The organism is Sphingomonas canadensis (assembly GCF_026013525.1).
Lineage (GTDB): Bacteria > Pseudomonadota > Alphaproteobacteria > Sphingomonadales > Sphingomonadaceae > Sphingomonas > Sphingomonas canadensis.
Genome location: NZ_JAPDRA010000004.1, coordinates 262,401 through 352,810, shown reverse-complemented (window position 1 = coordinate 352,810; position 90,410 = coordinate 262,401). Strand labels below are relative to the sequence as shown.

The following is a 90,410-nucleotide window of genomic DNA, read 5'->3' as shown; positions in this document are numbered from 1 at the left end:
GCGCACTTGCATGCCTCGCCAACGCGCATTCGATCCGATCAAATACAAGCTGCGAAACCAAATCGAGCGGACCATCGGCAAGCTCAAACAACTCCGGCGCATCGCAACCCGATACGACCGCATCCCGCAAAACTACCTCGCCAGCCTATGCTTGGCCGCCCTCAGCTTCTGGTGCTGAATGTCGATTCAACCTAGAGCGAGCGAGTGCAGCCATGTTCGGCATAATAACGACTAGCCTCCTCTTGATAATCGATGAGCGCGTCCACCGCCCCGGTGGCTTCGGTTTCCCCGTCGTGGAGCAGCGTCATCGGCGACCGTGCTTCGTAGTTGTTCAGATTTGGCGGTAGCTGACGATAGCCGATCAATTCGGCAAGCTCACGCGGAAACGTACGTGCGATCTCCGGCGGATAGGCGAGATACTGATTCTCATATTGCTTCAGCCACGAGAGCGAATAGGCGACGGCGATGCCGCGGCGCACCTCGTCGCTGTCGTTCGCGCCCTGGCCGTGCAGCGTGGAGCCCAGCCACACGATCGCGTCGCCCGGCCCCGCATCGGCGGTGACGATGCGATCGTCGCCCAGGAAGGTGCCGCGATCCTCCAGGTGACTGCCCCGCCACAGCCGCGTCGCGCCCGTTTCGCGGGTGAAGCGGGTGAAGGGCCAGATCACGTTGACCATATATTCCATCTGCCCCTTCGGCCCGGGCCACATGTCCTCGTCGCGGTGTGGCAACTGGGCCGGTGCGCCGGGGTGGACGGCGATCGCCTGGGTCAGGTTGAGCTGCACGCCGTCGCACCAGCGGCCCAGCATCTGCTCGGCGATGCCCAGGATCACCGGATGCTGCACGAGCGTGGCGGCATGGGGGGAGCGGAGCAGCGCCCGACCGAAGCGGATCGTGCGGTTGCCGAAGAACGCGCCCTGGCTGAACGGCGTCTGGGCGAAGGGCTCGGCCAGATCGGCGTCGAGCGCGGCGATCACCGCCGGATCGATCACCCCGCGCACCAGCGCGAAGCCGTCGCGGGCGATCGCCTCGCACCAGCCCGCCACCACGGGATCGGGGGCCGGTGCCTCGGGTTTGCCCAATGCGTACATGCTGTTCCTCCTTCCGGCGGCGCTCAGGCCGCCATGCGTGTGGCGAACTGCAGCCGGGCGTGCTCGTAACGGCCCGAACGCTGCAGAAGATGGGGGGTGTTGGCGTCGATCTCGATGATCAGCGCCGCGGAGGGGTGCTGCGCCTCCAGGTCGGGCAGGCCCAGCGGCCGGATGCGCCAGCCGGTGGCGAACAGGTTGCTCATCCGGCTGACGTGCGCCACCGCGGTATAGGCGCTGAGCCCGAACAGCAGCGCATATTCGGTCAGCGCCGTGGCCAGCAGCCGCCGCGCCTGCAGCCGCACCGGGCCGCGATGGCGCGGCGAGATGCAGAAGCGGGAAATCTCGCGGATGTCCGGCCCGCCGGGCACGTCGCCATGCACCAGATCGGGGAAGACCGATCCCAGCAGGTGCGGGCCATCGGTCCGCAGCAGGCGCAGCGAGGCGATATGGTCGTCGCCCTGGGCGAAGATCAGATATTCGGCGTCCGCCCCGTCGAACTGGTCGCGTTCGGACACCGCGTCATGCGGCACGTCCCAGCCCAGCAGGTCCACGAACACGCGCTTGCGATCGGCGAACATCGAGGCGATCAGGCCCGCCTGTTCGGGATGATCGAAACCCTGGACGGCGTGAAGCATCTCTTCCTCCCGTCGAATGCGACGGGCGCAAGATGCGATTCCGGGACGCGCGCCGCACCCCGCCAAAACGGGGGGGATTTTCGCGATTTCGGGCAAAGACGCTGCTGGATGCCGGCTCGGAAGGGGCGAAATGGTTGCGGTGCCGGTCGGCTCCCCCGCCCGGGTGTCCTATCGGCGGCCGGATGGGGGCGCGCGCCGGCACCGCTCCGGCGAAGACGTGCCTATTGCAGCGCCTCGCTGAGGCAGATGTGGCCTTCGTACAGCGCGCGCGTGACCAGTTGCGAGCGGCGGGTGACGCCCAGTGCCGCCTTGGCGTCGTCGATATAGCCGTTGACGGTGCTTTCCTTCAGGCCGAGCACCTGGGCGATCTCCCAATCGGTCTTGCCCTGGGCGACGAGCACCAGGCAGTCGTGCTGGCGCGGGGTGAGCCGCGCAGGCCCGGCGCGGCGGACGATGCCCACCTGGCGCGTCCATAGCTGGCGCGCGGCCTCATAGCCGAATCCGCCGATCAGATGCGCCATGCTGAGGTTGCGTTCGGGCAGCGCGACGTTGCCGGGCACCACGAAGCTGCACGATCCGGTCGCCTCGCCCGGGATGTTGGCGGGGACGGTGAAGCCGTTGGCCATGCCCGAACGGCGCCCGGCCTCCAGCACGCGGAGTTGCTTGGGGCTGAGCGGCAGCATCCGTGGAATCTCGTCCCAGCGAAAGCCCAGCGCGGTGCGCTGCGCCGCGCGAAGTACCGGATCGAACCGGTTGAACTGCTTTGAAAAGAAATACTCGATCCAGCCGGTCGGATAGTTGGAGATCGCCAGCGCGCTTTGGCTGTTCCAGTCCCAGCTATGAACATGCTGGAACAGCGAATAGTTGGCGAAACCCATTTCCCTGGTGATCGATTCCATCAACAGGCGAAGATCGTCGGCCGTGCTGATCGCACGCACCTTTCCGATGAAGCTGTTCACATCTTCGAGTTGGGACAATTTTCCGCCCCCTTTTGCGAACCCGGGCATAGACTAGGGCAGGTTGCGGGCCGCGATCAAGTGGCGATGTGCGCCGATTTGGTGCGGTTGCCGCTGGATCGCTTCGGCGGTGATGGCTTAGCGATGATTTGCGATAGTCGGCGATTTCAGACTTTCGCCGAAATGGATCAATAGCTATAACCGCGACAACCGAGCGAGAGTAATCCGTCGGGTCGCAAGCCAGGTTACTTCGGTAACCTGGCTTTTTTTACGCGGAATCCGCCATTTTGGCGAGACGGATCGTGCCGTGTGCAGTGCGATGGCCGGCGGCCAGCCGCATGATACCCGGCGTATCTGGAAAGTCAGGGCGTCCCGCCCCGGGAAAACGGCGGACCGTCCGGCGGCCACGGGCTGCGCGATGGCACGCCCATGGCCGCCGGAGCCGGCCGTCAGGCCCCTCCGCCCGCGAGCGCGGCGAGCAGCAGCAGCGCCACGATGTTGGTGATCTTGATCATCGGGTTCACCGCGGGACCCGCGGTGTCCTTGTAGGGATCGCCAACCGTGTCGCCGGTAACCGCGGCCTTATGGGCGTCGGAGCCCTTGCCGCCGTGGTTGCCGTCTTCGATGTACTTCTTCGCATTGTCCCATGCGCCGCCGCCCGAGGTCATCGAGATGGCGACGAACAGGCCCGACACGATCACGCCCAGCAGCAGCGCGCCCACCGCGGCGAAGCCCTGGGCGCGGCCATAGGCATCGGCGTCGGCGAAATCGATCAGGTCCGCCGGGGCGCCGAACGCGGCCACCCAGGAGATCACGAAGAACACCACCACCGGCGCCAGCACCGGCAGCAGCGAGGGGATGATCATCTCCTTGATCGCCGCCTTGGTCACGATGTCCACGGTGCGGGCATAGTCGGGCTTGCTGGTGCCCTCCATGATGCCCTTGTTCTTGGCGAACTGGTCGCGGACGTCCTCGACCACCGATCCCGCCGCGCGGCCCACCGCGGTCATGCCCATCGCACCGAACAGGTACGGCAGCAGCGCGCCGAGCAGCAGCCCGACGATGACATAGGGGTTGGACAGCGAGAAATCGACCGGCACGTCCGGGAAGAACTCCTTGAGGTCGGTCGTATAGGCGCCGAACAGCACCAGCGCCGCCAGCGCGGCCGAACCGATCGCATAGCCCTTGGTCACCGCCTTGGTGGTGTTGCCCACCGCGTCGAGCGCGTCGGTCTTGACGCGGACCTCGTCCTCCAGCCCCGCCATCTCGGCGATGCCGCCGGCGTTGTCGGTCACCGGGCCATAGGCGTCGAGCGCGACCACCATGCCCGCGAGCGCGAGCAGCGACGTGGCGGCGAAGGCCACACCGATGATGCCCGCGATCTGATAGGTCGCGATCACCGCGGCCACGATCACCAGCGTCGGCAGCGCGGTCGATTCCAGGCTGATCGCCAGGCCCTGGATCACGTTGGTGCCGTGGCCGGTCACCGATGCCTTGGCGATCGACTTGACCGGGCGATAGTTGGTGCCGGTGTAATATTCGGTGATCCACACCAGCAGCGCGGTGACGGCCAGGCCGATCATCATGCACCAGAACAGGTCCATGCCGGTGAAGCTGGGCGCTGCGCCGGCCAGATCGCCCAGCGGGCCTGCACCGTTGATCACGGCGTTCAGGTCGCCCAGCGTGTACTGGGTGGCGAAATAGATCAGCGGGATCGAGAGTACCGCGGTGGTCCAGAAGCCCTTGTAGAGCGCGCCCATGATCGACTGGCTGGCGCCCAGGCGGACGGCATAGGTGCCGGCGATCGAGGTGATGATGCACACGCCGCCGATGATCAGCGGCAGCGACATCAGCGCGAGCAGCGGCCCCGCTTCCAGCCCCGGCATCAGCAGCGCGACCGACACCATGGTGAGGCCGAGCGTGACGACATAGGTTTCGAACAGGTCGGCAGCCATGCCGGCGCAGTCGCCGACATTGTCGCCCACATTGTCGGCGATCACGGCCGGGTTGCGGGGGTCATCCTCCGGAATGCCCGCCTCGACCTTGCCGACCAGGTCGGCGCCGACGTCGGCGGCCTTGGTGAAGATGCCGCCGCCCAGGCGCGCGAAGATCGAGATCAGCGACGCGCCGAACGCCAGCGCGGTCAGCGCCTCGATCACCTTGCGCGAATTGGGGGCAAGCCCGCCCGGGCCGGTCAGCGCCCAGAACAGCACCGCGATCGACAGCAGGCCCAGGCCCGCCACCAGCATGCCGGTGATCGCGCCCGAACGGAACGCGAGCGTCAGCCCGCCCTGCAGCGATCCGCGCGCGGCCTCCGCGGTGCGGACGTTGGCGCGAACCGAGATGTGCATGCCCACGAAGCCCGCGGCGCCCGACAGCACGGCGCCGATCAGGAAGCCGACGGTCGAGAGCGTGCCGAGCGAGAAATAGAGAACGACGGCGACGATCACGCCGACGATTGCGATGGTACGATATTGGCGTCCGAGATACGCCTTTGCGCCTTCCTGAATCGCGGCGGCGATGCTCTGCATCTTCTCGTTGCCCGCCGGCGCCTTCAACACCTGCATACTGGTCAGAATGCCATAGAGAACGGCGATAACGCCGCACACGATGGCGATTTGCACAATCGTCATAGGTGAGCCTTCCCCTGTCTACCCGGGCCGCCCCCGGTTCTTGACGCCGGATCACGGATTTCGGTGCGTGACCTATAGAGAGCGCGTCACAGAGAGCGCAAGCGCCGTGAGGGGCGGACGGCTCAGCCGCCGTGCGTGTAGCCCAGGCTGGCGGGAAGCGGGCGGGGTGCCCCATGCAGGCTGAGCGTCAGGCCCCGGCCCGCCGCGAAGCCGCCGATGCGCGTGGCGGGAACGGCGGGCTCCACGCCCGGGGGCAGCGCGAACAGCAGCTCGTAATCGTCGCCCGCGGTAGCGGCCTGCTCCGCCGTGCCGGAATAGCCGGGGGGCAGCGGCACCGCGTCGAGCGCGATCGTGGCCGCCAGCCCGCTCGCCTCCGCCATCCGCGCGGCATCGAGCAGCAGGCCGTCGGAAACATCCATCATCGCATGGACTTGGCGGGCGAGCGCGACGCCCTCGGCCAGCCGGGGAAGGGGCCGGAGATAGCGTTCCAGAAAGGCCGGGGCGCCCGCCAGCCCGGCACCCGCGCCGCCGATCGCGCCGGTCACCCACAGCACGTCGCCGGCCCGCGCGCCGCCGCGTTCGGGCACGCGCGGCCCGGCGCGGCCGATCGCGGTGAGCGTCATCACGCGCGGCGCCCCGGCGGGCAGCGACACGGTATCGCCGCCCAGCAGCGGCATGCCATAGCGCTCCAGCGCCTCGCCCAGGCCGGTCAGAAAGGCGCGATCCCAGCCGCCGTCGCCGGTCAGCGCGTGGTTGAGCAGGCACCCGGCGGGCGCCGCGCCCTTGGCGGCGAGATCGGACAGGTTCACCGCGGCCAGCTTCCACCCCACCGATTCGGGGGGATCGGCGGGGCGATAATGGACGCCCTCGACGATGGTATCGCTGGTCAGCACCAGCCCGTCGAGCTGCGCCGCATCGTCGGCCAGCCCGCGCGCGCCGGGATGGAGCGGCATGCCGCGGAGCAGGGCGAGGAGCGCGGCCTCGTTCACCGCCGCCGCCGCTGCCGCGCCGCGATCATCCCCGCACCGATTTCGCCACCGCGTCGAGCACGCCGTTTACGAAGCCCTTCTCGCGCCGGCCGTAGAAGGCGTCGGTAACGTCCAGATATTCGCTGATCACCGCGCCCACCGGCACGTCCGCGCGCGCCAGCAGCTCATAGGTGCCCGCGCGCAGAATCTGGCGCATCGGCCGGTCGATCCGGTCCAGGCTCCATTCGGCGGTCAGCCGGGCGGCGACCAGCTCGTCGATCTCGGCGCGGCGGGCATCGACGCCGCGGACGATATCGTCGAAGAAATCGGCGTCGGCTTGGCTGTATTCCACGCCCTCGATCGTCGCGCCCAGCCGGTGCTGGTGGAATTCGTGGAGCAGCACGGGGATGGCGGTGTTCTCCATCTCGCGCTGGTAGAGCGCCTGCACGGCGGCGAGCCGCGCGGCGGCGCGGGCTTTGGAGCGGGACTTGGCGGTCGGGCTGGGCATCAGGATTCCAATATCAGATCAACGTTCGAGCCGGATCGCCACCGATCTGGCATGCGCGGGCAGCCCCTCCGCCTCCGCCAGCCGGACCGCGGCCGGGCCGACCGTGGCGAGCCCAGCGGCATCGAGCGCGAGGAAGCTGGTGCGCTTCATGAAATCGAGCACCGACAGGCCGGACGCGAAGCGCGCGCGGCGGCCGGTGGGCAGCACATGGTTCGGCCCCGCGACATAATCGCCCACCGCCTCCGGCGTATGGCGGCCCAGGAACACCGAACCGGCATGGCGCACCTGGCGGAACAGCGCCTCCGCATCGTCGCAGGCCAGCTCCAGATGCTCGGGCGCGAGGCGATCGACCAGCGGCAGCGCGTCGGCCAGCTTGCGCACGCGGATGATCGCGCCGTTGGCGTCCCAGCTCGCGCGCGCGGTCTCCGCGGTGGAGAGTGTCGCGATCTGGCGATCCACCGCGCCGGCGACGGCATCGGCGAAACCGGCGTCGTCGGTGAACAGGATCGACTGGCTGGTGGGATCATGCTCGGCCTGGCTCAGCAGGTCGGCGGCGATCCATTCGGGATCGTTCCTGCCGTCCGCCACCACCACGATCTCGCTCGGCCCCGCCACCATGTCGATGCCGACGACGCCGTAAAGCTGGCGCTTCGCCTCGGCCACCCAGGCGTTGCCGGGGCCGGTGATCACGTCCACCGGCGGGATGCTGGCGGTGCCATAGGCGAGCGCGGCGATCGCCTGCGCCCCGCCGACGCGCCAGATCTCGTCCACTCCGGCGATATGGGCGGCGGCCAGCACCAGCGGGTTGGTCTCGCCATCCGGGGTGGGCGTCACCATCACCAGCCGGCCCACGCCCGCCGCCTTGGCGGGGATGGCGTTCATCAACACCGAACTGGGATAGGCCGCGCGCCCGCCGGGGACATAGACGCCAGCCGCATCCACCGCGCGCCAGCGGCTGCCCAGCCGGATGCCGGCCGCGTCGATCGTCTCGCTGTCCTGCGGCTTCTGCTTCACATGGAAGGCGGCGATGCGTTCGGCCGCCAGCTCCAGCGCGGTGCGCAGGTCCGGGTCCAGCGCCTCCCAGGCGGCGGCGCAATCGGCGCGGTCGATCCGCCAGCCGGTGGCGTCCAGATCGTGGCGGTCGAAGCGGCGGGTGTAGTCGCGCACCGCGCTGTCGCCCTCCACGCGGACGCGGGCGACGATCGCCGCCACGTCGCGCGCGACATCCTCGTCCGCCTCGCGCCGGGCGTTGACGAGCCGGGTGAAGGCATAGCCGAACTCGCGCGTGGTGGCGTCCAGCCGGATCATGCCGCGTCCGCCCCGATCACCGCGCGGCGGAAGGCGTCTACCAGCGGCACCACCTCCGGCCGCGTCTTGAACGCGGCGCGATTGGCGATCAGCCGGCTGGTGACCTGCGCGATCACCTCCACCTCGACCAGCCCGTTCTCCTTCAGCGTGCGGCCGGACGAGACCAGGTCCACGATGCGCGGGGCCAGGCCCAGCACCGGGGCCAGCTCCATCGCGCCGTTCAGCTTGACGCATTCGGCCTGCACGCCGCGCGCCTCGAAATGGCGGCGGGTGGCGTTGGGATATTTGGTGGCGATGCGCACATGGCTCCAGCCGCGCGGATCGTCCTTCGCGGCCAGGTCCGCGGGCTCGGCCACCGACAGGCGGCAATGGCCGATGCCCAGGTCCACGGGCGCATAGAGCTCCGAATAATCGAACTCCGCCAGCACGTCCGATCCCACGATGCCGAGCTGCGCTGCGCCATGCGCGACGAAGGTCGCGACGTCGAACGCGCGCACCCGGATCAGGTCGATTCCCGGCCGGTTGGTGCGGAACCGCAGCGCGCGGCTCGATTCGTCGGAAAAGGCCGGCTCCGGCTCGATTCCCACGCGCGCCAGCAGCGGCAGGCATTCTTCGAGAATGCGCCCCTTGGGAACGGCGAGGATCAACGGCTCGGTCATCGGAGTGCGGCCCTTTACTTGCGGGGGCGGGCATGCGCAACACGCGCGCCATACGGAGGTGGACCATGGCGAACGAAGCAGCGATCCGCGAGGCGTTCCGCACCCAGGCGCATTTCTGCACGGTGATGGACGCGCCGGTGACCGCCGGGGTCTGTTCCGCGCTGGCCGATGCGCTCAACCGCGAGAGCCGCACGGGCGCCGCCGTGCTCGACTGGCCGGGCCATCCGATCGCCGACGCGCTGCCGCTGCGGCTGGTGGGCGGGCTGAACGCGCTGGCGCAGCGCGGGCATGCGGCGCTCGTGCGGGTGTTCTCGGGCAGGGAGCGTGATCCGGCGGCGGTGGGCGCGATCCTGGCCGATGCGCTGGCGAAGCATGACACGGCGATCCTGCCCTGGCTGGACGGCCCGCCGCAGACCAACGAGGCGGGCCGCGCGGGCGCGCTGATGACCGGGCTGCTGCATGTCGCCGCGCGCTTCGGCCAGCCGTTCGAGCTGCTGGAGATCGGATCGAGCGCGGGGATCAACCTGCTGATCGATCGCTTCGCCTTCGATCTGGGCGGCGTGCGCGCCGGGCCGCAGGATTCGCTGGTGCGGATCGCCCCCGAATGGCGCGGCAACCCGCCGCCCGATGCGGAGGTGCGCTTCGTGTCGGTGCGCGGGGTGGACGTCCAGCCGATCGACGTTGCCGATCGCGAGGCGGGGCGGCGGCTCGCCTCCTATGTCTGGGCTGAGGCGCATGAGCGGGTGGACCGGCTGGCGCGCGCGATCGCGATGATCCTGGAAAAGCCGGTGGCGCTGGAGGCGGGCGACGCGGCCGATTGGGTCGAGGCGCGGCTGGCCGAGCCGCAGGCGGAGGGCGTGACGCGCGTGCTCGTCCATTCGGTGGTGTGGCAGTATCTGGGCGACGCGCGGCGCGGGCGCATCGCCGCGGCGATGGCGAGAGCGGGCGCGGCGGCGAGCTTCGAGCACCCGCTCGCCTGGGTGCGGATGGAGCCGAACCGCGATCTGGCCCGGCATGAGGTGCTGGTGACGATGTGGCCCGGCGGCGGCGAGACGCGCATGGTGGCGCTCGCCCATGCGCACGGCGCCTGGATCGAGGGGCTGTAGGGGGCTGCCCGCCCGCGTCAGGCGATCTTGGGCGGTAGCGGGAACAGCGTGACGAAGCGTTCCGCCAGCGCGCGATCGCCCGCGATCCGCAGCACGCCTGCGGCCTCCGCATCGGCGAACGGACGGCCGCCATAGACCAGCGAGGCAAGCGTCACCGGATCGGTGTCGAACACCAGCGCGGCGTCCGCCGGTTCCTCGCGGCGGACCGTGATGCCGCGGTGCAGGTGCGCGCGGAACGCCTCCGGCCCGAAGCGGAAGCCGATCACTGCGTCCAGATCGCCCGCGCGTTCCACCGAGATCATCGTGCGGAACGACAGCATGATCGACGCGGCGGACAGCGGCAGCGTGGGATCGTGATCGGGCGAGCGCGTGGCCCAGCGGCCCAGCTCCTGGATGATCGTCTCCGCCTCATAGCCCCAGGGCGTCAGCTCATAGATCTGCGCCGATGCGGGCGGGGGCAGCTTGCGCCGCGTGAGGATTCGGCTCGCCTCCAGCCCTTCCAGCCGCTGTGTAAGCACATTGGCGCTGATCCCGGGCAGCCCGGCGCGCAGTTCATTGAACCGTCTTCCGCCGAACATAAGCTCGCGCACGATCAGCAGCGACCAGCGCTCGCCCACCAGCTCCAGGCCCAGCGCGGTGCCGCAGGCGTCGTCATACCAGCGTGTTCTGGTGCGGGCGGTAGTTTGGGTCACTTTTTATAACTATCCAGTTGTCTTTTGTAACTTAGTGCCGCATCAAGACCCCGGCAAGCGATTCGGGAGAGATCAGGCGATGCCGCAGATGGTGTTCATCAACCTGCCCGTGGCCGATGTGGCGCGCGCTACGCAATTCTACAAAGCCATCGGCTGTACCCAGGACACGCGGTTCAGCGGCCCGCACGCCTCGTCGATGCAGCTTTCGGACACGATCGTGTTCATGCTGCTGGCGCCGGACTTCTTCCAGGGCTTCACGCCCAGGAAGATCGCCGACGCGCGCGAGGTGACCGAGGTGCTGGTCGCGCTCAACCGCGAAAGCCGCGCGGCGGTGGACGCCATCGTCGCGGCGGCGGCCGCCGCCGGCGGCAGGGCCGATCCGCGTGCGCCGCAGGACATGGGCTTCATGTACAGCCGCGCGTTCGAGGACCCCGACGGCCATATCTTCGAGCCGTTCTTCATGGACGAGGCCGCGGCCGCCGCGGCGATGGCGCAGCCGGCCGGGGGCTGAAGGGAGGTTCCGATGGAAAAGATCACCCCCGTACTCTGGTATGACATGGCGGCAGAGGAAGCCGCCGTCTTCTACACCACGCTGTTGCCCGACAGCCGCGTCGATCGCGTGATCCGCGCGCCGTCCGACAATCCCAGCGGTGCCGAGGGATCGCCGCTGGTCGTCGATTTCACGCTCGCGGGGCGCAAATATGCCGCGCTGAACGGCGGGCCGCTGTTCAAGCCCAACGAGTCGGTGTCGTTCCAGATCCTGACCGACGACCAGGCCGAGACCGATCGGCTGTGGGACGCGATCACCGGCAACGGCGGCGTGGAGAGCATGTGCGGCTGGTGCAAGGATCGCTGGGGCTTTTCCTGGCAGATCACGCCGCGCCGCCTGATCGATCTGATCACCGATGCCGATCCGGACCGTGCCCGCCGCGCCAGCCAGGCGATGCTGAAGATGCGCCGCATCGACATCGCGACGATCGAGGCGGCAGCGGACGGAGCGCCCTCCGTCGCGTGAAACAACGTGTGTAACTTTCGTGGAACATCGCGTGGAACGATCGTGGAACGCGCGTGGAACGGGCAGGCGGAAGCAGGGAGAGCGTTGAGATGACCTATGTGGACGGTTTCGTCGCGCCGGTGCGCGTGGAGAACAAGCAAGCCTATATCGAGATGGCGGCCAAGGCCGCGCCGATCTTTCGCGAACATGGCGCGCTGCGCATTGTCGAATGCTGGGGCCATGACGTGCCGCGCGGCAAGACCACCGATTTCTTCATGGCGGTGAAGGCGGAGGAGGGCGAGAATGTCGTCTTTTCCTGGATCACCTGGCCATCGAAGGAGGTGCGCGACGCCGGCTGGGCGAAGGTGATGGCGGACGAGCGCATGAAGCCGCCGGCCGAAATGCCCTTCGACGGCAAGCGCATGTTCTGGGGCGGCTTCGAGACGATGGTGGACGAAGGCGAGGGCTGATCCTCCTCGGGCGCACCCGGCCCGGAGGAATCCAAAGGAGAGCGACCATGGGCAATCCGCACGGAACCCCGATCTGGTACGAACTGCTGACGAGCGATCCCGATGCCGCCGCGGCCTTTTACGGCGATGTCGTCGGCTGGACCTGCGCCGGTTTCGGCGGAACGGCGGGCGGCGATGCCGATGGCTATCGCGTGTTCACGGCGCCCGATGGCGAGGGTGTCGGCGGGCTGATGCGGCTTCCGCCGCCGATGGCGGGACAGGGGCCGGTCTGGCTCTTCTATATCGGCGTGGACGATGTGGACGCGGCCGCGGCGAAAGTCGCGGCGGGCGGCGGGGCGGTACACATGCCGCCCACCACGCTGGAGGGCGTCGGCCGCCTGGCGATGGTGACCGATCCGGGCGGCGCGGCCTTCTATCTGATGCGCGGCGCCAGTCCGGAGGCCAGCACTGCGTTCAAGCGGATGGCGCCCGGCCATGGCGAGTGGAACGAGCTCTACGCCCCCGACGATCAGGCCGCGCTCGCCTTCTACGCCGAACAGTTCGGCTGGACGAAGGAAGGCGCGATGCCGATGGGCGAGATGGGCGAATACAGTTTCCTGGGCCATGACGGCGGCATGATCGGCGCGGTGATGAAGGCCCCGCCGGGCGAGCGCCCGCGCTGGAACCATTTCTTCCGCACCGGCCAGATCGACGCGGCGAAGGCGCGCGTAGAGGCGGGCGGCGGCACGGTGACCTGGGGTCCGCAAGAGGTGCCCGGCGGCGACTGGGTGATCTACGCCACCGATCCGCAGGGCGCCGCCTTCGGCCTGGTCGGCAACAAGGGGACGGAGTGACCGCATGAGCGAAATGCTTGAGCTTTCGGTGGAACGGCTGATGGACGCACCGGTCGAGGCGGTGTGGAAGGCCTATACCGACCATCTGGGCGAATGGTTCTGCCCGCCGCCGTGGCGCGCCGAGCCGACCGCGATGGACCTGCGCCCGGGCGGGCGGAGCGCGGTGACCATGTACGGCCCCAATGGAGAGGTGATGCCGCAGGAGGGCGTCTATCTGGAGGTGGTGCCGCTGCGCCGCATCGTCTTCACCGACGCCTTCACCGCCGGGTGGCAACCCGCCGGCCCCTTCATGCTCGGCTTCTTCGAGTTCGAGCCGCAGGGGGCGAAGACCTTCTACCGCGGCGGTGCGCGCCACTGGACCCAGGAGGCGCACGCACAGCACGAGGCGATGGGCTTCACCGAGGGCTGGGGCAAGGTGGCCGAGCAATGGGAGGCGGTCGCGAAGCGGATTGCCGCCGCCGGGGCCTGAGGGGGCCGTGCGCAGGATCATCGGCGCCGCCTTCGTCTCGATCGACGGGGTGATGCAGGCGCCTGGCGGACCGGACGAGGACCGCACGGGCGGCTTCGCCCATGGCGGCTGGGTGTTCGCGGCAGGCGACGAGGCGGTCGACGAAACCGTCGCCACGCTGTTCCAGCGGCCGTTCGACCTGCTGCTGGGGCGGCGGACCTGGGAGATATTCGCGGCCTATTGGCCCTATCAGTCCGACGATTACTGGATCACCCCGGCCTTCCGGAACTGCCGCAAATATGCGCTCTCCCACGGCGCCCTGCCCGGCGAATGGGAGGGGAGCGAACGGCTTCCCGATCTGGACGCGCTGGCGGCGGTGAAGGCGGGGGAGGGGCCGGACCTGGTGATCCAGGGCAGCGCGACGCTCTATCCGCAGTTGCTCGCACGCGGGATGATCGACCGGCTGATCCTGACGACCGCGCCCCTGCTGCTCGGCACCGGCAAGCGGCTGTTCGGTGCAGGGACGCCCGCGGGCGCGTGGAAGCTGGCGGAGCATCGCCTGGGCAGCGGCGGCTGCTCGGTCACCACGCTGGAACCCGACGGGCCGGTGAAGCCCGGCAGCTTCGTCCAGTCCGATCCCTCCCCCGCCGAGATCGCCCGCCGCGAACGCTGGGCGCGGGAGGGGTAGGCAATTCGCCCTTCGCCCTGAACCCGTCGAAGGGCCGCTGGCCGCAAGCCGTTTGCCTGTGGATGGCGCCCTTCGACGGGCTCAGGGTGAACGGATTTCCCTGTCGGCCACCGGTGTGAAGCTTACGCGAAGGCCGGGGCGGCCTTCAGTTGCTGATAGGCGGCGATCACCTTTTGGAGCTCGTCTTCCTTGCTGCGGTCGCCGCCGTTGCGATCGGGGTGGTATTTGCGGACCAGTTCCGAATAGCGTTTGCGCAGCGCCGTGCGATCCGCGTCCACCTCCAGGCCTAGCTGGCGCAGCGCGTCGCGGTCCCTGCCCGACAGCGGGCGGCCGTCCTTGCGCTCCTGCGGCATCGCGTGGCGGAAGCGTGCGCCGATCGCGTCGAGCGGATCGGCGAAATCGGCCCAGCGCGGCGGCCGGTCCGCGCCGCCGTTGGCGCTGAAGGCGCGCGTCTCGCGCTCCCATCCGGCGAAGGGGCGTTGCGCGTCATGGATCTCGTCGGGGCTCATGCCCTTGAAATAGTTGTAGCCCGCGTTGAACGCGCGGACGTGATCCAGGCACAGCCAGCGATACTGGCCCGGCCCGTCGATCGACGGGCGCCCGCCATCGGCCGCCGGCGCGCGGAATTCGCCCGGCCGGTCGCATCCCGGCTCGGCGCACAGCCGCCCCTGTGCCTCCACGCGGCCGTGGAAACGGGCATTGGGCCGGTCTTTCCTCGGATGGCGGTCCGCCACGGTTACTCCGCTTTCTCCCTCGAACAATCGCCCTATATAGGCGCGATGCACGAACCCGCTACCGGCCCGCTGGCCAGCCTGATCGCCGCCCGTCTCGCCGCCGCGCTCGCCCCGTCGCAGCTTCAGGTCGTCAACGACAGCGCGCAGCATCGGGGCCATCTGGGCGACGACGGGACAGGCGAATCGCACTTCACCGTGATCGTGGAGAGCGCGGCGTTCGCGGGGCTGAACCGCGTCGCGCGCCAGCGGCTGGTGAACAAGGCGCTGGCCGATCTGCTCGCCACGCGCATACACGCGCTGGCGATCCGCGCGACCGCCCCGGGCGAGGCATGAGCAGGCGCGCGGAAAGGCCCGCCGCGCGCATCCTGCTGATCGATGCGGCGGATCGGGTGCTGCTGTTCCGCTTCGTGCCCGATGACCGGCCGCCCTTCTGGGTGACGCCCGGCGGCGCGGCCGATCCGGGCGAGAGCTTCGCCGAGGCCGCCCGGCGCGAGCTGCGCGAGGAGACGGGGCTCGACCTGGATTGCGGGCCGGAGGTCCATCGCCGCGTCGTGGAGTTCGTGACGCTGGAGAATGTGCCGGTGACGGCAGACGAGCGCTATTTCCTTATCCGTTCGGACAATTGCGCGATCGATCCCAGCGGGCATACCGAGCTGGAGCGCCGCGTGATGCAGGAATGGCGCTGGTTCACGCGCGAGGAGATCGCGGAGTGGCACGAACCGATCTTTCCCGTGGAACTGCACCTGCTGCTGGAGGAAGTCGCATGAACGACGAACTGGTGATCCAGACGATCGCGCCGGCCACCCACGATCTGGGCGGGTTCAAGGTCCACCGCACGCTGCCGTCGAAGCCGCGGACGATGGTGGGGCCGTTCGTGTTCTTCGACCAGATGGGGCCGGCGCATCTGGAGACGGGCACCGGCATCGACGTCCGCCCGCATCCGCACATCAACCTGGCGACGGTGACCTATCTGTTCGCGGGCGCGATCGATCATCGCGATTCGCTGGGCACCTTCGCCACGATCGAGCCGGGGGCGGTGAACCTGATGACGGCGGGCCATGGCATCGTCCATTCGGAACGCTCGCCCGCTTCCGAGCGCGCCAGGGGGCCGGAGCTTTCGGGCATCCAGACCTGGCTGGCGCTGCCCGAACGCTTCGAGGAGATGGACCCGGCGTTCGAGCATGTGCCCGCCGCCGCGCTGCCCGTGGTCGATTGCGCGGGGGCCAAGGCGCGCGTGATCATGGGCAGCCTGTGGGGCGCCGCGGCGCCGACCACCACCTATGCCGGGACGATCTATGCCGACATCCTGCTCGCGGCGGGCGGTGCCGTGCCGGTGGACGCGGAGGCTGACGAGCGCGCGATCTACCTCGCCTATGGCGACGCGGCGATCGACGGGATGAAGCTGGAGCCCTCCACCCTCTATGTGCTGCGGCCCGGCATCGCCGCGACGCTGCGTTCGGAGGCGGGCGGGCGCGTGATGCTGTGCGGCGGGGAGGCCTTTGCGACGCCGCGCCATGTGTGGTGGAACTTCGTCTCGTCCAGCCGCGACCGTATCAACGAGGCCAAGGAACGCTGGAAGGCGGACGAATTCCCCAAGGTGCCCGGGGACGAGCAGGAGTTCATCCCCATCCCCGAGGTGCCGAAGACGGTCAGCTACCCGTAAGCGCGATCCTCCCCCAGCGGGGGAGGTGGCCCGCGCAGCGTTCCGGAATGGGAGGAATCACGCCGCTTCGTTCCGGCGTCCTCCCCCCTTTACCGCGTTCCGCGGCGTTCCTCCCTCTGGCGGGGAGGGATAGGCGCGCTCGCCCTCCGCTCTCCCCGGCGACGCATTCCGATTGCGCTTGCGACTCGCCTCTAATTTATATAAATACGATATCATCATTTCGGGAGGCAAAGATGACCGACTTTTCCGCGCCGGCGCTGCGTCAGAGCAGTGAGACCCCCGCGCGCACCATGAGCGGCTATGTCGCGCTGCTGCTGGCGATCGCCGCGCTCGCGGTGGTGGCGACGTTTGTTCCGCAGGTTGGGGATAACACGCCGTTGGCGGTAGCCATGGTGATCGGCGGCACGCTGGTGTTCACCTTCCTGATCATCGGCTTTTACCTGCTCCAGCCCAATCAGGCGGCGGTGATCCTGATGTTCGGCGATTATCGCGGCACCGATCGCACCACCGGCCTGCGCTGGACCTGGCCGTGGATGATCAAGAAAAAGGTCTCCGTCCGCGCCAACAACATCATCTCCGAGAAGATCAAGGTGAACGATCTGCGCGGCAACCCGATCGAGATGGCGGCCCAGGTGGTGTGGCGCGTGACCGATACGGCCCAGGCGCTGTTCGACGTCGACGATTACAAGGCGTTCGTGGTCGTGCAGATCGAGGCGGCGGTGCGCACCATCGGCTCGCGCTACCCCTATGACGATTTCGAGCATCAGGAGGTTACGCTGCGCGGCAACCACGATCAGGTGGGCGTCGAGCTTCGCCAGGAGCTGATCGCGCGGCTGACGGTGGCGGGCATCACCGTGGACGAATGCGGCTTCACCCACCTGGCTTATGCGCAGGAGATCGCGGGCGCGATGCTGCGGCGCCAACAGGCGCAGGCGGTGGTCGCCGCGCGCAAGACGCTGGTCGAGGGCGCCGTCGGCATGGTCGAGCTCGCGCTGGAGCAGCTCAGCGCCAAGGACGTGGTCCATCTGGACGACGAGCGCCGCGCCGCGATGGTATCGAACCTGATGGTCGTGCTGTGCGGCGAGCGTGACACGCAGCCCGTCGTGAACACCGGTTCGCTCTATCAGTAAGGGGCGATCCGGTGGCCGATGCTCCGCAGAAGAAGGCGTTCCCGTTGCGCATCGATCCCGCGCTCTATGCGGCGATCGAGCGCAGCGCCGCCACCGACCTGCGCAGCGTCAACGCCCAGGTGGAATGCCTGCTGCGTGAAGCGCTGTCGCGGCGCGGGGTGAAGCTGGCCGATCCGGTGCGCCCCAAAAGGGGCAGGCCGCCCCGGCAACAGGAGGATAGCTGATGCAGGAAAAACCCTGGTTCGTGCGCCGCGGCTCCGGCTGGTGCATGTCGGTCCGCCCCTCGGCGCCCGCCGGCTGGCTGATCACCACCGCCTATTCGCTGGCGATGACGCTGATGGCGTTCTTCATCGAGCGGTTCGAGGGGCATCTCGCCGTATGGTTCGTCCTCGTGGGTGCGGCGACCGTGCTGTTCGTCACCGCCGCGTGCCGCCTTTCGGTTCCGGCGCCGCCGGGATCGCGCGGATGCGGCGGCGGCGGTATCTATTGAGACAGGGAGCACAGGATCATGTTCATCGCCTTCTACGCCGATCGCCGGCACCTGCCGTGGCTGGGCGGCGGCTTCGCGCTCATCGCGCTGATCGGCCTGGGGTTGCTCGCGTCATGAGCGGGCGGCAGGCGCAGGGCCGCGGCCGCGTGCGCCCCGGCTATTGGTTCCGGCCCAAGCTCTACGGGCTGGGCGCTACACCGGCGACCTGGCAGGGCTGGGTGCTGACTGCCGCGCTGGCGGCAATCGCCATCGCCGTGGCCCGGCTGGCCGAGGCACGCGGGGCGGCACTGCTGGTGCTGCTCGTGCCGTTGATCGCCGGGTTCATCTGGCTGGTCCATGCCAAGACCGACGGCGCGTGGCGCTGGCGCTGGGGTCCGGGAGGCGGCCGGTGATCGGCGCGATCCTAGCCATGGCGCTGGCCGCCGCCGCGCCGGGTCCGGCGACCGCGGAGGTTACCGCGCCCGGTCCGCAAGGGCCGCTCGCCGGCACCGCGATCGACGCGGGGCCGGGCGCACCGGTGGTGCTGATCGTCCCCGGATCGGGGCCTACCGACCGTGACGGCAACAACCCGCTGGGCGTAACCGCCGCGCCATACCGGCTGCTGGCCGAGGCGCTGGCGGCGCGCGGCATCTCCAGCGTGCGGATCGACAAGCGCGGCATGTTCGGCAGCAAGGCGGCGGTGGCCGATGCCAACGCCGTCACCGTGTCCGACTATTCCGCCGATGTGCATGCCTGGGTCGCCGCGATCCGCGCGCGCAGCGGCGTGCCCTGCGTGTGGCTGATCGGCCATAGCGAGGGCGGGCTGGTGGTGCTGCAGTCCGCGCAGAGCGCCGAGGGGATCTGCGGCGTCGTCACGCTTGCGGCGGCCGGGCGCCCGCTCGGTGACGTGATGCGCGACCAGTTTCGCGCCAACCCGGCGAACGCGCCGATCCTGGAGCCCGCGCTCGCCGCGATCGAATCGCTGGAATATGGCAACCGCGTCGATCCGGCCGATCTGCCGCCCGCGCTGCTGAGCGTCTTCGCGCCGCAGGTGCAGGGCTTCCTGATCGACCTGTTCGCGTGGGACCCGCGCCAGCTCTCCGCATCCAGCCCGGTGCCGCTGCTGATCGTCCAGGGGGATCGCGACATCCAGATCGGGGTCAGCGATGCCGAGGGGCTGAAGGCCGCGGCCCCGGAGGCGCGGCTCGCGGTGCTGCCCGGGGTCACCCATGTCCTGAAGCTGGCAACGGCGCCGGGCTTCGCGGGCAGCCTGGCGACCTATTCCGATCCCTCGCTGCCGGTCGCGCCAGGCGTGGTGGACGCGGTGGCGGATTTCGTCACCGGCAAGGCGGCTCCTTAGCCCCGCCCGCCCAGCGCCTCGTCCAGCAGCCGGGCGAGGCGCAGTCCGGCGTGGACCACCAGCGTGCGGACCGGCGGGATCAGCCGCCGGATCTCGGCCTCGCCGACGCGGACGGTCTGCGGGTCCGGGCCGCACGGATCGCCGCCCTTGGCGCCGGCATAGGCCAGGTCGCGTGCGGCGGCCCAGCTCTCGCGGCTCCAGTCGGCGAGCGTCCCCGCCTGGATCGCGCGGCGCCTGGCGGCCGGATAGCGGCGCACCAGCCCTGGCGGCGTGGAGATCGCGCGCTCGGCCAGCAGGCCGTCCCAGACGAAGTGGAGGTTGGTGCGCGGGCCATCGCCGCCGCCGTAGAAGGCGGGGAGGGTGAAGCCGCCGCGATCGTGATCGTCGCCCGCGTGGAGCGGCTGGTGCAGGTCGGCGGTCAGATGGATCAAGAACAACAGCGCCTCCACCCGTGCGCGCAGCGGCGCATGCCGGTCCTTCAGCGTCGCCATGTCGCGTGCGATCCGCGCCGACACGCAATTGCCGTCCGCGCAAGGCGCGGCGAGGTCGAACGGGCGGCAGATGTCGACGTCCTGGAAATGCCAGGCGTCGGGATGGAGATAGCGCGGCTCGCGCTTCTTCACGCAATCGGCCCAGCGGCTCGCCTCCGCCATGGTGCGCGCGGGGCATTGCGGCGTCCCCATCAGCGCGCTGCGGGCCAGCAGCCGATCGACCGCGCGGCGCGTGGCAGGGGCGATGTTGCGCTGGGCGATGGCGGCCACGGTCTCGTGCCCGTAGTCCCACCAGGCATGGGCGGGCGCCGCGGCGCAGAGCCCCGCGATCATCGCAACCATCGCCACCAGCCGCTTCATCGCTATCCTCCGGGCGTCACGCGCCTTGCATTAATCGCCGATAGCGAGGATGCCGATAGCATTCACGTGCAGGCGGGTGGCGTATGACGATTGGCGGTGCTGTGGCGAAATCGATCGGCCGGGCGGCCTTTGCGCTGGCGGCGCTGCTGCTGGCGTTGCCGATGGGCGCGGCGCAGGCGCAGTTCACCATCCCCGGGTTCGAGCTGATCCATGACTCGCCAGCCGAGACCGATCTGCCCAACCCGGACCTGCGCGACGCGACCACCGTCTGGGTCGAGATGTTCCGCGCGGCGAAGCGCAGCATCGACATCGAGCAATTCTACGTCTCCGGCGCGCCCGGCGAGCCGCTCGACAGCGTGATCGCGGCGCTTGAGGACGCGGGCAAGCGCGGCGTGAAGATCCGCTTCCTGATGGAGGAGAAGGGCCAGTCCGCCGCCGACGCCGCCACGATCGAGCGGCTGAAGGCGATCCCGAACCTGGAGTTCCGGATGCTCAACTGGGCCAAGGTGAAGGGCTCCGGGATCATCCACGCCAAATTCTTCATCGTCGACGGCAAGGCCGCGTTCGTGGGCAGCCACAATTTCGACTGGCGCGCGCTGAAGCATATCGACGAGACCGGGCTGCGCATCACCCAGCGCAAGATGGTGGGCCAGATCGCCGCGATCTTCGCGCATGACTGGGGCGCGGCCGCGTTGCAGGCGGAGGGCAAGCCGGTGCCGGCGCTGCGCAGCGCAGTTTATGCCCCCACGGGCGGCAGAGCCTTCCTGGTCGCCAGCCCCAACGCCTTCGATCCCGCGGGCGTGCGCGATTCGCAGGCGGCGCTGGTCAAGCTGATCGGCGAGGCGAAGCGCGAGGTGACCGTCCAGGTGATGGAATATTCCGTCCGCGCGTTCGGCGGCGGCGATTACAAGGTGATCGAGGATGCGTTGCGCGCCGCCGCCGCCCGCGGGGCCAAGGTGCGGCTGCTGATCGCCGATTGGGCGATGCGGCCGGACAATTTGCCGCTGCTGGAGGCGTTCGACGCGCTGCCGAATGTCGAGGTCCGCGTGATGGCGATCCCGCCGGCCTCCACCGGCTTCATCCCCTATGCCCGCGTCAGCCATACCAAGGTGATGACGATCGACGGCAAGCTCGCCTGGGTCGGCACCAGCAACTGGCAGGGCGGCTATCTCGACGATTCGCGCAACCTGGAGGTGGTGCTGCGCAGCCGCAAGATGGCGCAACGGGTGCGCGCGATCACCGATCAGGCGTGGAACTCGCCCTACAGCAAGCCCTTTGCCGAGGCGAAGCTGATCCCGCGGCCCAAGACGCGGCCGGATTGATCGCGCGGCGCGGCTTCGCGGGGCTGGTGCGGCGGCTGCTGGCGCGGCCTGCTCCTGCCATGGCCGATGTTGCGGAGCCCGGCGTGCTGCTGGTGCCGGACGGCGGCGTCATCCATCGCGTGTCCGTGGCGGAGATCGATTGGGCGGCGGCGGCAGGCAATTATGTGGAGATCGGCTGGGGCACGCGAACGCTGCTCCACCGCGCAACGCTGGCAGGGCTGGAGGCGCGGCTGGGCCGGGGCTTCGCGCGCATCCATCGCGGGCGGCTGGTGCGGCGCGCGGCGGTGGCGAAGGTGGAGACCGGCCGCAGCGGCGATTTCACCGTGACGCTAACCGGCGGCCAGTCGCTTCGCGGCAGCAGGCGGTTTCGCGCGAGGCTGGGCGGATAGGCCGATCAGCGGCCGCAGCCAGCGGATGCGCCGGCCCAGCAGGTAGAAGGCGGTTCCCGCGGCCAGCGTGCCCGCCAGCAGCATCGCGAACAGCGCCAGCGCGGAAGGCTGCAGCGGCATCGCATACCATACGATCAGCACGATCACCGGATGATGGATGATGTAGAAGGGGAACACCGCCTCGGCCAGCGTCGCGCGCCACGGGTGATCGTGGTTCAGCAGCGCCTGGGCGAACTGGAACATCACCAGGATCATCGCCCAGGCCATGGTGATGCGCGCGGCACGGTCCAGCGCCATGGTGGCGTGGCCGATCGGCGTGCTGCCGGGATAGAAGACCTCGATGAGGGCATCGACCGCGCCGGCCGCCAGCGCGGTCGCCAGTGCGGGCTTCCACAGCCGGCCGCTCACCGGCCACAGCCGCTCCGTGCCGCCCATCATGAAGCCGAACAGGAAGCAGGGCATGTACAGCGCATGGCCGGTCCAGTCGGTCACCAGCCCCTGGCGCTCCGCGATCAGGAACATCAGCGACAGCTTGGCCCACACCAGCGCCGCCACCGGCACCCACAACAGCCGCGGGCCGCGCGTGAACCACGCCGCAAGCTGATCGAACGCCGCGAACAGCCGGTCGCCGCGCCACGCGATCGCCGCCCCCAGCAGCATCGTGTAGAAGGCGAGATAGGCCAGGAACCACAGATGCTCCCAGCTCGGGAACTCATGGCTCCAGAACTGGCCCCAGCGCAGATAGTCGTGCAACCAGAAATAGAGATAGCCGTTCGGATAGCCGTGCTCGCGCACCAGCACCCACATCTCGGGCGGCACGATCACCGCCATGCCGAACGCCAGCGGGATCAGCAGCCGCTTGGCGCGTGATCGCAGGAAGGCGTCGTTGCGGCCGGACTTGGCGAACAGGTGGCGCGAGGCATAGCCGGACACCGCGAACAGCAGCGGCAGCCGCCATGGAGTGACCAGCGCCATCGGCACGATCAGCTCCGGAAAGGCATAGGGGACGTGGATCACCCAGGCCCAGGGCGCGAACACCATGCCGATGTGATAGAGGATCAGGAGCCCGAACGCGCCGATGCGCAGCCAGTCTAGCCCATAGTGGCGCTGGCCGGATGCAATGCTGGCGCTGGTCCCTGCCTCCTCGCTCAAGCCGACGACCCTGTGTCCGCGCGTGCGCCTTTCGCCGCGCGGCTGGGCGGGCTATAGGGCAGGTCGCGTAAGCAAAGCGTTAGCGAGCCCCCGAATCATGTCCGTACGCCCCTGGCGCGATATCGCGCGCCGTCAAAGCCGCCAGATCATGGTCGGCAGTGTTCCCGTCGGCGGCGATGCCCCGGTGACGGTGCAGACGATGACCAACACCGCGACGTCCGACGCGCGCGCGACGATCGACCAGATCCGCCGCTGCGAGGATGCGGGCGTGGACATCATCCGCGTCTCCTGCCCCGATGTGGAGAGCACCGCGGCGCTCAAGCAGATCGTCCGCGCCGCGCGCGTGCCGATCGTCGCCGACATCCATTTTCACTACAAGCGCGCGCTGGAAGCGGCGGACGCGGGCGCGGCGTGCCTGCGCATCAACCCCGGCAACATCGGCTCTGCCGAGCGCGTGAACGAGGTGGTCAACGCCGCCAAGGCGAACGGCTGTGCGATCCGCATCGGCGTCAACGCGGGCAGCCTCGAAAAGGACCTGCTGGAAAAATACGGCGAGCCTTGTCCGGAGGCGCTGGTCGAAAGCGCGCTCGATCATATCAAGCTGCTCCAGGACCGCGATTTCCACGAATTCAAGGTGGCGGTGAAGGCGTCGGACGTGTTCCTGGCCGTCGCCGCGTATCAGCAGCTTGCCGAAGCGGTGGATTGCCCGCTGCACCTGGGCATCACCGAGGCGGGCGGCTTCGTCGGCGGTACGGTGAAATCGGCGATCGGCATCGGATCCCTGCTGTGGTTCGGCATCGGCGACACGATCCGCGTCAGCCTGTCGGCGGAACCCGAGGAAGAGGTGCGCGTCGGCTTCGAGATCCTGAAGGCGCTGGGCATCCGCAACCGCGGCGTGCGCGTGGTCTCCTGCCCGAGCTGCGCGCGCCAGGGCTTCGACGTGATCCGCACCGTTCAGGCGCTGGAGGAGCGGCTCCAGCATATCCGCACGCCGATGAGCCTCTCGGTGCTCGGCTGCGTCGTCAACGGCCCCGGCGAGGCGCGCGAGACCGACATCGGCATCACCGGCGGCGGCGCGGGCAAGCACATGGTCTATCTGTCGGGCGTGACCGATCATCATGTGAACGACGCCGACATGATCGAGCATATCGTGGGGCTGGTGGAAGCCAAGGCGGCCGAGATCGAGGCCGCGAACGCCGCCGCGGTTCAGGCCGCGGAATGATCGCCGCCCCCGCCGCGCGCCGCTGATCATGGCGGCGCCGGCCCCAGTCGCGGTCCTTGGCGACACGCTGACCTTCACGGTGGCGCTGTTCGCGGCGCGATACCTGCTGCTGTGGCGGCTGGGGCATATGCCGCGCGCGCGATGGGCGGCGCGATGGGTGCGGCGCATCGCGGTGGTGGTGATCCTGTTGCCGGTGCTGCGGCTGTTCTCGCTCACCGGCATGCGGCCGGAGGCGGCGGGGCAGCTCTGGGGCCTGGGGCTGATGCTGCTGGGCGCGGGCGGGCTGGCGCTGGTGGCCGACGCCTGGATCGAGCAGCAGTTGCTGGCACGGCCCCGGCGCTGAGCGGCGCACTGGCGCAAGCGCCGCCGGGGCGCTACCGCCCCGCGATCATGTCCGCGCGCGCCACCCCCGCCATCGCCTTTGCCGCAGGCACCCTCGGCATCGCGCTATTCTCCGCGATGGATGCGCTGATGAAGGGCATGACCATCGCGATGGGCGTGTACAACGCGATGCTGTGGCGTTTCGGCGCGATCTTCGTGATGAGCGCGATCGTCCATTTCGCGCGGCGCCCGAAACGGCCCGGCCGTGCCGCGATGCGCATCCACCTGATCCGCGGGCTGGTGACGGTGGTGATGTCGATGCTGTTCTTCTGGGGCCTGGCCTATGTGCCGATGGCCCAGGCGATCACGCTGACCTATATCGCGCCGCTGCTCGCGCTGTATCTGGCGGCGGTGCTGCTGAAGGAGCGGATCGGCGGCGCGGTGATCGGCGCGTCGCTGCTGGCGTGCGCGGGGGTGGGCGTGATCCTGCTGGGCCAGACGCGCGCGGAGATGGGCGATATGGCGTTGCTGGGCACCGTCGCCATCATCGGATCGGCGATCTGCTATTCGTGGAACATCATCCTGATGCGCCAGCAGGCGCTGGTGGCGGACCCGGCGGAGATCGCCTTCTTCCAGAGCATGATCGTCGGCGGCACGCTGGCGCTGGCGGCGCCGTGGCTGGGGGCGATGCTGCCCGCGGACCAGATCGCGCCGACGCTGCTCGCCGCGGTGCTGGCCACCGTGTCGCTGTTCCTGCTCTCCTGGGCCTATGCGCGGGCGGAGGCGCATTATCTGGCGCCCACCGAATATACCTCGTTCGTCTGGGCCGCGCTGCTCGGCTGGCTGGTGTTCGGCGAGCATGTTTCCTTCTACACGCTGGCGGGCGCGGGGCTGATCGTGGCGGCATGCCTGATCGCCGCGCGCCGCAAGCCCGAAACCATGACCCACGAAGCCGAGGCCGCCCTTCCATGACCGCCGCAACGATCGCCGTCCGCCCCGCCGCGCCCGAGGATGTGGCGCTGATCCTGCGCTTCGTGCGCGAACTGGCCGAATATGAGCGCGAACCCGACGCCGTTGCCGCAACCGTGCCGATGCTGCACGAGGCGCTGTTCGGCGCAAAGCCGCACGCGGAGGCGGTGATCGCCGAGGCGGATGGCGTCCCCCAGGGCTTCGCCCTGTTCTTCCACAATTTCTCGACCTGGACGGGCCGGCCGGGCCTGTATCTTGAGGATCTCTATGTAACCGATGCGGCACGCGGAAAGGGGCTGGGCAAGGCGCTGCTCAGGCATCTGGCCGGGGTCGCGCTCGATCGCGGATGCGCGCGCTTCGAATGGTCGGTGCTCGACTGGAATACGCCCGCGGTCGAATTCTATCGCGCGATGGGGGCGCAGGGCATGGACGAATGGACCGTCCAGCGCGTGACCGGCGAAGCGCTGGAGCGATTGGCGGGCCGCGCCTGATGGCCTGGGCGCTGCTGATCCTGGGCGGGTTGTTCGAGGTGGGGTTCACCACCTGCCTGCGCTTCGTCGACGGGTTTCGCAGCATCCCCTGGACGCTGGGCTTCCTGGTCTCGGTGGGCATCTCGATGACACTGCTGGAGCTGTCGGCGCGGACGATCCCGATGGGCACCGCCTATGCCGTTTGGGGCGGCATCGGCGCGGCGGGTACGGTGATCGTCGGCATCGCCTTCTTCGGCGATTCGGCCAGCCCGGCGCGGCTGGCGCTGCTGCTGGGGCTGATCGGCTGCATCGTGGGCCTGCGGCTGGTGGGGGAGGGCTGATGGCGATCGACACCGGGCTGGTCGAATGGGTGCGCGAGGCGCTGGAGCCCATGGGCAGCGTGACGATGCGGCCGATGATGGGCGCCGCCACGCTCTATTGCGACGGCGCGATCTTCGCGGTGGCCGACGATGGTGAGGTCTGGTTCAAGTCGGACGCGGAAGCCGACGCGATTTGGGACGCGGCCGGATGCGAACGCTTCACCATCACCGAGAAGGACGGGACGGTGGGCACGATGAACTATCGCCGCGCGCCCGCCGATGTGTACGACGATGCCGATGCGATGCGCGAATGGGGCGCCATCGCCATCGCCGCCGGCCTGCGCGCCGCCGCGAAGAAGAAGCCGCGCAAGAAGAAGGCGAAGTAGCCAGGGCATCGCGCCCGAAAATCAGAATCGGGTTGTTCGGCCGTTCGCGCTGAGCATGTCGAAGGGCGGCCATCCAAGGGCGTATCGCACGCGGTGAGATGCCCTTCGACGAGCTCAGGGCGAACGGGTCAGACGGGACGTGCGCGCCCCTAGCCGCCCAGCACGTTGATCGTGAACGCGATCACGCCCAGGTTGAACACGAACGCCGCCATGCAGTGAAAGGTCACGGCGCGGCGCATCGGCGTCTGGGTGACCGTCACGTCCGATGTCTGGAAGGTCATGCCCAGGCAGAAGGCGAAATAGACGAAGTCCGAATAATCGGGTTCCGGCGTTTCGGGAAAGGTCAGCCCGCCCGCGTCGCGCCCGTCGGCCTCGCGATAGAAGAGATGGGCATAGTGCAGCGTGTAGATCACATTGCTGAACACCCAGCTCAGCGCCAGCGTGCCGACGATCAGCGCCAGCTCCTGCGGGTGCCGTTCGCCCTGCTGCATCAGGATCGACGCGATCGCCGCCAGGATCACCAGCGATACCGCCCCCGTGATCAGCAGCAGCGTGGCGCGATTGGCGTCGTTGCGGCAGGCGGAGATCCGCATCCGCTCCGATTCGTGGCGCAGCAGCGGCAGGCAGGCGATCAGGAACAGCGCGGCCGCGCCGTCGAACGCCAGCATCAGCCCCATGCGCAGGCCGAATTGCGGATACAGCCAATAGCCGAGCCCGGCGAAGGCTGCGGCGAACAACAGGAAGCGCGGCGGCGCGATCAGGTTGCCGATGCTCCAGCGGTGCGTGCGCTTGCCCATCGCAACCTCCCGATGCGGAACAGCCCGGAGTCCGTCCGCCCTTGACGGAATCTGCCCCGGCCCGCTCCCCCATCTGGCCACCCAACGCCAGTATATTCTATGGGTGCCCGGGTGGGGGAGCGGGCTGGGGCCGCCCAAACAGGAGAGATTCTAGCGCCAGCCCTGCCGCAGCACCAGTGCGGGGCGGAAGGCGCCGGTGACGGCGGCCGCCAGCAGCGCCATCAGCGCCAGCGCGCTGCCGCCGATCATGTTGGGATTGAGCGGATCAGCCGCCAGCAGCACGGCGCTGAGCAACCCGCCCGCCGCGGCCACCGCGCCCGCGGCGCGGCCGGGAAGCGCGCCGCGCCATAGCAGCGCCGCGCCCAGCATCATCTCCGCCAGCGCGATCAGCGCGAACTTGGCGCGCACCATCGTGCCCAGCAGTGCGAAGGAGATCGCCCCGGGTTCCAGCGTTTCGAACAGCAGCAGGTTCTCGACCACGTCGGCGGCCGCCGCCGCGACGATCGCCGCCGATGCGGCCAGCGCCAGCGGCGGCGCCGCCCCGCGTACCGCCCGCGCCGTCAGCAGCACGAACAGCCCATAGGCGGGGATGAAGGCCAGCATGTCGAGCCACAGCCCGGATCGCTGCGCCCCGCGGCAGGCGGCGGCGGCGGTCAGCCGCGCCGCCTCTCCCGCATCGCGCGCGAACTCCAGCGACAGGACCGGTTCGGCCCCGCCGCTGGTGCCGCAGCTCGCCATTCCCGGAATCATCGCGAACCCGCGTGAGACGAGCAGCGCCGCCACGCCCACCGCCGCGGCGCGGCGCCAGGCGTGGAGGGCGTTCAGGCGGCTTCCTTCGCGCGCTTGGCCGCCTCGATCGCCTCGAGCACGATGCGGCGTGCCTCCTCCGCATCGCCCCATTCGCCGATGCGGACCCACTTCTCGGTCTCCAGGTCCTTGTAATGCTTGAAGAAGTGCTCGATCTGCTGGAGCACGATCGTCGGCAGATCCTGGCGCTCGCCCACGTCGGTGTAATAGGGGAAGGTGGTGTCCACCGGCACGCAGATCAGCTTTTCGTCGCCGCCATGCTCATCTTCCAGCTTCAGCACCGCGATCGGGCGCGCGCGCACGACGCAGCCCGGGATGAACGGCGAGCGCGCGATCACCAGCGCGTCGAGCGGATCGCCATCGGGCGACAGCGTGTGCGGCACGAAGCCATAGTTCGCCGGATAGCGCATCGGCGTGTGCAGGATCCGGTCGACGAACAGCGCGCCGGATTCCTTGTCGAATTCATACTTCACCGGCTCGCCGCCGGTCGGAACTTCGATGATGACGTTCAGGCTGTGCGGCGGGTTATCCCCCACCGGCACCATATCGATGCGCATGAATTCACTTCCTTAGTCTGGCGGAGTGCGCCTCAGCGTGGCGCTAGCAACCTGTCCAAGCCGGCCTCTCCCTCGCCGATCTTTTCGAGCCGCGGATAGCGCAGCCCTCCGCGATAGTCGATGGCCAGCTCGCGAATCCGGTCGCCGCTTTTGACGATCAGCTTCACCGGCTCTTTGGCGCGGATCGCGTCCTTCAGCCGGTCGGCGGTAAAGGCCATGCCGTTGACCGCGATCAGCTCGTCGCCCAGGTCCAGCCCGGCCTCGAACGCCGGACTGTCCCAGGTGACCGACGCGATGGCGCCGCCGCGGCCCAGCACCAGGCCGATCGAATAGCTGAGGTCGGTCTGGTTGCGGCGCTTGTCGTTGCTCTTGAACCAGGGCGTGGGCTCGTCGGTGTAGACCAGGCGATAGCCGTTGCCGGTCAGCCCGGCGAGCGGCGCGCGATCGCTCAGCCCCTCGGTCCGCTGTTTCAGGAAGGTCATCCAGTCATAGGGCACGATCGCGTTGAGGGTGCGGGCGACGTCCTCCATCTCGAAGGTGACGACGCCCCAGTCGCGATCGTTGATGCCCAGGAAGGCGCGGGCGAAATCGTCCATCGATTTCGTGCCGCCGCTTTTGGCTCGCAGGATCGAATCGGCCTCCAGCCAGATCAGCAGCCCCTCGTTGTAATAATCCTCGGACCGCTGCCAGCTCACCCAGGGCTTGGGCCGCCGCGCCGAAAGCACCGGGTCGAATCCGGTATCCGCCAGCGGGCGCCAGGTGCGCGCCGGCCGGTTGTCCAGCCCGGCGGCGATGGCGGCCAGCGCGTCCAGCGTCTCCTGCGTGCTGAACAGGCCCGAACGCGATCCGAGGACATAGCCCCAGAACTGGTCCAGCCCCTCATAGGCCCACAACAGCTCGCCGCGCATCGGCGTGCGGAAATCGGGGGTCCAGATGCCCGCGGGGCGGCGGAACTTGCCCGCCCAGCTATGGGTATATTCGTGGGGTAGCAGGTTGCGTTCGCCCGGCCCCGCGTCCCAATCGGTGAAATAGCCGGGATCGACCTGGTTCTCGGAGCTGCGGTGATGCTCCAGCCCGATTCCGCCCAGCTCGCTGGAGATGGCGAGCAGGAACTCATATTTGTCGAAATGCTGCGCGCCGAACAGCGCCTGGGCCTGGCGCACCAGCTCGCGGTGCTTCTCGATCTGTTCGGGCTTGGCCTCCAGCTCCTTGGGATCGTCGGCGAAGACGTTGAGGTCCACATCGGGCGAAAGCGCCCATTCGCGATACCAGCGGCCGGCGAACACGGGCGAATCGACCAGCGTGTCGTAATCGGTCTTCTGATAGCTGTAGGTCGCGCCGCTGGCTTTGGCGGGCAGGGCCGAAACCGCGGTCCACCCCTCCGGATAGCGAACCGTCGCCTGCACCGGGATGCGCCGCGTGAAATAGCCGGCCGGATAGAGGCTCATCGATTGCCACTGAAGGTTGAGCATCATCGGCGCCATCACGATGCGGCCCTGGTTGGATGCGGTGGCGGAGACGAACTGGAACTCAAGCTCCAGTTTCTTCGCGCCCGCAGGCACGTCGATGTGGAAGGCGAAGACCTCCACCGAATCGCGCCGCCAGGCCAGCTCCTTGCCGCCCGCGCGGATCTTCAGGCCGGTCAGCTTCTCGATCTGGCCGCGCGGGGCGTGGTTGCCGGGCAACCATTCGGGGAACAGCAGCACCATATGCCCGGCCTTCGCCACCGGGATCGCCTGCTTCACGCGGAAGATGCCGCGCTGGACGTCGGTGGCGTCGATATCCAGCGTCATCGTGCCGGGATAATCGGTGTTGCGCGCCTCCGGGATGCGGCTGTCGTACTCGCTGGGGTGGGGCAGCGAATTTTGGGTCTGGGCCAGCGCGGGGAGCGAGGGGGCGAGCAGCAGCGCTGCGAAAAGGGTTGCGCGGATCATCGGATGGGTAAGCCTGTACGCAAAGGATGGGATGCCCCAGTTAAGCGGCTGCGGCGGTGAAGGTAAACCCGTGGCGGGGCGAAACCTGCGGCGATCCTTTACGGCTCGCTAACCATTCCGGGCCTATCCCGGCGCGCATGTATCACGATCCCGCCCTGGCCCTTCAGGCAAAGGCCGATCCGCGCCCGGCCTCTGCGGTCAGCGGCATGGTGGGCTTCGCGGGGCTGGCGGGGATGGTGCTGTGGATCGCCGTGGCCCGCCGCTATGGCCTGGACGGCCCCTATTCGGCGCTGGTCAATGTGGCGGCGGTGGCGCTGCCGATGGTGCTGTGGTCGCTGTTCATCGATCGCGTCCACCGCAACCCTTCCACCGGGATAGACTGGGCGCTGCGGCGTCCGTGGCGCGAGAGCCTGGAGATCAGCCTTACCAAGCTGGCCGGGCTGTGGCTAACCTGGGGCGGCATCGCCGCCGTCTACGGCATCGGCCGTTTCTGGTGGACGGGCCAGCACGCCAACTTCCCGTTCGCCATGTGGTGTTTCGAAATGGCGGCGCCGTGGCTGTTCGCGGCCTCCATCCCCTATGTGCTGTGGCTCGACCGGCGGCTCGTCCAGCCGCGCGACGGCGCGTGGATGCTGGGCGCCTGGCTGATGGGATCGAAGGAACCGGTCGACCGCGAGGCGATCTGGAACCATCTGCGGAGCTGGGCGGTGAAGGGCTTCTTCCTGGCCTTCATGCTCGCCATTGTGCCGCCGGGCTTCGGCGAGTTCGTCCGCTGGGACCTGAGCGATACCTTCCGCGATCCGGTGGCGCTGACCAACTGGCTGATCACCTTCATGTTCGTGATCGACGTGGCCTTCGCGACGGCGGGCTACATCCTCACCCTCCGCCCGCTCGATTCGCATATCCGCAGCGCCAACCCCTATGCTGCGGGATGGACGGCGGCGCTGATCTGCTATCCGCCCTTCGTGCTGATGGGCGATGGCGGGCCGCTCGATTATCATCCGGGCACCGCCGAATGGACCTATTGGTTCGCGGGGCACGATTGGGTGCTCGCCGGGTTCGGCGTGGTGCTGGTGGCGCTGACGGGCATCTATGCCTGGGCGACGGTGGCGTTCGGGCTGCGCTTCTCGAACCTCACGCATCGCGGCGTGATGACGCATGGCCCCTATGCCTGGAGCCGCCACCCCGCCTATCTCAGCAAGAACCTGTTCTGGTGGGTATCGACTTTGCCCTTCCTGGCCACCACCGGAAGCTGGACCGACGCCGCGCGCAACAGCGCGATCCTGGCGATCGTCAGCGGCGTCTATTACTGGCGGGCCAAGACCGAGGAGCGGCATCTGGGCGCCGATCCGGCCTATCAGCAATATGACCGCTGGATGCGCGATCACGGCCCGGTGCCGCGCGCCTTCGCCCGGGCCAGGCAGGCGCTAACGGGTCAGAACCGCGCCTCGTCATAGATCGCGCAGGGATTGCCGCCCCACTCGCCGCGGTACTTGTCGAGCAGCACCGCTGCCGGGACCTTGCCGCTGCGCACGATCTCGCGCAGCGGGTCCAGGAAGCCGCTTTCATTGTCGCCTGCCGCGTTGAGCCGGCCGCGTGCGGTAAGGCCCGCGCCCGCGATGTCCAGCACCTCGCCCGCGATGTCCTTCAGCCTGCCGCCGCCGGGCAGCGGCGCATCCAGCGCCAGCTTCGGCACCGCGCTGCGCAGCGTCTCGCGGTCTTCCATCGACCAGTCCCTGACCAGGTCCCACGCCGCATCCAGCGCGCCCTGATCGTACAGCAGGCCGACCCACAGCGCGGGCAGCGCGCAGATCCGGTCCCACGGGCCGCCATCGGCGCCGCGCATCTCCAGGAAGGTCTTCAGCCGCACCTCGGGGAAGGCGGTGGAGAGATGATCGGCCCAGTCGTCGATCGTCGGCAGCTCGCCGGGCAGGGCCGGCAGTTCGCCCTTCAGGAAGTCGCGGAAGCTGAGCCCGGCCGCGTCGATGTAGCGGCCGTCGCGGTAGACGAAGTACATCGGCACATCGAGCGCATAGTCGGCATAGCGTTCGTATCCGAAGCCCTGTTCGAACACGAAGGGCAGCATGCCCGTGCGCGCCGGATCGGTATCCGACCAGATGTTGCTGCGGAAGCTGAGGAAGCCGTTGGGCTTGCGCTCGGTGAAGGGCGAATTGGCGAACAGCGCGGTGGCCAGCGGCTGGAGCGCCAGGCCGACGCGGAACTTCTTGGCCATGTCCGCTTCGGACGCATAATCCAGGTTCACCTGGATCGTGCAGGTGCGCAGCATCATGTCCAGCCCCAGGCTGCCGACGCGCGGCATGTGGCGCAGCATGATGGCGTAGCGGCCCTTGGGCATGACGGGCAGCTCTTCGCGCGTCTTGTCCGGCCACATGCCCAGGCCCAGGAAGCCCAGGCCCAGCTTTTCGCCCACCGCCTTCACCTGGTTCAGGTGGCGCCCGGTCTCGGCGCAGGTCTGGTGCAGGTTCTCCAGCGGGGCGCCCGAAAGCTCGAGCTGGCCCGCGGGCTCCAGGCTGACATTGCCGTCCGGCCCCGCCAGCGCAATGACGTTGCCGTTCTCCTCGACCGGCTTCCAGCCATATTCGGTAAGCGCCATCAGCAGGTCGCGGATGCCGCCCGGCTCGTCATAGGACGGCGCACGGCGGTCCCCGGTCCGGAACACGAATTTCTCATGCTCGGTGCCGATTCGCCAGCGTTCCGCCGGCTTCTCGCCGCGGGCGAAATAGTCAATCAATTGAGAGCGATGCTCGATGACGGGTGCGTCGCTGTCGGTGGCCGTCTTCGTGCTCATGCGCGGCTCCATACCGATCGGTAAAGAAAAGTGCCAGTGGGATCATTGGGGGTGCGCAGGTGCGGAAATGCGGCCGCCGGCGGCCCGCTCACCAGTCGCCCGCGGCGCCCATCCACAGCGCCACGGCGGCGGCGGCGGCCGTCTCCGCGCGCAGGATGCGGGGGCCCAGGCCGATCCCCACCGCCTGCGGCAGCGCGCGGATCGCCTCGCGCTCATCGGCATCGAATCCGCCCTCCGGACCGATCAGGATCGCAGCCGGCCCGGCATGCGCGGCGAAGGCGCGGGCCGCGGGCACGCCGCCGGTTTCGTCGGCGAAGAACAGCGCGCGCTCGGCCGGCCAGTCCTTCAGCAGCGCCGCCAGCTTCACCGGCCCGGCCAGTTCGGGCAGCGCGGTGCGGCCGCATTGCTCGGCCGCCTCGATCATGTGTGCGCGCAGCCTTTCCAGGTTCAGCCGGTCCACAACCGTCCGCCGCGTCAGCACCGGCACCAGCCGCGCGACGCCCAGCTCGCACGCCTTTTCCGCCACCCAGTCGATCCGGCCCTTCTTGATCGGCGCGGCGCACAGCCACAGGTCGGGCACCTCCTCGCGCGGGCGCAGCCGTTCGGCGATCTCCACGGTCAGGTCGCGCTTGCGCACCTCGCGCGCGATCGCCAGCCATTCGCCGCTGCGATCGTCGAACAGGCGGACGGGATCGTCCGCCTTCATCCGCATCACAGAGACCAGATAATGCGCCTGCGCGCCTTCGATGCGCAGCATCGCGCCCTGTTCCAGCGCGGCCTCGACGAACAGGCGCGGCGTCGAATCGGGCGGCCAGGCGGGCGTGGCGGGCATGGCGCCAGCCCTAGCCGCACGCTATCGTGGGCGCGAGGGGAATTGCCATGGCGGAAACGGTATTGGTCACGGGCGGCAGCGGCTACATCGCCGGCTGGTGCATCGTCGAGCTGCTGCGGCGCGGCTATACGGTCCGCACCACGCTGCGCAGCCTGTCTAAGGAGGCGGCGGTGCGCGCGGCGATCGCGGGCGAGGTGGACCCCGGCGGGCGGCTGAGCTTCTTCGCCGCCGAACTGACCAGCGCGGACGGCTGGGACGCGGCCGTGGCGGGGTGCGATTATGTGCTCCATGTCGCATCGCCGCTGGGCACGGGCGTGGTGAAGGACCCGGACGTGCTGATCGTCCCCGCGCGCGAAGGCACCATCCATGTGCTGCGCGCCGCGATCCGCGCGGGCGTGAAGCGCACGGTGCTCACCTCGTCGGTCGCCGCGGCGGGCGGCATCGGCACCGAGGAGGTGCGCGACGAGACGCACTGGACCGATCTTACGCGGCGCGGCGTCCACGCCTATCGCGAGGCGAAGACGATCGCCGAACGCGCCGCCTGGGAGCTGGTGGCGGCCGAGGGCGACGGCATGGAGCTGGCCACCGTGCTGCCCAGCATGGTGATCGGCCCGGTGCTGACGGCGGAGAATCTGGGATCGGTCCAGGTCGTGTCGCGCCTGCTGTCGGGCAAGCTGCCGGGAACGGCGCGGATCGGCTTCACGCTTACCGACGTGCGCGACGTGGCGGACCTGCACATCCGCGCGATGACGATGCCCCAGGCGGCGGGCGAGCGCTTCATCGCCGCAACCGGCTTTCGCTGGATGGCGGAGATCGCGCGTATCCTGCGCGAACGGCTCGGCCCGCGCGCCGCCAAGGTGCCCCGGCGCGGCATCCCGGACTGGGTGGTGCGGCTGATGTCGCTGTTCGATCCGGCGCTGCGCTATGTCACGCCCAGCCTGGGCCACAGCAACACCTACAGCTCCGCCAAGGCGCAGGAACTGCTCGGCTGGAAGCCCCGGCCCGTGGAGGACAGCATCGCCGATTGCGCCGAAAGCCTGATCGCAAAGGGCGCGGGATAGCGCGGGAAGCGTTCAGCCCGGCTGAAACAGGCGCCGGCGGATCAGAAGCGGTGCCAGTGCTGCGTCTTGCACAGCAGGCCCATCAGCGTGCAGCCCGAAACCTCGATCGTGCTGTCGTTCACCTGGCGGACGGTGGCGGTGCCATGGACGTTCGCGGCGGGCAGGAAGACCTTGCCCTGCCAGCTCCCGTCGCGCGCGCGCTTCAGCCCGGTCAGCAGTTGCGCGCCCAGCAGATCGCGGCCGCTGCCCTTGCGCGCCTTTTCGCGCTGCTTGTCCGCGGCCCAGGTCACGGTGCCGCACAGCGCGGGGCCGCATGCCTGAACCTTCAGGTGGATGCTGTTCTTCGTGTTGCGCCAATTGCCCTCCAGCCCCTGGGCGGGCGGCGGGGCCGCGGCGCCCAGCAGGGCGGCGCAAGCGATCGAGGCGAGTACGCGAATCACCATGGTCTCCAAGCAATCGTTTCGCAGTAGATCGGTGCGCCAGGCGCCCTTTCAAGGGCGATTTCATGGCGCAACTTGGCTGATCGCAAGCTGAACCTTGCCGCCGTGCGGCGCAAGGCGGTAGGGGCACGGCCTATGACGACGCCGGCCGATATCGTTCCCGATTCAGAACATCGCGGCCTGATCGGGCTGGTGCCCGCGCCGCTGCGCCCCTTCGCGCTGCTCGCCCGGTTCGATCGGCCGATCGGCTGGTGGCTGCTGTTCTGGCCGGGTGCCTGGGCGATCGCGCTTTCGGGCCGGGCGGTGGAACGATGGGACATGATCCTGTGGTTCCTGCTGGGCAGCATCGCGATGCGCGGCGCGGGCTGCGTCTACAATGACATCGTCGATCGCGACCTGGACCGGATGGTGGCCCGCACGCGCAGCCGCCCGCTCGCCAGCGGCGCGGTGAGCCTCAAGGCCGCCTGGGCCTGGCTGCTGGCGCTGTGCCTTGTCGGGCTGGTGGTGCTGGTCCAGCTCCGGCCGGTCGCGGCCGGGGTGGCGGTGGCCAGCCTGGCGCTGGTGGCGGCCTATCCCTTCATGAAGCGGATCACCTGGTGGCCGCAGGCATGGCTGGGGCTGGTCTTCTCCTGGGCCGCGCTGGTCGGCTGGGCGCAGGCGGAGGACGCGCCGATCGCGCCGGGGCTGCTGCTCTATGCCGGATCGATCCTGTGGGTGATCGGATACGACACCATCTATGCGCTGCAGGATGTGGACGATGACGCGCTGATCGGCGTGCGATCGTCCGCGCGGCGCCTGGGCAGCCGGGTGCGCGGCGGCGTGGCGCTATTCTATGCGCTGGCGGCCGCGCTGTGGGGCGCGGCGATCTGGCAGGTGCGGCCCGATCCGCTGGCGCTGGCGGCGCTGCTGCCCGCGGCGGCGCATCTGGGATGGCAGGTAGCGACGCTCGATCCGAAGGACGGGGCCGGCGCGCTCGCCCGGTTCCGTTCGAACCGGTTCGCGGGGCTGCTGGTGTTCGCCGCCTGCTTCGTTGTCGGCACCACTGCGTGATGCTACGGCTTTGACCTTCGCCGGGCGCATCCCTAAGTGCCCGGGATGCTGACTGTCGAACAGGCCCGGGAGCGCGTCGAGGATATCGTCGCGCGGGCCAAGCGGGCGGGCGCCGATGCCGCCGATGCCGTGATCGCCGCCGATCGCTCCACCGCCGTATCGGTGCGGATGGGCGCGCTGGAGGATGTCGAGCGTTCGGAGAGCGAGGAGCTGGGGCTGCGCGTGTTTGTGGGCCGCCGCTCGGCCAGCGTATCCTCGTCCGATATCGCGCCGGAAACGGTTGCCGGGCTGGTCGATCGCGTGCTGGCGATGGCGCGCGAGGCACCCGAGGACCCCTGGGCCGGGCTGGCGCCCGAGGTGCGGCTGCTGCACGGCGCACCGCCCCAGCTCGACCTGGACGATGGCGCGCAGGAAGGCCCCGCCGCGCTCAAGGAACGCGCGCTCGCCGCGGAAGACGCCGCGCGCGCCGTTGCGGGCGTGACCAACAGCGAGGGCGGCAGCGCGTCCGCCGGGCGCACGATCACCGCGCTGGCCACCAGCCACGGCTTCGCGGGCGCCTATGCGCTCACCAGCCACATGACCAGCGCCAGCGTGCTCGCGGGCACCGGCGATGCCAAGCAGCGCGACGGCGCCTGGCATTCCGCGCGCCACGCGGCGCTGCTGGAGGCGCCGGAGGCGATCGGCCGGCTGGCGGGTGATCGCACGGTGGCGCGGCTGAACCCCGGCCGCGTCGAAAGCGGGGCCATGCCCGTGGTGTTCGATCGCCGCGTCTCCGGCGGGCTGCTCGGCCACCTGGCGGGGGCGATCGCCGGCGCCTCGATCGCGCGGGGCACCAGCTTCCTCCAGGACGCGCTCGGCACGCGGGTGTTCGCGCCGGGCGTCACGATCCGCGACGATCCGCACCGGCCGCGCGGCCTGCGCTCGCGCCCGTTCGACGGGGAAGGGCTGGCGGTGATGCCGTTCGATCTGGTGGTGGACGGCATGCTCGAAAGCTGGCTGCTCGACAGCGCGGCCGCGCGCCAGCTTGGGCTGGAGCCGACCGGCCATGCGGTGCGCAGCATCGGCGGCGGGCCGATGACCAGCCCCAGCAACCTCTATATGGAGCCGGGCCGCGAACCGCGCGAGACGCTGATCGGCGCGATCGCGCGCGGCGTCTACGTCACCGAGCTGATCGGCCACGGCATCAACGGGGTGACGGGCGACTACAGCCGCGGCGCGGCGGGCTTCCTGATCGAGAACGGCGAGCTGACCCGCCCGGTCTCCGAAATCACCATCGCGGGCAACCTGAAGGATATGTTTCTGGCGATCACCCCGGCGAGCGACCTGGAATTCCGCTATGGCGCCAACGCGCCCACGCTGCGCATCGACGGGATGATGATCGCCGGTGACTGACCTGGCCGACTCGATCGCGGCGATCGCCGCCGAAGCGGGCCGCTATGCGATGGACCGCTGGCAGGACGATTTCGCGCGATGGGAAAAGGCGCCGGGCAACCCGGTGTGCGAGATCGACATGGCGCTGGACGCGATGCTGCGCGAGCGGCTGATGGCGCTGGTGCCCGATGCGGGCTGGCTGTCGGAGGAGAGCGTCGACGATCGCGCGCGGCTGGCGCACGATCGCGTCTGGGTGGTCGATCCGATCGACGGCACGCGCGATTATCTGCGCGGGCGGCCGGGCTGGGCGGTGTCGATCGCGCTGGTGGAATATGGCCAGCCGGTGGTGGGCGTGCTCGATGCGCCCGCGCGCGGCGAATTGTGGAGCGCGGTGGCGGGCGGCGGCGCGTGCCGCAACGGCGAGACGCTGCGCACGGGCACCCGCGCGCTGCTGCCCGGCGCGCGCGTTCCGGCGGACAGCCTGCCGCGCGTCGACGCGGACCTGACCCCGGTGTTCAAGCCCAATTCGATCGCGCTGCGCATCGGCATGGTCGCGGCGGGGGAGGCCGATCTGGTCGCCACGCTGCGCTGGGGCGCGGAATGGGACATCGCCGCCGCCGTGCTGCTCGCGCGTGAGGCGGGGGCGGCCGTTACCGACGCCTTCGGCGAACGGCTGGAGTTCAACACCCCTTCCGGCGAGGCGTTCGGCGTGCTCGCCACCGCGCCCGGCATCCACGCCCAGGCGGTCGAGCGGCTGAGCGAGCGGGCGAAGGCGGGGGTGGTGCGTTAGGGTCTGAGGCAGCTCTGCTGAAGTGGTTGCGGTTCCGGCCCGCTCAGTCCGCGAAATCCTCGTCGCGATACTTGATCTGCAGGTATCGCCCGCGCGTTTCCAGCGCGTCGATGTCGCCCTGGGCAAGCTGCTCGCTCATCTCGGCGATCTCGCCGTCGATCAGGCGCAGGCTGTCGGCAAGCTGCTGGTCGGGCGTCATGCCGTTGCGTTCCACGGCGCGCAGCGGCTCGGGCACGCGGCCATAGCCCTTGATCAGCTCGGGCAGTTGCTCGCCCACCAGCTTGCGCACCTCCTGCGCGGCGGGCGACTGTTCGTCGAGCGTGGCGAGCTGCGGCGCCAGCATCTCCAGCTTCACGCCGATCGAATCGACCAGCGATCGCGCCGGGGCGGGCAGTGCGGGCCGCTGGGTCTCCAGCCAGCGTTCGGTGGTGACCGGCAGCGCCTTCAGCGGCACCTGCGCCAGCTTCTCGGCGCTGGGCGGTGGGCCGGCCGCGGGCAGCATCGCGAACAGGATGGTCGCGGCGATCAGCAGGCCGATCACGCCGAGCACCCCGGTCATGCCGATGCCGCCGGGCAGCACCAGCCCCGCCACGAACGCCGAGGCCAGGATCACGGCCACGGCGATCAGGATGCGGCGGATGCGCGCACCGGCCTCGTTGGCGGTACGGCGCGCGCGGCGCGCGACCGACGCATGACGCTCGCGAGCCCGGTTGAGCAGCTCGCTGGCGCGCGCGATCTGGTTGTCCACTTCGGTGGGCATCGGCCCTTACAGCGCCTCCAGCCGATAGGTGTCGCCGGGGCCGGACACCTGGTTCTGCGAGGCACCCTCGGCGCGGGCGATATAGCCCTTGGACTTCTCCACCTCGTTCGACAGCGTGTTGACCGTTGCCTTCATGCTGTCGAGCGCCTTCAGCTTGAACGTGTCGATCGCGTCCATCGTGTCATAGATGTTCTGGAACGCACGCTGCAGCGTCTCCACCGGGATGGTGGAGCTGGCGGCCTGCTCATGGATCGCGGCGGTGTTGCTCTTCAGGAGCTGGCCGGTCGAATCGATCAGGCCCGCGGTGGTGGTGTTCAGCGCGGTGATCTGGTCCAGCACCAGCTTCTGGTTGGTCAGCGCCTGTGCCACGGTCACGGCCGTGCGCAGCGCGGAGACCGTGGTGGTGGAGGCGCGGTCGACGCCCTTGATCAGCTCGACATTGTTCTTCTTGACCAGATCGAGCGCGAGATAGCCCTGCACCGTCACCGCCATCTGCGTCAGCAGGTCCTGCGTGCGCTGGCGGACATAGAAGAGCGCGGTCTCGCGCACGGCCTTGGCCTTGGCGGGATCGGTGTGATCCAGCTCGTTGGCCTTTTCCTCCAGCTTCGCGTCCATCGCCTTCGACAGATAGATCATCTGTTCCAGCCGCCCCATGGCGTTCCACAGGTTGGCGCGCTCGGTGCCGATGGCGGCATTGTCCTGCAACAGCTCGTCCTTGCCGTTGGCCAGGCTTTTTAGGATGCCGTTGATGTGGCTCTGCGAGCTTTGGTACTTGCGGAAATATTGCTTGATGCCGCCGCCGAAGATGCGGCTGAGGAAGCCGTCCTTGCCGCCCACCAGCTTGCCGTTGCGGCTGGGGTCCAGGTCTTCCACCGTCTTGCGCAGCGCCAGCAGGTCGGCGCCGACGCCGGTGTCCGCGTCCATCGCGCGCACGGGGCGATCGAGGAAGCGGTTGGACTGGCCGGCCGCGTCGCGGATCTCCTTCTGCCCCATCGCCGCGATCGCATCGACGCGCTTGCCGAATTCGGGCGAGTTCACGTCCTGCGCCACCAGGTCCTCGATGAAGCCGTCGACGCGCGCTTCCAGCTCGGTCTTCTTCGCATCGTCCACGGGAACCAGCCCCGCGGCCTTCTCCGGCTGCACCACCGCCACAGGCTCGGGAGGGGTGAGCACCAGTTCCTGTTCCGGGGCCTCTAACTTGGTCGCCATTCCTGCCTCCAATGCCACCCATGCTGATCTAGAGCAGTTGGCGGCATCATCAAGTGTATCGTTCATATAATACACCACTGGCCGGAGGCCAAGGGCGGCGGGCCGCGGCGCCGCGCGCGGGGCCTATCCGCCCGTCTTGTTGCGGCGGACGATCTGCTCGCCTTCCTCCAGCGGGCGGGGACGGCACTTGGCCGGATCGGGCTGTTCGGCATCGACGCAATAGCGCGTGCCGGGGCCGATGCCCTCGGCCGACGCGCTTTCGCCCGCTTTCGCCACCGCGCCCAGCAATTCGCGATCGGTGTAGAACAGCGCGTGGCAGCTCCCGCTGCTCGAACGGCGGCACTGCAGCGTCACCGTTCCGCCCTCCAGCCTGGCGTCCAGCACCGCCTCCACGGTCTTCTCGCCGGCGGGCTGGCATGCGGGGAGCATCAGCAGCAGGGCGAGCGCGGGGAACGGCTTCATCGGCGGGGTCCTTTGTGTGTTATTGGTATAACACGCAATTCGCGGCTGCATAGCCGCATCCCGCGAGCCGGCCCGGCACGGCCCGCTCAGGCGATGCGGCCCTCCTCGGGCGCCAGCAGGATGGTGCTTTCCACGCGGTTCCGGCCCGCCGCCTTGGCGCGGTAGAGCATGTTGTCGGCCGCGAGCACCAGCCCTTCGGGCATGCGGATCGATCCGCCGGGCCGCGCCACCGCGGTTGCCACGCCGATGCAGGCGGTCACCACGCCGGCCGGGTTCGATGCGTGCGGAAGCTTCAGGGCGGCGATGTCGCTGCGCACGGCCTCTCCGGCCGCATGGGCGTCGGCCGGGCCGGTATCGGGCAGGATCACCGCCATCTCCTCCCCGCCATAGCGTGCGGGGAGCGCCGGGGGCGCGCCGAAGCGGGCGCGCAGTACCCTGCCGATCGCGCGCAGGCAATCGTCGCCCACCTGATGGCCGTAACGGTCGTTGAACTGCTTGAACCAGTCGAGATCGATCATCAGCAGCGATATCGGCCCTGCGTCGGCCAGTTCGTCGATCCAGCAGCGCGACAGCGCCTCGTCGAACACGCGGCGGTTGGCCAGCCCCGTCAGCCCGTCGATCGCGGCCAGCCGCGCGAGCTCTTCCTCCAGATGCTTGCGCTCGGTGACGTCGCGCATCACGACCAGCACGTCGCCACGCTCCTCGCCCGGTTCGGGGGGCAGGTGGCGGGCGCTGGCTTCCATCCAGCGGATGCTGCCGTCGCGATGCCACATGCGCAGCGTCACCCGGGCGCTTTCGGTGCCGGCGGCGATCTGGGCGGCGTCCATGGCCAGCACGGCATCCTTGTCGACCATATGGGCCAGTGGACCCTGCATCCAGTCCTCGATCGGCCAGCCCAGCACCGCGACCGCGGAGGGCGAGACATAGCGTGGCATCAGATCCGGCCCCGCGCGGACGAAGATGTCGTTGCTGGTCTCGGCGAAAAGGCGCGCGGTATCGTCGGGTACCGGCGCGGGCTTGTTCCGGCGGAACAGCCGGAGCGGGAACTGGAGCATGCTGCCTCGAAGCGGTCGCCGGGCACGCGGCCCGTGGATAGGGCAGCAGATAGACCATCGCCGTGAAGGCGCGGTTAAGACCCGTGCCGGGGTTTCACCGCGCCGCCTTCAGCGCGCTCCCCCACCAGGCGATCTCGTCGAACAGATGGCCGATCCAGCGCAGGTCCTTGTCGTCGCCGGCGAAGCGGCCCTCCTGCACCTTGCCCCACACCCCCATGATGTGGACCGATGCCTCCAGCGGCGCCGTCTGCAGCTCGCGTGCGATGCAGGTCAGCAGCTCGATCGATCGCGCGCCGCCGTTGCCGCCATAGCCGACGAAGGCCATCGGCTTGCGGTTCCATTCGGCATAGACATAGTCGAGCGCGTTCTTCAGCACCGCGGGCGGCCCGTGGTTATATTCGGGCGTGACCAGGATATAGCCGTCCGCCGCGGCGATCTTGTCCGCCCAGGCGATCTGCAGCGGATCGGCATATCCCCCCGCCGCGGGCGGCTTGGCGAAGGCGTAGAAGGGCAGGTTCCAGTCCTTCAGGTCCACCAGCTCGCACGCCAGCCCGGGACGGGCCGCGGCCTGCTCCATCACCCAGTTGGCGACCGGCTCGGCCATGCGGCCCTCGCGGACAGAACCCATGATGACAAGGATGTTCAGCGGCTGGGACATAGCATCACCCTAACGCACTTTCGCACTCGCACAATCTCCGCTATGGGCCGCGCCAACTCGCACTCCCGGGAAAACGCAATGAACCTCCGCAACGTGGCGATCATCGCCCACGTCGATCACGGCAAGACCACGCTCGTCGACCAGCTTTTCCGCCAGTCCGGCACCTTCCGCGACAACCAGCGCGTGGAAGAACGCGCGATGGACTCCAATGATCTGGAGAAGGAGCGCGGCATCACCATCCTGGCCAAATGCACCAGCGTGGAATGGCAGGGCACGCGCATCAACATCGTCGATACCCCCGGCCACGCCGATTTCGGCGGCGAGGTGGAGCGCATCCTCTCCATGGTGGACGGCGTGATCCTGCTGGTGGACGCGGCCGAGGGCGCGATGCCACAGACCAAGTTCGTCACCGGCAAGGCGCTGGCGCTGGGCCTTCGCCCGATCGTGGTGGTCAACAAGATCGACCGTTCGGACGCCCGCGCGCAGGAGGTGCTGGACGAGGTGTTCGACCTGTTCGTCAGCCTGGACGCCAATGACGATCAGCTCGATTTCCCCGTGCTCTTCGCCTCGGGCCGCAACGGCTATGCCGGCGACAACGCCGATGTGCGCGAAGGCACGCTGGAGCCGCTGTTCGAACGGATCATCGGCCATGTGCCGCCGCCCGCGCTGGATCAGGACGCGCCGTTCAGCTTCCTCGTCACGCTGCTGGATCGCGACAACTTCCTGGGCCGCATCCTCACCGGCCGGGTCCAGTCGGGCACGGTGAAGGTCAACCAGCCGATCCACGCGCTCGACAACGCGGGCAATGTGATCGAGGTGGGCCGCGCGTCGAAGCTGATGAGCTTCCGCGGGCTGGAGCGCGTGCCGGTGGACGAGGCGCGGGCGGGCGACATCATCAGCATGGCCGGCCTGGCCGTGGCCACCGTGGCGAACACCATCGCCGATACCTCGGTCAGCGAGCCAATCCAGGCCCAGCCGATCGATCCGCCCACGCTGTCGATGCGCTTCGCGGTGAACGACAGCCCGATGGCGGGGCGCGAGGGCACCAAGGTGACCAGCCGCATGATCCGCGACCGCCTGTTCCGCGAGGCCGAATCGAACGTCGCGATCCGCGTGACCGAAGCGGCCGACAAGGACAGCTTCGAGGTGGCGGGCCGCGGCGAGCTCCAGCTCGGCGTGCTGATCGAGACGATGCGCCGCGAAGGCTTCGAGCTCGGCATCAGCCGCCCGCGCGTGCTGTTCCGCGAAGGCGAGGGCGGCGGGCGCGAGGAGCCCTATGAAACCGTCGTCGTCGATGTGGACGACGAATATTCGGGCACGGTCGTGGAGAAGATGTCGATCCGCAAGGCGGAGCTGACCGACATGCGCCCGTCCGGCGGCGGCAAGACGCGCATCACCTTCTCCGCCCCCTCGCGCGGGCTGATCGGCTATCACGGCGAATTCCTGTCGGATACGCGCGGCACCGGCATCATGAACCGGCTGTTCGAGAAATACGGCCCCTACAAGGGCACGATCGAGGGCCGCCCCAACGGCGTGCTGATCTCCAACGGCACCGGCGAGGCGGTGGGCTATGCGCTCAACGCGCTGGAGGAGCGCGGCATCCTGTTCGTGTCGCCGGGCGATCCGATCTACGAAGGCATGATCATCGGCGAGAACGCCAAGCCCGACGATCTCGAAGTCAATCCGATGAAGTCCAAGCAGCTCACCAATTTCCGGGCGAGCGGCAAGGACGACGCGATCCGCCTGACCCCGCCGAAGAAGATGACGCTGGAACAGGCCATCGCCTATATCGACGACGACGAGATGGTGGAGGTGACGCCCAAGTCGATCCGCCTGCGCAAGCGCCACCTGGACCCGCACGAACGCAAGCGCGCCAGCCGCCAGAAGGACGCGGCTTGATCCCGATCGGGCGCTTCCGGCCTCCATGCGGCCATGTTTCCGTGCGGTGATGCTCCCGGATCATTCTTAGGAAGCACCATGTTCGTCGCCGCGCTGATGCTGTTCGCCGGGGTTCAGGAGGCGCCGCCCGCCGCCAGCGTCGGCAGGCCGGATACGGCGGCGGACGGGACGCAGCGGTGGTCTATCCTGATCCCCGATCCCTGTGAGGAGGCGCGGCGGCGCGGCGAGCAGATCGTGGTGTGCGGCACGGTGGAATCCTCGCAGCGCCTGCCGCTTCCCGGCGAGCGCGGGCCGCCCGACCGGCCGATGCCGGGCAACCCCAATGCCTCGGGCAGCGGCGCGCTGGCTATGACGAGCGCGCCCTGCGCCACGCGATCGGAAGGATGCACGACCGGCATCAACATCTTCGGCGGCGGCACCTTCTTGGCGCGCGCGCTGGGCAAGCTGGTCGACGGCGACAGTTGCTGCGAGGAGCCGGGGGAGGCGACCGATCCGCTGCTGCTGGCCCGGGATGCGGTGGGCGGGGTGAAGCGGCTGTTCAAGAAAAAGCCCGACAAGTCCAAGCGGATCCCGATCCTGCTCGACGATCCGGCGCCCGAACCCGCCAAGACCCCGGCGCCCTGAGGGGCGGCCTGAGACACGCGGAAGGGGAAGGCGCGGCACGCGGCTCCCCGGCGCGCCCGTGGCACCGGGGAGCCGCGCCGCTTCACCACAGCGCCGCGCGCGCGCGCACCGCTTCGAAGTCATGGCGCACCAGCAGCTCGCCGTTGCGCCACACCGGCGTCATCAGGTCCTCGCCCGGCGCACAGGCGTCCAGCCGCCGCGCCTCCAGCCGGCCGTCCGCGCCGCGCACCACCGCCTGGCGCCCGGCCTTGCTGCCCTTGCCCGGATCGGTGGCGGGGGATTTGCTGACGTCGTGCCAGATGCCCGCATCGTCCTGCATCGCATCGGCCTTCATCGCGAAGCGCAGCGTATCGCGCGTGGTGGACTGGAGCAGCCCGCCGCCCATGCCGAACGCGATGTTGTCGATCGCGAAGCCCTTCCCGATCAGCCGGTCGATCAGCCGCGCGATGCTGTCCAGGTTCATCCCGTCGCCCTGGATCACGCGGACGTGGGGATCGAGCACGCGAAAGCCCTTGGCGTTCACGCTGCCGCCGAAGCGCGCCCACAGCGCCTCCACGGTGCGGGCGGGCGTCTCCACCGGATCGCCGCTGTCGGGCCGCACCACCAGCACGCCCTGGCGCGTCAGCACCTTTTCGCGCAGCGCCTCGCCCCAGATGCCGCTCACCGCATGGTCCAGGTCATAGCTGTCGGAGACGACCGCCACGATCTTCCCCGGCCCGTCGAACCGGTCGAGCATATTGGCATAGGCGGCGGTTTCGCGCGCGCGGCCCCAGCTCGTCATCGTGCTGTGCTCGGCCGCGGGGATCGAGAAGCCCGCCATCTCCGCCCCGTACCAGCGGCGCGCGGCGGCCAGCGCTTCCATCGTGTCGGTGCCCTGGAAGCAGACGAGGTGCGCCATCCCGCCCAGCCCGGCGCTCTCGCCGCTGGAAACGCCGCGCGCGCCGAAATCGTGGAGCTTGAAGGGAAGCTGCCCCTCCGGATCGTCGCTGGTGCGTTCCAGCCCCGCGCGGATGATCGCGCGGCACCGGGCGCTCAGCGTCGCCACGGTGGTGGGATACCAGACCGCGCGGAGCAGCGCCGTTTCCACGAAGGTGGTGAGCCACGGCATCGCCGGATCGGTGTTCACCACCTCCACCAGCGGCACGCCGGCGGGCGCCACGGTCCCTTCGGGCAGCGCGCGGATTTCGAGTGGCAGCATGCCGCCGTGGCGCGTCACGATCGCGTCCCATCCGGCGCGGTTGAACGGTTCGCCATGCGCGGCGCACACCGCCTCCGCCTCGTCCACATCGGCGGCGGTCACGGGCGTGCCCAGCATGCCGATCAGATAGGGCTGCAGCCCGAAGAAGATCAGCCGGTCGCTGAACGGATTGGGCCGCGCCTCCACATAGGCGCTGATCGCGCGCGCCTCGGGCGGATATTGCAGGAAATGGCTCTGCTTGTAGCTGTCGGTCGCCAGGATGAAGTTGGTCATGATCGTGAGCTCCTCACGGTTGGACGGTGCCGCCGGGCTCCCCGGCGGCGGCCTCACAGGTCGGCCATCGCCTCGATGATCGACCAGTGATCCTCGAACAGCATCGGCGGGGTAAGATCGCCGATGCGATACCAGCGGGCGTGGGCGGCATCGTCGCCGCCCTTCACCCGGAACAGGCTCCGCCGCTCGGGCAGGCGGAACAGGAAGGCGTGGGTGATGATCCGCCCGCGCAGCGAACGGCCGGGCGCGTCGAACACGCGGGTGCGCGAATCCTCGATGAAGCTGGCCAGCATCGCGGGCGGGATCTGCCCCTTGGCGTCGGCGATGCCGGTCTCCTCGCGCAGCTCGCGCACGGCGGCGTCGCGGATGCGCTCATCGGGGTTCACGAAGCCGCCCGGCAGCGCCAGCAGCCCCTTGCCGGGCAGCCGCCCGCGCTCGACGAGCAGGATATGGCCGGACTGGACGACCACCGCATCGGCGGTGACGAACGGCCCCCGGCCCCATTTGCGCGGATATTCCTCCAGGAACTCGGCCTCGGCGAGCAGCGCCGCGAATTCCGGCCCCATCTTGAACGCTTCGAGCCAGGCGGCGACGGGCGCGGACAGGATGGAGGACGGCACCTCCGGTATCCGCTGGAAATAGCGCCGGCGCACATCGGCCGAGCTGAACGTGCCATAGGCGCTGCCGAGCTGGATATTCTCCCATTCCGGAAACAGCTTGAGGTAATAGCTGGTGGCGTCCTTGCCATATCCGGCCAGCGCGATGCGGAAGTCGCGGATGCCGTTGGCGGCAAGGCCATCGGGGTTGCCCGCGGCCAGCACGATCGCGTTCACGCGGCGCTGCACACCGGTTACCCAGGCGGTGTCCGAATAGAGGTGGTCGTCCAGCGGCGCGACGATCAGCCGCCCCTCGGCCATTTCGGCGGGGAAGCATGCGCGGAACAGCGCCTCGCGCTCGGCATAGGTGAAGGGGTTGCGCGGATCGCGCGCCACATTGGCCGATCCGATCAGCACGATCAGCCGGCCGGCGCGGCCCAGCGCCTCGCGGATGACATGCTCATGGCCGATGTGCAGGGGCTGGAAGCGTCCGACGAAGACGCCGAAATCATGGCTTTGCATTCGAGGCTCCCTCGATCGCGATGTACCGCCGCGGACTCCCCGCGGCTGGCCGCGCGATACGCCCGCCGCGGGCGCCATGCAAGGGGCCGGATCAGCTCCCCATCGCGATCAGCACGGCCCATTCCGTGTCGCGCACGGGGGTCACGCTCAGCCGGCTCTGGCGCAGCATTTCCAGCGCGGCCAGCCGCGGCTCGGCCTTGATTTCCGCCAGCGTCACCGGCCGGGCCAGCGGCGCGACCGGCTTCACGGCCACGCTGGCCCATTTGCCGTCGTCCCCGTCCGGCTGCCAGGCGCGGGTGATCTCCATGATTCCCACGGCGGCCTTCTCCGTGTTGGAATGATAGAAGAGCGCGCGGTCGCCCGGCTGCATCTCCTTCAGGAAGTTGCGCGCGGTATAGTTGCGCACGCCGTTCCATTCGGTGGCGCCGTCGCGCTCCAGGTCGCTCCAGCTATAGGCATCCGGTTCGGATCGCAGGATCCAGTAGCGCATCGCGTTCGTTCTCCGTCTGGCCAGACGCTCTAGCGGGCGTTTCGGCGCATGCGCAACGGCGGGTGTCGCTTTCGCCCGCGCTCCGCCGTGCGGCTTGGTGCCGTCATGGCCTTCGGGGCTGGCGTTCGCCGCGCTTTTTTGCCAAACGCGCGGCCCATGAGCGACACGCCCCCGGACCGCCTTTCGGTCAACCCCAAGAGCCCGTTCTTCGATGAGCCGCTGCTGATGCGCGGCGTCGGCATCCGCTTCAAGGGCGTGCAGCGCCGCGACGTCGAGGAATATTGCGTCTCCGAAAGCTGGATAAAGGTCCAGCTCGGCAACAAGATGGATCGCAAGGGCAATCCGCTGACGATCAAGCTTAACGGCCCGGTCGAGGCATGGTTCGAAGCCCCCGCGAAGGACGCCGAGGGCGAGCCGGGTGAAGCCGCGGCCGAGGGCGGCGCCGAATAACCCGGCGCCCGCCGCACGGGTTCAGCCCGCCAGCGCCTCCCGCGCGGCATCCTCGAACGCCTTGAGCGCCAGCTTCCAGGGGAAGGGGCCGTGGCTGATCCGCGCCACGCCTGCCGATGCCACATCGGCGGCGGAAGGCCCGCCGGGGAACGCCATATAGTTCACCGGCAGTGGCACCGCCTTACAGATCCGCGCCAGCAGCCGCAGGTCGGCCAGCCCGGGGACGAAGAAACCGCTGGCGCCCGCCGCGGCATAGGCCAGCCCGCGCTCGATCGCATGGTTCGCCTTGGCCTCGTCATGGCTTTCGGGCTTGGCGATCAGGAAGATGTCGGTACGCGCGTTCAGGAAGAAGGCCGGGCCGGCTGCCGCGCGGATCGCCGCGATTCGCTTCGCCTGGTCGCTGGTGCTGTGCAGCTCGCGCCGGGTTGCGTGCGATGCGATCACCTGATCCTCCAGGTTGCATCCGATCGCGCCGGTCGCCGCCAGCCGCGCGACATTCTCCGCGGCGATGGCGGGATCGGGGGAATAGGCGCCCTCGAAATCGATGGTGACGGGCAGGTCCACCGCCTCCACCACCCGCGCGGCATTGGCCAGCGCCAGCGACAACGGCAGCGCCTCGGCGTCCTGATAGCCGTGCGCGCCGGCCACCGATGCGCTGCCGGTCGCAACCGCCCTGGCGCCCGCGCGTGCCACCGCCTGGGCCGATCCCGCGTCCCACACGTTGAACAGCACCACCGGCTCTCCGGGGACGTGCAGTGCAGCAAAGCTTTCGAAAGCGGCGGACATTGTTGCTGCTCCTTTTCGGGAGCTTGGAGTTGCCGCTTTGTTCCGCGCGGGTCAAGCAAAGCCGCGCTCGGCTCGTCGTGTTCGGATGCTCCCCCGCGGCCGCCGCCGCGGCGCGATCAGTGAACGAACCGCGCCACCACGTCGCGATACGAACGGCTCACCTTCACCTGTGCGCCCGAATCGAGCACCAGGAAGCATTCGCCGTTGGTGTGCGGCTTCACCTGGCGCACCAGGTCCAGGTTGACGATGGTCGAGCGGTGGACGCGCTGGAACCGGCGGGGGTCCAGCCGCTTCTCCAGGTCCTTCATCGTCTCGCGCAGGATCAACGTGTTGTCGCCGGTATAGATGCACATGTAATCGCCGGCCGCGTCGATCCGTTCGATCGTGTCGACGTCCACGCGGAAGATCTGGCCGCGATCCTTGATGTTGATCAGCTTTTCGAAGCGGTTGGCGGCCATCTCGCCGCCGGCCTCGTTCGAGGATGCCAGCTCCTCGACCGCTTCGGGCGCGACCTCGGTCAGCACCTCCTTCAGCTTCTCCACCTCTTCCACGCCGCGCTTTTCGGCGATGCGGCGGCGCACGCGGTCCAGCGTGTCGGCCAGCCGCGCTTCCTCGACGGGCTTGAGCAGGTAATCCACCGCCTGCGCCTCGAACGCGCGGATCGCGTGATCGCTATAGGCGGTGACGAAGACGAACAGCGGCGGCTCCACCTCCATCAGCCCCTGGACGACCGAAAAGCCGTCGAACCCCGGCATCTGGATGTCGAGGAACACCAGGTCGGGCTTGTGGGTCTTGATGCTGCGGATGGCCTCGCGGCCGTTGGAGCATTTGTCGACGATCTCGACGTCCTCATGGCTCTCCAGGCGGAGCTCCAGCCCCTGGATCGCCAGCGGTTCGTCGTCGACTAGGATGGTACGAATGGTCATGCGGCCTCTCGGTTCGGTTCCTCGATCTGGAACGGTATCTCGATCTCAACGCCGAACCCGGTCCCCGGGTTCGATTTTGTCTCGAAACGATGGTCAGGCCCGTAAGCCTGCGCCAGCCGCTCCCTGATATTGGCGAGCCCCACGCCGGTTGAAAGGGATGGACGCGATTTTGCGTCGGTCAAACCCGGCCCGGTGTCGGATACGGCGATCAGAACCCGTTCTCCGATGAGCCGAGCGGAAACGGTGATATCGGCCCCCTCCTCCTGCGGGGTGACGGCATATTTGATGGCGTTTTCGACCAATGGCTGCAGCAGCAGCGACGGCAGCCGCGCCTTGGCGACGCGCGGGTCGATCTCGAAATGGGTGCGCAGCCGTTCGTCGAAGCGCATCTTCTCGATTTCCAGATACAGCTTCAGCGTCTCCGCCTCCTGCGCCAGCGTGACGTGCGCGGTCGGCTCGTTGGCCAGCGTGTAGCGCAGGAACGACGACAGCCGCGAAAGCATCACATTCGCCCGCTCCGTCTGCTTCAGCAGCACCAAAGTCGATATGGAATTCAACGTATTGAACAAAAAATGCGGGTTGAGCTGATAGCGCAGCATCGCGAGCTGGGCGGAGGAGGCCTGGTTTTCCAGCGCCTTCATCTGATCGATCTGCTCCTCGACGATCAGGTAGAAGTTGATGCCGAAATAGAGCGCGGACCAGCCCGCCAGCACCGTGCAGCTAAGGAACAGCGCCGCCAGCACGAGCTGGATGTTGATCCCCGGCCCGGTGGTGTTGATGAACGAGAAGGTGAAGGCATCCAGGATCGCATAGATGATCGTGAACAGCGCCAGCGTGGCGACAGTCAGCAGCGCGCCGCTGATCCGCGGCAGCCGCCGGTAATAGCCGTAGAGCGTCGACAACAGCAGCGTGAGGCAATAGCCGACGATCGTTTCGATCAGCACGGCCAGGATGCCTTCCAGCGGAAAGCGGTTCGATACGCCCGAAACCGTCCTCAGCAGGAAATAGCCGCTCCATCCCACCGCCTGGAGCATCCAGAAGGCGCGGCTCTTGTCTTCGAAGAAAGGGCGGGAGATCGCCGCCGAGCGCACGAGCAGCGACCCGGACGCAAGCGATTGAGGAGCAGGCGCGTTTGCCACGCCGATGCTCCTAACATCCCGGCACGCCCGCCGCAAAGCCCGGCGGTAACGGATACTGTCCCATGCCGCCCCATGCGGCGCGGCCCGCGCCGGCGGCCGCCAGAATCGTGGAGCGCCGCCGGGCGCATCCATGATAGGCTGACGCCAGACGGCACCGGCGGCGCACGGCCGGGCCAGGCATGGAGGCGAGGATGGACGAAGGGCACGAACGCGCGGCCTTCACCGCGATGACCGAGGGCACGGCAGGCGACTGGGCGATCATCGGCGCCGATTTCCGTGGCTTCGCGGGCGGGCTGGCCGATCGCGTGCTGACCCACCTCAAGCTGCTCGACGGCGATTTCGGCGGCTTCCCGGTCGACCGGCTCCAGCATTCGCTGCAGACCGCCACCCGCGCGCACCGCGACGGGCGCGGCGAGGACTATGTGGTGATGGCGCTGCTCCACGACATCGGCGACACGCTGGGCACCTATAACCATCCGGATATCGCCGCGGCGATCCTGAAGCCCTTCGTGGGCGAGGATCTCCACTGGATCGCGCAGCACCACGGCATCTTCCAGGGCTATTATTTCTTCCATTTCCTGGGGATGGACCGCGATCTGCGCGAGAATTTCCGCGGCCATCCGAATTTCGAGGGATGCGAGGAATTCTGCCGCCTCTACGATCAGGCGGCGTTCGATCCGGCCTATGACACGGCGCCGCTGGCATTCTTTGAGCCGATGGTGCGCCGCCTGTTCGCCGCGCCGCGCAACTCGATCTACCTGAAGGCGATGGACCCGGCCTGACACCGCCTGCGCGCACCAGTCGCACCGCCGGGCAGTTCGTTCCCCCAAAACAAAACCGCCGCCCCATCGCTGGGGCGGCGGCTCTGCATTGCCAGTACCGGAAGGCGGATCAGAAGGCGTAGCTTACGCCCACCTTGATGCGCCACACCGACGAGCTGACGTTGATGCCATTGTCGGTGTCGTAGTCCGGGTTGAAGGCCGTGATGATGTAGCGGCCCTGCGCGTCCACGCCCGTGCTGGTCGCGACGTCCTGAAGGCCGGAGAAGTTCCGGCGATGCTGCACGTTCCAGTCGGAGTCGAGCAGGTTCAGGAAGTTGTCGATGGTGCCGTAGAGGCGCAGCGTGTCCTGCAGGCCGAACAGGCGGCCCGGACCCGGGATTTCCTGCGAGAACGACAGATCCATGTCGAAGTACCAGTCGTTCGAGCAGGTGTTCCGCGGAACCGTCGAGCCCATGTACTTGGAGGCGCACGACAGGCCCTGGCTGAATGCCACCAGCTTGTCGACTTCCGTCATGTTCGACGACGGCGAGAGGTTCGGATCGTTCCGGCCCGTCGGCAGATAGGCCAGCGCGTTTTCCGCACCCGAGGCGCTGTCGTTGAAGACGCCCGTGCCGGTGAAGGTCAGGCTGTACGGACGGCCCGAACGCGCGACGAAGGTCATGCTCAGGCGGGTGTCCAGGTCCTCGAAGAACTGCTCGCGGAAGCTGGTCTGCAGCGTGATGTTGTACTTGCTGCTGTAGAAGCCGCGCGAGACGCCCGGGTTCTGGCGGTCGGAGGCCGCGGTCAGGTCGTAGTTCGAACCCGCGGTCGAGTTGTACATGTTCCGGCGGTCATGGCCGTTGGAATAGGCGAAGCCGAGCGTGAAGAACGTCGAGCCGCCTTCCGTGAACACGCCGCCGTCGAAGTTCTTCGACAGGATGAACGACGCGGTCTGGCTGGTGAACGGGCGCGCGTTGGTCAGCATCAGCTCGTCGTCGCGGCTGGTGCCGAAGCAGGCCGCGGCGTTCGCCGAGGTCAGGCCCGAATAGATCGGACCCGGGTTGAGGCCGATCAGCGTCACGCCGCAGCCCGCGCGAAGCGGATCGAGCGAGGCATAGATCGGGCGACCGTCGATCGCGTAGCCGCTCAGGCCCTTGCGGATATCCGGGGTCTGCGACAGATCGACCAGCGTGAGCGGGTTGATGTAGCGGCTCAGGATGTAATCCAGGTTCAGGTGCCAGCCGCTGAAGAACCCGGCCTCGGCGAAGTTCAGCTCGGTGTCGACGCCCACGTTGAGGCGCGACACGGTCGGCAGCTTGATGTCCGGGCTGATCGACTGGGTGTCGCCCAGGCCGGCCGCCGCGCTGGCAATGCCCGATGCGCGGATGCAGCTCGGAACGCCGGTGAACGAACCGCCGGTCAGAACGCTGATCTGGCCCACCGGGCAGCCCGCGTCCTGGCTGGTCCCCTGCGAGAAGCCGCGGCCGTCGTTCTGGAAGGCGTTGCCGAACCACACCAGCGGATCGCCGCCGGAGAAGACGCCGACGCCAGCCCGCACCTTGGTGCGCGAGAAGAAGGCGAAGTCCGGAGCTTCATAGGTGATCGCCGTGCGCGGCATGAACGTCGGCGACAGGTTGCTGAAGCCGGTGGTGTTCGGGAAGCCGTAGCGCTGCAGGAACACCGGGTTCAGCTTGGGCGAGCCGCCGTCATACCATTCCACGCGCGCGCCGGTGACCAGCGAGATGCGGTCCGTGGCCTGCCAGTCGTCCTGGAAGTAGATCGCATAGATGCTGCGGGTGAACGCCGCGGCGGCATCGGTGACGTTGCCGGTCGACGAGAAGTTGCCGAACGCACCCTCGGTGGCGCCACTGATGACGTTGGCCGGGGTGGTGCTGGTCTGGTTGTTGCCGGTGCCCGGCGACAGCAGGCCCAGCCGCAGGTCGTTGACGTTGCGGAAGACCAGCGTGCCCGTGGCGTTCTGGACGAACAGGTTGAACAGGTCGGCCCGGTTCAGTTCCGCGCCCAGCTTCAGCTTGTGGTTGCCCTGATCGAGCTGCGCCACGAAGCGGTACTGGTCGATCTTGGTCTTCAGGTCGTTCGCCGAGCGCGAGGTGCCCGGGCCGGCCAGGACCGCGCCGTCGGGACCCGTGGCGTTGTCGATGCCCACAATGATGCGCGGGATCGGGTTAGCCGACTGGGCCTCGCCGCCGCCGACCGGATCCTGAAGATCCTGCACGTCCGAGTGCGAGTAGCGGATCTCGGTCGAGAAGCTGTCGTTCCACTGCGAGTAGAGACGGCCCGAATAATAGTTCGATTCCGTGCCGCTCAGGTAGAAGGTGTTGAGGCCGGTGACCTGCGGCGAGCTGGCGCCGGTGAAGAAGTCGTCGGCGCGGGTCGTGCTCTCCTCAAGGCGCTGATAGGTCGCCTCGAAGCGGTGCTGGTCGGAAATCTGCCAGTCGACACGGCCGAAATAGCGGTCGTTCTTGTAGGGGCGGCTGGTCACCAGCGGGCCGGTCTCGATGCCGTAGACGCTGCTGAGCACCTGCGAAATCTCGTTGAACGCAGCGACGGGCACGCCCGCCAGTTCGTTGGCATAGCCGGCGCCCGCGGGGCCGTCGTCCTGCGACTGGCCGGCTTCCTGATGCTCATAGGCGCCGAAGAAGAACAGCTTGTCCTTCCAGATCGGGCCGCCGAGATAGGCGCCCCAGCGCTTTTCCGGCTCGATCGGGGCGACCGGGCGGCCAGCGACGGTGTCGCCGCGCAGGCCCGAATCCGAATATTCGAAATAGCCGCCGCCGGTGAACTTGTTGGTACCCGACTTGGTCACGACGTTGATCGCGCAGCCGGTGAACTGGCCGTATTCGACGTCGAACGGCGCGAACTGGACCTGCGTCTCGCGGATCGCGTCATAGGGCAGCGGGGTGGAACTGCGCGACGAGAAGCCGGTGTCGTTCAGGCCGTAGATGTCGCCCTGGCTGATGCCGTCGACGGTGAAGGCGTTGCCGCGATCGTTGCCACCCAGGCACGAGATGCGGTCCACGCCCGAGCCGCCGTCGTCACGGTCGAGGCTGACGCGCGGGTCGATGCGGATGATGTCGCGGATGTCGCGGTTATAGCTCGGCGCCGCCTGGAGCAGTTCGCCCGAGAAGCTCTGGCCCGGGCCGACGGCAAGCTGCGCGACCACGACGCGCGAGCCGGTGACGACGATCTCGCCGCTGCCGCTCGCAAGCGAGAAGGTCAGGCTGGTGTTGCCCTGCAGGCTGGTGACGATGCCTTCGAGCGACTGGCCTTCGAAGCCCGAAGCGTTGGCGGTCACGGTGTAGGGGCCGCCGGTGACCAGGTTGGTCGCGGCGAAGGTGCCGGTGGAACCGGTGGTCAGTGTGCGGGTCGCGCCGGTGCGCGTGTCCGTGACGGTGACTTCCGCTCCAGCGATCGGTGCGCCGGATTCATCGGTGACGGTGCCCTCGATACCGGTGGTGATCTGCTGCGCGCTCGCAGCGGCAGGAATCATGAGCGCGGCCACCGCCGCGCCGGCATAAAGCATGTGGCGCATCGACTTTTCCCCTTGGAATACGTCTTACTGAATGTTCTCGTTGTGCACGTTGGTACGCGGGCGAATCCCCGTCCAAACCGCCCCATGACGTTCATCTATTTCGTATGGATGACAGTCAATCCGAGTCTTTTGTGCAGTGCGATTCGGTAATGCTGCGTTGCAAAAACGCATCACCTGCCGGCCGCGGCCACGATCGCCTGCCAGCCCGCTTCGTCGATCACGCGCACGCCCAGATCGGCGGCCTTCTTCAGCTTCGATCCCGCGCCCGGCCCGGCGACCACCAGATCGGTCTTGGCCGAAACCGAGCCGGACACGCGCGCGCCCAGCGCCTCCGCCTGCGCCTTGGCCTCGTCGCGGCTCATCGTCTCCAGCGTGCCGGTGAACACCACGGTCTTGCCCGTCACCTCCGATTCGCGCGCGTCGAACACGAAGGGCGGGGGGCTCACCTCGGCGAGCAGATCGTCCCACACGGCGCGGTTGTGCGGCTCATGGAAGAAATCGGCGAGCGCGTTGCCCACCGCGGCGCCCACATTGTCCACGCCGATATGCTCGGCGATCGCCTTGTCCACGCGCGCGCGGAACCTGGCGGCGTCCTCGCCCAGCGCGGGGGACATGCCCTCGCGCAGCGCGATGATCTCGTCCGCCAGCGCCTTGACCGCGGGCAGCTCGACATAGCGTTTCAGCAGGTCGCGCGCGGTCACCACCCCCACGTGGCGGATGCCCAGCCCGAACAGCAGCCGCACCGGATCGGGCGCGCGCTTGGCCTCGATCGCTTCCAGCAGGTTCTCGACCGAACGGTCCTTCCAGCCCTCGCGGCCCAACAGCTCGCCGCGGTGCGCGGCCAGGCGGAAGATGTCGGCGGGCTCGGCGATCCAGCCCAGATCCAGGAACTCGGCGATCGTCTTCTCGCCCAGCCCCTCGATGTCCAGCGCGCCGCGGCTGACGAAGTGGCGCAGCCGCTCCTGCCGCTGGGCGGGGCAGATCAGCCCGCCGGTGCAGCGGATGTCGACCTCGCCCTCCTCGGCGCGCGCCTCCGATCCGCATTCGGGGCAGTGATCGGGGAAGGCCCAGGGCTCGCGCGGCGTGTCGCGCGTCAGATTCTCCACGATCTGCGGGATCACGTCGCCCGCACGCTGCAGCACCACGCGATCGCCGGGGCGCACGCCCAGCCGGGCAATCTCGTCGGCATTGTGGAGCGTGGCATTGGTGACCACCACGCCGCCCACCGTCACCGGCTCCAGCCGCGCCACGGGGGTCAGCTTGCCGGTGCGGCCGACCTGGATGTCGATCCGCTCCAGCGTCGTCTGCGCGCGCTCGGCGGGGAATTTGTGCGCGATCGCCCAGCGCGGTGCCCGCCCGACGAAGCCCAGCCGCGCCTGCCAGTCGAGCCGGTCGACCTTGTAGACCACGCCGTCGATGTCGAAGGGTAGATCCGCGCGCTTCGCCTCGATCTCGCGATACAGCCTGAGAGCGCCGTCGGTATCGAACCGGTTGATCGCGTAAGCCAGCTCGAAGCCCCAGGAGGCGATAGCAACCATCACTTCGAGCTGGGTCTCGCCGGGTAGCGACGTTGCCTCTCCCCAACCCCAGGCGAAGAAGCTCAACGGCCGCGCGCGCGTCACCGCCGCGTCCTTCTGGCGCAGCGATCCGGCGGCGGCGTTGCGCGGGTTGGCGAACTGGCGCGCTTCCTTGCCGCTCTCCTGCGCTTCGGCCAGCAGCCGCGCGTTGAGCGCGGCGAAATCCTGCTTGGCCATATAGACCTCGCCGCGCACCTCGAACACATCGGGCACGCCGGGCGGCAGTTCCTGCGGGATATCGGCGATGGTCCGCACATTGGCGGTCACGTCCTCGCCCACCTGCCCGTCGCCGCGGGTCAGCGCGCGCACCAGCCGTCCCTGTTCGTAGCGCAGCGAACAGGACAGGCCGTCGATCTTGGGCTCGGCGGTCAGCGCCACGCGATCCTCGGCGCCCAGCGACAGGAAGCGGCGGACGCGCAGAATGAACTCGACCACCTCCTCGTCGGTGAAGGCGTTGTCCAGGCTGAACATCGGCCGCGCATGCGCCACCTTGCCCAGCGGCGATGCGGCGGTGGCGGCCCCCACCAGCCTGGACGGCGAATCGGCGCGGACCAGATCGGGGAATGCCGCCTCGATCGCGGCGTTGCGCCCCATCAGCGCGTCGAAATCGGCGTCGCTGATCTCGGGCGCGTCCTCGGCGTGATAGAGCCGGTTGTGATGCGCGATCTCGGCGGCCAGCCGCTCCAGCTCGGCGGCGGCCTCATCGGGGGTCTGGGGCAGGGGCTGGGCCATGGGCGTCGTCTTCAGTTGGGTTGGGGGAGCGGGCCGGCACCGGGGCGGCGAAGCTGAGGACAGGCCCTAAAGGCGGGCGCCACGCCGATCAATAGCGGGGGCGCTCAGCGGATGCAGGCTGCCATCCGCGCCAGCCGGACGTCGTCATATCCGGCCGCGCGCGCCGCCTGCTCGATCCGTTCGGGCGTCAGTGCCACCTGCACCACATTGCCCTGGCGGGGCAGTCGCGCGTCCGGCAGCACGATCATTTCCACCCCCAGGTTGCCGGGGCCGGAGGGCAGGGCGGGATCATAGCCGATGCCGCTGTATGCGCGGATGTCGGCAGGGCCGAGCGGCTCGTATCCGGGGCGGCAGCGGTCCTCGGTCCCCAGGTCCGGCCGCGAGACGAAGGGGGCGGGCAGCCCGGTCTCCACCGTGGTGCAGCGCAGCGCGAGCGGGATGGGGCCCACCGGCTGCACCGCGCGGATCGCGCCCTCGCGCAGCAACTGGTGCAGCGCCACCGATCCTTCGCCGAACGCCGGGCCGGTGTCGCCTGCGATCGCAAAGGCGCTGCGCCCGCGATAGCGCACCCACACGACGCTGCCGAGCAGCCCCGATTGCGCGCCGGGCACCACGCTGGCCGGGATGGCGGAGGAATCGATATAGGCGGCGCGGCCGTCCACCAGATTGCGCAGCGCGGTGGTGGATAGATAGGTGCCGGTCATCGCGCCCGAAACGTCGCGCACGCGGCGCCCGGCGCGCGGCTTGCCCACCCCGTCGCCCACCACATAGCGGTACGACGAACCCTCGCATCGTTCGCGCGGCACGCCGGGGGCATAGGCGTCCACCTCGAAGGCATAGACGCAGAACCGGTCGGTGCCCGGCGCGAAGCCGCGCGCCTCGGCCAGCAGGAAGCGGTTGCGGCAATCCCATTTGTTCGCGGCGGTATGGCACGCGATCTTGCGCCCGTCCGGCCCGATGCGGTTCATGCCGTTGAAGACATAGGTCTGGCCATGGTCGCCGGGCGTATAGGATGCCGCGGCCCCGTCCGGATTGACCTGGAGCGCGCTGCGCAGCCCGATCGCGCCGCCGGCGAAGGCATAGCGGCCCGCCTGGGGCTCGGGACAGGGCTGGCGCTGCGCCGGGGCGGACTGGAGGGCAGGGGCGGCCGATCCGCACAGCAGCAGCGCGGCGGCGGCGATCGGCACGGGTCGCATCTTCACTCCTCTGGCCAGGGCGCGCCAGCATCGGCGCTCGCGGGCGCGGGGTAAAGGGGGCGCGATTGACACTGGCCGCCCGCCCCCCATCTTTGGCGGCGGCGCGAACCAGGCGGAGCGAATCGCGATGAACATTGTACGGCCCGGCAATCCCGGGCCTTGGGTATCGCGGCGCTGACCATGGGGGAAACCGGGGAAGGCGGCCGTCCGCGCGGACGGCTGCGGCGGATCGCGGGCGTCGCGGCATGGGCGCTGCTGTGGCTGCTGGCGGCGGCGGCGATCGCGGTCACGGTGGTGCCGCACTATCTCGACCGCATCTATTATCGCGGCCCGGCGGACGCGCATTTCGACGGCGAGCATTTCTTCAATCCGGACGGCGACGACATGATGCCGCCGGGCAGCCGCAATTCGATCCTGTTGCGCCAGATCGCGGGCGATCCCACGCGCCCCTGGTGGCCCGATCGCGTGGCGCTGACCCCGGCGCGGCCCCCGGCGCGCGTGACGGGCGGGGAGATGCTGGCCACCTGGATCGGCCATGCGACGATGCTGGTGCAGGCCGACGGCATCAACATCCTGACCGACCCGATCTGGAGCGATACCGCCGGGCCGTTCGGCGTCGGTCCGCGGCGCGTGGCGGAGCCGGGGGTGCGCTTCGACGACCTGCCCCGCATCGATCTCGTGCTCGTCAGCCACAATCATTACGACCACCTCGATCTCGATACGCTGCGGCGGCTGTGGCAGCGCGATCGCCCGCTGATCGTCACCAGCCTGGGCAACGACGCGATCCTGCGATCGGCGGGGATCGAGGCGCAGGCGCGCGACTGGGGCGGCGAGGTGGCGGTGCGGCCCGGCATATCGGTCGCGGTGACGCGCAACCACCATTGGGGCAGCCGCTGGTTCCGCGATCGCAACCGCGCGCTGTGGTCCAGCTTCGTGGTGCGCCTGCCGCACGGCAACTTCTTCTTCGCGGGCGATACCGGCTTCGGCGACGGGCGCTGGCCGGCCGAGGCGGCGGCGCTGGGGCCAATCCGGCTCGCGGGCATCCCGATCGGCGCCTTCCGCTTCGAGGAGGGGCAGATGGGTACCGGCAGCCATATCGGCCCGCGCGAGGCGATCCGGGTGTGGCAGGGCCTGGGCCGCCCGCGCGCGATCCCGATCCACTGGGGCACCTTCCGCCTGTCACAAGAGGGCTATTGGACGCCGCCCCGGCTGCTTCAGGCGATGCTGGGCTGCGCGGGATCGGCGGGCCGGGGCTTCGCGCCGGCCCGGATCGGCCGCCCGGTGCGCGTCGCGCCGCTCGCCGCGCCCGCGGGGCCGGGGCCGGATCTCGCCGCGATCGACGCCTGCTGGAAGGCGGGCCGCTTCGACGCCTATCGCTGAGGGGCGTGCGGCGGGCTATCCTGCCGCACGACTCGATCCGGGGAGGGGACGATATGCGCAGGACGACGATGTTCGCACTGGCCGCCGCAGGGGCAGCGCTGCTCGCGGCACCCGGCGCGATGGCGCAGAAGCGCGAGAACGGCGCGCGCGAGATGATGCTGTCGCTCGGCGGCGGCATGAAGGGCAAGAAGCTGGAAAATGCGATCAAGGCCGCGGACGCCTTCCCGGTGGGATCGAAGCAGAACCCGGTGCGCGAGAACAGCCCGGCGGGCGAGCATGCCTATCTGCGCCGGCTGCGCTGCGCGGACGGCAGCGCGCCCGCCTATGAACGGCGCGGCAATATCGGCCCCGGGCCGTATGACTTCATCGTCGATCTCTATGCGGTGACCTGCCCCGGGCAGCCCGCGGTGGATGTCCATATCGACATGTATCACGATGGCCCGGACGACCGGCCCGTGCCCGGCTTCACCATCGTCCCGGCGGAAGACTGAACGTTCCAATTCGATCCCGCGCGCGTGTTCGACTCGCTTGAGCGCGGGCGCTCCGGCGTCTATTTTCGCCAGCGGGGAAGGGTATTGCCGGGCAATGAGCGCGTGATGGCCGCATCGCACGAATATGAAACGACGCTGGACCGGGCCGGTCTGGCGATGGCTGCCGGCAGCCTGCTGGGCGGCGGGGTGGTCACCGCGCTGCTCGCGATGGGCGGGACCAGCGGGGTGATGGAGCTGGTGTGGGGCACGCTGATCGGCGCGGTGTTCGTCTCGATCGGAATCGCCGCGGTGGTCGGCCCGCTGTGGCTGGTGATGCACGTCGCCGGGCTGCGCCGCGCGCGCCATGCCGCGATGGTGGGCGCGCTGGTGGCGATGGTGGTGGTGATCGGTGCCCGCACCTGGGGCTTCGGCATGGGGGACATGCCGCCGATCGACGGACGCACCCTGGCGATGGCCTGGCTCAGCGCGCTGGCGACCAGCCTGTTGTGGGCGCTGGCGGCGGCGCTGATCGGGCTGGCGATGTGGCGCATCGCCTATCGCCGGGTGCGTTGAGCGCCCGGGCGGCGATCCCGCGAAACTGAAAGCGGCACCGGCGCTTCGGCGCGCGCCGCCATGCGGCCGGCGCGATGACCGGCGCCCCCGCGGCGGAGGGCGCCGGCGGGCTGGTTCAGCCGCCCGTCGCCTCGCACGCGCCGATGCGCTTGCCGGTGCGGGTTGCCTTGACCTTCATCATGCCGCCCTCGGTGTTCGGCACGTTGGTATTCATCTCCATGGTGTAGCTGACCGCCTCGGGCGAAATGATGCCCTTGGCCTCGCCCTCGCCCTGCATCTCTTCGCCCGGCTTGCCGCAGCGGACCTTGGCGGAGAAGCTGCCCGGCGCGGTGGTGACGTTGCCGGCCATGCAGGCGCCGTCCTCGTCCAGCTTCACGAACTTGATGATGTCCAGCTTGGCCTGCTCAGGCGTGATGCACTCGGTCTCGGTCTTCTCCGTGTTCATCTGGTCCTGCAGCGCGGCGGCCACGTCGTCGGGCACGTTGGTCACCTCGACCAGTTCGGTCTTCTCGGTCCATTCCCAGTTGCCCGGGTTGGGCTCGATCTTGACCGGCGCGGCCGGGGCCGCGGCGGTGGCGTTGGCCGTGGCGTTGCCGTCGGTGCCCGCACCCTTGTTGCAGCCGGCGATCAGCACGGCGCCGGCCAGCGCCGGAACGATCAGATACTTCATCGATATTTCCCCACCTAGATTAAACCGCGGCCCTCCCCGCGGCGGTCAACCGGGTCCCGCGACCCGGAATTCCTGAAAACTGTCGCTGGTGCCGGCCCCTGCCGGCGCCCACGGGATTATTTCTCGCCCGGCTTGCAGTCGCCGACGCGCTTGCCGGAGACGCGGGCGCGGGTATGCATCTTGCCCATCGGGCCGCTCACATCCATCGCCTGCTCGACCGCGAAGGTCTCGGCTTCGAACGATCCGTTCGTCACCATTTTCATCTCGCCGCCTTCGCCGGGGCAGGACATCACTGCCTCGATCTTGCCGTTCGACATCTCATATTTGTCGAACTTGCACTTGCTCTCGTCCTTGCCGCCGAAGTTGGGGCGCTTGACGTCCTCTTCGGTCATGCAGCTCGAAATGGTGGTCGGCTTCATCGCCCGTTCCTTGATCTGGGCGGCGAGCTGCTTGGGCATGCTGTCGGTACCGGGCATCTCGAATTCGAGCACCTCGATCTTGGTTTCCCACTTGCCCGGCTTCATCTGCGGAGCGGCCCCGGCCTCCTTGGACTTGGCCGCCACCTCCTCGGGCGAGGCGTTGGTCAGCGACACGCTCGGCCCCTGGTTGCAGGCGGCAAGCGCCAGGACGGCGATGAGCGGGGCGAAGGTCGTCAGACGCGGCATTGGGTCCTCTCCGATACTTTGCGCGGAGCGGCGACTCTCCCCATATTCGCGGCGATGGCAATCCAGATTCGCACCAGCCTGGCGGAGCCCGAGACGGGCCAGTCGTTCGTTCCCCACCGCCCCCAGCGGCCGGAGAAGGTGGAGGGCGGGCGTCCGTTCCGGCTCGTCTCCGACTATCAGCCGTCCGGCGACCAGCGCCAGGCGATCCCGGAACTGGTGGCGGCCGCGCGCGCGGGCGATCGCGATCAGGTGCTGCTGGGCGTCACCGGTTCGGGCAAGACCTTCACCATGGCCAGCGTGATCCAGGAGCTTCAGCGCCCCGCGCTGATCCTGGCCCCCAACAAGATCCTGGCCGCCCAGCTCTATGGCGAGTTCAAGAGCTTCTTCCCGGACAATGCGGTCGAATATTTCGTCAGCTACTACGACTATTACCAGCCCGAGGCCTATGTCCCCCGATCCGACACCTATATCGAGAAGGAAAGCTCGGTGAACGAGGCGATCGACCGGATGCGCCATTCGGCCACCCGCGCGCTGCTGGAGCGCGACGACGTGCTGATCGTCGCCAGCGTGTCCTGCCTGTACGGCATCGGATCGGTCGAGACCTATTCGGCGATGATCTTCGACCTGAAGAAGGGCCAGGTGGCGGACCAGCGCGAGATCATCCGCAAGCTGGTCGCGCTGCAATATAAGCGCAACGACGCCGCCTTCGCCCGCGGCGCCTTCCGCGTGCGCGGCGACAGCCTGGAGATATTCCCGTCGCACTATGAGGACACCGCCTGGCGGATCAGCTTCTTCGGCGACGATATCGAGGAGATCACCGAATTCGATCCGCTCACCGGCGCGAAGGTGGCCAGCCTGGATCACATCCGCGTCTATGCCAACAGCCACTATGTCACGCCCGGCCCCACGCTGAAGCAGGCGATGGAGGCGATCCGCCACGAACTGGCCGAGCGGCTGAAGGAGCTGCATGCGGAGGGCAAGCTGCTGGAGGCGCAGCGGCTGGAGCAGCGCACCAATTTCGATCTGGAGATGATCGCCGCCACCGGCTCGTGCGCGGGGATCGAGAACTACAGCCGCTTCCTCACCGGCCGCCTGCCCGGCGAGCCGCCGCCGACGCTGTTCGAATATCTGCCGGAGAACGCGCTGCTGTTCGTCGACGAAAGCCACGTCACCGTGCCCCAGGTGGGCGGCATGGCGCGCGGCGACCACCGGCGGAAGATCACGCTGGCCGAATATGGCTTCCGCCTGCCGAGCTGCATCGACAACCGCCCGCTGCGCTTCAACGAATGGGACGCGATGCGCCCGCAGACGGTGTGCGTTTCCGCCACGCCCGGCGGATGGGAGCTGGAGCAGACCGGCGGCGTCTTCGTCGAACAGGTGATCCGCCCCACCGGCCTGATCGACCCGCCGGTGGAGATCCGCCCCGTGGAGGAGCAGGTGCAGGACCTGATCCAGGAGTGCAAGGCCACCGCGGCCAAGGGATACCGCACCCTCGTCACCACGCTCACCAAGCGCATGGCGGAGGACCTGACCGAATATATGCACGAGGCGGGGATCAAGGTCCGCTACATGCATTCGGACGTCGAGACGCTGGAGCGTATCGAGCTGATCCGCGATCTGCGCCTGGGCGTTTATGACGTGCTGGTGGGCATCAACCTGCTGCGCGAGGGGCTCGACATTCCCGAATGCGGCCTGGTCGCGATCCTGGATGCGGACAAGGAGGGCTTCCTGCGCTCCGAAACCTCGCTGATCCAGACGATCGGCCGCGCCGCGCGCAACGTGGACGGCCGCGTGATCCTCTACGCCGATCGCATGACCGGCAGCATGGAACGCGCGCTGGCCGAAACCGGGCGGCGGCGCGAGAAACAGCTCGCCTACAACGCCGAACACGGCATCACGCCGGAAACGGTGAAGAAGAACATCGGCGACATCATCGCCCATGTCGCCAGCAAGGATCAGGTCACCGTCGAGATCGACGAAGGCCCCGCGCACATGGTGGGCCACAATCTGCGCGCCTATATCGAGGATCTGGAAAAACAGATGCGCGAGGCCGCCGCGAACCTGGAGTTCGAGGAGGCCGGGCGCCTGCGCGACCAGATCCGTGCGCTGGAGAACGAGGAGCTGGGCCTGCCCCCGGGCGAGCACAAGGCCCCGGTGATGGGCCGCAGCAACGAAGGCAAGCCGGGCACCCGCAAGACCCGCTATGGCAAGACCCAGCGCAAGTTCGGCGGGCGGCACTAATAGCGCTATTTTTTAGTTGAAATAGCACTATTAGTGCGCTACGGAGCCGCCGGAGGTGGCTCATGGAGATTCGGGTAAGTCTCGAAGTTTACAAGGCTTTGACTGCAGCGTTGAGCTATGAAGGGCAAACATACGATGATGTCCTGCGGGCGCTCCTGAGTCTTGACTCGCCGCTTGAGTCCGAGAGCAATAGTTCGTTCCTGGAAGGCGTCGAGACACTATCGGAAGGCCTCGCTCGCGGCCTCGACCCTAAGGCCTTCCATTCTCGGGGTCTTCGTCTACCAGAAGGGACTAAGCTCCGGGCAAGGTACAAGGGGGTACCTTATATCGCCGAGATCAAAGGCGGGCACTGGATCGATATGGCGGGCCAATCCCAGCCGAGCCCTTCTGCGGCAGCTTCGTCGATCACGGGAAACAACGTCAATGGGCTAAAATTTTGGGAGGCGCAGCTACCCGGTGAGGTGCTGTGGCGCAGGCTTGAATCGCTGGTACGTCGATGATCCGTAGCTTCGCCGACAGAGAAACCGAGCGCATCTGTCGCGGCCTTCGAAGCCGCAAACTACCGCAGGACATTCAGGATCGTGCGCGCGTTCGGCTTGTGATGCTCGACGCTGCCGAAACTCTGGACGACCTCCTCAATCCGCCCAGCAACCGCCTGCACTCCCTCTCCGGCGATCGTGCGGGCCAGCACTCCATTTCCATTAACATGCAATGGCGTATATGCTTCGTCTGGCGCGATGGAGGCGCGGACGGTGTCGAGATCACGGACTATCACTAACCCCGATTGGCTGCATAATCCGCATGCTGGCGAGGTGCTGGCGAGCGAATTCATGGAGCCGCTGGAGCTTGACGCCGCGCAGCTCGCGGCTGCGATCGACGCGCCGGTTGCGCATCTTCAGGCGGTGCTTTCGGGTGAGCGGCCGATGGACGCCGAACTCGATCTGCGGCTCGGGCGCTACTTCCGCATGTCCGAGGGCTTTTTCCTGCGCCTGCAGGATCAGTATGAGTTGCTCGAAGCCAAGCGGGTGCTCAATGGCGAACTGGACCGGATCACTCCGCGGGCGGCCTGACGGTTTGTGCATGCGATCGTGGACGGCGAGTTCACTATCATCAAGGCCGCGCGGTTCATTCAATCCGCCTGCCGGTGCGCAGGCCCATCCATGCGCTGGCCACCGCGCTCTATACGTTCGACGCCTGGACGTGCGGGTGCGCCATGTGGCGGACACCGGCCCGTCTGGCGGGGCTGAAGATACTGCTCAACAAGCACCATTGTGAGGAGCCGTTCGTCACCTCTCCGCCGCCCATCCCCCTGCTGCCGCCCGCTTGACGCCCCCCGGCCGCTTCGCCGAGGGTCGGGGGATGCTCAGCGTCTTCGATCCCCGCCAGCTATCGCATCTGCCCGCGCGGGAGATGCATAACGGCGGGTGGAGCGATCATGCCGAAACCGCCGATCGCGCGCGGATCGTGGCGGCGCGGCTGGGCGGGCTGGCGGCGGCGCGCGATTTCGGCATGGCGCCGATCGCGCGGGTGCATGGCGCGGACTATCTCGATTTCCTGCGCGGCGCGCATGCCCGCTGGCGCGAAGCGGGGCGGGACGGCGATGCGATCGGCTATGCCTGGCCGGTGGTGGGGCGCCGCCCGCTGGTGCTCTCGCGCATCGATGCGCTGCTCGGGCGGTTCAGCTTCGATGCGGTGACGCCGATCGGCCCGGGCACCTGGAACGGCGCCTATTGGAGCGCGCAGACGGCGCTGACCGCGCTCGCCCCGCTGCTGGCGGGGGATGCGCGTGCCGCCTTCGCGCTGTGCCGCCCGCCGGGGCATCATGCGGGCGCCGATTATTGCGGCGGCTATTGCTATCTCAACAACGCCGCCATCGCCGCGCGCGCGGCGCAGGACGCGGGCGTGGCGCGCGTCGCGATCCTGGACGTGGACTATCACCACGGCAACGGCACCCAGGACCTCTTCCTGGAGGACGGCACGGTCTTCTTCGCGTCGATCCATGCCGATCCGGCGGCGGACTATCCCTATTACTGGGGCCATGCCGACGAGCGTGGGCAGGGCGCGGGGGAGGGCGCGACGCTGAACCTGCCGCTGCCGCGCGGCACGGGGATCGACGGCTATCTCCCCGCGCTGGATCGCACGCTGGATGCGATCGCGGGCTTCGCGCCGGGGCTGTTGCTGGTGTCGTTCGGCGCGGACACTTTCGCGCAGGACCCGATCTCCCACTTCGCGATCCGCACGGGCGATTATCCCCGGCTGGGCGCGCGCATCGCCGCGCTGGGGCTGCCCGCGCTGGTGGTGATGGAGGGCGGCTATGCCGTCGATGCGCTGGGGGAGAATGTCGCGGCCTTCCTGTCGGGATTCTGAGGGGCGGCAGAGCGCGCTTGCCTTCCGTGCCTCAGGCGATATCCTGTCAACGTTGACATGGCGGGCGGCAGACCCGCGCGGATCAGGAGGCGAGGATGGGCAATCTGCGCATGGGCGGCGCCGTGCTGGCGATCGGGCTGGCGGCATGCGGAAGCGGCCCGGCTGCGGGCGGCAGCGGCGGGGGTGGCGGCCCGGTGATCGTCACGCCGACGCCGACTCCAACGCCCACGCCCACGCCGACCCCCAGCTTCACCCCCATCGCCGCGCGCGAGCCCAGCACGGGCGTCCGCCTGCACCTGGGCAAGTGCGTCAACATGGGCAACCATCTGGAGGCGCCGAACGAGGGCGATTGGGGCCGCGCGATCGTGGACGGCGATTTCGCGATCATCAAGGCCGCGGGCTTCGATTCGATCCGCCTGCCGGTGCGCTGGTCCACCCATGCGCTGGCCGCCGCGCCCTATACGATCGACGCCGCCTGGATGGCGCGCGTGCGCCACGTGGTCGATACCGCGCGGGCGGCGGGGCTGAAGATCCTGCTCAACATGCATCATTATGAGGAACTGTTCGTCACCCCCGCCGCCCATGCCGCGCGCTTCGCCGCGATGTGGCAGCAGATCGCCGCCGAATTCGCGTCGCAGCCCGATGCGAGCGTCTGGTTCGAGCTGATCAACGAGCCCAACGGCGCGCTGAACGACAGCAACCTTCTGCCGGTGCTCAATCCCGCGCTGGCCAATGTCCGCGCAACCAATCCCACGCGGCCGGTGGTGGTGGGCGGGCAGAACTGGTCGGGCGTCGGATCGCTGGCCACGCTGGTGCTGCCGTCCGATCCCTATGTCGTGCCGACGATCCACACCTATGATCCGTTCAACTTCACGCATCAGGGCGCGACCTGGATCACGCCCACCCCGCCGCTGGGCCGCGTGTTCGGCGGATCGGACTATGCGGAGCTTCAGAACAACCTCAACGCCGTCACCGCCTATATGAACGCCAGCGGCCGGGTGCCCTTCGTCGGCGAATACGGCGCGAACGACGTGGCGGGCGTGCCGCTGTCCGAACGGATCAAATATTATGGCACGATCTCGTCGGCCTATGCATCGATCGGGGTCCAGAGCTGCGCCTGGGCCTATACCAATACGATGCGTCTGCGCGACGGATCGGCATGGCTTCCGGGAATCGTCGAGGCCATCCAGACAACAACCACGCAATAGAATGGAAACATTTCAGCAAGAATCGACCCGATTTTCGGCCGGAATTCCGGAAAATTACCGCAGAATACCGTAATAACGCGCGCGTTCCGAACGCGATATCTTGCGAATCGAAAGCAAGGGGATCGCGGGTGCAATCGATCGAATGTCTGCGGAACGGGCACAGGCTGATTGCCGGGCAGGCCGCGTATCTGGCGGGGCTGGCGCGTGCCGGCTTCCCCGATCCCGCGTCGATCGTGATGCTCCGCTGGGATCTGGTGAACGCGGTGGCGGACCACAGCCTGCGCGTCGACCGCGCGCTGTGCCGCACGCTCACCGCGTGCAGCGATCTGCTCGCCGCGCGTGCCGCCTGGGCGCACCGGCAATATCATTCGACGATCCAGGACGGGCTGATGCGCTTCGTGTCGGCCTGGCCGGTCACCCGCCTCGCGACGGAGTGGGACCGGTTCGGCGATGCGGCGGAGACCGCGCTGGCGCCCTTGTTCGAGCATCTCGCCTGGGAGGAGCGCGAGCTGTTCGCCCATGCGGAGCGCGCGCTGTCGCGCCGGGCGGCCTGATCGCCGTTCGGCGGTTGAGCGGCGCGGAGCCATCCCGCATAAGGCGCCGATGCGCCGCATATTCGCCCCCGTCGTTCCGCTCGCGCTGCTGGCCGCGCTGAGCGCCTGCACCGCCGACAAGCCCGCCCCGCCGCCGCGCCCGCTGCCGGCTCCCCCGCCCGTGCCGTTGCCGCCGCCCCCGCCGCCGCCCCCTCCGGCGCCTGCCCCGGCCGATTGGCGTGACGTGGCGGTGGCGCCCGGTACCTGGGCCTGGCGCCAGGACGCGCGCGGATCGATCGCGCTGTTCGGCCGCCCCGGCGCACCTGCGGACCTCACCGTGCGTTGCGATCGCCAGCGCGGCCGCGTCTATGTCGCCCGGCTGGGCGACGGGGCGCAGCAATTGACGGTGCGCACCTCGTCCACGATGCGCGCGCTGCCCGTCACGCCGACCGGCGGCGACGTTCCCTATGTCGCGTTCGAGCTGGCGCCGCGCGATCCGTTGCTCGATGCGATGGGGCATACGCGCGGGCGCTTCGCCGTGCTGGCGGAGCGGCTGGCGCCGCTTGCCGTGCCTGCCTGGGCGGAGCTGCTGCGCGTGATCGAGGACTGCCGCTGAGCGGCATACCGGCGTTTTCGCCGTCCTGATTCCGGGGTGATTCCGGGCGCGCCGGGCCGGCAACGCGCGGAAGCGAGAAGATTCGCACCTATTGCGCTGCAAAACAAGACTTGTTCTGCGACTCATCGCGATTCATGGTGTGCCCGTGCCGGAGACGGTACACAGGCTCAACTAGCGAAAGGAGGTGATCCGATGTCTCATGGTTCAGCAATGGGGTCGGTTCAGTTCGTTCGGGAGACGCGCCGCTGATCTGATGGCGCGGACGGAAGCCCTCCGTCCGTAGCGAGCGGGAGGAATTCCCCTCCAGGCAACGTTCGCAGCCACAGTGAAAGCGGTCCGCATGGTCTCCCGGGCTGGAGCTCTCCGGCCGCTGACCATGTCGGAGGTCGCCGGGTACCCGGGGAGGGGCCCGGCGGCCTCTTTCATTTTCACCGCACGGGCATTTTTGCGGCGCGGGCATTTTTGCAGGATGGGCTTTGCCGCGGGTTGCGCGTATCGCCCCCGCCAGCCCTTCGACAGCCGGAGACGGCGATGCGCGCCGCGTTGCTCTTCAGCCTGATGATGCCCCTGCTGGGCGGATGCGGCGGCGCGGCCTGTGGCGGGGCGCTGATCGAAACCGCGCCCGATCCCGGCGGCACCACCGCCGCCTTTCGCAGCATCCGCGATTGCGGCGCCACTACCGGCTATTCCACCCAGGTCGCCGTCGGCCGCGAGTTCGACGGCCATGAGCGCGCGGCGCCGGTATTCATCGCCGATTCCGATCACGGCGTCGCGGACGAGGAAGGCGGCGCGGTGCGCGTCGCGCTGCGCTGGGACGGCGCGCGGCGGCTGACCGTCTTCTATGCCCGCCACGCCCGCGTATTCCGCGCCGAGCCGGAGGCGGAGGGCGTGACGATCCGCTATGTCGAGCGCGACTTCGGCGCGCCGCCCCGCCGCCGCGCGTCCGCCCGCTGAAGCGCCGCCGCTCCGGTACAATACCGATCCCGCGCCGCGCGCCCGCGCCGTAAGGCTTGCGGCGAAGGGAGTTCGCCAATGCGCCGCTGGGCCGTCTTGTCTGCCGCACTGCTGCTCGCTCCCAATATGGCCGGGGCGCAGTCCGCCGGGGGCTGGGGCGAGGTGGTGCTGGAAAATTCCACCACCATCGGGGCAGAGCTGTACGTCAACGAGGTCTATCAGTGCACCGCCCCGCCGCGCAGCTCCTGCACCGCGGAGGTGGGGTCCGGGCCGCACTATGCCACGATCCTGTTCGACAACGGCGACTATATCCTGACGCCGTTCTTCGAGGTGCCCGAAGGCATGGCGATGACGCTGCCCGTGCGCGACCTGATGGGATAGCGGGCCGGTGCCGCCTGAATGAAGGGCGGCCCTAGCGCGGTTCGAACACCGACCAGCCGGTGCGATGCACCAGCCGTTCCAGCGCCAGCGTGCCGAGCTGCGAGTTTCCGCGTTCGTTGAGCCCCGGCGACCAGACCGCGATCGACGCGATCCCCGGCGCCACCGCCAATATGCCCCCGCCCACGCCCGATTTGCCCGGCAGGCCGACGCGGAAGGCGAATTCGCCCGATCCGTCATAATGGCCGCAGGTGAGCATCAGCGCGTTGATGCGCCGTGCGCGCCGGGCCGATACCACGCTGCCCCCGGTATCCGGGTTGCGCCCGCCCGCCATCAGATATCGCCCCGCGAGGGCGAGCTGGCGGCAGCTCATCGCCAGCGCGCAATGATGGAAATAGACGCCCAGCACGCGCTCCGCCGGGTGGTGGAGGTTGCCGAAGGCGCGCATATAGTTGGCCAGCGCGATGTTGCGGAATCCGGTCTCCTGCTCGGCGCGCGCCACCGCCTCGTCGATGAAGATGCCGTCATCGCCCGCTAGGTTGCGCACGAAGCGCAGCATCTCGCCGATCGCCTCGCGCGGTTCGTGGCGGCCGAGCAGTATGTCTGAGACCACGATGGCGCCTGCGTTGAGGAACGGGTTGCGCGGGATGCCGTGCTCGGTCTCGAGCTGGACGATCGAGTTGAACGCGCTGCCCGAAGGCTCGCGGCCGACGCGCTTCCATAGCTGGTCGCCCACCGCGCCCAGCGCCAGCGTCAGCGCGAACACCTTCGACACCGACTGGATCGAAAAGGGCATGTCCGCGTCGCCCGCGGCGTGGACGGTGCCGTCCGCCTCGACGATCGCGATCCCGAACCGCGCCGGGTCCACCGCCGCGAGCGGGGGGATGTAGCTGGCCGGCGTGCCGCGATCGGGCGCGGCCGCCATCTCGGCGGCGATATCGGCGACGATGGCGGCCAGATCGGGCATGCGCCCTTCCTAACGCGCAGCGCGGCGAAAGGCACGCCGGGCTGCCGTCGCCCCGTTCAGGCGCGTGCGGTGACCAGCCAGGCCTTGCCGCCCATCATCACGCCCTCGCCGGGCCGGTGGAACCGCGCGTACAGCGCCGCCACCTCGCCGACCACGCGCGCGGCGATCTCCGGACCCGCTGCCTTCAGCGTATCGGCGACCGAGCTGGCGCCGGTGATGAAGGCCGCCGCCTCGGCCGGGGTGGCGCCCGGCCCGCCGATCGGCTGGAGCCCCTCCCAGCCCGCGATATCCGGTTCGGAAAAGCCTGCCGCGGCGAGGATCTCGAGCAGATAGCCGGTGTCGCCGAACGCGAAGGGGCCGGGGGTGCCCGGAACGCGCGGCGGCAGCGCGATGTGCCGCGCGACGACGCCCATCGTCTCCATCATCCAGGGATTGTCGGGCGCCGGCGCCCAGACCGAGATGTCGATCCGCCCGCCGGGCCGCAGCATCGCGTGCAGATTGGCGAAGGCCGATTTCGGATCGGCGAAGAACATCGTGCCGAAGCGCGAATAGAGCCGGTCGAACGGCGCCCCTTCGGGAATTCCCGCGGCGGCGTCCGCGCAGGTGAAGGCGGCGGCTGTGGCGCCCGCGGCCTGCGCGCGGCGGCGGGCCTCGTCCACCAGCGCCTGCGAGATGTCGAGGCCCAGCACGCTGCCGCCGGGCGCCACGGCGCGGGCGATCCGGATCGTGGTGCCGCCGCCGCCGCAGCCGATGTCGATCACATGCTCGCCGGGTGCGAATCCCGCGCGGGCGAACAGCGCGTCGCCCACCGGGGCGATCTGGCCTTCGAACGGATCGAGGTTGGCGAGCCAGCGCTCGCCGATCTCGCCCGCCCAGTCCTCGGCGTGCAGCGTATTGGGCGATTCGCTCATGTTCCACCCTCCTTGCAGTTTGCCGGTCGATAGCGGCCGGGACGGCCGCGGGAAAGCTGCCAAGGCGCCCGCGCATCTGCTAACGGAAGCGGCGGCAGACAGGGCGGAGACGGATCATCGCGACGCGCGGAAGACCGGGGCCGATGTGGCGGCACCTCGTGGCCTATGCGCTGCTGCTGGCGCTGGGCACGGCGTTGCTGCAGTGGCTCGATTATCGCTGGATGGTGCGATCGCATTCGACCGGGTTCTATCTCTTCCTCGTGGCCGCCGGCTTCCTCGCGCTGGGCATGGTGATCGGCATGCGCGTGCTTGCGCCGCGCACGCGCCCGCCGTTCGACGGCAATCCCGCCGCGGTCGAATCATTGGGCATCAGCACGCGCGAACTGGCGGTGCTGCGCGAGCTGGCGGCCGGCCGGTCGAACCGCGAGATCGCGGACGCGCTGCGCATCTCGCCCAACACGGTGAAGACGCATGTCGCGCGGCTCTACGAGAAGCTGGGGGCCAGCCGCCGCACCGATGCGGTGGCGCGGGCGCGCGAGCTGGGCATAGTCGTTTAGGGTGATCGCGCCGCCGTTCGTCCCAATCACCCGTTCGGGCGATTGCCGGGCAGCGTTGCGGCGGTGCTGTTGAGCGCGCAATCTCGCACGGACATCGGGGGCATGTGATGCTGAAGAAGATACTGACCTATGGCGCTATCGCGGGCCTGATCGCGGGCGCGCCGATGCTTGCGCTCACCGCCTGGGCGGACCGGATCCAGCCGGAGCTGGGCATGGTGATCGGTTATCTCACCATGCTGATCGCGTTCAGCACGGTGTTCGTCGCGATCAAGCGGTGGCGTGACGTGGAGGGGGGCGGAGTGGTGCGCTTTTGGCCCGCTCTGGGGATGGGGCTCGGCATCGTCGCATTGGGGAGCCTGATCTATGCGATCGCCTGGGAGATCGCGCTCGCCACCGCCGGTTCCGACTTCATGGCCGAATATGCCGCGGGCGTGATCGCCGAGCGCAAGGCGCAGGGAGCGAGCGCCGCGGAGATTGCCGCGCTCACCGCGCAAATGGAGTCGTTTCGCGCGCAATATGCCAACCCGCTGTTCCGCTTCGCGATCACGCTGACCGAGATATTGCCGGTCGGGTTGCCGGTCGCGCTCGTCTCGGCGGGGTTGTTGCGCAACCCGCGGTTCCTGCCCGCGCGCTAATCCTGCGCCAGCGCCTTGAGGCGGTAGAGCGCGTCGAGCGCCTCGCGCGGGCTGAGCGAATCCACGTCGATCCGCCCCAGCTCCTCGCGCAGCGCGTCGACGGCTTCCGCCTCCGCGGCCGCCGCGAACAGGGGCAGGTCGTCGAGGCCCGCGGCCAGCCCGCCGGTCCTGGCGCGGCCCTGCTCCAGCCTGTCGAGCACCGCCTGGGCGCGCTTGATCGTGACCGGGGGCAGCCCCGCCAGCCGGGCGACGGCGATGCCATAGCTGCGGTCGGCCGGCCCGCCGGCCAGCTCGTGCAGCAGCACCAGATCGCCCTTCCATTCGCGCGCGCGGACATGGTGCAGCGTGAGCGCTTCGCAGCGTTCGGCCAGCCGCGTCAGCTCGTGGTAATGCGTGGCGAACAGGCAGCGGCAGCGATTGTCCTCATGGATCGCCTCCACCACCGCCCAGGCGATGGCGAGCCCGTCATAGGTGCTGGTGCCGCGTCCCACCTCGTCCAGGATCACGAAGCTGCGCGGGGTCGCCTGGGCCAGGATCGCCGCGGTCTCGACCATCTCGACCATGAAGGTGGAGCGCCCGCGCGCCAGATTGTCCGACGCGCCGACGCGGCTGAACAGCCGGTCCACCAGGCCCAGCCGCGCGGCGGTGGCCGGGACGAAGCTGCCCGCCTGCGCCAGCACCGCGATCAGCGCGTTCTGGCGCAGGAAGGTGGACTTGCCGCCCATGTTGGGGCCGGTGACCAGCCACAGCCGGTTGCCCTCGTCCAGCGTGCAATCATTGGCGACGAAGCGCCCGCCCGATGCCGCGACCGCCGCCTCCACCACCGGATGGCGCCCGCCCTCGATCTCGAAACAGGCGTGGTCCGCCAGGCCGGGGCGAGCCCAGCCGCCCTCCGCCGCGCGTTCGGCCAGGCCGGCGGCGACATCGATCCGGGCGAGCGCGTCGGCGGTGACAGCGATGCTCTCCCGCCGGTCCAGCGCGGCGGCGGTCAGGTCTTCCAGGTGCGCCGCCTCCGCCGCCAGCGCGTGCGCGCCGGCCTGCGTCACCTTCAGCGCAGCCTCATGCAGATCGGGCGCGTTGAAGCGGACGACGCCCGCCAGCGTCTGGCGATGGGTGAAGCCGCTGTCGGGCGCCATCAGCGGATCGGCCGAGCGCGCAGGCACCTCGATATGATAGCCGAGCACGCCGTTGTGGCGGATCTTGAGCGCCTGGATGCCGGTGCGGCCGCGATAGTCCGCCTCCAGCGCGGCGATCATGCGCCGCCCGCCCGCGCCGGTATCGCGCAAATCGTCGAGCGCCGCGTCATAGCCTTCGGCGATATAGCCGCCCTTGCCGGCATCCACCGGCGGCTCGGGCACCAGCGCGCGCTGCAGCAGATCGATCAGCGCGCCATGGCCTTGCAGCAGCGGGGCAAGCTCGGCCAGCAGCGCCGGCTTGTCCGGGATGCCGCGCAGCCGCTCGCCCAGCCGCCAAGCGCCGTCCAGCCCGTCGCGGAGCTGGCCTAGGTCGCGCGGGCTGCCGCGCCCGGCCGCCAGCCGTCCCAGCGCGCGGCCGATATCGGGCAGCGCGCGCAGATTGCTGCGCAGCATGTCGCGCAGGCCAGGATCGTCGTGGAAATGCTGCACCAGATCCAGCCGCGTCTCGATCGCGCGCCGGTCCATCAGCGGGGCGGCGATGTCGCCCGCCAGCATGCGCGCACCCGCGCCCGTGACGGTGCGGTCCACCGCGTCGAGCAGGCTGCCCCTGCGCGTTCCCGCGCTGCTGACGGTCAGCTCCAGGCTCTCGCGCGTCGCGGCGTCGATCGCCATCGCCGCTTCGGTGCGGCTGATGCGCGGCGGACGCAGGAAGGGCAGGCTGCCACGCGCGGTATGCTCCAGATAGGCCACCAGCCCGCCCGCCGCCGCCAGCCCCGCGCGGCCGAAGCTGCCGAAACCATCGAGCGTGGCGACGCCATAGAGCCGCTTCAGCCGCGCCTCGCCGGCCGTGCTGTCGAAATCGGCGCGCGACCGCGTCACCGTGGCGGCCTCGGCGAAGGCGGACGCTTCGGAGGCGATCACCTCCGCCGGGTTCAGCCGGGCCAGTTCCGCCGCCAGCCGTTCGGGGCTGGTCTCGATCAGCTCGAAACGGCCGGTGGAGATGTCCGCGCAGGCGATGGCCACCTGTCCCCCCGCCTCGCCCACGGCGGCGCACCAGTTGGCCGAACGGCTGTCGAGCAGCGCCTCCTCGGTCAGCGTGCCCGCGGTCACGACGCGGATGATCGCGCGCGCCACCAGCGCCTTGGATCCGCCGCGCTTCTTGGCCTCCTCCGGCGTTTCGATCTGGTCGGCGATGGCGACGCGGTGCCCGGCCTTGATCAGCCGCGCCAGATAGCCCTCCGCAGAATGCGCCGGCACGCCGCACATCGGGATGCGCTCACCGTCATGCTCGCCGCGCGCGGTGAGCGCGATGTCCAGCGTGGCGCTGGCGATCTTCGCATCCTCGAAGAACAGCTCGAAGAAGTCGCCCATGCGATAGAACAGCAGGCAATCCCCGGCCTCGGCCTTCAGCGCCAGATACTGGGCCATCATCGGGGTGGGCGCGGCGGCGGACATCGCGGCTTTGCGTAACGCAACCCTGTGCCGGATCAACACCCGCGCCGGGTTTTCTTGGGGACAAGTCCCTCCTAAAGGGAGGGCGACCGGAAAGGAAACCCCACCGCATGTCCGAAGACGCCAACGTCCAGTTCTCCGATCGCGAGGCCCTGCGCTTCCACTCCGAAGGCCGCCCCGGCAAGATCGAGATCATCGCGTCGAAGCCGATGGCCACGCAGCGCGACCTGGCGCTGGCCTACTCGCCCGGAGTCGCGGTGCCGGTGCGGGCGATCGCGGAAAACCCGGCCGCCGCCTATGACTATACCGCCAAGGGCAATCTGGTCGCGGTGATCTCCAACGGCACGGCGATCCTGGGGCTGGGCAATCTGGGCGCGCTGGCGTCCAAGCCGGTGATGGAAGGCAAGGCGGTGCTGTTCAAGCGCTTCGCCGATGTCGATGCGATCGACCTTGAGCTCAACACCGAGCATGTCGAGCGTTTCATCGACGCCGTGTCGCTGCTGGAACCCAGCTTCGGCGGCATCAACCTGGAGGACATCAAGTCCCCCGAATGCTTCGTGATCGAACAGACGCTGCGCGAGCGGATGAAGATCCCGGTCTTCCATGACGATCAGCATGGCACCGCGATCATCGCCGCGGCGGGGCTGATCAACGCGCTGTACATCACCGGCCGCGACATCCGGAAGACGCGGGTGGTGGTGAACGGCGCCGGCGCCGCCGCGATCGCCTGCACCGATCTGATCAAGGCGATGGGGCTGCCGCAGGACAATCTGCTGATGTGCGATCGCAAGGGCGTGATCTATCGCGGGCGTGAGGACATGAACCAGTGGCAGTCGGCGCATGCCGTGGCGACGGATCGCCGGACGCTGGCGGAGGCGCTGGAGGGCGCGGACGTGTTCCTGGGCCTTTCCGCCGCCAACGCGCTGCCGCCCGAACTGCTGCAGAAGATGGCGGCGCGGCCGATCGTGTTCGCGATGGCCAATCCCGATCCGGAAATCACCCCGCCCGAGGCCAAGCGCGCGCGGCCCGACGTGATCATCGCCACCGGCCGTTCGGATTATCCGAACCAGGTGAACAACGTGTTGGGCTTTCCCTTCATCTTCCGCGGCGCGCTGGACGTGCGGGCGACGACGATCAACGACGCGATGAAGATCGCCGCCGCCACCGCGCTGGCGGATCTGGCACGCCAGCAGGTGCCGGAGGAAGTGGCGCTCGCCTATGGCAAGCAGCACAGCTTCGGCCCCGATTATATCATCCCCGCGCCGTTCGACCCGCGGCTGATGGAGGTGGTGCCCGTCGCCGTCGCCCAGGCAGCGATGGATTCGGGGGTGGCGACCAAGCCGATCGAGGACATGGACGCCTATCGCACATCGCTGCGCGCGCGTCTGAACCCGACCACCTCGGTCCTCAGCCTCGTCTATGACGGTGCGCGTGCGAACCCGAAGCGCGTGATCTTCGCCGAGGCGGAGGACGAGGTGGTGCTGCGCGCGGCCATCGCCTTCCGCGAGGGCGGCTATGGCACGCCGCTGCTGATCGGCCGCGACACCGTGGCCGACAAGCTGCGCGAACTGGGCGCCGATCCCGCCGATTTCGAGCTGCACAACAGCGTCAACTCGCCGCTGCGCGACGAGATGGTGGAGTTCCTCTACAAGCGGCTCCAGCGCCGCGGCTATCTGCGCCGCGACGTCGAGCGGCTGGTGAACCGCGATCGCAACATCTTCGGCGCGCTGCTCCTCCAGCTCGGCAAGGGCGACGCGATGATCACCGGCGTCACCCGCACCTATGCCGAAACCATGCGCCAGATCCGCCGTGTGATCGATCCGGCGGAAGGCCGCACGCCGTTCGGCATCCATGTGCTGGTCGGCCAGTCGCACACCGTGTTCATCGCCGACACCACCGTGAACGAGCGCCCGACCGCCGAGGAGCTGGCGGCGATCGCGGAGGGCACCGCCGCGGTTGCCCGCCGCATGGGCCATGAACCGCGCGTGGCCTTCCTCAGCTATTCGACCTTCGGCAACCCGCCGGGGCGCTGGCTGGAGAATATCCGCGCGGCGGTCCAGCTTCTCGACGAGCGCCAGCCGAACTTCGAATATGAAGGCGACATGGCGCCGGACGTCGCGTTGAACCCGCGCCAGATGGAGAAATACCCCTTCTCGCGCCTTTCCGGCCCGGCAAACGTGCTGATCATGCCGGGGCTGCAATCGGCCAACATCTCGGCCAAGCTGCTGCGCGAGCTGGGCGGCGACGCCACGATCGGCCCGATGCTGATCGGCATGGAAAAGCCGATCCAGATCGCGCCGATGACGGCGACCGCCAGCGAGCTGGTGACGCTGGCGGTGCTCGCGTCGGCGGGGATCGCGCGTTAGTGTTCGTCCTGTTCAGGCGGCACCGGCCCGCTCACCACCCGGCCACCCATGGAATAGACTGGTGTTGGGTGGCCGGTTGGTGAGCGGGCTGGAGCCGATTCTGCCAAAGGCGGGCAGACTCAAGGTGTTCGGCCCGGGGACGCCGACCCTGGAGGAGACCGCAGCGCTTGCCGCTACGCTGCACGCGGGACAGACCGACAAGGCTGGCGAACCCTATATCGGCCATCTGGCGCGGGTGTCGCGGCACCTGCTCCGGCTGTTTCCGGGCGCGAGCGAGGCCGAACGCCACGCCGCCTGGCTGCACGACAGCATCGAGGATACCGGCACCACCGCCGAAACGCTCACCGCGTTCGGCTATCCGCCCGAGGTGATCGCGATCGTCGAGGCGCTCACCAAGCCCGGCGGCGGCGTGACCTATCCCGAGTGGATCGAGGCGCTGGCGGCCAGCGGATTCGCATCGGCGATGCGGGTGAAGCTCGCCGATCTCAGCGACAATTCCGATCCGGAACGGCTCGCGCGCCTTTCGTGCGATCGGCGCGATGCGCTCGAACGCAAATATCTCCCGGCGATCGCGCGGTTGCGTCACGCGCTCGACGCGGCAGGGGGTTGAACCCTTCCGCCTCGCCGCCGCGCCTCACCCGTCGATGCTGCTCGCCAGCGATGCGTTGACGATGCCGCCGTCGACCGTCAGCGTCTCGCCCACCACATAATCGCCCGCGCGGCTAGCCAGGTAGATGGCGGCGCCCGCCATGTCCTCTGTCACGCCGATGCGGCCGGCCGGGATGCGCTTGGCCACGCCGTCGCCATGGTCGCGCGCGGCGCGGTTCATGTCGCTGGGGAAGGCGCCCGGGGCGAGCGACGACACGACGATATTGTCCTGGATCAGCTCGGCCGCCACGCGGCGGGTGAGGTGGATCAGCGCCGCCTTCGATGCCTGATAGCTGTAGGTCTGCCAGGGGTTCACGCGCTGCCCGTCGATCGAGGTGATGTTGATCACCTTGGCCGGGCGGCCCGCGCTCGCGGCCGTCTTCAGCATCGCGTGCAGCGCCTGCGTCAGGAAGAAGGGCGATTTGACGTTCAGGTCCATCACCTTGTCCCAGCCGCTCTCCGGGAACTCGTCGAACGGCACGCCCCAGGCGGCGCCGGCGTTGTTCACCAATATGTCCAGCTTCGCCTCACGCTTCGCCAGCTCGGCGGCGAGCGTGCGGCATCCCTCCACGGTGGAGATGTCGTGCGGGATGGAGATGCAGTTGGGGCCAAGATCGGCCGCGGTGGCATCGCAGGCGTCGGCCTTGCGCGCGGTGATATAGACCTTCGCGCCCTGGGCGACGAAGCCCGCCGCGATCATCCGCCCGATGCCGCGCGATCCCCCGGTGACCAGCGCGACGCGGCCGTCGAGGCGGAAGAGGTTGGTGGTGTCCATCTGTATTTCCTTCTGCTCCCCGCCTCCGGGGCGGGAGGTGTGGCGGTGTTCAGCCGCCGCGCTTCAGCGTTTCGCGGGCGATGATAAGCTGCTGGATCTGGCTGGTGCCCTCATAGATGCGGAACAGCCGCACGTCGCGGTACAGCCGTTCGATGCCGTAATCGGCGATGTACCCCGCCCCGCCGAAGATCTGCACCGCGCGATCGGCCACGCGGCCCACCATCTCGCTGGCAAAATATTTGGCCGCGGCGGATTCCATCACCACATTGGCGCCCGCGTCCTTCGCCGCGGCGGTCTCCATCACCAGCGCCCGGGCGGCCAGAGCCTCGGTCTTGCTGTCGGCGATCATCGCCTGGATAAGCTGGTGCTCGGCGATCGGCTTGCCGAACTGCTTGCGCGCGCTGGCATAGGCCACGCAATCGGCGATCAGCCGCTCCGCCACGCCCACGCACACCGCCGAGATATGCAGCCGCCCGCGATCGAGCACCTGCATCGCGATCTTGAATCCCTGGCCTTCCTCGCCCAGCCGCAGCGAGGCGGGCACGGGAACGTCGTCGAAGATCACATCGGCGACCTTCGCGCCTTTCTGCCCCATCTTCTTTTCCGGCTCGCCGATGCTGATCCCGGGCAGATCGCGCGGCACCAGGAAGGCGGATACGCCGCGCCCGCCGGGATCTTCCCCGGTCCGCGCCATCACGGTGAACACATGGGCCTTGTCGGCATTGGTGATGAAGCGCTTGGTGCCGGTCAGGCGATAGACCTCGGCCCCATCCGCATCCCTGGCGCGCACCGCGCGGGTCTTCACCGCGCCGCTGTCCGATCCGACATCGGGCTCGGTCAGCGCGAAGCTGGCGATCACTTCGCCGCTGGCGATGCGCGGCAGCCATTCGGCCTTCTGCTCGGGCGTGCCGGCCAGCACCAGCCCCTGGCTGCCGATGCCCAGGTTGGTGCCGAAGGTGGAGCGAAAGGCGGGCGTGGTGCGCCCCATCTCCAGCGCGACGCGGCACTCCTCGACCATGGTGAGGCCCAGCCCGCCATATTCTTCCGCGATCGACAGGCCGAACAGGCCCAGCTCGCGCATCTCGTCCACGATATGCGGGGGAATCGCGTCCGCGGCCTCCACCTCCGCCTCCAGCGGGCGCAGCCGTTCGCTCACGAAGCGGCGGATCGTGTCGATCAGCGTCTCGAATACCTCGGGGTCGAGGGCCATGCGCCGTCCTCTCCTTTCCAATTATGCCCTCGCTATAGCCGAGATAACGGGCCGGGCAAGCATACCCGATTTTCCAAGAAGCAGTGATTGACCGCCGCAGGACACCACCTATGGTGGCGCCCGTACAAAGGAGAGAAGATGCCTTCGGATACCCCAGGCGCGGGCGCGGCGTTGCCGCCCGTGCGCCGGATCGGCCAGTCGACGATGCTGGCCTATGGCTTCGGCGCGGCCGCCTATGGCGTGAAGGATTTCGGTTTCTCCACCTTCCTGCTGCTGTTCTACAATCAGGTGCTGGGCCTGCCTTCGGCGCAGGTCGGCTTCGCGATCATGTGCGCGCTGATCCTGGACGCATTCGTCGATCCGGCGGTGGGATTCCTGTCCGATCGCACGCGCAGCGGCTGGGGACGGCGGCATCCGTGGATGTACGCCTCCGCGCTGCCGATCGCCGTCGGCTGGGTATTGTTGTGGAACCCGCCGGCGCTGTCGCAAGGCGCGCTGCTGGTCTGGCTGTTCGCCATGGCGGTGGTCGTGCGCAGCGCGGTCTCCTGTTACGAGGTGCCGTCGCAGGCGCTGAGCCCCGAGCTTTCGGCCGATTATGACGAGCGCACGCGGATCATGGCCTATCGCTATCTGCTCGGCTGGGCGGGCGGGCTGACGATGCTGGTCGCATCCTATGGCTGGCTGCTGGCGCCTGCGCCGGGGCAGGAGAGCGGTCTGCTCAACCGCGATTCCTATCTCGGCTTCTCGATCGCCGGCGCGCTGGCGATGGTCACCGCGATCCTGGTCTCCGCGCGCGGCACGCACCATGAGATCAGCCGCCTGCCCCGTCCGGACATCCAGCGGCAGACGCTGGGCGAACATTTCGCCGAGCTGCTGGAAACGGTGCGCAACCGCGCCTTCCTGACCCTGATGGGTGCGGGCCTGTGCTATTATTCGGCGCAGGGGATCAGCTTCGCCCTTTCCAACTATCTCTACGTCCATGTCTGGCGGATGCAGGGGCAGGAGTTCCAGTGGCTGGCGGCCAGCCTGTTCGTGGGCGTGGCGCTGGCCTTTTTCGTGGCGCCGCGCGTGGCGAAGCGGGTGGGCAAGCCGGCGGCGGCGATGGCCTTCATGGGCGGCGCATCGGTGCTGATCGCGACGCCCTATCTGCTGCGCCTCGCCGGGTTGTTCCCGGGGCCGGACAGCGCGGTGATGCTGCCGCTGTTGTTCGGCATCTTCACGATCAACGCGGCGTGCAGTGTATCCTCCACCATCCTGGGGGCGTCGATGATGGCGGACGTGGTGGAGCATTCGGAGGCCGACACCGGCCGCCGTTCGGAAGGCGTGTTCTTCGCGGGGGGGTTCTTCGTCCAGAAATGCACCAGCGGGCTGGGCATCTTCGCCGCGGGGCTGATCCTGGCGCTGGTCGGCTTCCCGGAAGCGGCAGCGCCGGGCAGCGTCCCCGCGCCGACGATCGACCGGCTGACCATCGCCTTCGCGCTGCTCTACATCGGTCTCGGGTTCGGGGCGGCGATGCTGTACCGCCGCTTCCCCTTCGGCAAGGACGAGCATGAGGCGCGGATCGAGCGGATGGCGGGGGGGTAGCGCCTGAGGGTGTATTCAGTTATAACATCCGTATGAACAAGCCCGCTAAACTCGGCCGTGTCCACGCCCTGAAGGTGGTGCGCGTCGGCAATTCGGCCGGTGTGATCCTGCCGAAGGAGGTGCTGGCGAAGCTGCGTGTGGCGCTGGGCGATGAACTGAGCATCAGCGAGGTGCCCGGTGGTATCGCGCTGACCCGCCACGATCCGGGATTTGAGGAGCAGATGAAGACGGCGCGCGAAGTGATGGCGCGCCGCCGCAATGCCCTGCGCGAACTCGCGAAATAGACCATGGCCCAGCATGACTGGATCTGGGTCGGCCTTGCGGTCGCCGAGGCCGCGCATGGCGAGCAGCTTGCCGAACACGGCGGCGGTGAAGGCGTGCGCGACCGGAGCCTGCTGGAGAGTGCGATGGCACGCCCGCAGAATCTTGCCGCCTATGGCGATCCGGACGCGGCGGAACTTGCGGCCAGCTATGCCTTTGGCATCGCGCGCAACCATCCGTTCGTGGACGGGAACAAGCGCACCGCGGCGGTGGTGAGCGAAACCTTTCTGGCGCTGAACGGATACGGCCTGACCGCGAGCGACGTAGAGCTCGTGATCACCTTCGTCGCGCTTGCGGCGGGCGAGATCGGCGAAGCCGCGCTGGCGGATTGGTTCCGTTCGCATCTCGCCGGACCCTGAAACGGAAATGCCCGCCGGCGCGATGGCCGGCGGGCATCCTTTCCTCCCCAGGAAAATGCTTGGCCCCCGTTTGCGGGCCGGCGGCCCCGGTTCGGCCGGGGTCCGCCTGGATGACCGCCGTCAGGCCACGCGGCCGAGGCGGTGATAGAGGTTCGAGAATTTCACCGATTCCGGGCTGTCCTTGATCTGCTGGAGGTGCGCGCCGACCGCTTCGCGGATCAGGCGGAAATCCTCCGTCGAGAAGACGGCACGGCTGCGTTGCGGCTCGGGGCGGGTATGTTCTTCGATATGCATGACAAACTCTCCTGCTACGCGGCTTCTTTGCTGAACTGGGCGGCTTCGGTGCTCTCGGCGAGCGCGGTGGTCGAGCTTTCGCCGCCGGCCACGGCCTGGGCGATCGCATCGAAATAGCCGGTGCCTACCTCGCGCTGGTGGCGCGTGGCGGTATAGCCGTTCGCCTCCGCCGCGAACTCGGCCTGCTGCAGCTCCGAATAGGCCGCCATGCCGCGATCCTTGTAGCCCCGGGCCAGCTCGAACATGCCGTAGTTGAGCTGGTGGAAGCCGGCGAGCGTGACGAACTGGAACTTGTATCCCATCGCCCCGATCTCGCGCTGGAACTTGGCGATGTCGTCCTTGTCCAGGTTCGCTTCCCAGTTGAAGCTGGGCGAGCAGTTGTACGCCAGCATCTTGTCCGGATGCTCCTTCTTGATCGCCTCGGCGAAGCGGCGGGCGTCGTCCATGTTGGGATGGCTGGTTTCCCACCACAGCAGGTCGGCATGCGCCGCGAAGGCCAGGCCGCGCTTGATGCAATGATCCACGCCGGTGCCATCCTTCAGGCGGAAGAAGCCCTCCGGCGTGCGCTCGCCGGTCAGGAATTCGCGGTCCCGCTCGTCCACGTCGCTGGTGATCAGCTTGGCGCTCTCGGCATCGGTGCGGGCGCAGATCACGGTCGGCACGCCGCAGACGTCCGCCGCCAGGCGGGCCGCGTCCAGGTTGCGGATATGCGCCTGCGTCGGGATCAGCACCTTGCCGCCCAGATGGCCGCACTTCTTCTCGCTCGCGAGCTGGTCCTCATAGTGAACGCCAGCCGCGCCGGCCGCGATATAGGCCTTCATGATCTCGAAGCAGTTGAGCGGACCGCCGAAGCCGGCCTCCGCATCGGCGACGATCGGCGCGAACCAGTCGCGCTGCGATCCGCCTTCCATATGCTCGATCTGATCGGCGCGCTGCAGCGTGGCGTTGATGCGCCGCGCCAGTTCCGGCCCCGCGTTGGCGGGGTAGAGCGACTGGTCCGGATACATCTGGCCCGCGGTGTTGGCATCGGCCGCGACCTGCCAGCCGGACAGATAGATCGCCTTCAGGCCCGCGCGCACCATCTGCATCGCCTGGTTGCCGCTGAGCGCGCCGAGGGCGTTGATATAGTCCTCGGTCTTCAGCAGCTCCCACAGCTTCAGCGCGCCCTTGTGCGCCAGCGTATGTTCGATCGCTATCGAGCCGCGCAGCCGCGCCACGTCTTCCGGCGAATAGGGGCGCTGGATGCCGTCGAAGCGGCCGGCGGGGGCGGGGACGAGGTCTTCGAAACGGATGGACATGTGCGTTCCTTCACAAGATTTCCCGCCGGATAGCCACAAATCCCCGACCGAGGACCCGATTCGCGTCGGAATTCGCGTTGCGATGTGAAGGCTCGCCGTAAATAGATTGTCGAATGGTAATGATATTTACAAACCCGCGCGGTTGTGGCATCACGGTGTTGCGGAGACCCCGCGCCCGCTAACCGCGCCTCCCCGGACGCGGGCCCCGGAGCGGCAAGCGCGTGGGTCTCCGCGCCCCTGTGCAGGCGTGCGCGAGTATGAATGGCTGATCCCAAGCTTTTCGCCGGCCATGCCGTGCGCCGTCTCCGCCGCGGGGCCGCGCTCACCCAGGCGGCCATGGCCGACATGCTCGGGATCTCGCCGAGCTATCTCAACCTGGTCGAACGCAATCAGCGGCCGTTGAGCGCCACGCTGATCCTGCGGCTTGCCGAAAGTTTCGATTTCGATCCGCGCGCGCTCAGCGCGGCCGAGCCCGGCGGCGGGGCCGACGGGCTGCGCCGCCGCCTGGCCGATCCGATGTTCGCCGATCTGGAAGTCGATCGTGCCCAGGTGGAGGAATGGCTGGCGGGCGCGCCCGGCGGGGCGGAGGCCTTTGCGCGCGCCTATGACCGGATCGGGCAGGCGGGCGGCGCGGCTCCGGCCGGGGAGGCGGCGGGCGAGCCGCAGCTCCGCGTGCGCCGCGAGATCGAGCGCTGGCGCAACCATTTCGCCGATCTGGACGCCGCGGCGGAGGCGCTGGCCGACGAGCTGCGCGCAGGATCGGCGGACCCCGGCGGGGCGATGGCGGAGCGGCTGCGCGTCAAGCACCAGCTTCTCGTCCGCATCCTGCCGGTGGAGGTGATGCCCGACCGGCTCAAGCGGCTCGACCTGCACGCGCGCCAACTCCAGCTTTCGGAGATGCTCGACGCGCCTTCGCGCAGCTTCGCGCTGGCGCAGCAGCTTGCGGAGGAGGCGCGGGGCGAGATCGACGCGCTGGTGCGCGGCGCCGGACTCGATCGCGTGGCGGAGCGGATGTTCCGCCGGCATCTGACCGGCTATTTCGCCGCCGCGCTGATGATGCCCTATGCCCGGTTCCTGCGCGCGTGCGAGGCGACGGGATATGATGCGGAACTGCTGGGCCATCGCTTCGGCGCCAGTTTCGAACAGGTCGCGCACCGGCTGACGACGCTGCAGCGCGTGGGCGCGCGCGGGCTGCCCTTCTTCATGATCCGCGTCGATCGCGCGGGGCAGGTCTCCAAACGCTATGGCGGCGCCAGCGGATCGCCTCTGGTGGAGGGCGCCGGGGTCTGCCCGCTGTGGGACCTGTTCGAAGCGTTCGCCCGGCCCGAGGCGCCGGTGGCGCAGCTCGTCGAGCTGGAGGACGGCGGACGCTGGTTCACCGTCGCGCGTGCGGTGCGGCCGCCGGGCGCGCGTGCCGGACAGGCGCGGTTCGCGGTGGGGCTAGGACTGGCGGCGGGCGAGGCGCGGACGCTGGCGGCGGCGCGGGGCATCGATCTTTCGGGGAGCGCGGCATTGATCGGGCTGGGCTGCCGCGCCTGCACCCGCCCCGATTGCGTCCAGCGATCGGCGCCGCCCGCCGGCCGCGCGCCGCTGGTTCCCGAGCGTGAGACCGGGCTTACTCCCTTCGGCTTCGCGGGGGATTGAACGCGGCTATTCCGCGGTTTCCTTATCGGGCAGCGACGGCGGCAGCGGTTCCTGTTCGGCCCCCACCGCACCCGCGGCGGTCAGGCGATCGATCTGATCGCGGGTCAGCGCCAGATCGATGCAGCCCATCAGTTCGTCGAGCTGGGTGACGCTGGTCGCGCTGGCGATCGGCGCGGTCACGCCCGGCTGCGCTGCGAGCCAGGCGAGCGCGATCTGCGACAGCGTGGCGCCGGTTTCGGCGGCCACCCGGTCCATCTCGGGCAGGATCGCGGTCTTGGTCTTCAGCCATCCCGCCGCCTTGAAGCCGCGCGGGCTTTTCGCCGCATCCTCGGCGGTGCGGTACTTGCCGGTCAGGAAGCCGGTGGCGAGTCCGAAATAGGGGACGGCGCCGATGTTGTGCGTCACGCACAGATCCTGCAGCTCGCCCTCGAAATGGCTGCGGCTGACCAGATTATACTCGGGCTGGAGCACGCGATAATGCGGCAGCCCTTCGCGCGTGGCGAGGTCCAGCGCGGATTTCAGCCGGGCCGCCTTGAAGTTGGACGCGCCCAGGTTGCGCACCTTGCCGGCCTCGATCAGCCGCTGGAACGCGCCCAGCACCTCGGCCTGGGGCACCGACGGATCGTCGCAATGCGCGAAATAGAGGTCGATCCGTTCGACGCCCAGCCGGCGCAGCGAAGCATCGCAGGCGGCGGCGATGCGCGCGGGGGCCAGCCCTGCGCCGCCCTCACCCGCCAGCATCCCAACCTTGGTGGCGATGGCGACCTTTCCGCGCTGGCCCGAAGCGGCGAGCCAGTCGCCGATCACGGTTTCCGATTCGCCGCCCGCATGGCCGGGGACCCATGCCGAATAGACGTCGGCGGTATCGACCAGCATGCCGCCGCATTCGGCGAAGCGATCGAGGATGCGGAAGCTTTCGGCCTTGTCCGCGGTCCACCCGAACACATTGCCGCCCAGCACCAGCGGCGGGGTGACCAGATCGCTGCTGCCCAGCGCGCGGTTGGCGTTCATCGGGCGTCCTCCGTGTCGTTGGCGCCGATCGCGTTGATGTCGGTCGCGGCGGCGGCTGCGTCGAGCTGCCGGGCCTCGCCCGCGGTCACGCCGCCGGGGCCGGGATCGCTGTCCGATCCGCAGCCCGCCAGCGCGATGGCGGCCAGCCCGAGCAGGATCGCCGCGCGGATCACTCGTCGATTTCGTTGCCGTCGGGCACGCTGGTGTCCAGCCCCGCGGTGTTGCCGGAATAGCTGCCCATCGCGTCGTTGAACGCGGCGTCGGTGGCGGCCTTCACGTCGCCGTCCGCCTCGCTCATCGTGTTGCTGTCGCCGGCCAGCGTCTCGGCGGCCTCGTTCGCTTCGTTGCGGGCGCCGCCGCAGGCCGAAAGCGCCAGCGCCGCAAGCGCGGCGGCGGGGATCAGGATCGCCTTTCGCATGGATCGATTGCTCCGATTTTCCAGGGCGTTCTGGCTATCCGGCGAAGCGGACGGGCGCAACCGCGTTGACAGGATATAAAGATATCTTTATGTCTCTATATGTCATGAGTACGGCCCTCGACATCTTTCGCGCGCTGGCGGACCCGACCCGGCTCCGCATTCTCGCGCTGCTGCGCAAGATGGAGCTTTCGGTGGGCGAGCTGGCGCAGGTTCTGGCGCAGAGCCAGCCGCGCGTCAGCCGGCATGTGAAGATCCTGTGCGACGCGGGCCTGGCCGAGCGGCGCAAGGAGGGGAGCTGGGTGTTCGTCGCGCTGGGGGAGGGCGATCGGACCGGCCCGGTGCTGGCCGCGCTGGATGCGTGGAACGAGCCCGATCACTGGGCCGTGGCGGACGAGGCGCGGCTGGCGGCGGTGCGCGCCGATCGCGCGGCCGCCGCTGCCGAATGGTTCGAGGCGCATGCCGGCGAGTGGGACGCGATGCGATCGCTCCACATCGCCGAGGAGCGGGTCGAGGCGGCGATGGCCCGCGCGCTGGGCGATACGCCGATCGGCCGCCTGATAGACATCGGCACGGGCACGGGCCGCATGCTGGAGCTGTTCGCGCCCCAGGCGGATCACGCGCTGGGCATCGATCGTTCGCCGGAGATGCTGCGGCTGGCGCGCGCCAAGCTGTCGGAGCGCGGGCTCGCCAATGCGGAGCTGCGCCAGG

100 protein-coding genes (1 of these 100 only partly in view) are annotated in these 90,410 nt (G+C 68.9%); 55 read left to right on the top strand and 45 right to left on the bottom strand.

Going from position 1 to position 90,410, the window contains the following annotated elements; all coding sequences use genetic code 11:
• Window positions 1–191 precede the first annotated feature (191 nt).
• The 8 genes from OM513_RS11390 to hisG all read right to left on the bottom strand — a co-directional run bounded on the left by OM513_RS11390 (window position 192) and on the right by hisG (window position 8,758).
• Window positions 192–1,091, bottom strand: a complete 900-nt coding sequence (locus tag OM513_RS11390) for a phytanoyl-CoA dioxygenase family protein (protein WP_264944378.1) — start codon at window positions 1,089–1,091, stop codon at window positions 192–194.
• A gap of 23 nt (window positions 1,092–1,114) precedes the next feature.
• Window positions 1,115–1,726, bottom strand: coding sequence for an acyl-homoserine-lactone synthase (locus tag OM513_RS11385; RefSeq protein ID WP_264944376.1), 612 nt, complete (start codon window positions 1,724–1,726; stop codon window positions 1,115–1,117).
• 221 nt (window positions 1,727–1,947) lie between these two features.
• Window positions 1,948–2,703, bottom strand: coding sequence for a LuxR family transcriptional regulator (locus tag OM513_RS11380; protein WP_264944375.1), 756 nt, complete (start codon window positions 2,701–2,703; stop codon window positions 1,948–1,950).
• 428 nt (window positions 2,704–3,131) lie between these two features.
• Entirely contained in the window at window positions 3,132–5,315 is a 2,184-nt protein-coding gene (locus OM513_RS11375) for a sodium-translocating pyrophosphatase (protein ID WP_264944374.1), read from the bottom strand.
• A 122-nt stretch (window positions 5,316–5,437) separates the two neighbouring features.
• Window positions 5,438–6,268 carry a thiamine-phosphate kinase gene (thiL, locus tag OM513_RS11370; protein ID WP_264944402.1) on the bottom strand — a complete coding sequence of 277 codons (831 nt, stop codon included), beginning with the start codon at window positions 6,266–6,268 and terminating at the stop codon, window positions 5,438–5,440.
• A gap of 61 nt (window positions 6,269–6,329) precedes the next feature.
• Window positions 6,330–6,791 carry a transcription antitermination factor NusB gene (gene nusB, locus OM513_RS11365; RefSeq protein ID WP_264944372.1) on the bottom strand — a complete coding sequence of 154 codons (462 nt, stop codon included), beginning with the start codon at window positions 6,789–6,791 and terminating at the stop codon, window positions 6,330–6,332.
• A gap of 18 nt (window positions 6,792–6,809) precedes the next feature.
• Window positions 6,810–8,099: a histidinol dehydrogenase gene (gene hisD / locus OM513_RS11360; protein ID WP_264944371.1), complete on the bottom strand. Its 1,290-nt coding sequence runs from the start codon at window positions 8,097–8,099 to the stop codon at window positions 6,810–6,812.
• Window positions 8,096–8,758, bottom strand: coding sequence for an ATP phosphoribosyltransferase (gene hisG, locus OM513_RS11355; protein ID WP_264944370.1), 663 nt, complete (start codon window positions 8,756–8,758; stop codon window positions 8,096–8,098). Before hisG ends, hisD begins: the two co-directional genes overlap by 4 nt.
• 65 nt (window positions 8,759–8,823) lie before the next feature.
• Here hisG and OM513_RS11350 point away from each other — a divergent pair, with 65 nt between their 5' ends.
• Window positions 8,824–9,864 carry a DUF2332 domain-containing protein gene (locus OM513_RS11350; protein WP_264944369.1) on the top strand — a complete coding sequence of 347 codons (1,041 nt, stop codon included), beginning with the start codon at window positions 8,824–8,826 and terminating at the stop codon, window positions 9,862–9,864.
• Between the two features lie 17 nt (window positions 9,865–9,881).
• Here OM513_RS11350 and OM513_RS11345 read toward each other — a convergent pair whose 3' ends face one another.
• Complete coding sequence (locus OM513_RS11345) at window positions 9,882–10,556, bottom strand: winged helix-turn-helix transcriptional regulator (protein WP_264944368.1); 675 nt, start codon at window positions 10,554–10,556, stop codon at window positions 9,882–9,884.
• 79 nt (window positions 10,557–10,635) lie between these two features.
• Between OM513_RS11345 and OM513_RS11340 the strand changes: the two genes are divergently transcribed.
• From OM513_RS11340 to OM513_RS11315, 6 genes are all read left to right on the top strand, one after another.
• Window positions 10,636–11,067, top strand: coding sequence for a VOC family protein (locus tag OM513_RS11340; protein WP_264944367.1), 432 nt, complete (start codon window positions 10,636–10,638; stop codon window positions 11,065–11,067).
• 12 nt (window positions 11,068–11,079) lie between these two features.
• Complete coding sequence (locus OM513_RS11335; RefSeq protein WP_264944366.1) at window positions 11,080–11,571, top strand: VOC family protein; 492 nt, start codon at window positions 11,080–11,082, stop codon at window positions 11,569–11,571.
• Between the two features lie 89 nt (window positions 11,572–11,660).
• Window positions 11,661–12,020, top strand: coding sequence for a DUF1428 domain-containing protein (locus tag OM513_RS11330; RefSeq protein WP_264944364.1), 360 nt, complete (start codon window positions 11,661–11,663; stop codon window positions 12,018–12,020).
• A gap of 47 nt (window positions 12,021–12,067) precedes the next feature.
• A complete protein-coding gene (locus tag OM513_RS11325; RefSeq protein WP_264944363.1) occupies window positions 12,068–12,853 on the top strand; it encodes a VOC family protein in 786 nt (261 codons plus the stop codon).
• Between the two features lie 13 nt (window positions 12,854–12,866).
• Window positions 12,867–13,322: an SRPBCC family protein gene (locus OM513_RS11320; protein ID WP_380916315.1), complete on the top strand. Its 456-nt coding sequence runs from the start codon at window positions 12,867–12,869 to the stop codon at window positions 13,320–13,322.
• 7 nt (window positions 13,323–13,329) lie between these two features.
• The gene (locus tag OM513_RS11315) at window positions 13,330–13,989 is read left to right on the top strand and encodes a dihydrofolate reductase family protein (protein WP_264944359.1); all 660 of its coding nucleotides are present in this window, start codon (window positions 13,330–13,332) and stop codon (window positions 13,987–13,989) included.
• Window positions 13,990–14,111: 122 nt separating this feature from the next.
• On the opposite strand, the gene OM513_RS11310 is transcribed toward OM513_RS11315, so the two are convergent.
• Window positions 14,112–14,723 carry a J domain-containing protein gene (locus OM513_RS11310; RefSeq protein WP_264944358.1) on the bottom strand — a complete coding sequence of 204 codons (612 nt, stop codon included), beginning with the start codon at window positions 14,721–14,723 and terminating at the stop codon, window positions 14,112–14,114.
• A gap of 45 nt (window positions 14,724–14,768) precedes the next feature.
• Here OM513_RS11310 and OM513_RS11305 point away from each other — a divergent pair, with 45 nt between their 5' ends.
• The 8 genes from OM513_RS11305 (at window position 14,769) to OM513_RS11270 (ending at window position 19,345) form a co-directional block, all read left to right on the top strand.
• A complete protein-coding gene (locus OM513_RS11305; protein ID WP_264944357.1) occupies window positions 14,769–15,056 on the top strand; it encodes a BolA family protein in 288 nt (95 codons plus the stop codon).
• Window positions 15,053–15,490: an NUDIX hydrolase gene (locus tag OM513_RS11300; protein WP_264944356.1), complete on the top strand. Its 438-nt coding sequence runs from the start codon at window positions 15,053–15,055 to the stop codon at window positions 15,488–15,490. The genes OM513_RS11305 and OM513_RS11300 overlap by 4 nt, the downstream gene beginning before the upstream one ends.
• Window positions 15,487–16,386 carry a pirin family protein gene (locus OM513_RS11295; protein ID WP_264944355.1) on the top strand — a complete coding sequence of 300 codons (900 nt, stop codon included), beginning with the start codon at window positions 15,487–15,489 and terminating at the stop codon, window positions 16,384–16,386. The genes OM513_RS11300 and OM513_RS11295 overlap by 4 nt, the downstream gene beginning before the upstream one ends.
• A 233-nt stretch (window positions 16,387–16,619) precedes the next feature.
• The gene (locus OM513_RS11290; RefSeq protein WP_264944353.1) at window positions 16,620–17,516 is read left to right on the top strand and encodes an SPFH domain-containing protein; all 897 of its coding nucleotides are present in this window, start codon (window positions 16,620–16,622) and stop codon (window positions 17,514–17,516) included.
• Between the two features lie 11 nt (window positions 17,517–17,527).
• Entirely contained in the window at window positions 17,528–17,740 is a 213-nt protein-coding gene (locus OM513_RS11285) for a toxin-antitoxin system HicB family antitoxin (RefSeq protein WP_264944352.1), read from the top strand.
• Window positions 17,740–18,006, top strand: a complete 267-nt coding sequence (locus OM513_RS11280) for a hypothetical protein (protein WP_264944350.1) — start codon at window positions 17,740–17,742, stop codon at window positions 18,004–18,006. The genes OM513_RS11285 and OM513_RS11280 overlap by 1 nt, the downstream gene beginning before the upstream one ends.
• A gap of 113 nt (window positions 18,007–18,119) precedes the next feature.
• Window positions 18,120–18,398 carry a hypothetical protein gene (locus tag OM513_RS11275; protein WP_264944349.1) on the top strand — a complete coding sequence of 93 codons (279 nt, stop codon included), beginning with the start codon at window positions 18,120–18,122 and terminating at the stop codon, window positions 18,396–18,398.
• Window positions 18,395–19,345, top strand: a complete 951-nt coding sequence (locus tag OM513_RS11270) for an alpha/beta hydrolase (RefSeq protein ID WP_264944347.1) — start codon at window positions 18,395–18,397, stop codon at window positions 19,343–19,345. Before OM513_RS11275 ends, OM513_RS11270 begins: the two co-directional genes overlap by 4 nt.
• Here the strand turns inward: OM513_RS11270 and OM513_RS11265 are convergent.
• Window positions 19,342–20,196: a S1/P1 nuclease gene (locus OM513_RS11265; RefSeq protein ID WP_264944346.1), complete on the bottom strand. Its 855-nt coding sequence runs from the start codon at window positions 20,194–20,196 to the stop codon at window positions 19,342–19,344. The genes OM513_RS11270 and OM513_RS11265 overlap by 4 nt on opposite strands.
• An 83-nt stretch (window positions 20,197–20,279) precedes the next feature.
• Here OM513_RS11265 and OM513_RS11260 point away from each other — a divergent pair, with 83 nt between their 5' ends.
• Both OM513_RS11260 and OM513_RS11255 read left to right on the top strand, forming a co-directional pair.
• Window positions 20,280–21,518 (top strand): phospholipase D-like domain-containing protein, encoded by a 1,239-nt coding sequence (locus OM513_RS11260; RefSeq protein WP_264944345.1) that lies wholly within the window; start codon window positions 20,280–20,282, stop codon window positions 21,516–21,518.
• On the top strand, window positions 21,515–21,907 hold the full coding sequence (locus OM513_RS11255; RefSeq protein ID WP_264944344.1) for a LytR/AlgR family response regulator transcription factor: 393 nt from the start codon (window positions 21,515–21,517) through the stop codon (window positions 21,905–21,907). The genes OM513_RS11260 and OM513_RS11255 overlap by 4 nt, the downstream gene beginning before the upstream one ends.
• Here the strand turns inward: OM513_RS11255 and OM513_RS11250 are convergent.
• Window positions 21,848–23,059 carry an acyltransferase family protein gene (locus OM513_RS11250; protein ID WP_264944343.1) on the bottom strand — a complete coding sequence of 404 codons (1,212 nt, stop codon included), beginning with the start codon at window positions 23,057–23,059 and terminating at the stop codon, window positions 21,848–21,850. The genes OM513_RS11255 and OM513_RS11250 overlap by 60 nt on opposite strands.
• Window positions 23,060–23,156: 97 nt before the next feature.
• Between OM513_RS11250 and ispG the strand changes: the two genes are divergently transcribed.
• Genes ispG through OM513_RS11220 form a run of 6 tightly spaced genes read left to right on the top strand, consistent with a single transcriptional unit; the run spans window position 23,157 to window position 26,747 of the window.
• The gene (ispG, locus tag OM513_RS11245; protein ID WP_264944342.1) at window positions 23,157–24,281 is read left to right on the top strand and encodes a flavodoxin-dependent (E)-4-hydroxy-3-methylbut-2-enyl-diphosphate synthase; all 1,125 of its coding nucleotides are present in this window, start codon (window positions 23,157–23,159) and stop codon (window positions 24,279–24,281) included.
• A 28-nt stretch (window positions 24,282–24,309) separates the two neighbouring features.
• The gene (locus tag OM513_RS11240) at window positions 24,310–24,624 is read left to right on the top strand and encodes a hypothetical protein (protein ID WP_264944341.1); all 315 of its coding nucleotides are present in this window, start codon (window positions 24,310–24,312) and stop codon (window positions 24,622–24,624) included.
• Between the two features lie 47 nt (window positions 24,625–24,671).
• Window positions 24,672–25,574: a DMT family transporter gene (locus tag OM513_RS11235; RefSeq protein ID WP_264944340.1), complete on the top strand. Its 903-nt coding sequence runs from the start codon at window positions 24,672–24,674 to the stop codon at window positions 25,572–25,574.
• Complete coding sequence (locus tag OM513_RS11230) at window positions 25,571–26,062, top strand: GNAT family N-acetyltransferase (protein WP_264944339.1); 492 nt, start codon at window positions 25,571–25,573, stop codon at window positions 26,060–26,062. Before OM513_RS11235 ends, OM513_RS11230 begins: the two co-directional genes overlap by 4 nt.
• Complete coding sequence (locus OM513_RS11225) at window positions 26,062–26,382, top strand: DMT family transporter (protein ID WP_264944338.1); 321 nt, start codon at window positions 26,062–26,064, stop codon at window positions 26,380–26,382. Before OM513_RS11230 ends, OM513_RS11225 begins: the two co-directional genes overlap by 1 nt.
• On the top strand, window positions 26,382–26,747 hold the full coding sequence (locus tag OM513_RS11220) for a TfoX/Sxy family protein (protein ID WP_264944337.1): 366 nt from the start codon (window positions 26,382–26,384) through the stop codon (window positions 26,745–26,747). The genes OM513_RS11225 and OM513_RS11220 overlap by 1 nt, the downstream gene beginning before the upstream one ends.
• Before the next feature lie 149 nt (window positions 26,748–26,896).
• Here the strand turns inward: OM513_RS11220 and OM513_RS11215 are convergent, their stop codons facing one another.
• The 4 genes from OM513_RS11215 to OM513_RS11200 all read right to left on the bottom strand — a co-directional run bounded on the left by OM513_RS11215 (window position 26,897) and on the right by OM513_RS11200 (window position 30,842).
• The gene (locus tag OM513_RS11215) at window positions 26,897–27,544 is read right to left on the bottom strand and encodes a DUF1345 domain-containing protein (RefSeq protein WP_264944335.1); all 648 of its coding nucleotides are present in this window, start codon (window positions 27,542–27,544) and stop codon (window positions 26,897–26,899) included.
• Window positions 27,545–27,694: 150 nt separating this feature from the next.
• The gene (locus OM513_RS11210) at window positions 27,695–28,327 is read right to left on the bottom strand and encodes a hypothetical protein (RefSeq protein WP_264944334.1); all 633 of its coding nucleotides are present in this window, start codon (window positions 28,325–28,327) and stop codon (window positions 27,695–27,697) included.
• A 38-nt stretch (window positions 28,328–28,365) separates the two neighbouring features.
• Window positions 28,366–28,908, bottom strand: a complete 543-nt coding sequence (ppa, locus tag OM513_RS11205) for an inorganic diphosphatase (RefSeq protein ID WP_264944332.1) — start codon at window positions 28,906–28,908, stop codon at window positions 28,366–28,368.
• Between the two features lie 32 nt (window positions 28,909–28,940).
• Window positions 28,941–30,842: a M61 family metallopeptidase gene (locus OM513_RS11200; RefSeq protein ID WP_264944331.1), complete on the bottom strand. Its 1,902-nt coding sequence runs from the start codon at window positions 30,840–30,842 to the stop codon at window positions 28,941–28,943.
• A 137-nt stretch (window positions 30,843–30,979) separates the two neighbouring features.
• Here OM513_RS11200 and OM513_RS11195 point away from each other — a divergent pair, with 137 nt between their 5' ends.
• The gene (locus OM513_RS11195; protein ID WP_264944330.1) at window positions 30,980–32,299 is read left to right on the top strand and encodes a methyltransferase family protein; all 1,320 of its coding nucleotides are present in this window, start codon (window positions 30,980–30,982) and stop codon (window positions 32,297–32,299) included.
• Here the strand turns inward: OM513_RS11195 and OM513_RS11190 are convergent.
• Both OM513_RS11190 and OM513_RS11185 read right to left on the bottom strand, forming a co-directional pair.
• Window positions 32,278–33,651: a glutamate--cysteine ligase gene (locus OM513_RS11190; protein WP_264944328.1), complete on the bottom strand. Its 1,374-nt coding sequence runs from the start codon at window positions 33,649–33,651 to the stop codon at window positions 32,278–32,280. The genes OM513_RS11195 and OM513_RS11190 overlap by 22 nt on opposite strands.
• 88 nt (window positions 33,652–33,739) lie before the next feature.
• The gene (locus tag OM513_RS11185; RefSeq protein ID WP_264944327.1) at window positions 33,740–34,483 is read right to left on the bottom strand and encodes a 16S rRNA (uracil(1498)-N(3))-methyltransferase; all 744 of its coding nucleotides are present in this window, start codon (window positions 34,481–34,483) and stop codon (window positions 33,740–33,742) included.
• A gap of 47 nt (window positions 34,484–34,530) precedes the next feature.
• On the opposite strand from OM513_RS11185, the gene OM513_RS11180 reads away from it, so the two are divergent.
• Window positions 34,531–35,544, top strand: coding sequence for an SDR family oxidoreductase (locus OM513_RS11180; RefSeq protein ID WP_264944325.1), 1,014 nt, complete (start codon window positions 34,531–34,533; stop codon window positions 35,542–35,544).
• Between the two features lie 41 nt (window positions 35,545–35,585).
• Here the strand turns inward: OM513_RS11180 and OM513_RS11175 are convergent, their stop codons facing one another.
• Window positions 35,586–35,987 (bottom strand): DUF2147 domain-containing protein, encoded by a 402-nt coding sequence (locus tag OM513_RS11175; protein WP_264944323.1) that lies wholly within the window; start codon window positions 35,985–35,987, stop codon window positions 35,586–35,588.
• 132 nt (window positions 35,988–36,119) lie between these two features.
• On the opposite strand from OM513_RS11175, the gene ubiA reads away from it, so the two are divergent.
• From ubiA to OM513_RS11160, 3 genes are read left to right on the top strand one after another with little or no spacing between them, the layout of a single operon-like run.
• The gene (gene ubiA, locus OM513_RS11170) at window positions 36,120–37,034 is read left to right on the top strand and encodes a 4-hydroxybenzoate octaprenyltransferase (protein WP_264944401.1); all 915 of its coding nucleotides are present in this window, start codon (window positions 36,120–36,122) and stop codon (window positions 37,032–37,034) included.
• 45 nt (window positions 37,035–37,079) lie between these two features.
• Window positions 37,080–38,426: a TldD/PmbA family protein gene (locus tag OM513_RS11165; protein WP_264944322.1), complete on the top strand. Its 1,347-nt coding sequence runs from the start codon at window positions 37,080–37,082 to the stop codon at window positions 38,424–38,426.
• Window positions 38,419–39,195 carry a 3'(2'),5'-bisphosphate nucleotidase CysQ gene (locus tag OM513_RS11160; RefSeq protein ID WP_264944321.1) on the top strand — a complete coding sequence of 259 codons (777 nt, stop codon included), beginning with the start codon at window positions 38,419–38,421 and terminating at the stop codon, window positions 39,193–39,195. Before OM513_RS11165 ends, OM513_RS11160 begins: the two co-directional genes overlap by 8 nt.
• Window positions 39,196–39,238: 43 nt before the next feature.
• Here OM513_RS11160 and OM513_RS11155 read toward each other — a convergent pair whose 3' ends face one another.
• From OM513_RS11155 to OM513_RS11135, 5 genes are all read right to left on the bottom strand, one after another.
• A complete protein-coding gene (locus OM513_RS11155) occupies window positions 39,239–39,955 on the bottom strand; it encodes a hypothetical protein (RefSeq protein WP_264944319.1) in 717 nt (238 codons plus the stop codon).
• 6 nt (window positions 39,956–39,961) lie between these two features.
• Window positions 39,962–41,164 (bottom strand): toxic anion resistance protein, encoded by a 1,203-nt coding sequence (locus OM513_RS11150; RefSeq protein ID WP_264944318.1) that lies wholly within the window; start codon window positions 41,162–41,164, stop codon window positions 39,962–39,964.
• 123 nt (window positions 41,165–41,287) lie between these two features.
• Window positions 41,288–41,626, bottom strand: coding sequence for a hypothetical protein (locus tag OM513_RS11145; RefSeq protein ID WP_264944316.1), 339 nt, complete (start codon window positions 41,624–41,626; stop codon window positions 41,288–41,290).
• A gap of 86 nt (window positions 41,627–41,712) precedes the next feature.
• Window positions 41,713–42,681, bottom strand: a complete 969-nt coding sequence (locus tag OM513_RS11140) for a GGDEF domain-containing protein (RefSeq protein ID WP_264944315.1) — start codon at window positions 42,679–42,681, stop codon at window positions 41,713–41,715.
• A gap of 94 nt (window positions 42,682–42,775) precedes the next feature.
• Window positions 42,776–43,339, bottom strand: a complete 564-nt coding sequence (locus tag OM513_RS11135; RefSeq protein WP_264944313.1) for an NADPH-dependent FMN reductase — start codon at window positions 43,337–43,339, stop codon at window positions 42,776–42,778.
• Window positions 43,340–43,417: 78 nt separating this feature from the next.
• Here OM513_RS11135 and typA point away from each other — a divergent pair, with 78 nt between their 5' ends.
• Complete coding sequence (gene typA / locus OM513_RS11130) at window positions 43,418–45,238, top strand: translational GTPase TypA (protein WP_264944312.1); 1,821 nt, start codon at window positions 43,418–43,420, stop codon at window positions 45,236–45,238.
• A 78-nt stretch (window positions 45,239–45,316) separates the two neighbouring features.
• Window positions 45,317–45,862 (top strand): hypothetical protein, encoded by a 546-nt coding sequence (locus tag OM513_RS11125; RefSeq protein ID WP_264944310.1) that lies wholly within the window; start codon window positions 45,317–45,319, stop codon window positions 45,860–45,862.
• Between the two features lie 82 nt (window positions 45,863–45,944).
• Here the strand turns inward: OM513_RS11125 and OM513_RS11120 are convergent, their stop codons facing one another.
• The 3 genes from OM513_RS11120 to OM513_RS11110 all read right to left on the bottom strand — a co-directional run bounded on the left by OM513_RS11120 (window position 45,945) and on the right by OM513_RS11110 (window position 48,941).
• The gene (locus OM513_RS11120; RefSeq protein WP_264944309.1) at window positions 45,945–47,333 is read right to left on the bottom strand and encodes a nicotinate phosphoribosyltransferase; all 1,389 of its coding nucleotides are present in this window, start codon (window positions 47,331–47,333) and stop codon (window positions 45,945–45,947) included.
• Between the two features lie 53 nt (window positions 47,334–47,386).
• Window positions 47,387–48,451 carry a bifunctional nicotinamide-nucleotide adenylyltransferase/Nudix hydroxylase gene (locus tag OM513_RS11115; RefSeq protein ID WP_264944307.1) on the bottom strand — a complete coding sequence of 355 codons (1,065 nt, stop codon included), beginning with the start codon at window positions 48,449–48,451 and terminating at the stop codon, window positions 47,387–47,389.
• Between the two features lie 91 nt (window positions 48,452–48,542).
• Entirely contained in the window at window positions 48,543–48,941 is a 399-nt protein-coding gene (locus OM513_RS11110; protein ID WP_264944306.1) for an EVE domain-containing protein, read from the bottom strand.
• 156 nt (window positions 48,942–49,097) lie between these two features.
• Here OM513_RS11110 and OM513_RS11105 point away from each other — a divergent pair, with 156 nt between their 5' ends.
• Entirely contained in the window at window positions 49,098–49,391 is a 294-nt protein-coding gene (locus OM513_RS11105) for a DUF3297 family protein (protein ID WP_264944305.1), read from the top strand.
• A 21-nt stretch (window positions 49,392–49,412) separates the two neighbouring features.
• Here OM513_RS11105 and OM513_RS11100 read toward each other — a convergent pair whose 3' ends face one another.
• The 3 genes from OM513_RS11100 to OM513_RS11090 all read right to left on the bottom strand — a co-directional run bounded on the left by OM513_RS11100 (window position 49,413) and on the right by OM513_RS11090 (window position 52,137).
• On the bottom strand, window positions 49,413–50,177 hold the full coding sequence (locus OM513_RS11100) for an isocitrate lyase/PEP mutase family protein (RefSeq protein WP_264944304.1): 765 nt from the start codon (window positions 50,175–50,177) through the stop codon (window positions 49,413–49,415).
• A 116-nt stretch (window positions 50,178–50,293) separates the two neighbouring features.
• A complete protein-coding gene (locus OM513_RS11095; RefSeq protein WP_264944302.1) occupies window positions 50,294–51,103 on the bottom strand; it encodes a LytR/AlgR family response regulator transcription factor in 810 nt (269 codons plus the stop codon).
• The gene (locus OM513_RS11090; RefSeq protein ID WP_264944399.1) at window positions 51,100–52,137 is read right to left on the bottom strand and encodes a sensor histidine kinase; all 1,038 of its coding nucleotides are present in this window, start codon (window positions 52,135–52,137) and stop codon (window positions 51,100–51,102) included. The genes OM513_RS11095 and OM513_RS11090 overlap by 4 nt, the downstream gene beginning before the upstream one ends.
• A gap of 296 nt (window positions 52,138–52,433) precedes the next feature.
• Here OM513_RS11090 and OM513_RS11085 point away from each other — a divergent pair, with 296 nt between their 5' ends.
• Window positions 52,434–53,024, top strand: a complete 591-nt coding sequence (locus tag OM513_RS11085; protein WP_264944301.1) for an HD domain-containing protein — start codon at window positions 52,434–52,436, stop codon at window positions 53,022–53,024.
• 109 nt (window positions 53,025–53,133) lie between these two features.
• On the opposite strand, the gene OM513_RS11080 is transcribed toward OM513_RS11085, so the two are convergent.
• From OM513_RS11080 to OM513_RS11070, 3 genes are all read right to left on the bottom strand, one after another.
• Entirely contained in the window at window positions 53,134–56,556 is a 3,423-nt protein-coding gene (locus tag OM513_RS11080; RefSeq protein WP_264944299.1) for a TonB-dependent receptor, read from the bottom strand.
• 170 nt (window positions 56,557–56,726) lie between these two features.
• Window positions 56,727–58,865, bottom strand: a complete 2,139-nt coding sequence (ligA, locus tag OM513_RS11075; RefSeq protein ID WP_264944298.1) for an NAD-dependent DNA ligase LigA — start codon at window positions 58,863–58,865, stop codon at window positions 56,727–56,729.
• Between the two features lie 104 nt (window positions 58,866–58,969).
• The gene (locus tag OM513_RS11070) at window positions 58,970–60,061 is read right to left on the bottom strand and encodes a hypothetical protein (RefSeq protein ID WP_264944297.1); all 1,092 of its coding nucleotides are present in this window, start codon (window positions 60,059–60,061) and stop codon (window positions 58,970–58,972) included.
• A 180-nt stretch (window positions 60,062–60,241) separates the two neighbouring features.
• Here OM513_RS11070 and OM513_RS11065 point away from each other — a divergent pair, with 180 nt between their 5' ends.
• The 3 genes from OM513_RS11065 (at window position 60,242) to OM513_RS11055 (ending at window position 62,484) form a co-directional block, all read left to right on the top strand.
• Entirely contained in the window at window positions 60,242–61,441 is a 1,200-nt protein-coding gene (locus OM513_RS11065; RefSeq protein ID WP_380916316.1) for an MBL fold metallo-hydrolase, read from the top strand.
• Between the two features lie 53 nt (window positions 61,442–61,494).
• On the top strand, window positions 61,495–61,932 hold the full coding sequence (locus tag OM513_RS11060) for a hypothetical protein (RefSeq protein WP_264944295.1): 438 nt from the start codon (window positions 61,495–61,497) through the stop codon (window positions 61,930–61,932).
• 105 nt (window positions 61,933–62,037) lie between these two features.
• Window positions 62,038–62,484 (top strand): hypothetical protein, encoded by a 447-nt coding sequence (locus OM513_RS11055; protein WP_264944293.1) that lies wholly within the window; start codon window positions 62,038–62,040, stop codon window positions 62,482–62,484.
• A 115-nt stretch (window positions 62,485–62,599) separates the two neighbouring features.
• Here the strand turns inward: OM513_RS11055 and OM513_RS11050 are convergent, their stop codons facing one another.
• A complete protein-coding gene (locus OM513_RS11050) occupies window positions 62,600–63,154 on the bottom strand; it encodes a DUF3617 domain-containing protein (RefSeq protein WP_264944292.1) in 555 nt (184 codons plus the stop codon).
• Window positions 63,155–63,270: 116 nt separating this feature from the next.
• Entirely contained in the window at window positions 63,271–63,819 is a 549-nt protein-coding gene (locus tag OM513_RS11045) for a DUF3617 domain-containing protein (protein WP_264944291.1), read from the bottom strand.
• Between the two features lie 54 nt (window positions 63,820–63,873).
• On the opposite strand from OM513_RS11045, the gene uvrB reads away from it, so the two are divergent.
• The 11 genes from uvrB (at window position 63,874) to OM513_RS10990 (ending at window position 72,119) form a co-directional block, all read left to right on the top strand.
• Window positions 63,874–66,060, top strand: a complete 2,187-nt coding sequence (gene uvrB, locus OM513_RS11040) for an excinuclease ABC subunit UvrB (RefSeq protein WP_264944290.1) — start codon at window positions 63,874–63,876, stop codon at window positions 66,058–66,060.
• Between the two features lie 62 nt (window positions 66,061–66,122).
• Window positions 66,123–66,560 carry a DUF4357 domain-containing protein gene (locus tag OM513_RS11035; RefSeq protein ID WP_264944289.1) on the top strand — a complete coding sequence of 146 codons (438 nt, stop codon included), beginning with the start codon at window positions 66,123–66,125 and terminating at the stop codon, window positions 66,558–66,560.
• Window positions 66,557–66,838 carry a type II toxin-antitoxin system RelE/ParE family toxin gene (locus OM513_RS11030; RefSeq protein WP_264944288.1) on the top strand — a complete coding sequence of 94 codons (282 nt, stop codon included), beginning with the start codon at window positions 66,557–66,559 and terminating at the stop codon, window positions 66,836–66,838. Before OM513_RS11035 ends, OM513_RS11030 begins: the two co-directional genes overlap by 4 nt.
• A complete protein-coding gene (locus tag OM513_RS11025) occupies window positions 66,798–67,130 on the top strand; it encodes a HigA family addiction module antitoxin (RefSeq protein ID WP_380916304.1) in 333 nt (110 codons plus the stop codon). Before OM513_RS11030 ends, OM513_RS11025 begins: the two co-directional genes overlap by 41 nt.
• A 74-nt stretch (window positions 67,131–67,204) precedes the next feature.
• The gene (locus tag OM513_RS11020) at window positions 67,205–67,387 is read left to right on the top strand and encodes a hypothetical protein (protein WP_264944286.1); all 183 of its coding nucleotides are present in this window, start codon (window positions 67,205–67,207) and stop codon (window positions 67,385–67,387) included.
• A 32-nt stretch (window positions 67,388–67,419) separates the two neighbouring features.
• Window positions 67,420–68,427 carry a histone deacetylase family protein gene (locus OM513_RS11015; protein ID WP_264944285.1) on the top strand — a complete coding sequence of 336 codons (1,008 nt, stop codon included), beginning with the start codon at window positions 67,420–67,422 and terminating at the stop codon, window positions 68,425–68,427.
• Window positions 68,428–68,522: 95 nt separating this feature from the next.
• A complete protein-coding gene (locus OM513_RS11010; protein WP_264944284.1) occupies window positions 68,523–69,635 on the top strand; it encodes a glycoside hydrolase family 5 protein in 1,113 nt (370 codons plus the stop codon).
• A 128-nt stretch (window positions 69,636–69,763) separates the two neighbouring features.
• Window positions 69,764–70,189: a hypothetical protein gene (locus tag OM513_RS11005; RefSeq protein WP_264944283.1), complete on the top strand. Its 426-nt coding sequence runs from the start codon at window positions 69,764–69,766 to the stop codon at window positions 70,187–70,189.
• 49 nt (window positions 70,190–70,238) lie between these two features.
• A complete protein-coding gene (locus tag OM513_RS11000; RefSeq protein ID WP_264944282.1) occupies window positions 70,239–70,784 on the top strand; it encodes a hypothetical protein in 546 nt (181 codons plus the stop codon).
• A 531-nt stretch (window positions 70,785–71,315) separates the two neighbouring features.
• Window positions 71,316–71,738 carry a hypothetical protein gene (locus OM513_RS10995; protein ID WP_264944280.1) on the top strand — a complete coding sequence of 141 codons (423 nt, stop codon included), beginning with the start codon at window positions 71,316–71,318 and terminating at the stop codon, window positions 71,736–71,738.
• Between the two features lie 78 nt (window positions 71,739–71,816).
• Complete coding sequence (locus OM513_RS10990) at window positions 71,817–72,119, top strand: hypothetical protein (protein WP_264944279.1); 303 nt, start codon at window positions 71,817–71,819, stop codon at window positions 72,117–72,119.
• Between the two features lie 31 nt (window positions 72,120–72,150).
• On the opposite strand, the gene OM513_RS10985 is transcribed toward OM513_RS10990, so the two are convergent.
• Window positions 72,151–73,083 (bottom strand): glutaminase, encoded by a 933-nt coding sequence (locus OM513_RS10985; protein ID WP_264944278.1) that lies wholly within the window; start codon window positions 73,081–73,083, stop codon window positions 72,151–72,153.
• A gap of 56 nt (window positions 73,084–73,139) precedes the next feature.
• Window positions 73,140–73,994, bottom strand: coding sequence for a class I SAM-dependent methyltransferase (locus tag OM513_RS10980; protein ID WP_264944276.1), 855 nt, complete (start codon window positions 73,992–73,994; stop codon window positions 73,140–73,142).
• Between the two features lie 143 nt (window positions 73,995–74,137).
• On the opposite strand from OM513_RS10980, the gene OM513_RS10975 reads away from it, so the two are divergent.
• Window positions 74,138–74,551 carry a response regulator transcription factor gene (locus OM513_RS10975; protein ID WP_264944275.1) on the top strand — a complete coding sequence of 138 codons (414 nt, stop codon included), beginning with the start codon at window positions 74,138–74,140 and terminating at the stop codon, window positions 74,549–74,551.
• Between the two features lie 107 nt (window positions 74,552–74,658).
• Window positions 74,659–75,186, top strand: coding sequence for a DUF4199 domain-containing protein (locus OM513_RS10970; protein WP_264944274.1), 528 nt, complete (start codon window positions 74,659–74,661; stop codon window positions 75,184–75,186).
• On the opposite strand, the gene mutS is transcribed toward OM513_RS10970, so the two are convergent.
• Complete coding sequence (mutS, locus tag OM513_RS10965; protein ID WP_264944395.1) at window positions 75,183–77,753, bottom strand: DNA mismatch repair protein MutS; 2,571 nt, start codon at window positions 77,751–77,753, stop codon at window positions 75,183–75,185. The two genes, OM513_RS10970 and mutS, sit on opposite strands and share 4 nt — an antisense overlap.
• Before the next feature lie 131 nt (window positions 77,754–77,884).
• Between mutS and OM513_RS10960 the strand changes: the two genes are divergently transcribed.
• Window positions 77,885–80,140, top strand: coding sequence for an NADP-dependent malic enzyme (locus OM513_RS10960; RefSeq protein WP_264944273.1), 2,256 nt, complete (start codon window positions 77,885–77,887; stop codon window positions 80,138–80,140).
• Window positions 80,141–80,219: 79 nt separating this feature from the next.
• Window positions 80,220–80,750 (top strand): HD domain-containing protein, encoded by a 531-nt coding sequence (locus OM513_RS10955; protein ID WP_264944272.1) that lies wholly within the window; start codon window positions 80,220–80,222, stop codon window positions 80,748–80,750.
• Window positions 80,751–80,774: 24 nt separating this feature from the next.
• On the opposite strand, the gene OM513_RS10950 is transcribed toward OM513_RS10955, so the two are convergent.
• Window positions 80,775–81,563, bottom strand: a complete 789-nt coding sequence (locus tag OM513_RS10950; RefSeq protein WP_264944271.1) for an SDR family oxidoreductase — start codon at window positions 81,561–81,563, stop codon at window positions 80,775–80,777.
• Between the two features lie 49 nt (window positions 81,564–81,612).
• Window positions 81,613–82,773, bottom strand: a complete 1,161-nt coding sequence (locus OM513_RS10945) for an acyl-CoA dehydrogenase family protein (protein WP_264944270.1) — start codon at window positions 82,771–82,773, stop codon at window positions 81,613–81,615.
• A gap of 138 nt (window positions 82,774–82,911) precedes the next feature.
• Here OM513_RS10945 and OM513_RS10940 point away from each other — a divergent pair, with 138 nt between their 5' ends.
• Genes OM513_RS10940 through OM513_RS10930 form a run of 3 tightly spaced genes read left to right on the top strand, consistent with a single transcriptional unit; the run spans window position 82,912 to window position 85,037 of the window.
• Complete coding sequence (locus OM513_RS10940; RefSeq protein WP_264944269.1) at window positions 82,912–84,357, top strand: MFS transporter; 1,446 nt, start codon at window positions 82,912–82,914, stop codon at window positions 84,355–84,357.
• A gap of 32 nt (window positions 84,358–84,389) precedes the next feature.
• Window positions 84,390–84,641: an AbrB/MazE/SpoVT family DNA-binding domain-containing protein gene (locus OM513_RS10935; protein WP_264944268.1), complete on the top strand. Its 252-nt coding sequence runs from the start codon at window positions 84,390–84,392 to the stop codon at window positions 84,639–84,641.
• A gap of 3 nt (window positions 84,642–84,644) precedes the next feature.
• Window positions 84,645–85,037, top strand: coding sequence for a type II toxin-antitoxin system death-on-curing family toxin (locus OM513_RS10930; protein WP_264944267.1), 393 nt, complete (start codon window positions 84,645–84,647; stop codon window positions 85,035–85,037).
• Between the two features lie 120 nt (window positions 85,038–85,157).
• On the opposite strand, the gene OM513_RS10925 is transcribed toward OM513_RS10930, so the two are convergent.
• Entirely contained in the window at window positions 85,158–85,331 is a 174-nt protein-coding gene (locus tag OM513_RS10925) for a hypothetical protein (protein ID WP_264944265.1), read from the bottom strand.
• Window positions 85,332–85,345: 14 nt separating this feature from the next.
• Complete coding sequence (aceA, locus tag OM513_RS10920; RefSeq protein ID WP_264944264.1) at window positions 85,346–86,629, bottom strand: isocitrate lyase; 1,284 nt, start codon at window positions 86,627–86,629, stop codon at window positions 85,346–85,348.
• Window positions 86,630–86,890: 261 nt separating this feature from the next.
• Here aceA and OM513_RS10915 point away from each other — a divergent pair, with 261 nt between their 5' ends.
• The gene (locus OM513_RS10915; protein WP_264944262.1) at window positions 86,891–88,273 is read left to right on the top strand and encodes a helix-turn-helix domain-containing protein; all 1,383 of its coding nucleotides are present in this window, start codon (window positions 86,891–86,893) and stop codon (window positions 88,271–88,273) included.
• Between the two features lie 6 nt (window positions 88,274–88,279).
• Here the strand turns inward: OM513_RS10915 and OM513_RS10910 are convergent, their stop codons facing one another.
• Genes OM513_RS10910 through OM513_RS10900 form a run of 3 tightly spaced genes read right to left on the bottom strand, consistent with a single transcriptional unit; the run spans window position 88,280 to window position 89,702 of the window.
• Window positions 88,280–89,284: an aldo/keto reductase gene (locus OM513_RS10910; RefSeq protein WP_264944261.1), complete on the bottom strand. Its 1,005-nt coding sequence runs from the start codon at window positions 89,282–89,284 to the stop codon at window positions 88,280–88,282.
• Window positions 89,281–89,457, bottom strand: coding sequence for a hypothetical protein (locus OM513_RS10905; RefSeq protein WP_264944259.1), 177 nt, complete (start codon window positions 89,455–89,457; stop codon window positions 89,281–89,283). Before OM513_RS10905 ends, OM513_RS10910 begins: the two co-directional genes overlap by 4 nt.
• Complete coding sequence (locus OM513_RS10900) at window positions 89,454–89,702, bottom strand: hypothetical protein (protein WP_264944257.1); 249 nt, start codon at window positions 89,700–89,702, stop codon at window positions 89,454–89,456. The genes OM513_RS10905 and OM513_RS10900 overlap by 4 nt, the downstream gene beginning before the upstream one ends.
• Window positions 89,703–89,806: 104 nt before the next feature.
• Here OM513_RS10900 and OM513_RS10895 point away from each other — a divergent pair, with 104 nt between their 5' ends.
• A protein-coding gene (locus OM513_RS10895) for an ArsR/SmtB family transcription factor (RefSeq protein ID WP_264944256.1) crosses the window boundary here: on the top strand, window positions 89,807–90,410 show its 5' portion. Its footprint extends 350 nt past the window's final position; only the first 604 of its 954 coding nucleotides appear in the window; its start codon is at window positions 89,807–89,809; its stop codon lies beyond the right edge, outside the window.

What these genes read in the sequence shown, in the direction of transcription:
- OM513_RS11165 (WP_264944322.1), top strand. Translation starts at nt 37,080, where the DNA reads ATGCTGACTGTCGAACAGGCCCGGGAGCGCGTCGAGGATATCGTCGCG.
- OM513_RS11265 (WP_264944346.1), bottom strand. Translation starts at nt 20,196, where the DNA reads ATGAAGCGGCTGGTGGCGATGGTTGCGATGATCGCGGGGCTCTGCGCC.
- thiL (WP_264944402.1), bottom strand. Translation starts at nt 6,268, where the DNA reads ATGCCGCTCCATCCCGGCGCGCGCGGGCTGGCCGACGATGCGGCGCAG.
- OM513_RS11155 (WP_264944319.1), bottom strand. Translation starts at nt 39,955, where the DNA reads ATGCCCACCGAAGTGGACAACCAGATCGCGCGCGCCAGCGAGCTGCTC.
- ubiA (WP_264944401.1), top strand. Translation starts at nt 36,120, where the DNA reads ATGACGACGCCGGCCGATATCGTTCCCGATTCAGAACATCGCGGCCTG.
- OM513_RS11135 (WP_264944313.1), bottom strand. Translation starts at nt 43,339, where the DNA reads ATGTCCCAGCCGCTGAACATCCTTGTCATCATGGGTTCTGTCCGCGAG.
- OM513_RS11055 (WP_264944293.1), top strand. Translation starts at nt 62,038, where the DNA reads ATGGCCGCATCGCACGAATATGAAACGACGCTGGACCGGGCCGGTCTG.
- OM513_RS11120 (WP_264944309.1), bottom strand. Translation starts at nt 47,333, where the DNA reads ATGACCAACTTCATCCTGGCGACCGACAGCTACAAGCAGAGCCATTTC.
- OM513_RS11015 (WP_264944285.1), top strand. Translation starts at nt 67,420, where the DNA reads ATGCTCAGCGTCTTCGATCCCCGCCAGCTATCGCATCTGCCCGCGCGG.
- OM513_RS11125 (WP_264944310.1), top strand. Translation starts at nt 45,317, where the DNA reads ATGTTCGTCGCCGCGCTGATGCTGTTCGCCGGGGTTCAGGAGGCGCCG.
- OM513_RS11195 (WP_264944330.1), top strand. Translation starts at nt 30,980, where the DNA reads ATGTATCACGATCCCGCCCTGGCCCTTCAGGCAAAGGCCGATCCGCGC.
- OM513_RS11045 (WP_264944291.1), bottom strand. Translation starts at nt 63,819, where the DNA reads ATGCCGCGTCTGACGACCTTCGCCCCGCTCATCGCCGTCCTGGCGCTT.
- OM513_RS11100 (WP_264944304.1), bottom strand. Translation starts at nt 50,177, where the DNA reads ATGTCCGCCGCTTTCGAAAGCTTTGCTGCACTGCACGTCCCCGGAGAG.
- OM513_RS10985 (WP_264944278.1), bottom strand. Translation starts at nt 73,083, where the DNA reads ATGCCCGATCTGGCCGCCATCGTCGCCGATATCGCCGCCGAGATGGCG.
- OM513_RS10960 (WP_264944273.1), top strand. Translation starts at nt 77,885, where the DNA reads ATGTCCGAAGACGCCAACGTCCAGTTCTCCGATCGCGAGGCCCTGCGC.
- aceA (WP_264944264.1), bottom strand. Translation starts at nt 86,629, where the DNA reads ATGTCCATCCGTTTCGAAGACCTCGTCCCCGCCCCCGCCGGCCGCTTC.
- OM513_RS10980 (WP_264944276.1), bottom strand. Translation starts at nt 73,994, where the DNA reads ATGAGCGAATCGCCCAATACGCTGCACGCCGAGGACTGGGCGGGCGAG.
- OM513_RS11000 (WP_264944282.1), top strand. Translation starts at nt 70,239, where the DNA reads ATGCGCCGCATATTCGCCCCCGTCGTTCCGCTCGCGCTGCTGGCCGCG.
- OM513_RS11060 (WP_264944295.1), top strand. Translation starts at nt 61,495, where the DNA reads ATGCGCAGGACGACGATGTTCGCACTGGCCGCCGCAGGGGCAGCGCTG.
- OM513_RS11085 (WP_264944301.1), top strand. Translation starts at nt 52,434, where the DNA reads ATGGACGAAGGGCACGAACGCGCGGCCTTCACCGCGATGACCGAGGGC.
- OM513_RS10950 (WP_264944271.1), bottom strand. Translation starts at nt 81,563, where the DNA reads ATGGACACCACCAACCTCTTCCGCCTCGACGGCCGCGTCGCGCTGGTC.
- OM513_RS11350 (WP_264944369.1), top strand. Translation starts at nt 8,824, where the DNA reads ATGGCGAACGAAGCAGCGATCCGCGAGGCGTTCCGCACCCAGGCGCAT.
- OM513_RS11115 (WP_264944307.1), bottom strand. Translation starts at nt 48,451, where the DNA reads ATGCAAAGCCATGATTTCGGCGTCTTCGTCGGACGCTTCCAGCCCCTG.
- OM513_RS11180 (WP_264944325.1), top strand. Translation starts at nt 34,531, where the DNA reads ATGGCGGAAACGGTATTGGTCACGGGCGGCAGCGGCTACATCGCCGGC.
- OM513_RS11150 (WP_264944318.1), bottom strand. Translation starts at nt 41,164, where the DNA reads ATGGCGACCAAGTTAGAGGCCCCGGAACAGGAACTGGTGCTCACCCCT.
- ispG (WP_264944342.1), top strand. Translation starts at nt 23,157, where the DNA reads ATGTCCGTACGCCCCTGGCGCGATATCGCGCGCCGTCAAAGCCGCCAG.
- OM513_RS10940 (WP_264944269.1), top strand. Translation starts at nt 82,912, where the DNA reads ATGCCTTCGGATACCCCAGGCGCGGGCGCGGCGTTGCCGCCCGTGCGC.
- OM513_RS10975 (WP_264944275.1), top strand. Translation starts at nt 74,138, where the DNA reads ATGTGGCGGCACCTCGTGGCCTATGCGCTGCTGCTGGCGCTGGGCACG.
- OM513_RS11025 (WP_380916304.1), top strand. Translation starts at nt 66,798, where the DNA reads ATGGAGGCGCGGACGGTGTCGAGATCACGGACTATCACTAACCCCGAT.
- OM513_RS11340 (WP_264944367.1), top strand. Translation starts at nt 10,636, where the DNA reads ATGCCGCAGATGGTGTTCATCAACCTGCCCGTGGCCGATGTGGCGCGC.
- OM513_RS11215 (WP_264944335.1), bottom strand. Translation starts at nt 27,544, where the DNA reads ATGGGCAAGCGCACGCACCGCTGGAGCATCGGCAACCTGATCGCGCCG.
- OM513_RS11050 (WP_264944292.1), bottom strand. Translation starts at nt 63,154, where the DNA reads ATGAAGTATCTGATCGTTCCGGCGCTGGCCGGCGCCGTGCTGATCGCC.
- OM513_RS11145 (WP_264944316.1), bottom strand. Translation starts at nt 41,626, where the DNA reads ATGAAGCCGTTCCCCGCGCTCGCCCTGCTGCTGATGCTCCCCGCATGC.
- ppa (WP_264944332.1), bottom strand. Translation starts at nt 28,908, where the DNA reads ATGCGCATCGATATGGTGCCGGTGGGGGATAACCCGCCGCACAGCCTG.
- OM513_RS10990 (WP_264944279.1), top strand. Translation starts at nt 71,817, where the DNA reads ATGCGCCGCTGGGCCGTCTTGTCTGCCGCACTGCTGCTCGCTCCCAAT.
- OM513_RS11095 (WP_264944302.1), bottom strand. Translation starts at nt 51,103, where the DNA reads ATGACCATTCGTACCATCCTAGTCGACGACGAACCGCTGGCGATCCAG.
- hisG (WP_264944370.1), bottom strand. Translation starts at nt 8,758, where the DNA reads ATGACCGAGCCGTTGATCCTCGCCGTTCCCAAGGGGCGCATTCTCGAA.
- OM513_RS11325 (WP_264944363.1), top strand. Translation starts at nt 12,068, where the DNA reads ATGGGCAATCCGCACGGAACCCCGATCTGGTACGAACTGCTGACGAGC.
- OM513_RS11175 (WP_264944323.1), bottom strand. Translation starts at nt 35,987, where the DNA reads ATGGTGATTCGCGTACTCGCCTCGATCGCTTGCGCCGCCCTGCTGGGC.
- nusB (WP_264944372.1), bottom strand. Translation starts at nt 6,791, where the DNA reads ATGCCCAGCCCGACCGCCAAGTCCCGCTCCAAAGCCCGCGCCGCCGCG.
- OM513_RS11305 (WP_264944357.1), top strand. Translation starts at nt 14,769, where the DNA reads ATGCACGAACCCGCTACCGGCCCGCTGGCCAGCCTGATCGCCGCCCGT.
- OM513_RS11190 (WP_264944328.1), bottom strand. Translation starts at nt 33,651, where the DNA reads ATGAGCACGAAGACGGCCACCGACAGCGACGCACCCGTCATCGAGCAT.
- OM513_RS11235 (WP_264944340.1), top strand. Translation starts at nt 24,672, where the DNA reads ATGTCCGCGCGCGCCACCCCCGCCATCGCCTTTGCCGCAGGCACCCTC.
- OM513_RS11320 (WP_380916315.1), top strand. Translation starts at nt 12,867, where the DNA reads ATGCTTGAGCTTTCGGTGGAACGGCTGATGGACGCACCGGTCGAGGCG.
- OM513_RS11105 (WP_264944305.1), top strand. Translation starts at nt 49,098, where the DNA reads ATGAGCGACACGCCCCCGGACCGCCTTTCGGTCAACCCCAAGAGCCCG.
- OM513_RS11335 (WP_264944366.1), top strand. Translation starts at nt 11,080, where the DNA reads ATGGAAAAGATCACCCCCGTACTCTGGTATGACATGGCGGCAGAGGAA.
- OM513_RS11070 (WP_264944297.1), bottom strand. Translation starts at nt 60,061, where the DNA reads ATGCGACCCGTGCCGATCGCCGCCGCCGCGCTGCTGCTGTGCGGATCG.
- OM513_RS11010 (WP_264944284.1), top strand. Translation starts at nt 68,523, where the DNA reads ATGGGCAATCTGCGCATGGGCGGCGCCGTGCTGGCGATCGGGCTGGCG.
- OM513_RS11220 (WP_264944337.1), top strand. Translation starts at nt 26,382, where the DNA reads ATGGCGATCGACACCGGGCTGGTCGAATGGGTGCGCGAGGCGCTGGAG.
- OM513_RS11200 (WP_264944331.1), bottom strand. Translation starts at nt 30,842, where the DNA reads ATGATCCGCGCAACCCTTTTCGCAGCGCTGCTGCTCGCCCCCTCGCTC.
- OM513_RS10935 (WP_264944268.1), top strand. Translation starts at nt 84,390, where the DNA reads ATGAACAAGCCCGCTAAACTCGGCCGTGTCCACGCCCTGAAGGTGGTG.
- OM513_RS10910 (WP_264944261.1), bottom strand. Translation starts at nt 89,284, where the DNA reads ATGAACGCCAACCGCGCGCTGGGCAGCAGCGATCTGGTCACCCCGCCG.
- ligA (WP_264944298.1), bottom strand. Translation starts at nt 58,865, where the DNA reads ATGGCCCAGCCCCTGCCCCAGACCCCCGATGAGGCCGCCGCCGAGCTG.
- OM513_RS11375 (WP_264944374.1), bottom strand. Translation starts at nt 5,315, where the DNA reads ATGACGATTGTGCAAATCGCCATCGTGTGCGGCGTTATCGCCGTTCTC.
- OM513_RS11390 (WP_264944378.1), bottom strand. Translation starts at nt 1,091, where the DNA reads ATGTACGCATTGGGCAAACCCGAGGCACCGGCCCCCGATCCCGTGGTG.
- OM513_RS11030 (WP_264944288.1), top strand. Translation starts at nt 66,557, where the DNA reads ATGATCCGTAGCTTCGCCGACAGAGAAACCGAGCGCATCTGTCGCGGC.
- OM513_RS10945 (WP_264944270.1), bottom strand. Translation starts at nt 82,773, where the DNA reads ATGGCCCTCGACCCCGAGGTATTCGAGACGCTGATCGACACGATCCGC.
- hisD (WP_264944371.1), bottom strand. Translation starts at nt 8,099, where the DNA reads ATGATCCGGCTGGACGCCACCACGCGCGAGTTCGGCTATGCCTTCACC.
- OM513_RS11065 (WP_380916316.1), top strand. Translation starts at nt 60,242, where the DNA reads ATGGGGGAAACCGGGGAAGGCGGCCGTCCGCGCGGACGGCTGCGGCGG.
- OM513_RS11240 (WP_264944341.1), top strand. Translation starts at nt 24,310, where the DNA reads ATGGCGGCGCCGGCCCCAGTCGCGGTCCTTGGCGACACGCTGACCTTC.
- OM513_RS11230 (WP_264944339.1), top strand. Translation starts at nt 25,571, where the DNA reads ATGACCGCCGCAACGATCGCCGTCCGCCCCGCCGCGCCCGAGGATGTG.
- OM513_RS11330 (WP_264944364.1), top strand. Translation starts at nt 11,661, where the DNA reads ATGACCTATGTGGACGGTTTCGTCGCGCCGGTGCGCGTGGAGAACAAG.
- OM513_RS11090 (WP_264944399.1), bottom strand. Translation starts at nt 52,137, where the DNA reads ATGCTCCAGGCGGTGGGATGGAGCGGCTATTTCCTGCTGAGGACGGTT.
- OM513_RS10900 (WP_264944257.1), bottom strand. Translation starts at nt 89,702, where the DNA reads ATGCGAAAGGCGATCCTGATCCCCGCCGCCGCGCTTGCGGCGCTGGCG.
- OM513_RS11295 (WP_264944355.1), top strand. Translation starts at nt 15,487, where the DNA reads ATGAACGACGAACTGGTGATCCAGACGATCGCGCCGGCCACCCACGAT.
- OM513_RS11140 (WP_264944315.1), bottom strand. Translation starts at nt 42,681, where the DNA reads ATGCTCCAGTTCCCGCTCCGGCTGTTCCGCCGGAACAAGCCCGCGCCG.
- OM513_RS11260 (WP_264944345.1), top strand. Translation starts at nt 20,280, where the DNA reads ATGACGATTGGCGGTGCTGTGGCGAAATCGATCGGCCGGGCGGCCTTT.
- OM513_RS11035 (WP_264944289.1), top strand. Translation starts at nt 66,123, where the DNA reads ATGGAGATTCGGGTAAGTCTCGAAGTTTACAAGGCTTTGACTGCAGCG.
- OM513_RS10925 (WP_264944265.1), bottom strand. Translation starts at nt 85,331, where the DNA reads ATGCATATCGAAGAACATACCCGCCCCGAGCCGCAACGCAGCCGTGCC.
- uvrB (WP_264944290.1), top strand. Translation starts at nt 63,874, where the DNA reads ATGGCAATCCAGATTCGCACCAGCCTGGCGGAGCCCGAGACGGGCCAG.
- mutS (WP_264944395.1), bottom strand. Translation starts at nt 77,753, where the DNA reads ATGATGGCCCAGTATCTGGCGCTGAAGGCCGAGGCCGGGGATTGCCTG.
- OM513_RS10915 (WP_264944262.1), top strand. Translation starts at nt 86,891, where the DNA reads ATGGCTGATCCCAAGCTTTTCGCCGGCCATGCCGTGCGCCGTCTCCGC.
- OM513_RS11280 (WP_264944350.1), top strand. Translation starts at nt 17,740, where the DNA reads ATGCAGGAAAAACCCTGGTTCGTGCGCCGCGGCTCCGGCTGGTGCATG.
- OM513_RS11300 (WP_264944356.1), top strand. Translation starts at nt 15,053, where the DNA reads ATGAGCAGGCGCGCGGAAAGGCCCGCCGCGCGCATCCTGCTGATCGAT.
- OM513_RS11110 (WP_264944306.1), bottom strand. Translation starts at nt 48,941, where the DNA reads ATGCGCTACTGGATCCTGCGATCCGAACCGGATGCCTATAGCTGGAGC.
- OM513_RS11225 (WP_264944338.1), top strand. Translation starts at nt 26,062, where the DNA reads ATGGCCTGGGCGCTGCTGATCCTGGGCGGGTTGTTCGAGGTGGGGTTC.
- OM513_RS11080 (WP_264944299.1), bottom strand. Translation starts at nt 56,556, where the DNA reads ATGCGCCACATGCTTTATGCCGGCGCGGCGGTGGCCGCGCTCATGATT.
- OM513_RS10995 (WP_264944280.1), top strand. Translation starts at nt 71,316, where the DNA reads ATGCGCGCCGCGTTGCTCTTCAGCCTGATGATGCCCCTGCTGGGCGGA.
- OM513_RS11290 (WP_264944353.1), top strand. Translation starts at nt 16,620, where the DNA reads ATGACCGACTTTTCCGCGCCGGCGCTGCGTCAGAGCAGTGAGACCCCC.
- typA (WP_264944312.1), top strand. Translation starts at nt 43,418, where the DNA reads ATGAACCTCCGCAACGTGGCGATCATCGCCCACGTCGATCACGGCAAG.
- OM513_RS11275 (WP_264944349.1), top strand. Translation starts at nt 18,120, where the DNA reads ATGAGCGGGCGGCAGGCGCAGGGCCGCGGCCGCGTGCGCCCCGGCTAT.
- OM513_RS11385 (WP_264944376.1), bottom strand. Translation starts at nt 1,726, where the DNA reads ATGCTTCACGCCGTCCAGGGTTTCGATCATCCCGAACAGGCGGGCCTG.
- OM513_RS11185 (WP_264944327.1), bottom strand. Translation starts at nt 34,483, where the DNA reads ATGCCCGCCACGCCCGCCTGGCCGCCCGATTCGACGCCGCGCCTGTTC.
- OM513_RS10930 (WP_264944267.1), top strand. Translation starts at nt 84,645, where the DNA reads ATGGCCCAGCATGACTGGATCTGGGTCGGCCTTGCGGTCGCCGAGGCC.
- OM513_RS10970 (WP_264944274.1), top strand. Translation starts at nt 74,659, where the DNA reads ATGCTGAAGAAGATACTGACCTATGGCGCTATCGCGGGCCTGATCGCG.